This is a genomic window from Streptomyces sp. NPDC050535, assembly GCF_044457665.1.
Taxonomy (GTDB): domain Bacteria; phylum Actinomycetota; class Actinomycetes; order Streptomycetales; family Streptomycetaceae; genus Streptomyces.
The window spans coordinates 169,945-281,042 of sequence record NZ_JBITHE010000012.1; the positions used below are offsets into that span (position 1 = coordinate 169,945).

Sequence of the window (111,098 nt, forward strand, 5' to 3'; positions counted from 1 at the left end):
CCACTGCCGACCTGCGCGCCCTTCTTGCCGGACATGCGGCGGTTGTTAGCGGCCATGACCTACCTGTCTCTGCTCATCGGAAAGCGTGAAGCGTGCGTACATACGTATATGCAGTGTGCCGCCCGGAGGCCCGGGCGGCACAATCGATCAAGGCCGACGGGGGTCGGCCGGTGACTCTCAGCGTGGCCCGAGCGTCCATCGAGGCCCCTGCGGGCCGTCCTCGATGACGAGCCCCGACTGGTTGAGCTGGTCGCGGATCGCGTCGGCGGTGGCCCAGTCCTTGCGGCCACGCGCGGCCTCACGCTGCTGGAGCACCAGGCGTACGAGGGTGTCGACGACGCCGTGCAGGTCCTCGCCGCGCTCGCCCTCACCGGCCCAGTGCGGGTCGACGGGGTCGAGCCCGAGGACGCCGAGCATGGCCCGGACCTCGGCGAGGCGCGCCACGGCGGCCTCCTTGTCGTCGGCGGCCAGCGCGCTGTTGCCCTGCCGGACCGTCGTGTGCACGACGGCGAGCGCCTGGGGGACGCCCAGGTCGTCGTCCATCGCCTCGGCGAAGGCGGGCGGCACCTCGGCGGCGGGCTCGACCACGCCCCCCGCCTTCTCCACCACGCGCTGCACGAAGCCCTCGATCCGCGCGAACGCCGACTCGGCCTCGCGCAGGGCCTCTTCGCTGTACTCGATCATCGAGCGGTAGTGCGGGGTGCCGAGGTAGTAGCGCAGGACGATGGGCCGCCAGTTCTTGACCATCTCGCTGACGAGGACCGAGTTCCCGAGGGACTTCGACATCTTCTCGCCGCTCATGGTGACCCAGGCGTTGTGCACCCAGTACTTGGCGAACTCGTCGCCGAAGGCCTTGGCCTGCGCGATCTCGTTCTCGTGGTGCGGGAAGATCAGGTCGAGTCCGCCGCCGTGGATGTCGAAGGCGGTGCCCAGGTACTTGTGGGCCATGGCGCTGCACTCGAGGTGCCAGCCGGGACGGCCGCGCCCCCAGGGCGTCTCCCAGGTCGGCTCACCGGGTTTGGCGGTCTTCCACATGGCGAAGTCGCGCGGGTCCCGCTTGCCGGTCTCGCCGTCGCCGGCGGGCTGGAGCAGGTTGTCGAGCTCCTGGTTGGAAAGCTCCAGGTAGCCGTCGTACGAGCGCACGTCGAAGTAGACGTTCCCGTCGGCCTCGTAGGCGTGCCCGCGCTCGATGAGGCCGCGCATCATCTCGACCATCTCGGTGATGTGCCCGGTGGCACGCGGCTCGTAGGTGGGCGGCAGGCAGCCGAGCACGTCGTAGCCGTCGTTGAAGGCGCGCTCGTTCTCGTAGCCGATCGACCACCAGGGGCGGCCCTGCTCGGCCGACTTGATGATGATCTTGTCGTCGATGTCCGTGACGTTCCGGATGAACGTCACGTCATAGCCGCGGTACTCGAACCAGCGGCGCATGATGTCGAAGTTGAGGCCCGAGCGGATGTGCCCGATGTGCGGTGCGGCCTGCACGGTGGCACCACAGAGGTAGATCGAGACGCAGCCCGCGACGAGCGGGGTGAAGTCACGGATCTGCCGGGCGCTGGTGTCGTACAGGCGAATCGTCACCACTCCAGGGTAGTGGGCGGTGGGTAGTGCCCCGCGACCCTTCCAGGCCATGAGGCACGTATTCGTGACAAACGCGAGCCGAGTCTCTCCAGCCCGTCCGGCGTTTGAGGACGAGCGCGTCCGCGCGAAAGGGGGGTCTGGGGGCGCAGCCCCCGGATACGGGACGGGAAGGGGCGGAGGGGGCGAACGGACTCCACCCTCAGCGGCCCCGCACCACCAGCGCCGTGGCCACCGCCATCAGCCCTTCCCCCCGCCCCGGGAACCCGAGACCGTCGGTCGTCGCACCGGAGACCGACACCGGCGCCCCCACCGCGTCCGACAGGATCTTCTGCGCCTCGTCCCGTCGCCTGCCGATCTTCGGCCGGTCCCCGACCACCTGCACGGCGACGTTGCCGATGACGAACCCGGCCGTACGCACGATCCGGGCGGCCTCCGTCAGCAGCGTGATGCCCGAGGCCCCGGACCACTCCGGCCGCCCGGTGCCGAAGTGGGCGCCGAGGTCACCGAGCCCGGCGGCGGAGAACAGCGCGTTGCAGGCGGCGTGCGCGACGACGTCCGCGTCGGAGTGGCCGGCGAGCCCGGGCCCCTCCCCCTCCCACAGCAGTCCGGCGCACCACAGCTCGCGCCCGTCCTCGAAGGCGTGGATGTCGGTACCGATCCCGACCTGGGGCAGTAGCGGACCGCCACCGGATGTCTCAGAACCCATCGTTGGCCCTCCTGCGCGCGAGAACCGCCTCCGCCAGTACGAGGTCCAGGGGCCGCGTCACCTTGAACGCCTCCTCGTGCCCGGGCACCACCACCACCCGCAGCCCGAGCTGCTCGACCATGCTGGCGTCGTCGGTCACGTCGTCGGTGACGGTCTCGTGGGCCCGTACGAGAGTGGCGCGGTCGAATCCCTGCGGGGTCTGCACAGCCCGCAGCCGCGCCCGCTCGGGCGTCGCCACGACGGGCTCGGGCGTCCCCACGACGGTCGCGGGCTCGACCTCCTTGACGGTGTCGGCGAGCGGCAGGGCCGGTACGACGGCGGGGGCGCCGTCCCGTACGGCCTCGATGACCGCGTCCACCGTGTCGACGGGGACGAGGGGGCGGGCCGCGTCGTGCACCAGGACGATGTCGATGCCGGGGGGCAGGGCGTCGAGGCCGTGCTTCACGGACTCCTGGCGGCTCTCCCCGCCGGGGACGACGAGGAAGTCGGTCCGCTCGGGCAGGGCGTGCGCGTCGAGCATGGTCTTCACCTCGGCGGCGCCTTCCGGCGGGGCCACCACGACGACCAGGGAGACGGCACGGGACGCGGCCATCGCGAGGACCGCGTGGACGAGCATCGGTGTGCCGTTCAGCGCGCGGAGGGCTTTGGGGGCGCCCGGACCGAGGCGCACGCCCCGGCCGGCGGCGGGAATCACGGCGGCGGTACGTGCTCCCGGAGGCGAGAGGCGCGAATCGTCAGACATCGGTTCCTGTCAGGTTTGTGTGCTCGGCCGAGTTGGGTATGGCCCCAGCGTGCCGGGCGCGAGCCTTGACCGGACCCTTCCGTGACATCTGGTCGAGGCGGCTGCCCGGGCCCGGCACACCTGGTGGGCGGGCTCCAGGCAGGTGAGCGGGGCATCCGCGATTCTGGCACCACGCAGTTCCGGTTCCCGAACTGGGTGCGTGTATATACCTGACGATGACGGGTAGAGGCACGTCCATGAGCGGGTGCGGGTACGAACATGCCGCAGCGCCCGGCGACAGCTAATGCGTCATCGGGCACCGCGGCATTGCATTGCGCGCATCTCCATTGCACTGCGCAGGATTACGCATACGTCAAGACGACTGCCGTCTCGGCGATTGGTTACGTCGGGGCGATTACCGTCGTCACAACGATTACCGTCTCGGCGACTACCGGCGTCAGGACGCGAGAACCTCGTCGAGCAGGGCCTCGGCCTTGTCCTCGTTCGTGTTCTCCGCGAGGGCGAGTTCGCTCACCAGGATCTGCCTGGCCTTGGCGAGCATGCGCTTCTCACCGGCGGAGAGTCCACGCTCGCGCTCACGACGCCACAGGTCACGTACGACTTCCGCGACCTTGATGACATCGCCGGAGGCGAGCTTCTCCAGATTTGCCTTGTAACGACGCGACCAGTTCGTGGGCTCCTCGGCGTAAGGAGCGCGCAGGACCTCGAAGACCCGGTCCAGCCCTTCCTGACCGACCACATCACGTACGCCGACGAACTCCGCATTGTCCGCTGGCACACGCACCGTCAGATCGCCCTGGGCGACCTTCAGCACCAAGTAGGTCTTGTCCACGCCTTTGATCTGGCGAGTTTCGATAGCCTCGATCAGCGCGGCCCCGTGATGGGGATAGACCACGGTGTCGCCAACCTTGAACGTCATGTGACAGGTACCCCTTCCGTGGCTATCCAGGGTAACACGGAAACGGCGTCTTCTGAATGGTGTTTTCGCAGGTCAGGGCACATCTCGGGGCTTGACAACCGCAACAGGAACGTGCTGCGAGGGGCGAGCGGGAGAGGGTATTCGCAGGTGGGAGCGGCTGTCCAGGGGAAGAGAAACGCGTACGTTACACACACCGGAAGCACCTGACCAGGGGTAGAACGTCCCGGTTTGTCCGCCCTCAAGGGCTCGACTTCCGCTACTCCGTTCGGTGACCGGAGTGGAGTACGGGGCGAATCCGGAATTGATCACAACCGGCGGATGAACTGCCGATGATCCACCGGCGGCCTTACCGACGGCCTTAGCGGCGATCCACTGACGGCCTACCGATCATCGGCTGCCGGTCCACCGGTGATCTATCGATGATCTACCGGTGATCGGTTTTTCCGGACCCCGGACATTCCCCGTGTGAAATCCGCAAGCGACCGTCGGTGCGAGTTATGTGAATGACGGACAAGTGCGCGCTCGAAGTAGCGGAAGTGACGGAAGGGCCGGGTGCGACGGGCGGGGCGCGCGCAGGGCGCACAGGAGCCCGTCGGCGCGTAGGGGCGGGTCGGGTGCGGCGGCATGGGAACGGCTCGGTAACCTAAGCCCGCTGACTGACCCTTAGGGCGGCTTTACAACTGAGCCGTTCTGTCTCGCCCACAGTTCAAGGAGTTGCCGCAGCCGTGAGCAGCAGCCTTCGACGCGGCGCTCTCGCAGCCGCCTCCCTCGCGTTCTCGATCGCCTCACTCGCCGCGTGCGCCGCCGGCAACAACGCACAGACCCTGGAAGTGAAGCCGGACAACGCCGCGACCTCGGTCGGCGACATCAAGATCCAGAACGCCGTCGTCATCACCCAGCCCGATCTGGAGGCGGCGGGTCCTGCCGCGATCTCCGCGACCGTCTTCAACAACGGTGACACCGCGCAGACGCTCGACTCGATCACCGTCGCCGACACCGGCAAGACCGCCGAGATCAAGCCCGCCAAGGGCTCCGGGAAGCTGACGATCCCGGCGGGCGGCTACGTCATCCTCGGCGGCAAGGACAACGCCGCCGCGGTACTGACCAGCGGCAGCGACGCCATCAAGGACGGCAACGCCCAGAAGGTGACCTTCAGCTTCAGCCAGACGGGTGACGTGAGCCTGCGCGCGTTCGTCTTCCCGGCCGACAGCTTCTTCACCGGGTGGGGCCCGAGCGACGTACCCGCGACGCCGAGCGCCACGGCCGGTGCGGGCGCCGAGCCGTCGGAGTCCTCCTCGTCGTCGGTGTCGGGGTCGCCGTCCGGGTCGCCCTCGGAGTCCGGGTCGGGCACGCCCACCGACAGTGCCTCGGCGAGTGTGTCGGCCTCGGAGTCGGCCGCCGGTAACTGACCTGGTCAGGATTCGGTCATGCACGAAGGGCGGTACCCCGAGGGGTGCCGCCCTTCGTCGTGCGTAAGAAGCAGAGGTACGCGATCGGTGTCAGCGCGGTGTCGGTGTCGGTTTACGGCTCGAACTTGTAGCCGAGACCGCGCACGGTGACCAGGTATCTGGGTGCCCCCGGGTCCGGCTCGATCTTGGCGCGCAGGCGCTTGACGTGGACGTCGAGCGTCTTGGTGTCACCGACGTAGTCGGCGCCCCACACGCGGTCGATGAGCTGCATCCGGGTCAGGACTCGGCCCGCGTTGCGCAGCAGCATCTCCAGGAGGTCGAACTCCTTGAGCGGGAGGTCGACCTTGGAGCCGGAGACCGTGACCACGTGGCGGTCGACGTCCATCCGGACGGGCCCGGCCTCCAGAGCGGCCGGAGTGACCTCCTCCGGCTCCCCGCGGCGGCGGAGCACGGCACGGATACGGGCGACCAGCTCGCGGGAGGAGAAGGGCTTGGTGACGTAGTCGTCAGCCCCTATCTCCAGCCCGACGACCTTGTCGATCTCGCTGTCCTTGGCGGTGACCATGATCACCGGAACGTTGGAGCGGTTGCGCAGCTGACGGCAGACCTCCGTGCCGGGCAGGCCCGGCAGCATCAGGTCGAGGAGGACGAGGTCGGCGCCGTTGCGCTCGAACTCGTCGAGTCCGTCGGGCCCGGTGGTCGCGATGGCGACCTCGAAGCCCTCCTTGCGGAGCATGTACGACAGGGCGTCGGAGAAGGACTCCTCGTCCTCGACGACGAGCACACGGGTCACGGAAGGACCTCCGGGGCAGGAAGCGGGTCATACGGGGATGTGACGGTGGTCGTCCCGTCGGTGGGCTGCTCGTCCTCTTCGTCGAGGCCGGGCATGTGGTGATCGGTCACGCGGTCGCGGGCCGCACCCGCCTCCGGCAGCCGCAGAGTGAATGTGGAGCCCTGTCCCTCGGAACTCCACACCGTGACCTCCCCGCCGTGCGAGGCGGCCACGTGTTTGACGATCGCGAGCCCCAGCCCCGTACCACCAGTGGCACGGGAACGGGCCGGGTCGACGCGGTAGAAGCGCTCGAAGACGCGCTCCTTGTCCTTCTCGGAGATGCCGATGCCCTGGTCGGTCACGGCGATCTCGATGAGGTCTCCGCCGGGCGCGGTCACCCGGCGCGCGGCTATGCCCACCCGGGTGCGGGAGGGCGAGTAGTTGACGGCGTTCTCCACGAGGTTGCCGAGGGCGGCGGCCAGCTGGCCCCTGTTCCCCCAGACCCTCAGGTCGGCGGTGCCGCCCGCGGCCATGGTGATCTGCTTGGTGCCGGCCTGGTGGCGGCAGCGGTCGATCGCCTCGGCGACGAGATCGTCGGCCCGGACCGGCTCGGCGTCCTCGAGCGGGTCGTCGTTCTGGACCCGGGAGAGGTCGATGAGCTCCTGGACGAGGTTGGTGAGCCGGGTGGCCTCTATCTGCATCCGGCCGGCGAAGCGTTCGACCGCCTCCGGGTCGTCGGAAGCGTCCATGACAGCTTCGGAGAGCAGGCTGAGGGCGCCGACGGGGGTCTTGAGCTCATGGCTGACGTTCGCCACGAAGTCGCGCCGTACGGCCTCGATGCGCCGGGCCTCGGTGAGGTCCTCCACGAGGAGGAGGACCAGCCGGGAGCCGAGCGGCGCCACCCGGGCGGAGACGGCCAGGGCATCCCCGCGTCCCGTCCCCCGCCTCGGCAGATCCAGCTCCACCTGTCGTATCTCCCCGTCACGGCGGGTGTCACGCGCCATCTGGAGCATCGGTTCGACGGCGAGTTTGCCGCCCCGCACCAGCCCGAGGGCGTACGCGGCGGAGCTGGCCTTGACCACGGCGTCCGCCTCGTCGAGTACGACGGCGGAGGAGCGGAGCACGGACAGCACCGTGTCCACGCCGGGCGGAAGCACTGGATCCGTATGGAGCGAGGTGCGGGTTGGCCGTTTCTGGTCGCGCTCGCTCCAGCGGAACGCCAGCATGGCGATGACACCGGTGAGCACTCCGGCGATCGCTGCCGCTGCGGCGACCGCCGCGTTCACGTCCATGCCTCCAGGTTAGGCATGTCGTCGGCCCAGGCCACAGCCATCCGAGTGCGACCTCGAACACTCGTCGCCCAGAGTTCACCCAGGAGCCAGTGATGGTTCATTTGGGGGGACGGAAACGGACGCGTACAGGCCAGAACGTGGGAGCGTGGGGTGCACGGGGCCTGCTCGGCGGGTATTTCCGATGGTCAGGATCCAGCCCCCGGACCCCCGAAGCTGACGTGAGAGAGGGACATCCTGATGCGGGACGCGTACCACGAGGAACTTGACTCGATCGGCGAGGGCCTGGTCGAGATGGCCCGGCTTGTCGGGTCGGCGATCGGACGCGCCACGACGGCGATCCTCGACTCCGACCTGAAACTGGCCGAGAGCGTGATCGCCGCCGACGAGAAGGTCGACGATCTTCAGCACGAGCTGGAGGCCCGGGCGATCGCCCTGCTGGCCCGCCAGCAGCCGGTGGCCACGGATCTGCGGATCGTGGTCACCTCGCTTCGTATGTCGGCGGACCTGGAGCGCTCCGGCGACCTGGCCCAGCACGTCGCGAAACTGGCCCGCCTGCGCTTCCCCGAGCGGGCGATCCCGCACGACCTGCACGCCACGATCCTGGAGATGGGCCAGCTCGCCCAGCGCCTGATGGCCAAGGCGGCCGAGGTCATCATCACCAAGGACGTCGACCTCGCGCTCCAGCTGGAGTCCGACGACGACGAGATGGACCTGCTGCACCGCACGCTCTTCCAGCACCTGCTGGACGACAAGTGGAAGCACGGCATAGAGACCGCCGTGGACGTCACCCTGCTGGGCCGTTACTACGAGCGCTTCGCCGACCACGCGGTGTCCGTCGCCAAGCGTGTCGTGTTCCTCGTGACGGGCGAGCACGCGGACGAGCTCCAGCCGGAGATTCAGCCGGTGACGGGGGTCGAGGGCGCCTGATCGGCCGGAGGACCCTGGTGATCGGGCGGGGGGGTTCCCGAGGAATCAGGCGGGATGCCCGGGTCCTCCCGTGCTCCGGGGGCGCGTGCGTAATCCTCGGTGCGCCGAGCTTGCGCCGTTGATGCGCCCCCGGGAGTGGGCATGAAATGGGCGACAGGAGCTGTGCGGTGCAGCGTGCCTCGCACACTTCGTGCCTGAAGGAGGGACCCATGGCCGAATCCCCCAGCACGCCCGACCCCACACAGGACCTCGACACCCAGCAGCCCGTCGAGATCAGGAACCTCCCACTGTTCGGCGCCTGCGGCTGCGGCTCGGGGTGCGGATGCGGATGTCAGTCCGGCAATCCCTGCCAGTGCGGCTGATCGCTTAGGTACGTACGTACGCCGAGGGGCCCCGTCCTTGTGACGGGGCCCCTTCGCGTGTCCTGTGCGGGCGCCCTCGGAGCGAGGGGCGGGACCTCGGCCCTCGGTCCTCGGAGGGAGTGACGGGGACGCCGCCCCTCGGAGGGGGTGGCGGGGAACCCCGGACGCGGGCGGGCCGTTGCGAACTCATAGAACCCCAGAGCGAGTTGGAGCTTCTGAGACACATCGCCACAGTTCCTGAGTCGCATCCCCAAAGCTTCTGAGTCACATCCCCACTCTTCACGGAGGCCTGGAACCATGACCCAGAACCACCGCCCCCAGCCGTCCCGGCGCGCCGTTCTCGGCGGTGCCGCCGTCGCCGCGCTCGCGGTCACCGCCGGTGCCGGCACGGCGAACGCCGCTGCCCCGAAAGCCTCGTGGCCGACCGAGTTCCCGCTCCCCGACGGCTTCCTCCCCGAGGGCATCACCATCGGCAGAAGGCCGTACGCGTACATGGGCTCGCGCGCGAACGGCGCCATCCTCCGCACCGATCTGCGCACCGGCGAGGGCGAGGTCCTCTTCCCTGGCGGTACCGGCCTGGTGTCCGTCGGCCTGAAGCTGGACGACGACGGCCTGCTCTACGTCGCCGGAAGCACGGGCGTCGCACGGATCCACGACTCCCGTACCGGCGAGCTCGTGGCAACCCACCAACTCACCGAGGCCACCGGCCACTTCATCAACGACGTCATCCTGCTCGGCGACCGCGCCTGGTTCACCGACTCGCGCGACGCGGTGCTCCACGGCGTACCGCGCGGCTGCCGCGGAACGGTCCGCGCGCTGCCGCTCACCGGCGACTGGGTGCAGACCCCGAACGTGAACAACGCCAACGGCATCGTCGGCACCCCCGACGGCCGCGGCCTGATCGTCGTCAAGAGCACCCCCGGCGAGCTCTACAACGTGAGCCTCAGGACCGGTCACGCGAGCAGGATCACGCTGGTCGGCGCGGAGAACGTCGTCAACGGCGACGGTCTCGTCCGTATCGGCCGCACCCTGTACGTCGTACAGAACCGCCTCAACATCGTGACCGTGTTCGACCTCGACGCCAGGGCCACCACCGCCACGCTGCGCCGCACGATCACCGACCCGCGCTTCGACGTACCCACCACCGCCGCCCGCTACGGTGACCGCCTCTATCTCGTCAACGCCCGTTTCACCAGCCCGCAGTTGCCCGACACGACGTTCAACGGTGTGGCTGTTCCCCTCTGACCGGGAGGACGGGCGGGGCCCGGGGTAGTGCCTGCACCACCGTCACCGGGCAGTGCGCGGGATCGATGCGCGATCTTGCCGGAGACATGCTGGAGAACGTCAACAGCAGTCGTCCGGCAAGGAGTTGTCCCATGTACCCAGTTGTCTCGCCCTCCCCCGCCCCGCGGTCCCGCGGCCGTCGGCGCCCCGTTCTGGTGGCGTCCGTTGTCGCGGTGCTGACCGGTCTTGTCGCGGCGACCGCGGTGAACGTGCCCGGCGCGAGCGCGCTGGAGAGCAACTCTGCCCGGCGGGGCGGCGATCCCGTACAGAAGAGCCTGGACGCGCTGGTCAGGGACGACGGGTTCCCCGGCGCGCTCGCCTCGGTGCGCGAGCCCGACGGGCGGACCCGTCAGTACACCGCCGGGGTGGGCGACCTGAGGACCGGGGCCAAAGTCCCGGTCGACGGGCAGGTGCGGATCGCCAGCAACACCAAGATGTTCACCGCCACGGTGGTGCTGCAACTGGTCGGCGAGGGCCGCATCGACCTCGACGCACCCGTCGAGGACTACCTGCCGGGCCTGGTCCGCGGGGACGGCATGGACGGCCGGGCCATCAGCGTCCGCCAGTTGCTCCAGCACACCAGCGGGCTGCCCGACTACGACGAGCAGGTTCTCGAGGACTACTTCGCCAAGCAGCAGCACCGCTACTTCGAGCCGCGGGAGGTGCTCGACCTGGCGCTGGCGAAGAAGTCGCTGTTCGCCCCGGGCACCGGCTGGAGTTACAGCAACACCAACTACATTCTGGCCGGCCTGCTCGTCCAGAAGGTCACCGGCCGCCCGGTCGGCGAGGAGATCACCGACCGGATCATCAAGCCGATCGGGCTGCGGCACACGTACTGGCCGGGCGTCGGTGACCAGACGATCAAGGGGCCGCACCCGAAGGGCTACCTCGCGACCACGCCGGACGCCCCGTGGACGGACGTCACGGAGAACGACCCCTCCGCGGGCTGGGCCGCGGGCCAGCTGATCGGCACTCCGAGCGACCTGAACCGCTTCCTCGTCTCCCTCCTCGACGGGAAACTGCTCAAGCCGGCGCAGCTGAAGGAGATGCGGACGACTGTCGACGCCCCCGACCTCGACACGGTCGGCGACGGGCACTACGGCCTCGGCCTGGCCACCTTCAAACTGAGCTGCGGCGGCTACGCCTGGACCCACGGCGGCAACGCACCCGGCTACACCACCCGCAACGCCGTGGCCCCCGACGGACGAGCGGCCACCATCGCCGTCACCGCCCTCCCGACGTCGCTGCCGGCCGCCGAACACATCGAGGCGGCCCTCGACACGGCGCTCTGCGACTAGCTCACTTCGGGTAGCGCTTCCGAGGGTGGGGGTTCCACCACGGGTGGGGGTTCCCCACTTGATCACTACGGCGGCTTGAACGCGCCGATACGTACGTACGGCTGGTCAGGGGGTCGGGGTCATGGCGAGCCGCAACCTGGCCTCGTCCGCGCTGCCGGGCACGGCCGACAGGATCACGATCTTGAGGTCGGAATCGCCGTCGGTCAGGACGTCGCAGTCCACTTCGACGAGCCCGGCCCTGGGGTGCTCGACCGTCTTACGGTCCTCGCGGTGCGCGCCCACCTCGCCACTCGCCCACAGCCGGGCAAAGGCCGGACTGCCCTCGGTCAGCTCCCGGATCAGCTCCGCCAGGCGTACGTCATGGGGAAAGCGACCGGTGGCGCGGCGCAGGTCGGAGACGATGGCGAGATCCGAGTCTGCGCTGTTCCGCACGAGCACCGGCCAGGCGGCGACGCGTACGTCCTCGGAGCCGACCGGGAAGCGCTCGCGGGCGAAGTTGCGCAGCTCCGGTGCCTTGGCCGACGGGTCGCCGAGCAACGCCGCCCACCCCGGGTTCCACCAGATCAGCTGCCAGTCCGCGGCGAACACGGCGACCGCGACGTCTCCGAGCCGGTTCAGCACGCGGTGAACGCCCGGCGGAAGGTGATCGGGGACGGGGTCGCCGTTCGGGGAGACCAGGCCGGCCATGCGGTAGAGGTGGTCGCGCTCGGCGGTGCTCAGTCGCAGGGCGCGGGCGAGTGAGGCGACGACCTGGGCGGACGGCGCCGTGGCCCGCCCCTGTTCCAGGCGCACCACGTAGTCGACCGACAGACCGGCACGTTCGGCGAGTTCCTCGCGGCGCAGCCCGGTCGCGCGGCGGGCCCGGCCCGACGGCAGCCCGACGGTCGACGGAGACAGCCGCTCCCGCCAGGCGCGGATCGTCGCACCCAGTCCAGCCACTTCTTTCACCGCCATGCCGTCCATCGTGCCGCATCGGTCCTGGTACTGCGGTTCCTACGGTCGAAGCGTCCCTGGCGGGGATCGGGCGGGGTGGGGACGATCGAGGCATGACCACCACGTTCATCACCGGAGCCAACAAAGGGCTCGGCCACGAGACCGCCCGCCGTCTGATCGCCCTCGGCCACACCGTGATCCTGGGAGCCCGTGATCCGGAACGGGGCGCCACGGCCGCGTCCGCGCTGGGCGCGCGATTCGTCCGTATCGATGTCACCGACGACGCCTCCGTCGCCGCCGCGGCGTCCGACGTCGCCGCACACGAGGGCGTGATCGACGTACTGATCAACAACGCCGGCGTTCACGGCCCGCACGGCGATCCCGGCGAGCTGACCGGCCCGGACGCCCTCGGTGTCTTCGACGTCAACGTCTTCGGCGTGGTCCGGACGACCACCGCCTTCCTCCCGCTGCTGCGCCGGTCGCCGGACCCGGTCATCATCAACGTCAGCAGCGGGATGGGGTCGCTCGCCATCACCCACGACCCGACGCGGATCGAGTCCTCCGTGATCGCACCGCTCTACACCGCCTCGAAGGCGGCCCTCACCATGCTGACCACTCAGTACGCCAAGGCCCTGAAGGACATCCGCGTCAACGCCGCCGACCCCGGCTACACCGCGACCGACCTCAACGCCCACACCGGCCCCCAGACCGTCACCGAGGGCACCGACGCGATCGTCCACCTGGCAACCGAACCCCCCGACACCCCCTCGGGCCGCTTCCTCGACCGCACCGGCCCGATCCCCTGGTCCTGAACCCAACACAAGCCCCCTCCCCACGAAAATCCAGGGCAGGGGGCTTGCTGACGTGCGGTTACTTCTTCTTGCCCTGGTTCTTGACTGCCTCGATCGCCGCCGCAGCGGCGTCCGGGTCGAGGTAGGTGCCGCCGGGGTTGAGGGGCTGGAAGGCGGCGTCAAGGTCGTAGGCGAGGGGGATGCCTGTGGGGATGTTGAGGGACGCGATGTCGGCGTCGGAGATGCCGTCGAGGTGCTTGACCAGGGCGCGGAGGCTGTTGCCGTGGGCCGCGACCAGGACCGTACGGCCGGTCAGGAGGTCGGGGACGATGGCGTCGAACCAGTAAGGAAGCATGCGGACGACGACGTCCTTGAGGCACTCCGTACGCGGGCGCAGCTCCGGCGGCAGCGTCGCGTAGCGCGGGTCGTCGAACTGGGAGTACTCGGCGTCGCGGTCGAGCGGCGGCGGCGGGGTGTCGTACGAGCGGCGCCAGAGCATGAACTGCTCCTCGCCGAACTCGGCGAGCGTCTGGGCCTTGTCCTTGCCCTGGAGGGCGCCGTAGTGACGCTCGTTCAGGCGCCAGGAGCGGTGGACCGGGATCCAGAGGCGGTCCGCGGACTCCAGCGCGAGCTGGGCGGTGCGGATCGCGCGCTTCTGGAGCGAGGTGTGGACCACGTCGGGCAGCAGGCCGGCGTCCTTGAGCAGCTCACCGCCGCGCACTGCCTCCTTCTCGCCCTTCTCGTTGAGATTGACGTCCACCCAGCCGGTGAACAGGTTCTTCGCGTTCCATTCGCTCTCGCCGTGGCGGAGGAGGATCAGCTTGTACGGTGCGTCGGCCATGGGACCGAGCGTAATCGAACCCGTGGGGTCGTGAGGCACCCGGCCGGAGAGCGGACAGTTGACGGCATCTGTTAATTGAGTGGCCACGCGGGGCCGGTCATTTGTAAGTTGCACTCAACAGCCGTGCCGCTTACATCCGCGCTTACCTCCGTGGGGTCCCGATGCCATTCGCCGTCATGAGGCGTGCCGTCCGCGAGAGCGTCTCCGGGCTCCCCCGCGAGTTCTGGTGGCTCTGGACCAGCACCCTCGTCAACCGGCTCGGGGCCTTCGTCGCCACGTTCATGGCGCTGTACCTGACCCTCGACCGGGGCTACTCCGCGTCGTACGCCGGTCTCGTCGCCTCCCTGCACGGCCTCGGCGGCGTCGTCTCCTCGCTCGGCGCGGGGGTGATGACCGACCGGTTCGGGCGGCGGCCCACCCTGCTGATCGCCCAGGTTTCCACGGCGTTCTCCGTCGCGCTGCTGGGGTTCATGCACGACCCGGTCGCCATCGCGGGCGTCGCCTTCCTGGTGGGCGCCACGTCGAACGCCTCGCGGCCCGCCGTGCAGGCGATGATCGCCGACATCGTGCGTCCCGAGGACCGGGTCCGGGCCTTCTCGCTCAACTACTGGGCCATCAACCTCGGCTTCGCCGTCTCCTCCATGGCCGCCGGTTTCATCGCCGAGTTCAGCTACCTCGCGGGCTTCCTCATCGAGGCCGGTATGACCCTCGCCTGCGCGCTCGTCGTCTTCGCGAAGCTCCCGGAGTCCCGGCCGGTCCAGGCCGCCAAGGGGGCACAGGAGGGAGACGGGGTCGGGCTCGGGACCGTGCTGCGTGACCGGCGCTTCATGAGCGTCGTCGGCCTGTCCTTCCTCGTCGCCCTCATCTTCCAGCAGGGGTTCGTCGGCCTCCCGGTCGCGATGGGCGAGGCGGGCTTCACCCCGGCCGACTACGGCTTCGCGATCGGCGTCAACGGCGTGCTCATCGTCGTCCTCCAGATCCCCGTCACCCGTTTCATCGAGCACCGCGATCCGATGCGGCTGCTCGTCATCTCCTCGCTCCTGGCGGGGTACGGCTTCGGGCTCACCGCCTTCGCGGGGTCGGTCGGCGTCTTCGCGCTCACCGTGTGCGTGTGGACCCTGGCGGAGGTCGTCAACGCGCCGACCCAGACGGGGCTCGTCGTCCGGCTCTCCCCGGTGCACGGCCGCGGCACATACCAGGGGATGTACACCCTGTCCTGGGCACTCGCCGCGCTCGTCGCGCCGCTGATGTCCGGCCTCGTCATCGACCGGTTCGGCGCGGAGTGGCTGTGGGGGCTGTGCGCGGTGGTCGGCACGGTGGCGGGCGTCGGGTACGGCGTGCTGATGCGACGCCTTCCGGCGGAGGACCCGTGGGCCACCCCGGCGCCTGCCAAGCCGGACGCCGGTGCCAAGGCAGACCCCGGTACCAGGGCGGACCCCGGTGCCAAGGCAGACCCCGGTGCCAAGGCAGACCCCGGTGCCAGGACAGGCCTCGATGCCAGGGCCGAGGGCGCCACCACTGGCGAGGGCGACGCCAAAGCCGATGCCGATGCCGATGCCGACTCCAATGCCAACGCCAACGCCCAGGTCAGCGCGACCTGAACACGGCCCAGACGCCCGCCTCCGACCTCGTACACCCCCGACGACGTACGAAATACGACCCCAGCGCCGCTCGACCACCCGAACGACCACCCCGACCGCCCCTACGCCCCCGACCGCCCCTGCAACCACCCCACTTGAGCCCTCCACCCCCACCCGCATAAGTACGCGTGCTCATGTCCGCCGCCTCCCGCGCCGCCACGCTGGACCCATGACAAATCGAGGAACGCTTCTGACCGCCGCCACCGTCCTGGTCGCGGCCGTACCGGTCGCCACGTGGGGCCTGATGGGCCGGCAGGACGCCACTGAGGTGCCGGCGTCGCAGCTCGACTTCGCGTACCAGCCGTTGGACATCGCGAGCGGCGTGGAGACCGCGCTCGGCGCGGGCGCCCTGCTGCTGGCGGGAGTCTGCGCGGCGCTCCTGATACGCGCCTCGCGGGACGGGGGCGGTCTGGACAAGCGCTGGTGGGGGGTGCTGGCGCCGCTGGTGATGGCCGGGCTGCTGGTCGGGGCGGGCTGGCGGGTGCTGACGGCCGGGGTGGTCGGCGCCAACATCGGGGCCGGGCTGGTCGTCATCGTCATGGGTCCGGCGGTGGCCGGGCTGGTGCTGTGGGCGCTGGGCCGCGGTGTGTGGCTGGCGACTCATCGCCCCACGGGGGGTCAGTGGGCCGGTTTCGCCCCACGCGGCGCATAGGTTCCGCGATGCTGAGCGAGACGCGACAGCGTCCGGCTCCCGGGCGCAGGCGCCTCAACTCCCTCCCCGGGCCGACCACTTACCGGCTCGGGGCCAAGCCCGCACCCGTATGACCGCCCGCTGACCACGCTGATCGAAAGGACCACAGCCATGGCCACACCTCTGACCGCCGCCAAGACCCTCGCCGCGCTCAAGACCGAGGGTCTCACCGTCCACGAGCACACCGGCTGGAAGACCCACAACCGGGACTCGGCGACGGGCAAGAAGTTCGGCCCCGTGATCGGCGTGCTGATCCACCACACGGCGGGACACGACGACAAGGAGTTCTGCTTCAAGGGCAGGTCCGACCTTCCCGGTCCGCTCTGCCACGCCTGGCTGGGCAAGACCGACGGCCTGTGGCTGATCGGCCACGGCCGCGCCAACCACGCCGGTTCCGTCGACCTCGACGTACTCAACGCCCTCCGCGCGGAGACCCCGCTTCCGCACGACAACCAGGCCAACGCCGACGGCAACGACGTCCTGTACGGCCTGGAGATCGAGAACCTCGGCAACGGCAAGGATCCCTATCCGGACGCGCAGTACCGCAGGGCCGTGCTGTGGGCGGCTGCCCTGTGCCGGGCGCACGGCTGGTCGGAGAAGTCGGTCGCCGGGCACAAAGAGGTCCAGCCCGGGAAGATCGACCCCAGCTTCGACATGGACGACTTCCGGGCCGACGTGAAGAAGCAGCTCGCGAAGACGCCCGTCAAACCGACCAAGCCCGGCACCGGTACCGCGTCCAAGCCCCGCGTCGATCTGTCCCGGCTCGTCAACGCCGCGAAGAAGGACCCCGCCGCCAAGCAGGGCCACGTCAGCTACATGGCGGGCACGAACCTCACCGAGGCCGCCCTGGTCAAGCTCGGCTACCTCGCCAAGACCTACGCGGGCGACGGCTCGTTCGGCTCCAAGACCATCGCCGCGTACGCCAAGTGGCAGCGCCACCTCGGCTACACCGGCGACGACGCCAACGGCATCCCCGGCAAGATCTCCCTCGCCAAACTGGGCTCCCAGAGCGGGCTGTTCGAGATCGTCGCCTGAGGCGGAGCGGAGTGGTGCGTAGTGGGGCGTAGTGGGGCGTAGTGGGGCGGGACTGGCCGGGACACAGCGTGGTGCGCCGCGCCGAACCCGGGCCCCGGCCACCTCACCGTCGACGGCCAGGTCACCGGCCAGGTCAAGGCCCAGGCCGACGGCTGGTCGAGGCCCAGGCCGACGGCCACGTCACGGCCAGGTCGAGGCCCGAGCCGACAGCCAAGTCGCCGGCTAGACCGTCACACGAGCACTCGTCAGGGCGCCCCCGAAGAGGCCGTCGGTGTAGCGGACGGACACCCCCGCGGCCTTGCCGCACAGGTTCACCGAGCCGCCGGTCACCGGGCCGGAGGCCGAGCCGCGGGCGATCCACAGACAGCCGTCGGTGTCCTCGCCGGGGGTGCCGACGACGGTCTCGGCCCTGCCGTCCCTGTTGAGGTCGGCGAGATGGACCGCGGCGCCGAACTCGTCGCTCGCCTCGGCGGTGCCCGGCACACCCGCCGTGTTCTGGGTGTACCCGGCCACCTTCTTCGTGGTCAGACCGGTGGCGGAGCCGCGCAGCACCACAGCCGTACCGGCCATGTCGCGGGTACCGATCCCCTCTCCGGGAGAGCCGACGGCGACGTCGGCGTATCCGTCGGCGTCGACGTCGCCGACGCTCAGGGCCTTGCCGAACTGGTCGGCGTTCTCACCACCGCCCGGGACGCCCGCGGTGCCCTGGTGGAAGACCTTGGGCCGCTGCTCGGCGCCGATGCCCCGCGCGCTGCCGTAGAGGACCTGGATCTCGCCGCCGCGGTGCGCACCGTCGGTCGAACCGCTGAGGTAGTCGTCGTCCGGGATCCCGGTGACCAGGTCGCCGTAGCCGTCGCCGTTGAGGTCGCCGATCTGCCCGGTGTGGCCGTCGGCGTAGGGGAGATCGGCGGGCCAGGTGGCCAGGGGGTCTTCGGCTGCGGGAGCCCCACGATCCACGTACACCGAGCCGCGGATGTCGTCGTCCGAGGGGCCGGGCAGCCAGAACCGTTCCGCCCTGCCGTCACCGTTGACGTCACCCATCACGACGCCCCGGGCGTTGACGCGCCATTCCTGGTAGTGGGACGCGGCCTTACCGGTCCGCGCGAACGGGCCCTTGTACGACGAGACCGCGCAGCGGGAAGCGATGCCGACCTCCGCCGCGCCGTCACCTGTCATGTCGCCCACGGCCAGAGCCATGCCGAAGCTGCAGAACGTACGGTCCTCCCCGAAGCCGGCGGGCGGGGCGATGTCCGCGCCGCCCTTCAGCCCGCCCTTCCCGCCCCACACGACCGTCACGGCACCCCGGTGGTCCTGGCCGCCGACGTCCTCGCCCTCGGCGCCGACCAGCAGGTCCGCGTATCCGTCCCGGTCCAGGTCGGCACTGGCGACGGCTCCGCCGAAGCCGTCCCACTCCTCGGGGGTGCCCGGGATGCCGCTGCTCGCCTGGGTGATCACCGTGCGTCTGGTGGTGCTCACCGACGACGCGGAGCCGTACAGGACGACGACCGCCCCGGCTTCCTGCACGGTGCCGTGGGCGGCTCCGGGCGCGCCGACGGCCAGGTCACGGTAGCCGTCGCCGTTGAAGTCGTCCTGGACGGCCGCCGTGTTGGCGCCGCGGTAGGGCGCGGCGGCGGCCGACGACGTGGGGGCGAGCGGAACGGCGACGACCGCGGTGAGCACGGCGGCCACCGTGACTGCTCTGCGCAACGGAACTCCTTGGCGGGGACGGGGTGACAGCCACGACGGCTGAGACGTATGGGCGCCCATACGCCCCCCTCGCCACACTGGACACACAACCCGCTCACAAGGTTGTACGCGGAATCCTTCCTGGATGGGAGCCCCGGAACCCGGGAGGCCGGAACCCGGGAGGCCGGAACCCGGGAGGCCGGAACCCGGGAGGCCGGAGCCCGGCAGGCCGCCTCGGGAAAGCCGCCCGGCTCACGGATGCATCCGCGCCCCCTTCAGCACCTTGTCCACCGCGTTCCGCGGCCCGTACACCGCGAGCCCCACGAGGTCGAGCTGCCCGGTCGGCGCGGCCCGTACGGCCGCGCGGTTGTCCCGGTCGTTGCCGGTGGCGAACAGGTCGGAGGTGAAGACGGCTCGCGGCAGCACCCGCGCGAGCGCCCGGCCGTGCGCGGCGGTCAGGTTCTCCTTGGAGCCCTCGAAGATCAGTACGGGCTGGCGGAACATCGGCAGATAGGGGACGTCGTCCGCGTCCGCGTACGGCTCGCCGACCACCTCGGGGACCTCCGTCCCCAGGCCGCTGACCAGGAACGCGGTCACGTTCAGTCGTTGCCAGGGCTCCAGGTCGTCCCGCAGCAGGACGGCGATCTTGGTGTCGAAACGGACGGGTTCAGGGGTCGAGGCGTTCATGCGTCAAGACTGCCGACCCCCGTACGACATCGTCTTGTACGTTCTTTGCATGGCCTCTGTGCGTTCCCAGCGGGAGATCTCCGCGTGGCGCCCGGGCATCCCGGGCGTCGTGGAGGTGTTCCACGCCCACTACAGGGAGTACGCGTACCCGATGCACGTGCACGAGGCGTGGACGCTGCTGATCGTCGACGACGGGGCCGTACGGTACGACCTCGACCGGCACGAGCACGGCACCCCGCACGACACGGTCTCGCTGCTCCCGCCGTACGTCCCGCACAACGGCTCCCCGGTCACCGAGCTCGGTTTCCGCAAGCGCGTCCTGTATCTCGACCTGAGCCGGCTCGACGAGAGCTTCATCGGGCCCGCGGTGGACGCGCCGGACCTGGTGGATCCGGTGCTGCGGCAGCGGGTCGGGCAGTTGCACGCGGCCCTCGCGCACCCCGGGGACGAGCTGGAGGCCGAGAGCAGGCTGACGCTGGTCGGCGAGCGGCTGCGCGGGCATCTGCGGCCCCGGGTGTTCGAGGAGCCCGCGCGCGCCGACCGCACCCTCGCCCAGCGGCTGCGTGAACTCCTCGACGCGCGGGTCGTCGAGGGCGTCGCCCTGGAGGAGGCCGCCCGGCTCCTCCAGGCCCATCCGGCCCATCTGGTACGGGCGTTCAGCGCGGCCTACGGGATCGCCCCGCACCAGTACCTGATGTCCCGCCGCGTAGAACGCGCCCGGCACCTGCTGCTCGACGGACGGCCGCCGGCCGAGGTGGCCCCGGCGACCGGCTTCTTCGACCAGTCCCACCTCACGCGCCACTTCAGGAGGCTGGTGGGTGTGCCCCCGGGGCGGTACGCGCGGGCCGGCGCCCGCCGGTGACCTACAGGTCCCGCTGGGCCTCGTACAGGTTCCGTGGGCGTACGGCGTCCGTCGTGCCGTAGAGCTCCACGCGCGCGTGGAGGTCGCCGGTGAAGTCGGGTACGTCGATCTGGCCGAACTCCGTCACCTCGTTGATGCCGACGGTGGCGCTGTAGGGCGCGAGGCCGTCGATCTTCATCAGGCCGGCGCGGGAGTTGGTGACGCGGATGTTCCAGTGGGTGAAGCGCGCGCCGAAGAGGGGGCCGGCGGAGTAGTCCCCGCCGTGCTGGCCGGTGTTGTCGACCGTGATGTCGGTGCGCACGTTGGCGAAGGGCAGGCCGCGGTGGGAGTCGAAGGTGCCCATCCTCATGTCGCCGCGCGACCAGACGTTGTACGAGGAGAGGCCCTCGACGTTGATGCCGTGGAGCTGGGTTCCGGCGGGCGCCGGGACGGTGCGCCGCTCGACGGTGAAGTCCTCGACGAGGTTGTCGTGCGAGCCCTCGCGGCAGAAGTACGGGTGGTGCGCGCCGCGGCCCGCCACGCGGGTGCGGCGCAGGGTGCAGGCGGAGGCGGCGACCAGGCCGAAGCCGTTGTCCACGTGGCGTACGACCACGTCGTCGGCCCAGCAGTCGTACGCGCACTGGAAGGTGACGCCGTTGTGGCCCTTGTCGAGAAGGTGAGGGCTCTGCGGGGTTTCCACCGCCTCCAGGGTGAGGCCTTCGACGCCGGAGCCGGTCAGGGGCTCCACGAGGGTGGTGAGCCGCGGGTCCCATTCGGGGCGCAGGTCCAGCGGAAGCGGCCTCTCCAGGGTGACCTTTTCGCCCCGCACGCGCGCGATGCGCACGGGCCACTCGTAGGGGACGTAACTCGTCAGCTTCGTCTTGTCGTCCCAGACGTACGCCTCGGTGCCCGGGCCGCCGCCCGACATGTGCTCCAGGAGGGTGTGGTCGGCGTCGTCGGCGAGGCGCAGGAGGACGAGACGGCCGGGCTTCAGCTTCCCGGCGTCCGCCACCCGTACGGTCCGGGAGCCCCGGCGCGCCGGGGCGAGCGTCGTCAGCGTCTGCCACTCGTCGCGCTTGTTGCCGGTCCAGCCCTCGAAGGGCCACGCCTTCGCCCTGATGGCGGTCGTCAGCGTCGTGAAGCGGTCCGCCGGGCAGAGCCAGACCAGGCCGCCCGCCCAGGACCAGGACGACTTGTCGCCGCCGTAGCGGGAGCCGTAGACACCGATGAGTTCGGTGAGGTTCTTGGTCGCGTACAGCTTCGTACGGCCGCTGCCGGCGCCGCGCAGGACCACGTTCGAGTGGCCGATACGGATCAGGTCGTCGATGCGGAAGGTGCCTGGCGGGATGAGAACCGTGCCACCGCCGGCCCTGCCGGCAGCAGCGATGGCACGGTTGATCGCGGGGGCGCAGTCCGTGGTGCCGTCGTCCGCCACGGCGCCGTGGTCGCGTACGTGGGCCACCACGGGGCGGCGGGGGAAGCGTGCCGCCCCGGCGCGGTAGCCCGCCCTGCCGACGTAGGGGATCTGCGGGTGGGTCAAAGGTGTGCGGGTGAACTCCCGCCAGAGGGCGGGGACCTGGCCCCGGGTGCCGGCCGGTGGGACGGCTGCCGCCGCTTCGCCGGTCACGGCGACGGCCGCCACGGCGATCGCGGCGCCGAGCAGGCCGCGTCTGCTGATGTCCACGTGTCCGTTGCTCATGCCCCGCCCCGCCTTCCGTCGACTTCCGCTGAATCCGCTCACTTCGTCGGCACCGCCGACCGTCAGTGGCTCCGCCGACTTTCCATGATCTTCATGAATGTGAACGGAGTTCATGTCTGCGTCGGCCGTGAGCATGCCACGGGGACCCCGGGCGCGGAAGAGGTTGTGCGGCGCCTAATTGGTGAGCGGAGAAGGTCAGTTGGCGGGACGCTCGGTCAGGTGGGTGAACGCGTCCAGGTTGCGGGTCGATTCACCGCGGGACACCCGCCAGGCGTACTCCTTGCGGATCGCGGAGGCGAAACCGAGCTCCAGGAGGGTGTTGAAGGAGCCGTCGGCGGCCTCCAGGACCGAGCCGAGCAGCCGGTCGATCTCGTCCGGCGTGACCGCGGCCAGCGGCAGCTTCCCGGCCACGTAGATGTCGCCGAGGGAGTCGACCGCGTAGCCCACCCCGTACAGCTTGAGGTTGCGCTCCAGGAGCCAGCGGTACACGGCGGGTTCGTTCTCGTCGGGATGGCGGATCACGAAGGCGTTGAGCGACAGCGAGTGCCTGCCGACGATCAGCGAGAGGGTCGTCGACAGCTTCCGGGTGCCGGGGAGCCTCACCACGTAGTTGCCGGGCCCGGGGCTCTCCCAGTCGAGTTCGGCGTCCTTGAGGACCCCCTCGACGACCTGCGCCGCCTGCCGTACGTCAGCCATGGTGCGAGCGTACGCGACGCCTGTGTTCCTGGATCGCGGCCGTGTAGACGTCCGCGGTGGCCGCTGCCGCGGTGTCCCAGCCGAAGCCCCGCGCGTGCCGGGCGGCGGCCGCGCCGAGCCGGGCGGACAGTTCCCCGTCGTCCGCGAACTCGCGCAGCACGCGCGCGTAGGCGGCGGGATCGTGCCCCTTCACCAGGAAGCCGGTCTCCTGGTCGCGCACGGCTACGGGCAGCCCGCCGACCGCGGCCGCGATCACCGGCGTACCGGTCGCCTGCGCCTCCACGGCCACCAGGCCGAACGACTCGCTGTACGAGGGCATGACCAGCACCGACGCGGCCCGGAACCAGTCCGCGAGCTCGTCCTGCCCGACGGGGGGCCGGAAACGGACGACATCGGCGACGCCGAGCCGTGCGGCGAGCTTCTGGAGCCCCTCGGGCTTGGCGAGGCCGCTGCCGCTGGGACCGCCCACCACGGGGACGACGATTTTGGAGCGCAGGTCGGGGCGCTCGTCGAGCAGGACGGCGACCGCGCGCAACAGCACGTCGGGCGCCTTCAGCGGCTGTATGCGGCCGGCGAAGAGAGGGATCAGGGCGTCCTGCGGGAGCCCGAGGCGGGCGCGGGCGGCGGCACGGCCGTCGGCGGGGCGGAAGCGGTCGAGGTTGACGCCCGGGTGGACGACGGCCACCCTGCGGCGGTCGGCCTCGTAGTGGCGTACGAGCTCGTCGGCCTCTTCCGCGGTGTTGGCGATGAGCCGGTCGGCGGCGCGCACGATCTGGGTCTCGCCGATGACGCGGGCCGCGGGCTCGGGGGTGTCGTCCTCGGCGAGCGCGGCGTTCTTGACCTTGGCCATGGTGTGCATCGCGTGCACCAGGGGGGCGCCCCAGCGTTCGGCGGCGAGCCAGCCGACCTGGCCGGAGAGCCAGTAGTGGGAGTGCACGAGGTCGTAGTAGCCGGGGCGGTGGCCCGCCCAGGCCCGCATGACGCCGTGCGTGAAGGCGCAGAGCTGGGCCGGGAGTTCTTCCTTGGCGAGGCCCTCGTACGGGCCCGCGTCGATGTGGCGCACGAGGACACCGGGGGCGAGCTGCACCGTCGGCGGAAGGGCCGCGGTGGTCGCGCGGGTGAAGATCTCGACCTCGATGTTGATCGCGGCGAGGCGCTGCGCGAGCTCCACCATGTAGACGTTCATGCCGCCCGCGTCGCCCGTGCCGGGCTGGTGCAGGGGTGAGGTGTGCACGGAGAGCATCGCGACGCGGCGGGCCCTGCGGTGCAGCCTGAGCCGCCCCGCCCCCGCCGGGGAACGCAGCCCGAGCCTGGTGATGTATTGGCTCACGTGGCGTTCCTCCTCGCTGCGGGCATGCCTGTCGGAGGATGTGGGACACCCTCCGAACACCCAGAACGCCGGAGCAGTCCGCCCCATTTCCGTTTTGCCGAATCATTACCGCGGATCGATCAACCGTTCGACGATCGTTTACGTTGTGCAAGCCCGCCCGGGGGGTCGTCCGAGGTTGTCCACAGGCTCGCGCCGCCTCCGCCGGGCCCGCATACCCTCGTACGCATGACAGCCCGCGCAGCGTCCCGCCCCGTGGGAACGGTGACGCGCGGGACCACGAACCCCAACCGCCTGCGCCGTATGGACCGCTGGATCGCGGCGACGCACGGAGCCGAGCTGCGGCGCGCCACCGACCCCGTCGCGGTCGATCTCGGCTACGGCGCCGCACCCTGGACCGCGGTCGAGCTGCTCCAGCGCCTGCGCACCGTCGCTCCCCGCACCCATGTGGTCGGCGTCGAGATCGAACCGGCCAGAGTCGCGGCCGCGCGGCCGTACGAACGCGAAGGGCTCGTCTTCCGGCACGGCGGTTTCGAGGTCCCGGTGCCCGGCCGCCCGGAGCTCATCCGCGCGGCGAACGTGCTGCGGCAGTACGACGAGGAGCAGGTCGCCGCGGTCTGGGAGCGGCTGTGCGCCCGCCTCGCGCCGGCGGACCCGTCGGCCGGGTCGCGGGGCGGCCTGCTGGTCGAGGGCACCTGCGACGAGATCGGGCGCCGGCACGTCTGGGTCGCCCTCGGCCCGGAGGGACCGCGCACGGTCACCTTCGCCACCCGGCTGGGCTCGCTGGACCGCCCCTCCGACCTGGCCGAACGCCTCCCGAAGGCCCTCATCCACCGCAACGTCCCGGGCGAGCCCGTGCACGCCTTCCTGCGCGACTTCGACCGCGCCTGGTCCGCCGCCGCGCCCTACGCCTCGTACGGAGCCCGCCAGCGCTGGATCCGGGCGGTCCGCGACCTGACGGCCGACTGGCCGGTCACCGACGGCATACCCCGTTGGCGGCAGGGCGAAGTGACGCTGCGCTGGGAGGCGTTGGCCCCGCGGACGACATGAACCCGGGGGGAACGTTGGGCGTGAGATGACCTTCGGAGGAACGGGGGGCCCGAGCCGTTCGTCACACATGCCGGGAGATCGTCCCGTCGAGACCGGGGATCGTCCCGTCGGGGAGGGGAAGGGAGTCCTTGCCCGCCTCTGTCGTGTTGCACGCCGACATGGCACGATCCCCCAGGCATCCGTAAGTTACTGACGGTCCATCAGTTTGGGGGCGGGGACATGGGATCCGGCAAGCGGAGCCTGACCACGACAGCCATGGCCCTGGCCTGCGCGTGCGCCTGTGCCTGCGCGGTGCTGGCGGCACCCGGCGTGGCGTACGCGAGCCCGGATCCGACACCGACGTCGGCTCCGACCACGACTCCGGACCTGTCGCTGCCCCCCGCCTCGACCCCAACGACGGCGAGCGGCAGGGAACTCGAGGCCGTACGCACGAAGCTGGACACCCTCTACCACGAGGCGTCGGTCGCCACGGACGCGTACAACGCCGCGGAGGAGCAGGCCAGGCAGCAGTCCGCCCAGATCGTCGGGCTGGCCCAGGAGATCGTCAAGGGCCAGGAGAAGCTGGACGACTTGAGGGACCTCGCGGGCGCCGCCGCGCGCGAGCAGTACCGCGGCGGCGGGCTGCCGCCCGAGGCCCGGCTGTGGCTGAGCGACGACCCGCAGGAGTTCCTGGACGGCGCGGGGCGCGTGCGCCAGGGCGAGCACGCGGCCACCGGTCTGCTCGCCGAGATGACGCGCACCCAGCAGGACTTGGAGCAGTACGCGAAGGACGCCTCCGCACAGTGGACCGAGCTGGAGTCACACCGCAAGGCCGAGGCCGACGCGAAGAAGAAGATCAAGCAGCGGATCTCCGCCGCGAAGAAGCTCGAGTCCAAGCTGGAGAAGAAGGAGAAGGAGCGGCTGGCCCAGTTGGAGGAGGAAGCCGCGTACCAGGCACAGGCGGCCTGGCTGAACTCGGGCTTCGCCCCGACGAGCGACGGCAAGGCCTCCGCACAGGGCAAGGAGGCCGTGGCGTACGCGACCGCGCAGATGGGCAAGCCGTACGAATGGGGCGCCGAGGGCCCCAAGTCCTACGACTGCTCAGGGCTGACCTCCCAGGCCTGGGCGTCCGCCGGGGGCGGGATTCCGCGCACCTCGCAGGAGCAGTGGAAGCAGCTCACCCGCGTCGACGTGCGGGACATGCGCCCCGGCGACCTGATCATCTACTTCGCCGACGCCAGCCATGTCGCGATGTACATAGGCGACGGCGCCGTGGTGCACGCTCCCCGGCCCGGGCGGACGGTGACGATCGCGGGGGCGGGTTCGATGCCGATCCTGGGAGTCGTACGGCCCGACGCGTGAGGCACACCGCGCCACACGGGAAACGACTTGTCCGGATTGCCCCGCACGGCGTGACCTGCCCCACGTGACACAGCGCACGGTTGGCCTCTCCTCGCAACCTCGGAGACGTGACCTTCGTCATCCCTGGCGGAGCCCTGTCGTGTCCAAGTGCGTTACGGGATGCGGCATATGACGGTGGCTGTTTGCCAGACCCCGAGCGGCACACCATTCCGTTGCGGCACCCGCTGACGCTATGGTCCCGGTCGGTGGTGCGAGCACTTCGCTCCGCCACGCCCTCGGGGGGAGGGAAGGAACCCAGACGATGCCCGTACCCGTACCGCGGCAGAGAGCGATCCCGGCCGTGGAGAGTGGTCCGGCTCCGGACGCGTTCTCACCCGGCGGCCCACCCGGAATCGAACCCGGCGGCCCCGCCGGATCGGGATTCGCGACCGCCGCCGCGGCCCCGGCCGACAGCGCCGCCACGCCCCACCTGACCCTGCTGGTCATCGAGAACGACCCGGCCGGTTCGCTCAGCGTGCCCGACATGCTCGACGCCACCGGCAAGCCGATCCGGATCCGCAGCGCCCGCAACCTCACCGAGGCCGAGCGCCTGCTCACCGACGACGTCCACTGCGTCCTCCTCGACCTCGCGCTGCCGTCCGCGGGCCGGACCGCCGGGCCCGAGGACGAACTGGCGACGCTGAAACACGTACTGAAGCTCGCGTCCCGGCACGCCGTCCTCGCGCTCACCGCGTCCGGCGACACCGAGCGCGGCACGGAGGCGGTGCGCGTCGGCGCCCAGGACTACCTGTTCCGCGACGAGCTGGACGCCCGGCTGCTGAGCCGCGCGATCCGGTACGCGGTGGAGCGCAAGCGCTCCGACAAGGCCGAGCGGCGCCTCACCGAGTCCCGGCTGCGCGCGCAGGAGAACGCCCGCCTGGAGCGGGGGCTCCTGCCCACACCGCTCCTCGAGGGCTCCTCGCTCCGCTTCGCCGCGCGCTACCGCCCCGGCCGCTCCCGGGCCCTGCTCGGCGGCGACTTCTACGACACCGTCCGCACGCCCGACGGCACCGTGCACGCGATGATCGGCGACGTCTGCGGGCACGGGCCCGACGAGGCGGCGCTCGGCGTGGAGCTGCGCATCGCCTGGCGCGCGCTGACGTTCGCGGGGCTGTGCGGCGACGAACTGCTCTCCACCCTCCAGCAGGTCCTGGAGCACGAACGCGACAGCGAGGAGATCTTCGCGACGCTCTGCACGGTCGACATCTCGCCGGACGGCCGCCGCGCCGGGCTCTGCCTGGCCGGCCACCCGTCACCGCTGATCGCACGCCCGGGCAAGCCCGCGCGGCTGCTGTCGTACGAGAACGGCGGCCCGGCGCTCGGTATGCTGCCCGGCGCCCGCTGGCCGCGCCAGCAGGTGGAGCTGGGCGGCGCCTGGAGTCTGATGCTCTACACCGACGGCCTGATCGAGGGCCGCATCGGTGCGGGCAAGGAGCGGCTCGGCCAGGACGGCATGGTGGACATGGTCCGCCGCCAGCTCGCCCAGGGACTCCAGGGCGAGGAACTCCTGCGCGCGGCGGTGAACGAGGTGCGCGAACTCAACGGCGGCGAGCTGACGGACGACGTGGCGGTGCTGATGCTGGAACGCATGGCGCAGCGGTAGCGGTAGCCATGGCCGTACCAGCGGCCGTGGTGTGCGAGAGCCCGCGGTCCACAGGGCGCGGTCGGCCTACGGTGCTGCGGTCGGCCTACGGGGCTGCGGCTGGACCGGGATGATGCCGACGGTTGTCTACCGACCGCCGTTGTAGGGCCCGTACGGGCCGTCGCTGCTGCTTCCGCCGCGGCGGCCGCCGCCACCGCCGGAGACCTGGCGGATCGCGGGGCGTACGTCCACGAAGAAGACGATCGTGGCGACCAGGCCGGCGATCTGCAGGAAGATCATCGGCACCAGGAGGTTCACGGCGACCGTGACGCCCAGGATGATCAGCCAGAACATCTTGTTCTGCCTGTCGGCGGCGCGGTACGCGTCGTCGCGGGCCAGTGCGGCCATCACCAGTGCCACCACGGCGAGCACCAGCATGGCAAGGAAGATCACCGACATGAAGCCGCTGAATGCCGTCAACAGCACAATGCCCACCGCCCGATTCGAGTCGTCTCTACGCCACCGTACCCGGAGAACGGGCCGGGAACTCTGAGAGTGCCCGGCCCGTTGTCATCGCCTTGACGTGGCCGCTAGCTGCCGCGGCCGTTTCCGCCTACTTCGCGGGCGGAGTGGTCTTCTTGGCGGCCGTCGTCTTCCTGGCGGCCGGGGCCTTCTTCGCCGCGGGCTTCTTGGCCGGGGCGGGCTCGGCCACGACCGCGACCGGCTTCGGCTCGACCGGCTTCGGCGCTGCCTTGACCTCGACCGGCTCGGCCGAGGGCTCGACGACGATCGCCAGCTCCTCGATCTCCTCGGCGGCCTCGCCACGCCAGGTCTTCACGGCCTGCTCGCCCTGCTCGGCGACCTTCTCGTACGTCTCGCGGGCCTTCACGGCGTACTCGGCGGCGACGCCGACGCCGCGCAGCGCGAGGTCCTGAGCGGACTCACCGATCTTCTTCAGGTCGGTGTCGAGGGTGCTGATGAACTCCGTCACCTTGGACTGGAGCGTCTCCTGCGCCTCCTTGGCGCGGGAGGCGGCCTTCTCCTGGGCGGCGTTCGGGTCGAAGCCGCGGACCGTCTCGATCCGCGACGGCGCCTCGACACGGATCTGCTCCACGAGCCCGGGCACCTTCCTGGCCTGCTGAACGGCCAGTTCGGCCGTGCCGGCGAGGAAGTAGAGCGGAGTCGGGTCCGTGGCGGCCTTGCGGATGTCGTCGGTGATGGCCATGCGATGGTCCTCCCGGGTTCGCGTTCAGCTGAGGGTTTGGGTGGTCCGCGGCGGAACCGGCCTGTCGGCGGTACCGCGTGCGGTGTTCGTGCTGCTGGTGGTCCTTGTAGCGGGTCCGTGCTGCTGGTCGTTCTCGTCAACTGGCGGTCTGCTGCGGATCGGCGTCACTGCCGTCGGTCGTACGGGAGCGACGGACGGCGGTGTCCGCCGCACTCCGCGAACGCTCCGCATCCGCGGTGTCCTGACCGATGCCCTGATCGGCGTCCTCATCGGTGTCGCGATCGGTGTCGTGATCCGGGCGTACGTCGGTGTGCCGCACGTCAGCGTGCCGCACTTCGGCGCCGACACCCTGATCGTCCGCGTCCAGCCGGGTGATCTCGAACCCGTTCTCCTTGCGGAAGGACTCGTAGATCTGGAGCAGCACCTGCTTCTGCCGCTCGTTCAGGGTGGGATCGGCGAGGATGACGGCGCGTGTCGCGTCCTCCCGGCGGCGCTCCTCCCCGTCCCGCTCGGCGTCGAGGATGCCGGCCCGCACGTACAGCGTCTCGGCGGAGATCCGCAGCGCCTTGGCGACCTGCTGCAACACCTCCGCGCTCGGCTTGCGCAGCCCGCGCTCGATCTGGCTCAGATACGGATTGGACACCCCGGCGGCCTCGGCGAGCTGCCGCAACGAGAGCTGCGCGTTGCGCCGCTGCTCACGCAGATACTCACCGAGATTGCCGACGTTGAGCGAAGCCATGCCTCTACCTTGCCCACCCTTGCTAACAATTGCAAGCAGGCGCTTGCAAAAGTGCGCTAGGCCACTTGTGACCGTGATCCGCGGAGCCGTACTGCCCTGTCTCTGTCTCTGCGATGTCCGGGCAGCCTCGGAGAACTCCGGCCCGGCGAGCTGACGTCTCACTCATCTCCGGGCATTCGGTGGGCTGTCTCGGTCTTCTCCGGGTACGCCGCTCTGGCTGTCCTACGGCCGTTGTGGCTTGTCGGCGTCGCATCGGAGGCCCGGATGGATGCGCGTGAGGTGTCGGCGCAGGACATCGAGCTGGAGTACGTCAGCTCGCCCGCATCCCCCATCGCCTCTGGATCGGCCGCGCCGTCGACAGCGCGGCACGACAATACGACCTGGCCGACCTGCCCGAAGTCGTCCAGGCTCAGCGGCGGCACTACCGGCTGTTACGCCGCTACGGCCCAGCAGTGATCGCTGCCCGCTACGAGCGCTGCTCCACCTTCTGGCACAGCCTGTTCCAGCGGGGCTACCGCCTGAGCGATCGGGCAGAACGGCTCCGGCGGATGTCGCCGAACGACCGCCAGTTCCGCCCTCGGGAACCACAGCGCGACGCCTGGAAAAAGGACGGTCAGCGTCCCTCCCACTCGCTTCTCCTCGTCCCCGGTCGGCATTGACAACCGCCCTCACACCCCTCCATCATCATTCCACTAATCAAGTAGTGGAATGATGGTGGTGATCGTGGAGTACCGCATCGACAGGCGGAGCGGGGTCCCCGCCTTCCAGCAGATCGTGCAGCAGACCAAGCAGGCCCTCCGGCTGGGCGTACTCGTGCCGGGTGACCGGCTGCCCACCGCCAAGGAGGTCGCCGCGACCAGCACGGTCAACCCGAACACCACCCTCAAGGCGTACCGCGAGCTGGAGCGCGAGGGCCTGGTCGAACCTCGACCGGGCCAGGGCACCTTCGTACGCCGCACGCTGGGCCACCCCGAGACGGGCACCGACTCGCCGCTGTACGTGGAGCTGGTGGCGTGGATGTCGAAGGCGGCCGGGGCCGGTCTGGAGCAGGAGGACGTGGCCGCGCTGGTCGCGTCGGCGATGGAGAAGCAGTACGCCGCCGGGAACGTGGCGGCAACGGGGTCCACGACAACCAGGAGCACAGGTGAGTGAAGGTATGTACGCGGGGGAACCGGCGATCGAGGCGTACGGGCTGGGGATGCGCTACCGGCGGGGCTGGGCGTTGCGGGACTGCTCCTTCCGGCTCCCGGCGGGACGGATCTGCGGCCTGGTGGGACCCAACGGGGCGGGCAAGACCACGCTGCTGAGCATCGCGGCCCATGTCCTGCAGCCGACGAACGGCTCGATCAGCCTGTTCGGTGAGGCTCCGGGCTCGATGGAGTCCGGTCGGCGCACGGCGTTCCTCGCCCAGGAGAAGCCCCTGTTCCGCCGCTTCACCGTGGCGGAGACCCTGCGTCTGGGCCGGGAGCTGAACCCCGGCTGGGACCAGCGCGCCGCCGAGGACATCATCCGCGCGGGCAACGTGCCCTTCGACGCGAGGATCAGCACCCTCTCCGGAGGCCAGCGCACCCGCGTCGCCATCGCCCTCGCCTTCGGAAAGCGCCCCGACCTGCTGATGCTCGACGAGCCGATGTCGGACCTCGACCCGGTCGTGCGCCACGAGATCATGGGCACCCTCCTCGCCGAGGCAGCCGAGCGCGGAACCACCGTGCTGATGTCCACCCACGTCCTGGCCGAACTGGAGAACGTGTGCGACTACCTCGTCGTCGTCTCCGGCGGCGGAGTGCGTCTCGCCGGTGACGTGGACGAGCTGATGTCCGTGCACACCCTGGTCACGGGCGCGAAGGAGGGTGACGGCATGCCTCCCGCCCTCGCCCTCGGGCACCACACCCTCGTCGAGTCCCGGACCAGCGGACGGCAGTTCACCGCGCTCATCCGCCCCGAGGGCCCGGTCACCGGCCCCTGGGACATGAACGCCCCGAACATGGAGGAGCTCCTGCTCGCCTATCTCCGCTCACCCGACGCACCATCGCTGATCACCCCCACCGCCCAGGTCCACGGCCAGAGGTTCGGCACCGGGTCGGTGGCGGCATGAGCACCTTCACCCGCACCTCGACCGGCTCCACGAGCGACGGCAAGAACGGGACCACCGAAGGGACCTTGAACGCGACCACCACGGAGGCCGACCGGCGCCCCCGACTCAGCGGTATGACCTGGCTGGTCTGGCGCCAGCACCGGGCCGCGTTCTGGGCGATCCTCGCCGCCACCGCGCTCTCCGTGGCCTGGATCGTCTACCAGCGCGGCCAGCTGGTCGACTTCCTCGACGGCTACGGCTATCCCGGCAAGAGCCTCGACGAGGCGGGCGGCAAGTTCCAGCAGTACAACGACGCGTTCTCCTTCGTCTCCATGGGTCTCCAGGCGATACCCGTCATGCTCGGTGTCTTCCTCGGCGCCCCGCTCATCGCGGGCGACCTGGAGAACGGCACCGCCAAGCTGGTCGTCGCCCAGTCCATGAGCCGGACCCGCTGGCTCGCCACGAAGCTGGCGCTGGCCGGACTGGTGGTCGTGGTGAGCACGGGCGTGCTGTCGGCGGTGTTCGGCTGGTGGTGGAACCCCGTCAAGTCCGAGGTGACGGTCATGGACTGGACCTCGGGCACCGCGTTCAACACGACGGGCCCGGTGCCTGTCGCCCTCACCCTCTTCTCCGTCTTCGGCGGGGTGGCGATCGGTGTGGTGCTGCGGCGCACGCTGATGGCCATGGTGGTCACCTTCGGTTTCACCGTCGTCCTCCAGCTCGTCTGGGGCTACTTCCTGATGTCGCTCGGCAACGTGATCACGGTCACGACGAACAAGGGTGTTCTGGGCGAGAACGCGTTTCCGCCGATACCCAAGAGCGCGTACCAGATCGACGAGTCGTATCTCACCAGCGGCGGGGATCTCCTGGGGTGGAGCACCTGTGCGAACGCGAACACCGACCAGGCGCGTGAGCTGTGCCTGAAGAAGGCGGACGTCGTGGGCTGGTCGGTGGACTACCTCCCGATGTCGCAGATGAACGGTATGCAGTGGTTCGGAGCGTCGATTCTGTTCGCCCTGACCGCCGGTGTCGTGGCGTTCCTTTTCTTCTGGGGCCGTAAGCGGCTCGTCTGAGTCCCGTCCCCCGCGCCCCTTTCGGAGGGGCGCCTCTTCCCACCCTTTGATTCCTTGTCCCGTCCGCCGGGCTGCTTCGCCGTGCCCGGAAGTCCGGAGAGAAAGGCATGCCTTGAATCACCGTAAGAGGCGAACGCGTGAGGCTTCGGCTCTCGCCCTGTTCACCGCCGCCGCCCTTGCCGCCACCCTGCTCAGCGCGCCGGGAACCCAGGCCGCGCAGCCGGGAAACGGTACGGCAGGAGCCCTCGCCAAGGCCAGGACCGTCACCCTCGTCACCGGCGACCGGGTCACCCTCGACGCCACCGGACAGGTCACCGGTGTGCGGCCCGGCAAGGGGCGGGAAGGCACCGCCTTCCGAATAGCGCGCGACGCCGACCGCACCTACGTCGTCCCGCGTGACGCCGAGCGGCTCCTCGCGAACGGCACCGCCGACCGGCGGCTGTTCGACGTGACGCAGCTGGTGAAGTGGGGCTACGACGACGCGGCCCGCCCCGACCTCCCGCTGATCGTGACGTACGCCAAGGGCCGCACCCTCGCGCCGAGCGCGCTGTCCGCCGCCGGTGCCCGGGTGAGCCGGGACCTGCCCAGCGTCAACGGGGACGCGCTGAAGGCCCGTAAGTCCGAGGGCGCCGAACTGTGGGAGACGCTCACCGGCAGCGGGGGGACGGCGCGGGCGCGGGCGGCCGCCGCCGACCGGGTCGAGAAGATCTGGCTCGACGGCAAGGTCGAGGCGGCCCTCGACAAGAGCACCGCCCAGATCGGCGCCCCCGAAGCCTGGGCGGCCGGGTATGACGGCAAGGGCGTCAAGGTCGCCGTGCTGGACACCGGGGTCGACGACACGCACCCGGACCTGAAGGGCCGTATCGACGCGGCGAAGAACTTCTCCGAGTCGGCGGACACCGTCGACCGGGTGGGTCACGGCACGCATGTGGCGTCCACGGTCGCGGGGTCCGGCGCGCACTCCGGGGGGAAGTACAAGGGGGTCGCGCCCGGCGCCCGGCTGATCAGCGGCAAGGTGCTCGACGACGAGGGGTCCGGCCAGGAGTCCGGCCTCGTCGCCGGCGCGCAGTGGGCCGTCGCGCAGGGCGCCAAGGTGATCAACCTCAGCCTGGGCGGCCCCGACAGCCCCGGTGACGACCCCCTCGAACAGGCGGTGGACGAACTGTCCGCCTCCTCCGGCGCCCTCTTCGTGATCGCCGCCGGCAACGAGGGGCCCGACGCCGGCACCGTCGGATCGCCGGGCAGCGCCGCCGCCGCGCTCACCGTGGGCGCGGTGGACCGCACCGACGCGATGGCCGAGTTCTCCAGCCGCGGCCCGACGGCGGACGGTTCGCTCAAGCCCGACCTCACCGCCCCAGGCGTCGACATCGTCGCCGCGAAGGCCGCCGAGGGTATGGATGGCGACCCGGCCGCCGACGGCTACGTCTCGATGAGCGGTACGTCGATGGCGACCCCGCATGTCGCGGGCGCCGCAGCGATCCTCGCCCAGCGCCACCCCGACTGGACCGGCGAGCGCATCAAGGCCGCGCTCACCGCCTCGGCGAAACCCAGCGCCGGTGTCTCGGCGTTCGCGCAGGGCACGGGCCGTACCGACCTCCCCCGCGCCCTCGACCAGCAGCTCACCACCAGCCCCGCCACCCTCGGCTTCCCCGCCCAGCAGTGGCCGCACACCGACGACCAGCCGTCCACGAAGACGGTCACCTACCGCAACGACGGCGACCGCCCCCGCACCCTCGACCTGACCACCGAGGCGTACGGCGAGGACGGAAAGCCCGCCGCCGAGGGCATGTTCGAGGTTTCGCCGAAGCAGCTCACCGTCCCGGCAGGCGGTATGGCGACCGCCCAGGTCACCGCCGACGGCGGCGCGGGCACGGCCGACGGCTCCTTCGGCGGCGCGCTCACCGCGACGGACGGCGCGGGTACGACCGTACGGACCGGCATCGGCGTACACCGCGAGGTCGAGTCGTACGACCTGACGGTCAAGCACCTCGACCTGAAGGGCAAGCCCGCCGTCCGTTCCGAGACCGGGGTGCAGGGCCTGGACAACCAGATCTGGCAGGACTACTCGGACGACACGGACGGCGAGTTCACCGTACGGCTGCCCAAGGGGCGTTACAGCCTCGAAGGCCGTATCGACACGGGCGCGAACCCCGAAGACCGCTCCGGGGAGCTGGCCCTTCTCCTCAACCCGAAGTTCTCGCTCACCCGTGACACCACCCTCGTCATGGACGCCCGCAAGGCCAAGCCGATCCGGATCACCGTGCCGGACAGCAGGGCGAAGCACACCGACGGCACCTTCAACTACGGGTTCGACATCGACGGGAACCAGAGCCACTCGACGTACATGGGCAGCTTCGACAACCTGCGCGTCGGGCAGTTCGGCGCCAGGCTTCCGGCGGGCGAGGCGGTCGCGCAGTACAACGGCACCTGGAGGCACGGCAGTACGAGCTACCGGCCGGTCTGGAACCGTACCGGCGATCTGTCGGGCTTCACCGCGAACCTGAAGCGCGCGCGGTTCGCCAAGGTCACGATCCCTGTCGGTACGCCCGCCAAGGGCAAGTCGGCGTCGCTCGTCGCCGCGCCGTTGCTGCCGGGCGGCTCGTGGGTCGACTTCTACCAGGAGACGCGCTCCCTGCCGGGCAGCTTCACCGACTACGTCCTGCCGGGCGTGAAGTGGCGGTACGCCGTCTCGCAGGAGGGCGGCAAGGACGCGGAGGGCGAACCGGTGTGGGACGCCGGCCAGTGGACGGCGCAGCCCCGTTCGTACAGCGCGGGCAAGCAGTACACCGAGCGCTTCAACACCGGCGTCTTCGGCCCGCACCTCACCGGCTCGCTGACGGACGGCGACGACCGTCCCGGCGCGGTCCGTATCGGCGACACCTTCCTGGTCTACCTCCCCCTGTTCTCCGACGGCGCCGGCCATGTGGGCGACTCCCGCTACAGCAGGGCCAGGAGCACTCTGTACGCGGACGGCACGCGACTCGTCTCCGTGAACACGCCCTTGGACGGCGGCTCGTACGAACTCCCCGCCGCCAAGCGCACGTTCCGCCTCACCACGGACGTCTCCCGCCCCACCACGCTGTCCCCGGTCAGCACCCGGATCACCGCCGAGTGGACCTTCACCTCCGCGCACGTCACCGGTGTCGGGCAGCGGCTGCCGCTGTCGGTGGTCCGCTTCACGCCCCGGCTGTCCACGGAGAGCACGGCCAAGGCGGGTACGCGTTTCTCCGTCCCGTTCACGGTCGAGGGCGCGGCCACCGCGCGCACCGCCCGCAAGTTGGCCTTCTCCGTCTCGTACGACGACGGCCGGACCTGGCACCCGGCGAAAACGGTCGACGGCAAGCGCCTCGACCTGCGCCACCCGGCGACAGCGGGCGCGGTCTCTCTGCGCGTGACGCTCACGGACGCGGCCGGCAACACCCTGAAGCAGACGATCCACCGGGCCTACCGGACCGTCAAGTAGACGTCTGTACATGTGTGTTGGCTGGACGCCCGGGTCGGCTTCGGCCGGCTCGGGCGCTCTCGCCGTGAACGGGACCCGCTGACCGTCGGAAAGTGAGAGGGGCCGGAGGGGAGGAGGGGAGCAGCTCGATCAACAGGGAGACGATCGGCACGAACGGCAACATCGAGGCGAGCTCGTCGCGCAGCGCCTTGGCCTCGGCACATGCCCCAAGCCGGCATGCCCGGACTTACCTGAGACAGGACACGTACCGCTGGAAGCACCGGACCAGCGGGGATTGCGGGACAGCCCTTAGCCGGTGACGCCGAAGGTGACCCGGTAGTAGCAGGAGCCCTTGCAGGGCATCGTCGCCCCGTCGTCGAAGGCGTACGAATAGGCGTACGGCGCGGCCTTCTTGAAGACCTGGGTGTAGTCGACGGGCCACTTGGCGGGGACGCAGTTCTCCCGGCCCGCCCACTCCTCGAGGCAGCAGTACGTGGGGCCGCCGAACGCCGCGCACGGCGGTTCGCAGCCCACGATCCGGCCGCCCGAGACCGCCCGCATCTGGCGGGGACAGTCGACCTCCGTGGTGCAGACGCCCCGGTAGCAGCCGTCGGGACTGACCGGGTCGGTGGTCGTGGTGTGGGAGATGTTGATGTACATGGGCAGGTTCGAGCCGTCGACCATGCTCACGTCGTAGAAGTCCATGCCGGCGTACGCGTCGAAGGAGAACTCACCCAGGGTGGTGGGCGGGTTGGGGCCGTCGCAGACACTGGTGCAGTCCCCGGTGGCGCAGAATCCCGCCGCCGTGGAGGCGCAGCCCGTCCTTCCCCAGATGCGTCCGCCCCAGTTGTCGGCCACGGTCACCGACGTACTCCGGCCCGGCTCCAGTCGGCGGCCCTCGGGATAGGCCGGAGTGTCGGTGGCGATCGCCCAGACCGTCTTGTCGGTGCGGTTGACCATCGTGATCAGGCGTTTCCCGGCCGGTGCGGTGGACGGCGTGCTCGCGGCTCTGTCCGGTGCCGCCGTCTCCCTGTCTCCGGTCCTTGGGGACGCGCTCGCCCTGGCGGAGGGAGAGGCGCTGCGGCGGGGCGACACCGACGGGGAGGCCGAGGCACTCGGGGTACGCGATGGGGACACTGCGGCCGTGGGCGGCGCGGCGGCGACGTCCCGGTCCGACGCGGGGGCGCCGTTCGTCCCAGACGGTGACCACACGCCGTACGCGATCAGGACTGTCACGGCCGTCGCGAGGGCCGCCGCCCCGGCGTACCACCACCGGACTCGCCGGGATCCCGCGGCGTGTCGACTGCGTCCTCGTGCCATTCTTGTGCCTTCCTCGTGCTCCTCGGGTGTGTTCGCACGTATCGGTGACCGCGTCGAGGGCAGCCCGGCAACACAAATCTCGGATTCTCTGCCGTAATTTGTGTTGCCGGCGCCCTCGTCGGCAGGTCTCCGTTCATAGGGAGCGTCCTCACGGTCCGGAGCGCGGGCCGGGGACCCTGCCACAGCTGCACTCACACGCAGAGGAATGGACCCACATGCCGAAGATCCGCCGGAGTGAACCGGACACCGGGACGGTGACGGCGGCACGCGCCGGCGACCGACAGGCCCTGGATCATCTGGTGGCTCAGTGCCTGCCGCTGGTCTACAACATCGTCGGCAGGGCCCTGAACGGTCACGCCGATGTCGACGACGTCGTACAGGAGACGCTGTTGCGCATGGTGCGAGGACTGCCGGAGCTGCGGGATCCGTCCGCGTTCCGGTCCTGGCTGGTCGCCATCACGATCAGGCAGGTTCGGACTCGTGAACACGGCAGGGCGACGGCCCGCGACCGCAGTACGCGGCTGGAGGACGCCGAGACCATAGCCGACCCGGCCCTGGACTTCGCCGGGCTGACCATCCTGCGCCTCGGACTGACCGAGCAGCGCCGTGAGATCGCCGAGGCCACCCGCTGGCTCGACCCGGACGACCAGGAACTCCTGTCCCTGTGGTGGCTGAAGGAGACCGGCGAGCTGGAGCACACCGAACTCGCGTCCGCGCTCGGGCTGTCGACCAGTCACGCCGCCGTGCGGCTCGGGCGTATGAAGAACCAGATAGAGACCTCGCGTCTGGTGGTCCGCGGCCTGGGAGCAGTCCCGCGCTGCACCGGTCTGGAGGCGACCGCCTCGACGTGGGACAACGTTCCGGGCCCGCTGTGGCGCAAGCGGTTCGCGCGTCACATCCGCGACTGCCCGGTCTGCACCGGCGTGGAGCAGGGACTGCTCCCCATGGAACGGCTGCTGCACGGCCTGCCCCTGCTGGTCGTTCCACCCAGCCTCGATCCGGCCCGGATGCTCGCCGCCGTCACCGGAGACGGGACGGCGTCCCCCGACCTCGGCAACAACCCCTCGGATCAAGGGCGTTCGGAAAGCGCCGCTCGCGACCGGCGGGGCGGTCACCGGCGTCCGGGGCGCCGGGGCGGCAGTACGGGATCGACTCGTACCGTCCCCAAGGCGGTCCTCGGCGGTGCGGCGGTGGCTCTGCTGGCGGTGTCCGCGCTGGTGGGGGTCCGTCTGACACCGGATTCCACGGTCCCGGCCGCGAACAAGGCGCTGCCCGCCGTCAGTTCCGCTCCGGCGCTCGCCCCGTCCCCGAGCCCTTCCCCCTCGGTCGTCCAGTCCCCTTCCCCCACCAAGTCCCCCACGCACAAGGCGAAACCGGCTCCCACGCCGACGCGGACCGCCGTGGCCGCGGCCCCGGTGGAGATCGCCTCCTCCGCCAAGAAGGGCGTGGGCGTGTGGTCCTTCGACGGAGTGAGCCAGGCGCTCGCCTCGTCCGGGGCTAGCTGGTACTACACCTGGGCCACCCAGCATTCAGGGGTGACGACACCTGGGTCGGCGACCTTCGTACCGATGATCTGGGGAGCGTCCTCCGTCACCGACGCCGCTCTCGCCGAGGCCCGGGCGCAGGGCCCCTACCTGCTCGGGTTCAACGAACCCGACTTCGCCGAGCAGTCGAACATGTCGGTCGAGCAGGCACTGGGGCTGTGGCCGCGGCTCATGGAGGCCGGGAAGATCCTGGGCAGCCCGGCGGTGGCGACGGGAGCGGACGTCAGCGGAGGCTGGCTGGACCGTTTCATGTCCGGCGCCGCGGACAAGGGCTACCGCGTGGACTTCATCACCCTCCACTGGTACGGAGGAGACTTCCGCACGCCGCAGGCCGTCGAGCAGTTGACGTCCTACATCGAGGCCGTCCACCAGCGGTACAACAAGCCGATCTGGCTCACCGAGTACGCCCTGATCGACTTCTCCAACGGAACCCGCTTCCCCTCCCCCGCCGAACAGGCCGCGTTCGTCACCGCGTCGACGAAGGCGCTCGACTCCCTTCCCTACGTCCAGCGCTACGCCTGGTTCGGGCTCGGCTCCGACCCGTCCAAGCCGAACAGCGGTCTCTTCACGAACGGCACGACGACCACCGAGGCCGGCCGGGCCTTCCAGGCCGCGCGCTGACCGGACGACGGACCTTTCACGGCCGCGCGTCCGGTCCGACGTCCACACCGCTGCGGCAGGCGATGTCGACGGGTTCAGCCCGCTCCAACTCCTGTCGCAGGGGCACGCCGAGGGGCGGCGAGGCCGATCATCGCCCTCCCTTCCCTGCGAGGCCGATCGCCGCGTTCGCCGCGCGGAAGCCCGACCCGACGGCCGGAAAGCGCGGCGATCCCGCCCTGGCGGAAACCCGCTGGTCGCGGGTACGGCGTGGGGGATCATCGAGCATGCGCCCGGATGGCTGGTACCTCACCGAAGACGTCGACGACTTTCTCGCCCGAGCCGGAGACTTCCTGCGCTCGCGGCCCGGCCTGCACGTCATGCCGCTGACGTGGACCGCGAGACTGCGAGCACGTGGGGCGGACTCGTTCGGCACCGGAGCCCCCGTCTTCGGCATGCTGTACCGAGAGGGCGAGGTCCACGCCACCTTCTACCGCCTCCCGCCCAGCGGTCTGGGCCTCACCCCGCTCACGCCCGAGCAGGCCGACGCCCTCGCCGCCCACCTGGCTGCCCTCCGGCACTCCCTTCCCTCCGTCAGCGCGGACCACGGCACCGCCACCGTTTTCGCCGAAGCCTGGCAGCGGCACACCGGCGCGACGCCGAGACTCCGCGACACGCGGCTACGCCTGTACCGCCTCGGCACACTCACCCCACCGGAGCCGATGCCGGCAGGCCGGAGTCGTGTCCTGGGCGAGCAGGACCATGAGCAAGTCATTTTCTGGTGCGGCGAGTTCGCCAAGGCCGTCGGGGAAGTCGTCACCGTAGACGCCGACTCATGGGCTGGCACGCGCTACGCCGACAAGCGCTACACGCTCTGGGAGACCCCGCACGGCACTCCCGTCTCCATCGCGGGCATGAACCCGATGATCGGCGGCCAGGTCCAGGTCGACATCGTCTACACCCCGGCCCACCTCCGCGGTCACGGCTACGCGGGCGCTGTGACCGCGGAGGTGAGTCGGGCCGCGCTGACCGCGGGCGCGAGGGAGGTCGTCCTGTTCGCAGACTTGGCCAACCCCACCAGCAACGCCCTCTACCAACGCCTCGGCTATCGCACGCTCACCGACTGGGCGGCGTACGACTTCGCCCGCGCCGAACCGGAGGTCAGTCGCGAGAAGTCAGTCGTGAAACACCAGAAGTGATCAGCCCTGAATCGTCAGGCGGTGGCGCGCAACGAGCGCACCTGTGGTGAGAGCAGGGCAGCCATGGTGGCCAGGGTGAGCAGGGACGCGCAGCCGGCCAGGGTTCTGCGGGTGCCCAGGGTGGCGGCTATGGGGCCGGCGAGGAGTAGGCCGAGCGGGGCCAGGGCCAGGGAGCCGAACCAGTCGTAGGAGCTGACGCGGGACAGGAGCCGTTCCGGGATCTCCTGTTGGATCGTGGTGGCCCAGAGCACGCCGAAGACGTCTCCCGCGACACCGGCACCGAACATGGCCGCGGCGATCAGCCACACCGGGGCTTCGGCGCCGAGCAGGGCGATCGGCACGGCGGCCGGAAAGGTGCAGAGGACTGCCACCCGGACGGGGTGCTTCACCCGCACGCGGGAGGCAAGTCCCGCACCGGCGATGGTGCCCACGGCCTGTGCCGCCATGATGACCGACCACGCCCGCGCACCGCCGAGGTGCTGCTCGGCCGTCAGCGGGCCAAGGACCCCGACGTTGGCGTTGACCGCGGCGATCACGACCGAGTACTGGGCGACCACCACCCACAGCCACTGCCGGGAGGCGAACTCCTGCCAGCCCTCACGCAGTTCGGCCCAACCCGACGCTTTCCTACGGGGCCGCGCGGCCACCCGCAGCCGGGCCGTCAGCACCGCGCTGACGACGAAGGAAGCCGCGTTGAGTACGAGCGCCCAGCCCGCGCCCACCAGCGCCACGGTCACCCCGGACAGCGCCAGACCCAGCAGCATCGAGCTGTTGGTGCCCACCCGCAGCAGCCCGTTGGCCCGCTGCAAGCGGTCCACCGGCACGATCAGCGGTACGAGACCGTCCGACGCGGGGGCGAACAGGGCCGTCGCCGATCCGGCCGCCACCGCCAGCAGGCACATCGCCACCAGCGGTGCGTGGCCGGTCAGCACCATGACGGCCAGCCCTGTGTACGCCCCGGCCCCCATGACGTCCGCCAGGACCATCAGTCCCGACCGGGACATCCGGTCCGCGATCACGCCGCCCGCCAGGATGAACACCAGCTGCGGCAACGCCTGGCAGGCCAGCACGAGCGACAACCGACCGGCACCGGCCCCCGGCAGCGCGAGCACCGCGAACGCGAGCGCCACCCGCGCGAAGCCGTTGCCCAGCACGGAGATGACCCGCGCACAGGCGAGCAGGACGAACTGCCGGTCGCGCCACAGCGGCGCCTCAACTGGAGAGACTGTCACGGCCAGGCACCCTACGAGGGCACGGATTCCGCTCGCCGAGCGCCCCGGGACATCCGGCACAGCGTGACCGACATGCCAGGCGTGGAGACACCCCAGCCGAATCATCCAGGATCAGTCGGGATCGAATCGGAGAAACAATTGGGCATTGCTTCTCCGCCCGCACAGGCATTACGGTTGCGCCTATGACTGCCGGGTCGGCCTTGTGCCGTGAACGAGTTGGGCACCCGGCCTCCGAGTGAGGCCGGGGCGGGGTAGAGCCCCGCCCGCCAACACCGCGTACGACATCGTCGTATGACGCCTTTGCACGACACCTGCGTACGGCGTCCTCGTACGGCGTCTTCTACCCGCGCGCCCTCAGCGGCTCTCTCCCGTGTGCTTCACGCCCGGGAATTCGCGCACCCTCCGTTCGAGATTCCACGCGTCCGCGTGTCTTCGTGCGCCCATTTACACCTCGCGGGATTTCTCCTGCCCAAAAACAAAAGAAAGCAGCGAATGCCCAACCCTTTCAACCAACAGGTCATCGAAGAATTCCGGGCCAACCACGGAAAGGTCGGTGGTTATTTCGAGGGAGCCCGGCTGCTCCTGCTCACCACCACCGGCGCCCGCACCGGAACCCCGCACACGACCCCCGTCGGCTTCTACCCCGACGGGGGCGAGCGGGTCCTCGTCATCGCCTCGGCAGGTGGCGCGCACGAGCACCCGGACTGGTACCGCAACCTGGTCGCGCACCCCCGGGTGCGGGTCGAGGACGGGGTCTTCACGTACGACGCGGAGGCCGTCGTCCTCGAACGCGCCGAACGGGACCGCGTGTTCGCCCGCGCGGTGGAGTCGGACCCGGGATGGGCCGAGTACCAGGCGAAGACGGACCGGTTGATCCCCGTCGTGGCCCTCGACGGCATCGAGCAGGACGGGCCGCCGAACGTGAACGCGACCTCCATGGCCGAGGGCCTGAAGGTGGTCCACGACGCCTTCCGGCGCGAACTCGTGCTCATCCGCGAGGAGTTCAAGAAGTCGGGTGCCGCCCTTGGCGCCCAGCTCCGCGTCAACTGCCTCACCCTCTGCCAGGGCCTGCACAACCACCACACCGGCGAGGAGCTCGGCATCTTCCCGCTCCTCGCCGGCCGCCACCCCGGACTCGCGCCGGCCTTCGACCGCCTGCGCCAGGAGCACGAGCGGATCGCCGAACTGCTCGGACAACTACGCGAGGTACTCGCTGACGAGCAGGTGGAACCCGGCCTCGCACTCGCCCAGGTGGAGCGTCTCACCGCCGGGCTCGAAGCCCATCTGACCTACGAGGAGGAGCAGTTGATCCCGCTCCTGACCCCCGTGGGCGACCCGGGCTGGTAGCTCACCACGGTCACCACGGCAGGGGCCGGGTGTGGACCACGTCCAGCCGCGACACCGCCCGAGTCAGCACCACGTACAGGCGGTTCGCCCCGCGCACCTCCGCCTCCGCGACGGCCGCGGGTTCGACGGCGACGACATGGTCGTACTCGAGTCCCTTGGCGAGGGTGGCGGGCAACACCGTCACCCTCGCGCCCAGTTCGTCGGGTCCGGCGGTCTCGACGCCCGCGGCGCGGAGCGCCTCCCGCACATCCGCGACCTCGGCGTCGGCGGCGATGACGCCGATCGAGCCCTCGTGCGTCAGTGCTCCGCGCACCGCGTCGACCGTCGCGGCGAGTACGTCGGACACGTGCCGCACGTTCAACTGCCCGTCCGCCCTGAGTGACCGGGCGGGAGGCAGTCCCACGTCGAGGCGCGCCAGCAGCCGGTTGGCGAGTTCGACGACGGCCGCCGGAACCCGGAAGCCGATGGTCAGCGGGACGACCTCGGCCGCCGGCTTGCCCAGGTGTGCCAGGAGTTCGGCCCAGCTCCGGGCCGCCCACGGAGTCGTGCCCTGCGCGAGGTCGCCGAGCACCGTCAGGGACCCGAACGACGCCCGTCGCGCGATCGCCCGGCACTCCATCGGCGACAGGTCCTGGGCCTCGTCGATCACCAAGTGGCCGTACCCCTCGGGGTGTTCGATGAGTCCGGCGAGTTCGTCGAGAAGGACGAGGTCGGCGGCCGACCAGCGTGCCGACTTGTGGGAGCGCGGCGGCTTCGCCCACAGGACCGCCTTGCGCTCGTCCGCGTCCAGGATCCCTTCCGCCGCCGCCTCCAACGCGTCGGCGTCGGTGAGGAGTCGGGCGAGAACCTCCTCGGGCAGCACCTTGGGCCACACCGCGTCGACGTACGCGCTGACGGGCCTGGCCCGCGAGATCTTCCGCACCCAGGCGTTCGGCGGCGGCCCGGCGCGCCGTTCCGCCTGCTCCAGCAGGCACCCCACCACCCGCGTCCGCACGCGTTCGCGCCCGACGGCGTACGGGGGTTCCTCGGCGCGTACGCCGTCCACGATGCGGCGGAGCACGCCGGCCGGGACCCGCCAGTGGTACGAACCGTCCGGCACGGCAAGGGAGTCGACGGGCCCGCCGATCCCCCCGTACAGGGCCCGGCGGAGCACCTCGGCCATCCGCGCGTCGTGTTTGACGACGGCGGCGCGCTCGTCGTCCGCCCCCGTGACGGGATGGCGGGCGATCTCCTCCCCGACGGTCGACTGCCGTACGCCGGTCTCGCCGAGCGCGGGCAGGACCTCGGAGATGTACGACAGGAAGGTGCGGTTGGGGCCGAGGATCAGCAGGCCGCCGCGGCGGATGCGCTGCGGGTAGGTGTAGAGGAGGTACGCGGCCCGGTGCAGCCCGACGGCCGTCTTGCCGGTGCCCGGGGCGCCCTGCACACAGACCGAGGCCGCGAGATCACCTCGTACGAGATCGTCCTGTTCCGGCTGGATGGTCGCGGCGATGTCGCGCATGGGGCCGACGCGGGGGCGCTCGATCTCGCCGGCGAGGATACGGCTCGGCCGCTGGGGGTGGGGATGGGCCTGCGTGAGGTGTTCGTCCTCCAGGCCCGTGAGGTCCGCGGACTCCCCCAGGCTTCCCGGCGCCCAGCCGAACCGCCGCCGGACGGCGACGCCCTGCGGTGCGCGGGCGCTGGCCTGGTAGAAGGCGCGCGAGACGGGGGCGCGCCAGTCGACGACCAGGGGCGGGGCGGAGGGGTGTTCGGTGATCCGCAGCCGCCCGATGTGGTAGCTCTGCCCGGCGTGCTCGCCTGCCGCGCCGCCCGACACCCCGTCGGCCGTCTCACCCGCGCTTTCGAAGTCCAGCCTGCCGAAGAACAGCGGGCCTTCGGGCAGCTCGCGCATTTCCTTGGCGTGGCTGCGCAGGCGGTACCCGAGCACCTCGGCGTCGGCACCGGAGGCGGAGACGTCCTCGCCGGTGAAGACCTGTTCCTCGGCCCCGGCGACCATGGCGGCGAGGGCCGCGCGGCAGGTGCCGTGGTACGCGCGTTCACGGACGAGGGACTGGGAGAGGGTCTCGGAGAGGGACTGGGCGGGACCCTCGTCGAGGGCAGGGTGGGGTGATGTCATTCCATCCAGGGTAGCGGAATAACGTAACCGAGTTACATTTTTTACTGGGTAACGCCAAGTGTCCGGGAGTCGGCGAGTCTCGCGGACCCCGCCGCCAGCCCCGCGAACGCCCGCCGGGCCGCGGCCACGGCATCCCGCCGCACCTCCGCCGCGCGCTCCCCCTCGGCGATCCGCCGCCAGTTCTCCAGCGCGAGGACCCGCTGTACGGCGGTGATCTGGCCGGCGGCGAGCCGGGCGTCGAGGTCGCCGCCCAGGGCCTCGGCGAGCGCGGCCTCGGAACGCTCGACGTACGCGTACGCCCGTGCCGCCAGCGACGGGGTCCCGTACAGCAGCCGGTGGAAGGCGAGGACGTCCGGGTGGTCGTTGAGTCCGGTGACGGGGTCGTCACGACGGAGTCCGTCCAGGAAGTGCTCAAGGAGGGCATCGGCGACCGACCGCCCGTCCGGCCGCCCGGCGACCACCCGCGCGGCCTCCGTCTCGTGGTCGGCGAAGCGGTACAGGACCAGATCCTCCTTGGCCGGGAAGTACCGGAAGAGGGTCGGCTTGGAGATGTCGGCGGCGGCCGCGACCTCGGCGACGGACACGCTGTCGAAGCCCTTCTCCAGAAAGAGCCCGATCGCGACGTCGGACACAGCCTCGTACATCCGCTGCTTCTTACGCTCCCGGAGCCCGCTCTCAGCCATGCCACGAGCGTACGCACCGGGGCCGCGGACCGCGCTTGACCTCAACCGCGCTTGAGGCCGAAGAGTGCGCGACACCAATCCTCTTACCGGGAGTGAGCGATGCGAGCAGCACAGGTGAAGGCGTTCGGCGGCCCCGAGGTTCTCGTGGCGGTGGAGATTCCGGACCCGGTCCCGGGGCCCGGCGAGGTGGTGATCGATGTCGCCTACGTGGACACGATCTTCGTGGAGACCCAGGTCAGGGGTGGCTGGGGCCGGGACTTCTTCCCGGTGACACCGCCGTACGTCCCCGGGGGCGGCGTGGCGGGTGTCGTGACCGCCCTCGGTGCGGATGTCCCCGAGGAGTGGCTGGGCCGCCGGGTCACCGCCTTCGTGACCGGCAGCTACGCGGAGCGGGCCGTGGTCGCGGCCTCGGCTTTGACGGTCGTACCGGACACCCTCGACCTCCGCACGGCCGCGGCCCTGGTCCACGACGGCGTGACCGCCACGGGCCTCCTCGAACTGACCGGCATCGGCCCCACCGACCGCGTCCTCGTCCTCGGCGCCTCCGGCGGCATGGGCACGCTGCTGGTCCAGTTGGCCCACGCGCGCGGGGCACGTGTCGTGGGAGTCGCCCGGGGCGCGGAGAAGGCCGCCCTGGTAAGGGAGTTGGGGGCGGACGCGGCCGTCGACGCCACGCACGCCGACTGGACCTCGGCCGCCCGGCACGCCCTCGGCGGACCGGTCCCGGCCGCCGATGTGGTCCTCGACGGAGTGGGCGGCCAACTCGGCGCCACAGCATTCTCGTTGGCGGCCGACGGTGGCCGCTTCTCGGCCCACGGTGCGTCGTCGGGCGGCTTCTCCCCCATCGACGCCACGGAGGCCACCCGCCGGGGCATCACCCTCTTCGGCATCGGAGACGTCCAGTTCGGCCCCGCCGACCTGCGCCGCTACACGTCCGCCGCCCTCGCGGACGCCGCTGCCGGGCGGCTGCGGCCGGTGATCGGCGAGGTGTTCCCGCTGGAGAGGGCGGGGGACGCGCATGCGGCCGTGGAGGGGCGGGGGTTGGTGGGGAAGGTGGTGTTGGAGGTGTGAGGAGAGCCCGCAGCTCGCCATGTTGTAGAGGCCGTGCAGCACCTGCTCCCGATGGCCAGGTCCTTGACCGTGTCGTACAGCACATAGCCGACCAGGCTGAGCAGGGCGCCGCCGAGGAACGCCTTGTCCTCCAGCGCGTCTCCCACGGGCTTCACGAACTGGGCGGTCATGCCGGTGACGAAGATCGCCAGCAGCAGGAATCTGGTGAACAGGGGCTCGTACCGTTCCTGGAACCGCTTCAGGTGTGCGGCCACACCGCCGTCGACCGCCCTGCCGCCCCCACTTGGCATCTGCCGTCCCTTCTCCCCCGTACGGGCCCGGCGGCAGGTTCAGACGTCCGCGGAGACCTCGGCTGTCGGCCGGCCCCCATCGTCCCGGGGCAGCAGCGCACGGGCAAGATAGGGGTTCGCCGGTGCCTTCCACTTCTCGCGGATCCCCAGCGCGGCGGTGGCCGCGGCCAGGGTCATCGCATAGGTGTCGACCGCCCTGCGGACGTTGGGAGCCTCCAGGCTGTCACCCGTCACGAGACGGTCCAGGTCCACGTAGGCGGAGCGGACGACCTCCATCCACCGGTACACACGCCAGTCCTCGCGCCAGCCCTTCGTGCAGTCCTCCGGCAGCAGGCGGTGCCAGCGGACGAACAGCCGGTCGCTGATCTCGCGGAGGGTCGGGGTGAGATGCATGTGGCGGACCAGGTCGTACAGCGGGTCGCCGACCATCGCCATCTCCCAGTCGATGAGGACCAGGCCGCCCTCCTCCCGGCGCACCAGGTTCCATGGGTTGAGATCACCGTGCAGGAGCACCGGACGACGCGGGACCAGCGTGTGGCGGCCGAGGATCTCGAGCAGCCGGGAACTGCTGGGCAGCCCGAGTTCGCGTGCCACCTCCATGGTGGCCTTGGGCAGTTCGTTCACCATGCGGACCAGCTCGTACTGCAACTCCCAGTAGAACTCCAGACCGTTCATCCCGGGATCCAGCTCTTCGCAGTCGACGTGCGTCAGAGCGGCGAGCTGGTTCACGAGATCGTCCGCCTCGTGCGGCCGCAGTCCGTTCTCGGGGTGCTCCGGAGGGCTGAAGCCGTCCAGCGGCCCCTCGTAGGAGTGGATGGTGAAAGGATCCCTCAGGCCGCTGACACCCAGGGCCAGCACCCGCGGGGCACGCACACCGACGTCCGACCGCTCGATCGCCCTCAGGACGGCGTGCTCGTTGAGGAACCTGCGTTCCCGGGGATTCGCCGAGCCCACCTTCCGGCGGACCATGACCGGAAACGGGACGCCGGGCACGCGGACGGCTGTGTTGAGATGCGCTGTCCCCTTGAAGACACGGTCGGCGGCGGCCGCTCCCTCCTGGAACAGCGCCTCGCTCACGGCCTCCGCGGGAAACTGCGGATGGAACGGTACCCGGAGGTCGCGGGTCCAGACGATCTGGTTGATCGATTTTTCACTGCCGGCCTTCACCCCGTGCGACTCGTTCCACCGGAAGAGGATGCGCCCGATCTCGCTCTCCTCCGGCACCTTCTTGAGCCGCAGCGGCTCCTCGGCCGCGATCAGGGCCCGCCGCACGGCCTGCGCCGCCGCGTCCAGGTCCCGCTGCCCGAAGGAGTCACCGAGCGAGGTGGCGGCACGCATCACGTCCGGGTAGACGGACTGGGCGCGCTCGAAGGCGAGGTAGTGCTTCAGATCCCGGTCGAGGCCGTCCACGGCGTTGCTGCGCCGCTCGCCCATGGCCTTGCTCCATGCCTCGATCACCTCCGGCCACTGGTAGTCGGGGTACTGCATCCGCACCAGGTGCGTGGCGAGGTCGTGCAGCGGGTCACCGAAGGAGGCCAGCTCCCAGTCGACGCAGATCAGGGGCGGGGCACCGTGATAGGAGACGATCACGTTGTCCCGGTGAAGGTCCGTGTGCAGCAGGCTGAAGGGGCGCCTGATGAGCGCCGGCACCCGTTCCGCGAACTTCACCATCGCGTCCTTCGGAATGCCCAGCATCGCGAACAGACCACCGAACTCGGCCCAGTTGCGCTGCCGGATCTGCTCCTCCGCGGCGGACGCCAGCGCCAGCAGAAAGGCCCTGCTGTTCCTGCTGGAGCGGGGCCAGGACTGCGGCAGCGGGGGCAGATGCTGTCTGCGCACCTGCGTCATGTCCGCGAGGAGGCCCGCGAGAGCCGCGATCAGGTCGGGGTCGACCGGCTTGCCGTTCGGGCAGATGCTGGAAAGCGGCACGCCCTCCACATAGCTGAGGACGGTCAGGTCCGATCGCTTGACCAGGCACCGGGGAACGTGCGGGAGCACGCCCCGGATCGTGTCGAGGATCGCCGCCTCGTCCTGCCAGGTCCTGATGACCACGGGCAGTGCCGAGGGAATCGACTCCCGTACGGTGACCGGCTGCCCGTCCTCCCCGGCCACGAGCCGCCGGTCGTCCTTGGTGAGCGGGCGCACCATGTAGTTCAGGTTGTGGTGGCCACGGCCGAAGGAACCCAACGCCTTGGCGTACCGCACGAACCGGAGATACGCCGCGTCCGCCGCTTCTTCTGGATCAAGCGGATCAGGCATGGGCTTGCCCAACGTGCACTCCTGGATAAACGTGCGTCGCCACTGATGTTCATGCGTAGCGAGAGAAGTGAGCACACCTTATGCCCGCGCCCGTACGCGGACGAGCGGACTCCCGCATTCGATACCTGAGAGAGATACCACTTGCGGGCCGCCCGCCGGTCGAAGCCCGCTGGACTCCGACCGGACTTCAGTCCCGCTCCGCGAGCAGTTCCCAGCAGGAGTCGAACCAGGCCTGCATGCTCTCCATGAACACAGATCCCGGGGAGCCCGAGTCACCCTCGTCGTTGACGTGCCGGGTCAGCGTCGACCCCAGGCCGAGTACGTCCTGCGCCTCGACCTCGGTGCCGTCGTCCAGCAGGATGGTGCGCTCCACTATTTCGTACGGCCCGAACAACGCCTCCGCGCCCGGGCGCAGGTACAGCTTGAAGGCCGGGGTCAGCGGCACATGCCGGATCTCCACCTGTACGGACGGGACCAGGCCCTCCGTGTGCAGGTCGCGCAGGGCGGTGCGCAGGGAGACCGTGTGCCGGCGGGTGATGGCGCGGAGCCGGTCCTGCAACTGGCCCAGCTGTCCGGGCTCCTCCGGCGACTTCGCCCGCGGATAGGGCAGTTCGAGCGACTCCGAGGGCAGCAGCATGCGCAGCTCGATCCGCTCGGGTCTGATGTCCCCGAGGCGGATGTGCTCGGACTGCAACCGGATGTGGGCGTCCAGGGACTCCGACGTGAGGGTGAACACGTCCAATTGCACGACCGGTTGGGCGAAAGCACGGGCGATGAAGGTGCCCAGGGACGCGCGCACCCGGGGTGCGTCCTGCTTCGGCGTCCCCGCGTGGGTCGGCCTCTTCACCACCCGGGAGCCGCTGCCCTGGCGGGACTTGACCCAGCCTTCACTGCTCAGCTCGCGCATGACGCGCTGCACGGTGTCGCGAGAGACCCCGAACTCATCGGCGAGTTCACGCTGCGGCGGAAGCTGGGACGACAGCGGGTAGGCACCATCCGCTATGCGGGTGCGCAGCTCCATCAGGACGCGCTCCCACTCGGTACCGACTCCGTCGCCGCGCTCTTCGCTCACATCGCGACCGTACCGCTCCCGCCCGCCGACCAAACTGCTTCCGGTCAATTGGTGGCCGGATTTGCCGGTCACCGGACCTGCAAGTCGCCTGCGGGTTAAGGGATCAGGCCGACAGGGCACATCCAACTCAAGACAACCAGTCCAATTGGAAGGGCAGTTGGACGGCTAGTTGATCGATTCAGTGAAGTGGACGGGGTGGGGACATGGTCATCTTCCAACTAGTGGGTGCCGCAGTTGAGTTCGGCACAGCCCAGTTGGTGCACTCGAAGCTCGGGTTCGCGGGACTGGTCCTGCTGACCGCGGCGCTGGTGGGCATACGGACGGGGCAGCCGCGGCTGGCCGGATGGGCGGCCTTTCTCTTCCTCCTGCTCACCCTCCAGCTTCAGAGCTGACCCCGGAGCACCCGCAGCAACAGCTCCATCGACGGGACCACGTGCTCGGCGCCGACATCCCGCAGCAGCTGCTCCTTGCCGGCGTTACGCGCGTAGCCGAGGAACGGAACCCCGGCCTCCTGGGCGGCGAGGAAGTCCGAGGGGGTGTCGCCGATCATGAGGGCGGCCGACGGGGCGGCTCCCATGGCGTTCAGGGCCCGGTTGAGGCAGTGCGGGTTCGGCTTGAGGTGGTCCAGGTTGCGGGTGCGACCGTAGACATGGGAGGCGAAGCACTCGGAAAGGCCTCGGCTGTTCAGGTAACTCGCGACCACACGAGGCGAGTTGTTGGTCGCCACCGCGAGGCGCACGCCGATGGCGGTCCACGTCCGGATCAGCGGGTCGGCGTACGCGGTCGGCCAGGCGGAGGGCACTGCCTTGAGCTCGTGCTGGGTGAGCAGTCCCTCGAGCTCGGCCACCAGGTCGCTGTGCGGATGCCGCTTGTTGACCACGCGGAGCACGACATGCGGGTCGGGATGGACCCGTTCCTCCTCGGTCAGCAACCCCCGCAGCCCCTGGCCCTCCAGCCAGTCCACCAGGTTCCTCGCCACGTCCTCCGCCGAGTGCCCCGCGAAGAGCCGGCAGATCGGCCCGTCGAAGTCGAAGAGCACGAAGCGGGCACGTCCGATCACTTCCCGGAGGTTCTCTGTCTCTGTCGCCACCGGTTCAGTCTGCGCTGCGTCAGGAGTCACTAGGAGAGTGTCAGGTCCGTGGTGATGGTTTCCCAGAGGGCGTCGAACCACTTCTGGGATTCCTCCACGAACGAGGCGTCGCGATGACCGGCCTGTTTCTCGAAGGAGAAGAGGAGGGACGCGGAGCCGAGGGCGTCGTACATGTCGAGGACTCCGCCGGCGTCCACCTGCTCCTCGCGCCTGGTGATCATGTAATACGCGATCAGCGCCTCCGACCCGTTGAGCAGATACAGCTTCACCGGGGGCGTGAACGGCAGGGCGCGGAAGGTCACCCGGACGTCGATGCCGTGCGAGCGGCGCAGGGTCTGGAGGTTGTGGCGCAGGACGTGGCCCTGGGCGTTGCGCTGGTCGAGCCAGCGCTTGTGCACCGGGTCCCCGTCGCTGCGGCCCTCCACCGGGACCGGGAACGCCAGGGTGATGTCCCGGGAGGGCAGCAGGATACGGACGTCGATCGACTCCGGCCGGATGCTGCCCTCGTGGATCAGGCGCACCGGTTCGCCGAGGGCCAGCATCAGGGTCTCCGCGGTGAGGCAGGCCGCGTCCACGCGGACGTGCGGAGTCGCGAACGCCTCGGCGAGGCGCGGCGCGAGCCCCACCATCGTCGGCTGGGGTTCGTCGCGCGCGGGCGACACGTCCGCGATCCGCGGCGGGCTCCCCCGCCCGGTGTTGCTGAGGAGGCCGTCGCTCTGGAGTGAGCTCAGGGCCTGGCGGACGGTGCCGCGCTCGACGCCGAACTCCTCCGCCAGCTCCGCCTGGGTGGGCAGGCGGTCGCCCGCCCTGAGGTCCCCGGCACGGATCCGGTCCCGCAGGGCGTCGGCGATCTCCTGGGACGAGAGTCTTCTGCCGCCGTTCACTGCCACGTTCTCCTGGGTCACGACCAAACGCTACAACTCCTCTCCATCTATGGGGAGTTGTTTGAAAGTTGTTTATGAGTACCAGCCAAGTGGGGACAACTTAATCATAGTTGGTTGCCAACTAACCCAAGTTGGCGGAAGTTTTGCTTCCCCTATCGATCGCCACCCAGGAGTCACCAGGAGGAACCACCATGCCTCTCATCGCCCTCGTCTCCGCCGTCTTCGTCGTCGGCTTCGAGCAGCTCGTCCAATGGCACTACGGCCCGGCGGGCATCGTCGGACTGCTGCTGCTCACCATCGGAATCAAGGCGAAGAACCCCATGTGCAGCTCGATCGGGGCGGTCGTCCTCGCCCTGATGGTCGCGGGCCCCGCCCTCTGACCCGCGGTCGTCCGATGCGCACGGCCGACCGAGTACACCCCCGCCCAGGAGGCCTCAGCTCGTGAGCACCAGCTCCGAGCTGATGGTCTCCCACAGCGCGTTGAACCACAGGTGGGACTGCTCGACGAACGTGGTCTCCCGCATCCCGGCCCCCAGTACGAAGGGGAACAGCATGGACTGGGTGCCCTGTACGTCGTACATCTCCAGGTTCACGTGGTCGATCTCCTCCTCGCGCCTGGCGAGGGTGTAGTACGCGAAGAGCGCCTCGGTCCCGTTGAGCAGGTACAGCTTCACGGGCGGCGTGAAGGGGAGCGCGCGGAAGGTGACGTTGACCTCTATGCCGTGCGTGGCGCGCAGCGCGAGCAGGTTGTGCCGCAGCACCTGGCCCTGCGCGTTGCGGTTGGCCAGCCAGTTCCGCTGGAGCCGCTCGTCGCCGAACCGGCCGTCGGCCGACGTGTCCACCGCGGCCGGAAAGGCGAGCGGGATGTCACTGCTGGGGAGCAGGACGCGGACATCGATCCTGGCCGGTTTTATGCGCTCGGCGTGGATCTGACGGAGCGGCTCGCCCACGGCGAGGGTGAGTGAGATCGACGTCAGGCACAGCGCGTCGATCTCCACATGAGAGGCCGCGAAGGCTTCCGTTATCCGCGCGCCGAGTGCCACCGTGGTGGGCCGCGGAGCGGCTCCGGGCCCGGTCAGAGCCATTCCCAGGTCGTCCGCGACGGTCGCCGGGCTCCCCTTGGACACGTTGACGAGAAGCCGCTCCGACTGGAGGATGCGCAGCGCCTGTCGTACCGCCCCGCGCTCGACGCCGAACTCGTCCGCCAGCTTGGCCTGCGTGGGCATGCGCTGGCCGGCCCGCAGCTCACCGGACCTGATCCGGCTGCGCAGCTCGTCGGCCACCTCGCGATGCGATGTCAGCCGGCGTGGCGACCTGCTCCGCCCGTTGGCGGCGGCATATTCCGGGTCCACGACCAAACCCTACAACTTCCCGCCATCTTTGGGCAGTTACCGGATAGGTGGTTATGAGTCGACCCAACGCGGAGATAACTAGCATTGAGTTGGTCACCAACTTGAGCAACATGGTCAAGCTTTCGGGGGGTTGGCCGCCAGGGTCGCAGGTGTCGACCAGGTGGACGGTTCCCAGCGGTTACCAGCGGAGGTCCGCCTCCCTGTCCCCAAGGAGGGGCCGTCATGCCGTTCGTCGCCCTCGTCGTCGCCGCCCTCGCCATTGGATTCGAACAGCTCATCCAGTGGAAGTACGGGCCGATGGGCATCATCGCGTTCGTCGCGCTGACCATCGGCATCAAGGCCAAGAACACCATGCTCAGCGGCATCGGAGCTGTGATCATCGTGATGCTGCTCGCCCAGTCCGGCTGATCGGGCACGACCGCCTGGACAGTCCGGCCGACGGGGCTCCCCTCCGGAGGGGAGCCGGGAGCCCGGTCGGTCAGCACCACCCACAACCACAACTCAATAGCTACAGCTACAGCTACGGATCAACAGCCACCACCCGCACGGAAGGAGCACGGCCGCACCCGATCAGAAGATGTCCGGGCACCAAGGTCGCCTGGACGTGCGCAGCAGGGCGTCGGCCACGGAGCCGGCGCCCGCTCGTTCTTCCCGGACAAGACCCAGCGCCACCAGCCGCACCACCGACTCGTCACCCAGCCAGAGCCGCCCCAACTCACCGACATCCAGCGTGAGTTCGGCGTCCAGCGTGGTCGGCGCACAGGACGCCCCGTCCGGTCCCGCCTCCAGCAGGTAGCGTCCGGCGGACAGCCCGTCCCGGTCCGTCACCTCCAGCACGAGCGTCCCCGAACCCGCGTACGTACGCGCCTCCAGAGCCCGTACGACATCCAGGATCCGCACCCACAGCAAGTCCGCCTGGGTGGTCAGCCGGGCGGCGCGCGGGTCGGGCAGCAGGAGTGGCAGCAGGTCGTCGGGGGCCCGCCAGCCCGTCTTGACCTTGGTGATCCAGTCGATGGAGCAGAGGTAGTGCCACAGGGCGCGCTCGGCCGTCGGCGTCACCGCGATCAGCCAGTTCACGTCCGCCGTGTTGTGCGGCCGCTTGTCGTCCCACTTGTCGTCCGACTCGTAGGAGACCAGACCCTCGACCTCACCGGCCGCCGAGCGGTACACGGCGTAGTACGGCTCGGTCCAGGAACCCGAAGTCACCTCCGGCGCACCGGTGTTCAGCAGCCACCAGCGCTCGTCGCGGCTCACCGCGCCGGGCTGGCCGCGCCGGAGCCTCTCGTGCAGTTCGGGGCCGGTCTTGCGGACGTCCTCGCCGTCGACGAGGTCGATCCGGCCGCCGTCGGCCGGGCCCGACCAGCGGGGGTCCAGGCCCGTCCTGGGGACGTCGACGATCCACTCGGCGGTGGAGGCGGCGGGGCCGAAGCCGTACCGGCCGTAGATCGGGTACTCGGCGGCGATCAGCGTCGCCACCACGTCGCCCCGCTCCTTCGCCGCCGCGAGGTCCGTCGCCATCATGCGGGAGAGGATGCCCCGGCGGCGGTGCGTGGGCGTGACGGTGACGTTCGAGATCGCGTTCGCCGGGACAAGGGCGCCGCCCACCGCGGTGAGCTCCTGCGGGAACGACCGGAAGGTCGCGACACAGCGCCCGTCGTCGAACGCGCCGAGGGTCCGCTCCAGGACGACGTACGAACTCCGGTCCGCGATCTCCTGCTCCGACACGGTGGGAGGACGCAGAAAACCGGTGTTCAGGGCGCGGATCCACTCCGGGATCTCGTCCTTGGTGATCGCTCGTACGTCGATGGAGTCGCGGAGGGTCATGAGGGCCACGCTAGGTGTACGACGGCGGGGGTGTCGCGGGCATTTTCTCGCCCCCTCCACCCCTGCCCGTCCCGTCCCAGGGGGCTGCGCCCCCGGACCCCCGCTTCGGCCTGAACGGCCTCGTCCTCGAACGCCGGACGGGCTGGAAGATCGCCCTCAGAACACCACCCGCACCTCCCCCACCTCTCTCCCTCCTCCCGTCACCGGCACCCGCCCGATCCGCGACACCACCGGCGCGTCCACTCCCAGCAGCTCCAACGCCCGTGCCAGCACCGGCCGCAGCGCCCGTCCCCCGCCGTCCTCGATCTTGAAGGCGACCGCCCGCCCGTCCGGCAGGGCGACCGCCTGGACGGCCTCCGCGCCCATCTTGGAGAGGGCACCCGGCACCTCGCGCATCAGCCAGGTGTCGGGGCGGCGGGTGCCGGCGACGTACTCGGGGTGGGCGCGCATCGCGTCGGCGACGCGGCGCTCCGCCGAGCCGGGGGCCGCGAGGACGAAGGAGCGGAAGGCGCGGGCCAGGCCGGTCAGGGTGATCGCGAGCAGCGGTGCCCCGCAGCCGTCCGTACCCACCGCGGCGACGGGCTCCCCGGCCGCCTCCTCGACCACGGAGCGGATGATCCGCTGGAGGGGGTGCCCGGGGTCCAGGTAGGAGTCGAGGGGCCAGCCCGCCCGTACGCAGGCGGCCAGCATCGCGGTGTGCTTGCCGGAGCAGTTCATGGCGACCCGGTCCCGTACGGCGCCCGCCGCGAGGTAGGTCTCCGCCTCCACGGGGTCCAGCGGCAGGTCCGGCGGGCACTGGAGCCGGGCGGCCGTCAGTCCGTGTTCGTCCAGCATCTTCCGTACGAGGTCACGGTGGAAGATCTCTCCGGAGTGGCTCGCGGCGGCGAGGGCGAGGCGCTCGCCGGTGAGGTCGAGCCCCGCCCCCAGTACGCCCGCCGCCTGCATGGGCTTGTTCGACGAGCGGGGGAACACCGGTACGGCGGGATCACCGAGCGCCGACTCGACCGACCCGTCCGCGGCCAGCAGGACCAGGCTGCCCCGGTGGCGGCTCTCGACGAGGCCGGAGCGTACGACCTCGGCGAGGACGGGGGGTGTCGCGGGCGGTACGGCGGAGTCGGTACGGGCGGCGCCGGACATGGGCGGTGGCCTTCCGTGACGGGACCCGCCCAGGAGGCCGCACCAGAAGGCCGCGCCGGGAGACCTCGCCGGGCCACTGCCGTCGCGACCGCGGCGCGGCACCGGGTCCGTCACACAGGCAGGTCACACGGGCAGGTCACTCCGGCGGCTCACTCCGGCGGGTCACATGAGCAGATCGTCTACTTGCGCTTCGCCCTCACGGTACCTGCGGGCGATCTCCGCGCTGCAGTCGTCGGCCGTGCGCTGGAGCTGCTGGCGCCGCAGGGAGACCTGCCGCTCGTACCGTACGAGCCGTCCCATTCCCGCGCCCAGCTCCTCGTCCGTCCGGGCGCCGAGGTCCGACAGTTCCACCTCGGAGAGCATGTCGGAGGCCAGCCGCCGGTACTCCTCGCCGTACGGGGTGCCCACCGTCACATGGCGGGCCGAGGAACGGTGCCGGGCGGGTGCGTCCGTGAGGATCTCCGAGAGCCGCTCGACGACCGACGGCTCCCCGGCCCCGACGACCCGCGGCTGGCCCGCCCCGGGTGTCCGCAGTCCGCCGCGGCGCGCCAGCTCGGCCCGCAGGATGTCGATGCGCCCCTGGAGGAGCCGCCGCACATAGCTGAGGTCGGCCTCGTCCCGCTGGGCGTCCCGGCGCAGCACACGCAGTTCGGGCAGCCGCAGCACGGCCAGGTCGGCCGCGGCCGGCGGGCGGCTCTCGGTGCGCTGCACCGGAGGCCGGCCCGCCACTGTGGTCACTCCCACCCCTTCCGTCGTCCGTCCCACCCGTGGGCTCGTACGGGTCAGTGAGACGACCCCGGGCGGCTGCCCCGTACTCGGTGTGCTCATGTGCCTCTACCGTCCCCTCGACCGGCGCGGTCCGTCCCACGCGTGCGCCATGAATGCGCCCCTGAACGCACCGCAACACCCGCATGGTGCCACCCCGAGTGGTCGCTATGTGACCGAGTGCCCCCGATCGGCCCCGGATGGGGGTTTGGCGAACCCTGGAAATCACACGAAGGGCCCGCACCGGGCCGCCGTACGCGCGCACGGCATGATGGGCCGTATGCGTGCGGTGGTGCAGAGGGTGGACGGCGCGAGCGTCGTCGTCGAGGGCGAGACGGTCGGCGAGATCAGCGGCGAGGGGCTGTGCGTCCTGGTCGGGGTCACGCACGAGGACACCAAGGAGAAGGCGGCCCAACTCGCCCGAAAACTCTGGTCGGTTCGCATGCTGAGCGAGGAGCGGTCCTGCTCGGACATCGACGCGCCGCTGCTGGTCATCAGCCAGTTCACGCTGTACGGCGACGCCCGCAAGGGCCGCCGCCCCACCTGGAACGCGGCCGCCCCAGGCGATGTCGCCGAGCCTCTCGTCGACGAGGTCGTCGCCCAACTCCGCGCCCTGGGCGCGACGGTGGCGACGGGCCGGTTCGGCGCGCAGATGCGCGTCTCACTGACGAACGACGGCCCGTTCACCGTCCTGCTGGAGATGTAGCCGCTACGGCTCGACCACGACTTCCTGCGCCGCCGCCGTCGTGTCCGCGAGCAGCGGCGCGTCCAGCGGCACGTTCCGCTTGATGACCGCCAGGGCGATCGGGCCCAGCTCGTGGTGGCGTACGGCGGTGGTGATGACGCCGATCTTCCGGCCGTCGGGGCCCTCGTCCGCGCGGCGCAACTCCGTGCCGTGCGGCGGGAGATGGACCTCGCTGCCGTCGAGGTGGAGGAAGACGAGCCGGCGCGGGGGCTTGCCCAGGTTCTGCACGCGGGCGACGGTCTCCTGGCCGCGGTAGCAGCCCTTCGTGAGATGCACCGCGCTGCCGATCCAGCCCAGCTCGTGCGGGATGGTGCGGTGGTCGGTCTCGAACCCGAGCCGCGGCCGGTGGCTCTCGACGCGCAGGGCCTCGTACGCGAGGAGCCCGGCCGCGGGACCGCTCTTGTCCGCGTAAGACTCCAGCTCCGTACGCGGCAGAAAGAGGTCACGTCCGTACGGCGTCTCGCGAACGACGGCGTCCTGCGGGACCTCGGCGATGGAACCGGCCGGCAGGTGCACGACCGCGAACTCCTCGGTCCGGTCGGCGACTTCGACGCGGTAGAAGAACTTCATGGACTCCAGGTACGCGATCAGCGCGTCCTGGCTGCCGGGCTCCACATGGGCCCAGGTGGTGGTGCCGTCGTCGACGAGGTACAGCGCGTGCTCGATGTGGCCGTGCGCGGACAGGATCAGCGCCTCGGTCGCGGTGCCCGCCGGGAGGTCCGTCACATGCTGGGTGAGCAGCAGGTGCAGCCAGGTGAGCCGGTCGTCCCCGGTGACGGTGACGACACCGCGGTGTGAGAGGTCCACGAAGCCGGCGCCGTCGGCGAGGGCACGCTGCTCGCGGAACAGGTCTCCGTAGTGGGCTGCGACACCTTCGTCCACACCCTCGGCCGAGACGGCGCCGGGCAGGGACAGCAGAGGGCTCTTCATACGCCCAGCCTACGACTTGGTGCTTGAGTTCTTGAGCGAGCAGTCCTCACAGAGGCCGAAGATCGCGAAGTGCTTCATGTCCGTCTCGAAACCGAAGGCCGTGCGGAGCTTCGCGGTGAACTCGGCGGCGACCGAGGTGTCGGCCTCGATGACGTTCTTGCACTCCCGGCACACCAGGTGGATGTGGTGGTGCCGGTCGGCCAGGTGGTACGTGGGGGCGCCGTGCCCCAGGTGCGCGTGACTGACCAGGGCGAGCTCCTCGAGGAGCTCCAGGGTCCGGTAGACCGTCGAGATGTTCACCCCCGACGCCGTTTTGCGCACTTCGACCAGGATGTCGTCAGGGGTGGCGTGCTCCAGCGTGTCCACCGCTTCGAGCACGAGTTGCCGCTGCGGAGTCAGCCGGTAACCGCGCTGCCGCAGATCGCTCTTCCAGTCGGTGCTCACCACGCGGCCCAGTGTAGGCCGCCGCCCGCGGGTCGGGATCTGTCGTCCGCGCGGGAGGTGTTCGTGCCGGCCGGGACCGTCCGAAGCCGGTCCCGGGCGGGTGCCTACTTGAAGAACGTGATCCCGTCGTCCGGCATGTCGTCCGGGAGGGCCTTGGCCCAGCGCTCGACGTCCTCCGGGGTGACGACCTTCTTCAGGTGCGCGGACATGTAGGGGCGCAGCTCGACCTCGGGGGTCTGCTTCTCGCCGACCCACATGAGGTCGCTCTTCACGTATCCGTACAGCCGCTTGCCACCGGTGTACGGGCCCGACGCGGCGGTGCGCGCCACGGCGTCCGTGACCAGGTCGACCTGCGGCTGCTTGGCGGCAAGGTCGCCGTACCAGATCTCCACGACACCGTCGTCGCGGGTCATGACGACCTCGACCTTGCGGTTGGCGTCGATCCGCCAGAAGCCGGACTCGGTCTCCAGGGGCCGGACCTTGTTCCCGTCGGCGTCGAGCACCCAGGTGTGCGAGTGGTACTCCAGGAAGTCCCGCCCGTCATGGGTGAAGGTGACCTCCTGCCCGAAGTTGCACTTCTCGGAGCCGGGGAAGTCGTGGACACCCGCGCCTGCCCAGTTGCCGAGCAGGAAGGCAAGCGGGAGCAGGTCCTTGTGCAGGTCGGACGGGATCTCGATCATGAGCAGCTTTTCCTTGTGGCGGTCAGCGCTGGCCCTGGTACAGCTTCTTCACGGTCAGCCCGGCGAAGGCGAGAACGCCGACGCAGACCAGAACCAGCAGGGCTTCGAAGAATGCCTCAAGCACGGGGTGCTCCTCGGGTGACGCGGTGAAGGCGGTACATGGCCGGGCCCCACTCTAGTCGGGTGGGGCCCGGCCTTCTCTGCGAGGTGCGCCCTGGCGGTTCAGCCGAGGAGCTGGCTCTGCAGAGTCACCGTCTGCTGGAAGGGCAGCGCCCTCGCACTGCCCTTGCGGGACTGCAGGACCACGGCGACGGTGTCCCCGGCCGAGAGGTAGGCCTGCCGGACCTGCTCGGGTCCGTAGGGCTTGGTCTCCACGAACGGGTAACGCGTGACGTCGGCGACCTGGACGTCCTCCGCGAACCCCGCGTACGCCTCGACCGCTTCGGCGCCGCGCGCCGCGTGCACCGGGGAGTTGTAGCTGACGAGTTCGCTGGACACCAGTTCGTCGGCCACGGCCGCGGTGCCGAACCGCAGCAGGTAGATCCGCGTGTGCGTACCGTCCGGCGTCGTCCAGCCGCGCGCCGCGATGTGCCGCAGACCGTAGTCCGTCAGCAGCTGCCCGACGGTCTCCCGGTCGTACTTCGTGGCGTACTCCGCCAGGAAGGTCTTCGTCGCCAGCCAGCCGTCCTCGCCGCGCAGCGCCGCGTCCGCCTTCGCGCCCTCCGGGGCGGGGAGCAGGAGCTTTCGCAGGTCGGCGTAGTGGGTGCCGGCCCTGTTCGCCTCGGCGAACGGGCCCGGGCTGCCGGAGGGAAGCGGCGGCCTGCTGATCGTCGGATACTCCCAGCGCCCGTCCGTCTCGGTCGCCAGGCCCGGTACGTCGGTCCGCTCCATCCGGGTGACGCCGTACGCCGCCGACGTACCGACCGCCGCGAACACCACGACGGCCGCGGTCCAGCGCAGGACGGCGCGGAGGACCCGGCGGTCCTTGGTGACGGGCGGGACGGGCGGGACGGGCGGGACCGGCGGTACGGGCTCGGCGGGCACTGCGGCGGGCGCCTCGGGGGGTGCCTCGGGGGGTGCCTCGGGCATGGGCGGCAGGGGAGTCCGCGCCTCAGCCCGCGCCTCAGCCCGCGGCTGATCCCCGACCGGCGTCGGCGGCTCGACCTGTTCGCTCTGCTCGACCCGCCCGCTCTGCTCGGTCGTCATACCGCCTCCCCGGGCTCCGCGATGCGGTCGAGCTGCGCGCTCAGCAGCATCGCGACGCCCTTGGTGTCGAGTGGCTTGGCCCCGTCCGCCGAGGCGGTGACCAGGACGTCTCCCACGTAGGCGGAGCAGTACATCGCGTCGAGGTCCTCGTCGGCGTCCTTGGGCGGCAGGTAGCACTGGGCGTTCTTGTAGCCCTTGATCGCCGGCCCCTTGCGAAAGATGTCCAGGGCGTCGAAGAACTCGTTCTGGAACGTCGATATGTCCCGGACGGCCGTCTTGTTGTCCATCTGGACCAGCGTGACGCTCACCGTGTAGATGCCCTCGTTCTCGCTGAGGGCACTGGCTTCCGCACTGATGTAGCTGCGCATCGCCATGCCCTGTACGCGCTGCTTGTCGATCTCCTTCTCCAACTGCTTGCGCTGCGAGCGGGGCAGGTCGCTCAGCGCCTCCTTGCGCAGGGCCGTGGCCTGGGCACCGCTGAGCTGGGCGTCGTAGCCCTGCTCTCCGATGTCGGGCCCGCGATACCAGCCGTCCTGCCCGTACGGCACGAGCATCGCCGCCAGCCCGGTCGAGCTCGCCGCCTTCTTGTCGTCGGCGGCCTCCTTCGGGAACGTCCAGACGGGAGCGCCGGCGTCCCGGTCGGCCTCGTCCACGGTCACGACGGTGTAGCCGACACCGGCGACGACGGCCCCGGTCAGCAGGACGCATCCGGCCACGGCGGCGATACGGCCGCGGCGGACGGGCTTCTTGACGGGCGGGACCGGCGGCGGCTGTTCGGCGGACTTCACGACGTCCGTCGGCTCGGCCGGCTCCGGCTGCGGCTGCGGCTGCGGCTGCGGCTGCGGCTGCGGCTCGGTGAGCACCACGGTCTCGGCCGGCTCGCTCCGGTTCTCGTTCTCGCTCACAGCCGCCCCATCTGCCGCTCGGCCAGGTCCATGATCTTCGCCTTGGGGATCGGCTTGGTGTCCCACACGTAGATCTCGACGGCGATGTCTCCGCGCCAGGCGGACGCCTCCGCGAAGTACTGCGGCAGATAGCCGGGCTTGGTCTCGGGCTTGTTGTGGACGTACACCATGCCTTCCCCGGTACCCGGGATCGGCCAGCTGTCGGTGTCCTCGTTCTCGGCCCAGTACTGCTCGCTGTTGGTGCGTTCGGCAGCGCCGAGGCCCTCCTCCTGCCGGAATTGGACCAGCCGGATCTGCACGCCGTAGGTGCTGCTGACCTCCCAGCCGGTGGTGGCCAGCCGGCGGAACTCCGCGCCGACGAGGTCGCCGAATATCGCGCCCGGCTCATCGAAGGCGTCGGCGTAACCGGCCAGGTCCACCCAGCCGTCGGCGCCCTCGACCCAGTCGGCCTCTTTCAATCCGGCCGGCTTCTTCAGCAGCAGCTTGCGCAGGTCACCGTCGGTCTTCACCCGGCGGTCCTGCGCGGCCGACAGGGGCTCGGGCTCCTCACCCCTGGCCTGCGCGAGCACCGGCTGCGAGAGCGACGGCAGCTTGGTGGGCTCCCGGTCGGCCTGGACCAGGAACCCGGCGCACGTACCGGCGACGAGCCCGAGCACGGCGGCGGTGCCGATCAACAGAGTCGTACGCCCCCGTCGACGCACGCGCGCTTCAGGCACCTCGGGCTTCTCAAGCACCTCAGGTATTTCAGATACCTCGGGTCTCTCAGATACCTCGGGTCTTTCGGATTCTTCCGAGACTTCCAACACGTCCCCCCACAGAACGGGCAGCGACGGATTCTCTATCCGCGCGCACAGGAGACCCATGGCCAACGCCTTGGGTTGCACGGAAGTTGATCACGATTCGGACCTGCCCCCGACTACCATTCGGGCATGGCGAAGAAGCTCGTGATCAAGGTGACCGCGGGGGCCGACGCCCCCGAGCGATGCTCGCAGGCGTTCACGGTCGCGGCGGTGGCCGTGGCCAGCGGGGTCGAGGTGTCCCTGTGGCTGACCGGCGAATCCGCGTGGTTCGCGCTGCCGGGCCGGGCCGCGGAGTTCGACCTGCCGCACGCGGCGCCGCTGCCCGACCTGATCGACTCGATCCTGGCGGGCGGCCGCGTCACCCTGTGCACGCAGTGCGCGGCCCGGCGCGACATCGCGGAGAAGGACGTCCTGGAGGGCGTACGGATCGCGGGCGCGCAGGTGTTCGTCCAGGAGGCGATGGGGGACGGGACGCAGGCGCTGGTCTACTGAGCGGCGGGCGCCCGGAGCTCTACCGCGCGGCGGGCACCCAGAGACAGAAGGGGTGCCCGGCGGGGTCCAGCAGGACCCGTACGTCGTCCTGCGGCTGGTATTCGGCGAGCGTGGCCCCCTCACGCAGGGCTCGTGCGACCTCGCCCGCCAGGTCGTCGACCTCGATGTCGAGGTGCAGCATCATCTGCTGCTCGCCCGGCCCGCGGCCGGGCCAGACGGGCGGGACGTACTCCGGCTCGGTCTGGAAGGCCAGGCCGGTCCCTCCGCCGGGCGGCCCGGTGAGCACCCAGCCGGGCTCCTCGGCCCGCACCACGTACCCGAGCAGGCGCAGGTAGAAATCGGCCAGCACGTGCGCGTCGTGGGCGTCCAGCACGACGGTCGACAGCCTGGTGGGCGACATGCCCGCCTTCCTACCGTGGCCGCTTCTTCCCGTCCAGCTCGTCCCACCAGTCGTCGGACTTGGGATCGCCCGAGGGGTCGTCCCACCAGCGGTCGTCGGGGCCCCGGCGGTTGGCCATGATCGCGGCCAGCGGCGGGATCACCATCGCCACCACACACATCCCGACGGCCACGGGGACCGACCAGATCCGTACGACTCCCCACGCCAGGATGAACAGCCCGATACACGTCCCCATCATCGCGAAGTAGACGTGCCGCCGTCGTGCGTACATACCTCCAGCGTAGGCCCGCCGCGGCCGCGGTGACCCGGACCGGGGCACGCCGAAGGGCCGCACCCCGATCCGGAAAGCGTCCAACCCCCGGGGGTGCGGCCCTTGGCCACTCAGGTGTGCCGTCAGACGGCGATGGCGACCTCGGCGAGGCCGCCCGTCTGAGCGACGACCGTGCGGTCCGCGGTGCCTCCGGGGACCAGGGCCCGTACGGTCCAGGTGCCCTCGGCCGCGTAGAAGCGGAACTGGCCCGTCGCGGAGGTCGGGACCTCCGCGGTGAACTCACCGGTCGAGTCCAGGAGCCGGACGTAACCGGTGACGGGCTCGCCGTCGCGGGTCACGTGGCCCTGGATCGTGGTCTCACCGGGCTTGATCGTCGAGGCGTCGGGACCGCCGGCCTTCGCTCCACACATATTTCGTTTCCGTCCTTCAGGCCTTGACTTGGCGTTCCAGTCGATTACTTGTTGGCGCCGAGCTCGATCGGCACCCCGACGAGGGAGCCGTACTCGGTCCATGAACCGTCGTAGTTCTTGACGTTCTCGACGCCGAGGAGCTCGTGCAGCACGAACCAGGTGAGCGCGGAACGCTCACCGATGCGGCAGTACGCGATGGTGTCCTTGGCCAGGTCGACCTGCTCGTCGGCGTAGAGCTCCTTGAGCTCGTCGTCCGACTTGAAGGTGCCGTCGTCGTTGGCGTTCTTCGACCACGGGATGTTGCGGGCGGACGGGACGTGGCCCGGACGCTGCGACTGCTCCTGCGGCAGGTGGGCCGGCGCGAGCAGCTTGCCGCTGAACTCGTCGGGCGAGCGCACGTCGACCAGGTTCTGCGAACCGATGGCCGCCACGACGTCGTCACGGAAGGCACGGATCGCGGTGTTCTGGGCCTTGGCCTTGTAGTCGGTCGCGGCGCGCTCGGGCACCTCGACGACCAGGTCGCGGGAGTCGAGCTCCCACTTCTTGCGGCCGCCGTCCAGGAGCTTCACGTTGTCGTGGCCGTACAGCTTGAAGTACCAGTAGGCGTACGACGCGAACCAGTTGTTGTTGCCGCCGTAGAGCACGACGAGGGTGTCGTTGCCGATGCCCTTGGACGACAGGAGCTTCTCGAAGCCCTCCTGGTCGACGAAGTCGCGGCGGACCGGGTCCTGGAGGTCCTTCGTCCAGTCGATCCGGATGGCGTTCCTGATGTGGTTCTTCTCGTACGCGGACGTGTCCTCGTCGACCTCGACGATGGCCACGCTGGGGTCGTCCAGGTGGTCCTGGACCCAGTCGGCGTCTACCAGGACGTCACTGCGGCTCATGCTCGTTCTCCTCCGGGGCAGGTGCGGCGGGGCGTGCGTTGGGAGAGGGGTGCGCGGCCGTGCCGATGACGGCCGGGCGGCGCGGGGGTGGCCCTGACGCGAGAGGTCGAAGGGCCCGGCTCGCGGAAGAAAAGACGCTTCCGCTCAGAAAGTGCGACAGAGCATGGCGGCGACGCGGCACAGGTCCACTGCCCGCCGCTTCGTGAAATCCGCCTGTCCCCGCGACCGGAGGACGCTCAAATTGCACTGCATGTCGTCGATCGTAGGGACGGACAGCCGGGAATGTCACCGACGTGTCGAATGCTGAGACGCGATCGTCCGCAATGTGGGAACAGGAGAGCGGGGAGGCCACTCCCGTACGGCTTCCGGGCACCTGTGCCCGCTCTGTCCCCGTCGGCCCATCTACTGGACGGACGGGGCGTCTCGCCCTTCGGACCGACGCCCGGGCCCCGACGGCGCCGGGCACCTCCACCGGGGAAGCCCGCGGACTCTCCGGCGCCGAAGCCCGCGGGCCCTCTCGCCTCGTAGGCCACCTAGGCCACGTGAACCTCGAAAGCCCCGAACCCCTCCGGCCCGGTGGCGCTCTTACCCGACCAGCCTGATGTCCGAACCCTTCACCGAGATGTCGACGCCGCTCCGGGCCGCCTCGACCTTGTCGAGCTGGATGCCGCCGGGCAGTTCGTCGATCTTCTGCTCGAAGTCGGTGATCGAGCGGACCGCGTTCTCGGCGAGGGCGACGCCCAGGTTCGGCAGCGTGTCGGCGTGCACCTTCACCGTGTCGCCCTCGACGCTGACCGAGCTGAGCACGGAGATCGGCTGGGGCAGCTTGGTGCCCAGGACGGTCGCCTCGACGGTGACCTTGATCTTGCCGTTGCCGCCGTCGGAGAGGCCGGTGACCTGGGCGGTGACGCCGCTCGTGATCTCCGTGGTCTCGGACTTCGCGGCCTTGAGCAGCTCGGCGTACGAGATGTTCGCCGTGCCGGTGGCCGTGGTGGCGGTCGCGGAACTGTAGCCACTGCTGAAGACGACGCCGTGCATCTCGGCGTTGAGGTCCTCGATGCGGATGGTGCTGACAGCGTCGTTCGAGCCGCTCGTCGTCGCCTCGTAGTCCTTGATGCCGATCCTCACGTCGTCCAGCTCGCCGCCAAGGGCCTGTGTGAGGAAGGGGAAGCCCTCGATGGAGACGTCGGGCGTGGTGGCCAGGCCCTCGTTGGTCCTGATCCGGTCCGCCGCCTCGTCCTCCGCGAAACCGACCGCCACCCGGTCCGCGATGACGAACAGACCGCCCAGGATGACGGCGAAGATCAGAAATATTCGCAGTGCGCGCATGCTGGCTGTTTCCCCAACCTCGACCTGGTCACGACGAGCCACGACGACCCCCGTGACGGCCGGAGTGGCCGCCAACCGCCGAGCCTAACCTTGAGCATCGTCCAACCCGGGCGTCATTTCGAACAGTTGTCGATCAGCTGTGACGAACAGCCGGTCACCCGGGCTCCCTCGGATCCATCAGCCGAAGGCGCGCCCCAGCAGGTAGACGGCCGGGGCCGCGGTGGCCAGCGGAAGGGCCACGCCCGCGGTGAAGTGGACGAAGCGGGACGGGTAGTCGTAGCTGGCGACCCGGTGGCCGATCAGCGCGCAGACCGCCGCGCCGAGTCCGATGAAGGCGCCCCGCGTACCGATGTCCGTCATCCCGCCGACCGCGATCCCGGCGCCCGTGGCGGCCAGCAGCGCCACCACCACGGAGGCCGCCGTGGGCAGCGGCAGCGCGCGGGCGAGGACCGCGACGGCGACCGCCGCGGCGCCCACCGTCACCGCGTCCGGCTCGGCGGCCAGGTACCCGGCCGCGACGATCGCGAGGGCCGCCGAGGCGACGGTCGCCATCAGCCCGGACATCCGGGTGTCCGCGTCGGCGTGACTGCGGAGCTGGAGCACCAGGGTGAGCAGCACCCACACCCCGAGGGTGCCGAGGATCGCGGCGGGCGCGTTCTCCCGGCCCGCGACGAGCAGCACCACGTCCGCTGTCAGCGCGCCCGCGAACGCCAGCGCGATGCCCTGCCTGGCCGGCCACATCCCGTTCAGGCGGAACCAGCCGGCCGCGGTGACGGCCTGGAGCAGTACGAGGGGTACGACGAGGGCGTACTCCCCGACCGCCGCCGTGCCGGAGAGCAGCAGCCCGAGCAGCGCGGTGAGCGCGGCGGGCTGGATCCCGGGTTCGATGACGGGCGACCGGCCCTCGGCGCGGGCGCGCTGGGCGTCGGTGACGCGGGCGTTGCCGGTGATGGTCGGGGGCCCGTAGCCGGGACCGCTCTCGGCGGCGGGGGCGTGCCCCTCCGTCTGCGGCGGCTGCGGGGCGCGGGCCCAGCCCTCGGCGCCCGCGGTCTCCTGCGGGAGCGGCTGCGCCGCCGGCGCGGCCGCGTACCCGTACCCCTGCGGCTCCCCATAGCCCTGCCCCTGCGGCTCCCGGTAGACCTGGCCCTGCGATTCCCCGTAGCCCTGGCCCTGCGGCTCGCCGTACGCCTGTTGGTATCCCTGCGGCGGCAGATACGCCGTGTCCGCCGGTGTGACGGGGGCGTGGGTCTGGGTCTCCCAGGTCTGCCCCTCCCACTGCTGGGTGTGCTGCTGCCAGTCGGGCTGCGGCGGGGGCTGCTGATGCTGGGGAGGCTGCTGGTAGGGGTCGTAGCCCTCGTACCGCGGCTCGTACGGCTGGTTGCTCATCGTCTCTCGCTCACCCTCCTGCGAACGGCGGGAGCACCTCGACCGTGCCGCCCTCGGCCAGCCGTACCGTCTCATGCCCGCGGGTACCCACGGGGTCACCGTCGATGAGGAACGAGCATCGCCGCAGGACGCGGACGAGCTCGCCGGGGTGTCGCTCGCGGGCCGTGTCGAGTGCCTCCGCGAGGGTCTCGGCCTCGTACGGCTCCTCCGCGACGCCGGCGGCGGACTTGGCCGCGGCCCAGTAACGCACCGTGCCCTTTGCCATCACGTTCCTCAGTCAGTCGTCGGTCGATGGTCGCTGTGAACACGGCCAGGCTAGCCCGCGTGGGCGGCGGCCCATTCCCCGATGCGGGCCAGCAGCTCGTCGCCGGCCGCGTGCTCGGCGTGGCCCATCCCCCGCTCCAGCCAGAGTTCGGCGTGCCCCTCGGCCGCCTCGGCCAGCATCCGCGGGTGGTCGACGGGGAAGTAGCCGTCGATGTCCCCGTGGACGATCAGCAGCGGGGTGGGCGCGATCATCGGGACCGTTTCGACCGGGGAGGCGGGGACCGGGTTCCAGCCGCGGCCGTGGATCCGGGTGCGCAGATAGCAGCGGGTGACGGCGCGGCCCATCGGCTGGGTTACCAGCCAGTGCACGCGCCGCATAGGGGCCGTGCCCCGGTAGTACCAACGGGCCGGTGCGCTCACCGAGACCACCGCGTCCGTACGCGCTTCCGTACGCCCCCCGTGCTCCTGCCCCCCCGCGCCGTACAGCGCCGCGTGCCGCAGCACCACGGATCCGCCCATCGAGAAGCCGACGGTCACCACCCGGCGGTGGCCCAGCTCCCGCGCCCAGGCCACCGCGGCCGCCAGATCGTGGATCTCGCGGTCGCCGACGGTGGAGCGGCCGCCGGATCTGCCGTGACCTCGGAAGGAGAACGTGACGACCGCCGCTTTCCCGGACAGGGCGGCAGCCGCGCGGCGCACGTGCGGGCGGTCCAGATCGCCCGTGAAACCGTGCGCGACGACGATCGCCAGGTCACCGGACGGCCGCGTTCCAGGGGTGTAATCCGCATCGATCGTGACGTCGTCGACCGTGCGCAGAAACCTCCGCGAAGGGGTGCGCCGGGCCGTCTCAAGGGATGGACGAAGGGAAGATCCCGTGACTTGACCTGCCGGACCTGAGCTCATGTGGGCTATTCTGACGGGCAGAGGACTCGGGCAGAGAAGCCCCCGGGTCCTTTTGTGCATTCTTAACCGTTGTATACGAAGCGGGAAACCGCAGGTGTACGAAGGCTCTGGTTGCATAGCGGCTCCCAGGGGCGCGGGAGACGCGAGTACAAAGCAGTGCCGCAAACGTCCTCGCAGGGACCGAGGAGGAACCGACGTTATGGGCGAGCTAAACGTGCAGGACCGTAGGACGACCCTGGCAGGTGGGGCGCGATGAGCTCTCTGCTGCTCCTGACCAATGCCCTTCAGCCGTCGACGGAGGTGCTTCCCGCTCTCGGCCTGCTGCTGCACAACGTGCGAGTGGCCCCGGCGGAAGGCCCCGCCCTCGTCGACACCCCTGGTGCCGACGTCATCCTGATCGACGGACGCCGTGATCTCCCGCAGGTGCGCAGCCTGTGTCAGTTGCTGCGCTCCACGGGGCCGGGCTGTCCGCTGATCCTGGTCGTGACGGAGGGCGGTCTCGCGGCCGTCACCGCCGACTGGGGCATCGACGACGTACTGCTCGACACCGCCGGTCCGGCGGAGGTCGAGGCCCGGCTGCGACTGGCCATGGGCCGGCAGCAGATCGTCAACGACGACTCCCCCATGGAGATCCGCAACGGCGATCTCTCCGTGGACGAGGCGACGTACAGCGCCAAGCTCAAGGGCCGGGTCCTCGACCTGACCTTCAAGGAGTTCGAGCTCCTCAAGTACCTCGCGCAGCACCCGGGCCGCGTCTTCACCCGCGCCCAGCTGCTCCAGGAGGTCTGGGGCTACGACTACTTCGGCGGTACGCGCACGGTCGACGTCCACGTACGGCGGCTGCGCGCGAAGCTCGGCGTCGAGCACGAGTCGCTGATCGGGACCGTCCGGAACGTCGGTTATCGATTCGTTACGCCGGAGAAGCCGGACCGCGGCGCTGGGGGCACCTCCCGCTCGAGCGAAGCCGAGAGTGGGGGAGAGGCGAAGGCCAGGGCGGCCCAGCCAAAGCCGGAGGATGCGGACGAGACGGCGCACCTGGACGCGACGGCCGACACCGGGACCACAGTGGACCCACAGGAAGTAGCCGTACGGCCTGCCCAGCGGTAGGTCCATCCGCGTAGACTCCGCGCGTGGCCAAGGTAACTCGGGATGATGTGGCGCGGCTGGCGGGTACTTCGACCGCCGTGGTCAGCTATGTCATCAACAACGGACCGAGGCCGGTTGCCCCGGCCACGCGCGAGCGCGTTCTCGCCGCGATCAAGGAGCTGGGGTACCGGCCCGACCGGGTCGCCCAGGCCATGGCGTCGCGGAGGACGGAGCTCATAGGCCTGATCGTGCCGGACGCGCGCCAGCCCTTCTTCGGGGAGATGGCGCACGCGGTCGAACAGGCCGCCGCCGAGCGCGGAAAAATGGTGCTGGTCGGGAACTCCGACTACGTCGCGGAGCGCGAGGTGCACTATCTGCGCGCCTTCCTCGGGATGCGGGTCTCCGGGCTGATCCTTGTCAGCCACGCCCTGAACGACAACGCCGCCGCCGAGATCGAGGCGTGGGACGCCCGCGTCGTGCTGCTGCACGAGCGTCCCGAGGCCATCGACGACGTCGCGGTCGTCACGGACGACATCGGCGGCGCCCAGCTCGCCACCCGCCATCTGCTGGAGCACGGGTACGAGTACGTCGCCTGTCTCGGCGGTATCGCGGAGACCCCGACCGTCGGCGACCCGGTCTCCGACCACGTGGAGGGCTGGCGGCGCGCGATGCACGAGGCCGGTCTCTCCGTGGAGGGCCGGCTCTTCGAGGCGCCGTACAACCGCTATGACGCCTATCAGGTCGGCCTCCAGCTCCTCGCCGGACCCGACCGCCCGCCCGCGATCTTCTGCTCCACCGACGACCAGGCGATCGGCGTGCTGCGGGCAGCGCGCGAGCTGCGCATCGACGTGCCGGGCGAGCTGGCCGTGGTCGGCTTCGACGACGTCAAGGAAGCGGCGCTGACGGACCCGCCGATGACGACGATCGCCACCGACCGGACGGCGATGGCCCGCGCGGCCGTCGACCTGGTGCTCGACGACGGCCTGCGGGTCGCGGGTTCGCGCCGCGAGCGCGTGAAGCTCTTCCCGTCGCATCTGGTCGTACGCCGGTCCTGCGGCTGCGAGTAGCTCCGCCGGGGTGGGTCGTTCTTTGGCTGCGGGTGCGCTGTGGCTGGTCGCGCCCACGCGGCGGAGTCGCATGATGTGAGAGCCCCGCGCCCTTGTACGAGAGCCCCGCGCCCTTGAAGGGGCCACTCGGTCCGAACCCCTGTTTTACGGGCCCCCTGCGGCTTTATATCGGGCATACGAGGTTCTGTCGGGCTTCTCAGCGGGCGCTCAGGGAGCTCTCATGATGGGGCGACAGGCTCTGTTCCATGACCGAGAGCTTCCGCCGCAGCGGCGAGTACGAGCACCCCCAGCAGGGCGACGAGTCCGGGTATGTTCAGGGCAGCGAGCAGTCCGCGTACCCCCGGCAGCAGCACGCCTCCTCCCCCGTGAACCCGGAGTGGCCGCCCCCGCCGGCGCACCAGCCGGCCCAGCCCGTCGCCGTGGAGCCGGGCACCACCGTGTGGCCGGGCTCCGGTCAGGGCGGAAACGGCGGGCACGGCGACGGCGGCCAGGGCGGGGGCGCCTTCGGCGGCTACCCCGAGCCGGCCGCGGCGAGCACCGCCGTCCTCACGGCCGAGCCGGTGCCGGCCCACCACACTCCGAAGAAGCGCGCGAAGGGCCCGCTGGCCCTCCTCGCCGCCGTCGCGATCGTCGCGGCGGCCATCGGCGGCGGCACCGCGTACGGCATCCAGGAACTGACCGGCAACGACACCGTGTCGAGCAGCACCAGCACGACCGTGGTGCCCACCGCCCAGAAGGGCACCGTCGCAGGCGTCGCAGCTGCCGTCAGCCCGAGCATCGTCGAGATCAGCGCCACCTCGAGCGCCGGTGAGGCCACCGGTTCCGGTGTGATCATCACGACCGGCGGCGAGATCATCACCAACAACCACGTCATCTCCGGCGCCACCTCGATCAAGGTGCAGCTCAGCAGCGGCAAGTCGTACACCGCGAGCGTCGTCGGCACCGACAGCGCCAAGGACCTCGCGCTGATCAAGCTGGACAACGCGCCCTCCGGTCTGAAGACCGCGACGCTCGGCGACTCCGCGGGCGTCCAGGTCGGCGACGAGGTCGTCGCGATCGGCTCCCCCGAGGGCCTGACCGGCACCGTCACCAGCGGCATCGTCTCCGCCCTGAACCGTGACGTCACCGTCTCCACCGACGAGAGCCAGGGCCAGCAGCAGGGCGGCGGCAGCGGCGAGTGGCCGTTCGAGTTCGGCGGCCAGCAGTTCAACGGCGACACGGGTTCGTCCACGACCACGTACAAGGCGCTCCAGACGGACGCGTCCCTCAACCCGGGCAACTCAGGCGGCGCCCTCATCGACATGAACGGCAACATCATCGGCATCAACTCCGCGATGTACTCCGCCGCCGACTCCACCAGCTCGTCGAGCGCGGGCAGCGTCGGCCTCGGGTTCGCCATCCCGATCAACACCGTCAAGTCCGACCTGGCCACCCTGCGCGCGGGCGGCTCCGACAGCTGAGAGGCCCCCGCGGGGCCGTGAGTGAGCAAGGAGTTCGACATGACCACCCAGATCAAGCAGGCACCGACCGAGCGGGTCTCGGTCAAGCAGGTCTCGATCAAGCAGGTCTCGCACAGCGCCGTCGGCGGCGACCCGGCCGGTCTCGGCCTGGCCCTGGCAGTGGCCCGTGAGCTGCACGCGCCGGTGAGCCGGGCTCCCGAGGTGTCCACGGTCGCCGCCCGGCGGCCCCGCCGGACCCCGGCCCGCCGCCGTACCGTCGTACGGGGCTGACGTTCCGGTTCGTTCGCGAACCGGTCTGCACGCCCTTTACGACACCCTTTACGACGCAGCCCGGAAACGTGCGAGGCTGAAAGCGACCGGCCCCGTCCCACCGCACCCGAGGAACCCGAGCCCATGAGCCCCGCCGAAGGCGACCGTGAAACCCAGCGCATCCTGATCGTCGACGACGAGCCGGCCGTGCGCGAAGCACTCCAGCGCAGCCTCGCCTTCGAGGGATACGACACCCAGGTCGCGGTCGACGGCGCGGACGCGCTGGAGAAGGCGACCGTGTACCAGCCCGACCTGGTCGTCCTGGACATCCAGATGCCGAGGATGGACGGTCTCACGGCCGCCCGCCGGATGCGCGGAGCGGGCACGACGACCCCGATCCTCATGCTCACCGCGCGCGACACCGTCGGCGACCGCGTCACCGGGCTCGACGCCGGTGCCGACGACTACCTGGTCAAGCCCTTCGAGCTCGACGAACTCTTCGCCCGCGTCCGGGCGTTGCTGCGGCGCAGCTCGTACGCGAGCGCCGCGGCCGGCGTCCTCGACGAGGACGCGCTCACCTTCGGCGACCTGCGGATGGACCTCGCGACCCGTGAGGTCACCCGCGCGGGGCGTGCCGTGGAACTGACCCGCACCGAGTTCACGCTCCTGGAGATGTTCCTGGCCCACCCGCGCCAGGTCCTCACCCGCGAGCAGATCCTCAAGGCGGTCTGGGGCTTCGACTTCGAGCCGTCCTCCAACTCCCTCGACGTGTACGTCATGTACCTCCGCCGCAAGACCGAGGCGGGCGGCGAGCCGCGCCTCGTCCACACGGTGCGGGGTGTGGGGTACGTCCTGCGCTCGGGCGGCGCGGAGTGAGAGGCGTCGTCCGCCGCTTCCGCTCCCTCCCGATCCGCTCCCGCCTGGCCATGCTGGTCGCCGCGGCGGTGGCGTTCGGGGTGGCGGCGGTCTCGGTCACCTGCTGGTTCATCGTGCAGGGGAAGCTGTACGAGCAGGTGGACAGCGACCTCAAGGAAAAGGTGCGCAGGCCCGGCACCATCCAGCTCCTCCAGAACTGCACCACGACGCCGCAGGAGAACCCTGAGGGAATCCGGCCCAACGGCTATGTCCAGTTGATCAAGGAGGAGGGCGAGCCCTGCGTCGACCCGACCTCCCAGGGCACGGTCAGGGTCACCCAGTCCGACCGGGACGTGATCAAGAGCGGCAAGAGCTCCAACGGCGTCGTCCGCAACGGCACGGACGAGAACGGCAACGCGGTACGCGTACTGACCCTGTACCTGGGCGTCGACGCGTCGGACTCGCAGCCCGTCGCCCTGCTCCTCGCGGCCCCCCTCAAGAGCACCCAGGCCACCCTCAACGAGCTGGCCCTGATCCTGCTCCTCGTCTCCGGCATCGGGGTCATCGGCGCCGGGGCCGCGGGCCTGGCGGTGGCCCGCGCCGGCCTCCGCCCGGTCGACAAGCTCACCGAGGCGGTCGAGCGGGTGGCCCGTACCGAGGACCTCACCATCCGCATCCCCGTGGAAGAGGACAGCGAGGACGAGATCGCCCGGCTCTCCCGTTCCTTCAACTCGATGACCGCCTCCCTCGCCAACTCCCGCGAGCTGCAGCAGCAGCTCATCGCGGACGCGGGCCACGAACTGCGCACTCCCCTCACCTCCCTCCGTACCAACGTCGAACTCCTCGCCCGGAGCGAGGAGACGGGCCGGGCGATCCCCCCGGCGGACCGCAAGGCGCTGCTGTCGTCGGTCACCGCGCAGATGACCGAACTGGCCGCCCTGATCGGCGACCTGCAGACGCTGTCGCGTTCGGACGCGGGGACGTCGGCGGACCGCGTGCAGGTGGTGGCGCTCCAGGAGACGGTGGACGCGGCGCTGCGCCGCGCCCGGCTGCGCGGCCCGGAGCTGACGATCAGGGCGGACGTCGAGCCCTGGTACGTACGGGCGGAACCGTCCGCCCTGGAGCGGGCGATCGTGAACATCCTCGACAACGCGGTGAAGTTCAGCCCCGAGGGCGGCACGGTCGACGTCTCCCTCAAGGACGGCGAACTGACCGTCCGCGACCACGGCCCCGGCATCCCCGCCGAGGAACTCCCCCACGTCTTCGACCGCTTCTGGCGCTCCCCGTCCGCCCGCGCCCTCCCGGGCTCGGGCCTGGGCCTGTCGATCGTCGCGCGTACGGTGCAGCAGTCGGGCGGCGAGGTGTCGCTGACGCCCGCCCGGGGCGGCGGCACGGTGGCGACGGTACGACTGCCGGGGGCGCCCACGCCTCCGCCCCACCTGGACTGACCGGTCCGTACCGAGGATCCGCCCTGAACCTGAACCAGGGAGACCTTCGTGAATGTCGAGCAGAAATGACGGCGTTGCCGTGGGGGCGGCGGTAAAAGGGAAGGCGGGAGCCGCTGGGGTGCTGGCAGGATGTCCGCGCTCAGCACCCGAGGAGAAAGGCCCCCACCACCGTGGCTCGTGCCATTACGTTGATCCGCTCCGCCTCTCTGTCCGACGTCGCCGAGTACGCCTACGCGGCCACGGCGCCCGCCGAGTCACGCCTGATCTTCCTCGCCGGGTCATGTCCGCTGAACGATGACGGCTCCACGGCAGCGATCGGGGATTACGCGGGCCAGGCAGCGAAAGCGATCGAGAACATGCAGGTTGCTCTTACCGCCTCAGGTGCGTCGCTCCAGGACGTCATCAGCACACGGGTTCTCGTCGCATCGACCCGACGGGAGGACCTGGTGACCGCCTGGCAGGTGGTCCGGGACTCGTTTGCCGACCATGACGTCCCCAGCACCTTGATGGGCGTCACCGTGCTCGGTTACAACGACCAACTCGTTGAGATCGAGGCCGTCGCCGCCGTGCTCGATTCCTGAGACCTCTTCAGAACTCATCGACATCACCCGACCGTGGTTCTGGGCGCCTCCCAAACTCATCGACAGGTGACGTCACTACCGCTCGACAGAGCCGTCTCCCTCACCCGCAGCCTGCCCACACCCCTCTCCAAGCTCTCCCACAGCACCCCGTCACACGTTTGACGGATGGCGCGGAAGATCCTGCTGGCCGATGACGACGAGGCCGTACGAGAGGGGCTCGGCAGACTGCTCAGGTTCGAGGGGTACGAGACCCTCCTCGCCGGTGACGGCAGGGAGGCCCTCGACCTGGTCGCCGCCCCGGACGGCCTGCCCGACCTGGTGCTGATGGACGTCACCATGCCGGGCCTCGACGGGCTGGCCGCGACCCGGCGGATCAGGGCCTCCGGGTCCACCGTGCCCATCTTGATGATCACCGGCCGGGACGCCGTCGGCGACCGTGTCGTCGCCCTCGACAACGGCGCCGACGACTACCTGATGAAGCCCTTCGCAGCCGAAGAACTCCTCGCCCGCGTAAGGGCGTTGCTGCGCCGCAGCCCCGAGCGGAAGGCGGCTGCCCCGGGCCCCGGCGACCAACTCGCCCTCGCGGACGTCACGATGGACCTGCGTACCCGCACGGTGACCCGCGCCGGCCATCCGCTCGACCTCACCAAGACGGAGTTCGGCCTCCTCGAGTACCTGCTCCGGAACCCGGCCAGGGTTCTCAGCCGCGCCCGGATCCTCAAGGCGGTCTGGGGGTTCGACTTCGAGCCGGCGTCCAACACGCTGGACGTGTACGTGATGTACCTGCGCCGGAAGACGGAGAGCCGGGGCGGACCCCGGCTCATCCACACCGTGCGCGGGCTGGGCTACACGCTCCGGATACCGGAGGCGTCCTCGGACACGTGCGGCGCGCCCGTCACGCCGGACAGGCCGCCGGACAGGCCCGGCGCGTCCGGGATCAGGTAGCCGCCGAACTCCTTTGCCGGGCGGCCGAGTTCGAGGGTCGAGTCGCCCAGTCCCGGTGTCGCCAGGCGTGCGTACGCGCCGCCCCGCTCCATCAGTTCCTCGTGCGTGCCAGTCTCCACCAGCCGCCCGCCGTCCACGACGAGGATGCGGTCCGCGTCGGGGGCCAGGCTCAGATCGTGCGTGATCATGATGGTCGTACGGCCCGCCATCAGCCGGCGCAGCGGGCGTACCACCCGGCGCGCGGCGACCGAGTCGAGTCCGGTGGTGGGTTCGTCCAGGACGAGGACGGGCGCGCCGCGCAGCATGGCGCGGGCGATGGCCAGGCGCTGGAGCTGGCCGCCGGAGAGGGTGGCCGTGCCGGGGGCGAGGGCCGTGTCGTAACCGTCCGGAAGCGCCTGGATGAAGTCGTGCGCGAAGGCGTCGGCCGCGGCCCGCCGGATCTCCGCCTCGCTCGCTCCCGGGCGTCCGCACGCGATGTTCTCGCGGATCGTGCCGTTCAGTACGAGGGTTTCCTGGGGCAGCAGCGCGACGTTCTCGCGCAGGAACTCCAGGGGTACGTCGGTGAGCGGGACCCCGTCCAGGCAGATGACGCCCGAGGTGGGGTCGTAGAAGCGCGTGAGGAGTTTGGAGAGCGTCGATTTCCCGGCGCCGCTGGGGCCGGTGACGATGACGAGTTCGCCGGGCGCCGCGGTGAAGGTCACGTCGTGGAGGGATTCGCGCCCGGCGCCCGGGTAACGGAACGAGGTGCCGTGCAGGCTGACCCAGCCGCGTACGGGCCAGGTCCTTACCGGGTCGGCGGGGTCGGTGACGGCGGGTTCGGTGTCCAGGATCTCCGCCAGCCGCTCGGCGCCCGCCGTCGCGGCGGTGAGTGTCAGGCCGAGCTGTCCGAGGCTGCGGACCGGCGGATACAGGTAGCCGAGGAAGGCGGCGAAGGCGAGCAACTGGCCGAGGGACATGCGCCCTTGGGCGATCTCCCAGACACCCAGGCCGATCACCGCGAGCACGCACAGTGTCTCGACGACCTCGACGAACTGCTCGTACATCTCGCTCGCCCGCGCCCCGCGCACGCTGGCCCGCATCCAGGCCCTGGCCTCCGTGTCGAGCCGCTTCTCCTCGGCGCGGCGGCGGTTGTAGGCCTGGGTCAGCACGATGTTGCCGAGGGACTCCTCGACGACCGAGGTGATCGCGCCGTCGGCGGCGCGTTCCTCCTGCGAGGACGTCTTGACCCGGCCGGCGAAGCGGCGCGCGGCGACCAGGAAGAGGGGGGCGAGGAGGAAGGTGACGAGGGCGAGGTCCCAGCGGAGCCAGAGCGCGGCGGCGGCGTAGAAGAGGGCCGAGAAGGCGGCGGAGACGGTGCCGACGACGCCGGACACCACCATCTGCTCGATGGCCTCGACGTCTCCGGTGAGGCGTTCGACCAGGTCGCCGCGGCGGTGCTGCTGGAAGAAGTCGGGGGGCAGGTCCTGGACGTGGCGGAAGACACTCGCGCGCAGCCGCAGGACGAACCTCTCGGCGGTCCACACGGCGAGCGAGTTGCCCAGATAGCCGACGACCGCGCCGAGTACGGCGACGGTGAGCCAGGTGGCCGCGGGGCCCCAGAACTTGTCCAGCCTGCCGTCCTTGAGGGCGTGGTCGGTGAGCTCCGCGAAGAGCAGGATCGAGGCGGTCTCGGCGAGTGCGGCCACGATCACGCAGCAGATGATCAGCACCAGCCATTTACGGTCACCGCGCGTCAGCGGCCAGAACCGCGTGAACGCCTCCCGTACTTCCCGCATATCAACTCATCTCTCCTTTACGATCCGGAACACGGCCGAGGCGGGGTCACCGGAATTCTCCGGTGACCCCGCCTCGTAGCGGCTGCTAGCGGCCCTGCCGGCCCACCGGGCGCTTGGCGGCGGGCTTCTTCGCGGCCGCCTTCTTCGGCGCGGGCTTCGGGGCGGCCTTGTGGCTGTTCTTCTTGACCGGGGTGATCTTGTGGAAGCTCATGGGGTTCTCCCTTTTCCGCTGCGGGTTCGCAGTGCTGAATTCCTTTTGCCGTAAGCGCTGTTCGCTTTCGACATGGAAAACACTACGGGACGCCAAACCCCGGAATCGCCAATTTGCCTTAGACCTCAGTGAATTGCATCTGAAAAGAGTTCTCAGAACGGAATGGGAACCAACCGACCGCTCACACATAACTTATAAAAAAGTGGGGCCGATACGCATGCGCGTACCGGCCCCACTTTTCTTGATCGGGCAGTGCTACTTCACGATGGTGATCCGGTTCGCGGCCGGCACCGGATACGGCGTGGCGGCCGAGGAGTTGGCCGTCAGGTAGGCCTCCAGGGCGGCGAGGTCGTCGCTGCCGACCAGGACGTTGGTGCCCTGGCCCAGCGCGGCGAAGCCGTCGCCGCCGCCCGCGAGGAAGGAGTTCATCGCGACGCGGTAGGTGGCGGCGGGGTCGATGGCCGCGCCGTTGAGCCTGACCGAGTCCGCGGCCACGCGCGCGGCGCCGGTCTTCGTCAGGTCCAGCGTGTAGGTCAGACCCGCCGAGATCTGGAGGATCTTCGGGGAGGCCTCGTTCAGGCCGCTGACCTGCTGCTGGAGCGCGGTGATCACCTGGGCGCCGGTGAGGTCGACCAGGTTGACGGTGTTGGCGAACGGCTGGACCGTGTACGCCTCGCCGAAGGTCACCACCCCGTCGCCCTCACTGCCGCTCGCCGCATAGGTGAGCCCGGCGCGGATGCCGCCCGGGTTCATCACCGCGAGGTCGGCCCCCGGGTCGAGGGTCCTGGCGTGCGCGAGCTGCGCGTCGGCGATCAGGTCGCCGAGCGGGGACTCGGTGCCGGTGCTGGGGATCTCACCCGCGATGTAGCCGATGGGACGGGAGGCGATCGGGGCGGAGAGCGCCTTCCACCGGTCGATCAGGGCCGTCATGTCGGCGGCCTTCGCCACGTCACGCGTCACCACGTGGTTCGCGGACTTCACCGCCGTACGGGCGATGTCACCGGTCCAGCGGTCGTACGTCAGCGTGGTGTCCGTGTAGAGGCGGCCGAAGGAGGAGGCCGAGGTGACCGTGCGGGGCTTGCCCGCGGGGTCGTCGATCGTGCAGGCGTAGGCCTGGTGGGTGTGGCCGGTGACCAGCGCGTCGACGGCCGGGGTGACGTTCTTCGCGATGTCGACGATCGGCCCGGAGATGCCGTCACCGGCGCCGGGGCTGTCGCAGTCGTAGTTGTACGCCGTCGAGGCGGGCGTGCCGCCCTCGTGGATCAGCGCGACGATCGACTTCACACCCTGCCGCTGGAGTTCCTTGGCGTACTTGTTGATCGTCGCGACCTCGTCGCCGAACTTCAGGCCCTTGACGCCCTCGGCGGAGACGATGTTCGGCGTGCCTTCGAGGGTCACGCCGATGAAGCCGACCTTGACGCCGTTCTTCTTCCACACCCAGTAGGGCTTGAGGACCGGCTTGCCGGTCTTCTCCTTGGTGACGTTCGCCGCGAGGTAGGGGAAGTCGGCCCCCTCGAACTTCTCGCTGTCGTCGTAGCAGCCGTCCGTCGGGTGGCAGCCGCCGTTCTGGAGACGGGCCAGTTCCGTGGCGCCCTCGTCGAACTCGTGGTTGCCGACCGAGCTGACGTCCAGGTCGAGGCCGTTGAGCGCCTCGATGGTGGGCTCGTCGTGGAAAAGTCCCGAGATCAGCGGGGAGGCGCCGACCATGTCGCCGGCGGCGGCCGTGATCGAGTACTTGTTGCCCTTGCGGGCGTCGCGCAGGTGGGTGGCGAGGTACTCCACGCCGCCCGCGTCGATCGTCTTGGTGGTGCCGTCCGCCTGCACCTCGGTGACCCGGCCGGAGGAGCCGGACGGCGCCTCCAGGTTGCCGTGCAGGTCGTTGAAGGACAGCAGCTGTACGTCCTGGTAGCGGCCGCTGCCGGGCTTGTGGCCGTGGCCGCTGTCCCGGTCCTGGCCGGCGCTCGCGGGCAGGGCGGCGGCCAGGGCGCCGACGGTGGCGAGTCCGGCGGCGCCGGCGAGTATGCGGTAGGTACGTCTGTGCCGGGAAGTCGGCGACATGGGTTCCCCCCAGGGAGGTGAGGGCTCCGGGAGCCGGGTGGACTCCGGGAGCTGTGCGACAGCCGATGCTTTGCACGCACTTTAGAATCAACGCGCGTAGCGCAACAGGGGGTTCGTGGTTACGGGCAGGTTGCCGTTGCCTCTCGGTCCATCCGGGCGGCTCGCCGTACCCTCGTATCCATGACCAGCGACGACACCGCGAACCCCGGCCGTTCCCGCGCCATCGAGACCCTTTCCGCGCTCTCCCCGGCCCAGGCCGAGGACGTGCTCCGGCTGCTCGCGGAGGCCGCCGGCACCGACGGCCAGCAGGCGGTGTCCGAGCAGGGGCGCCTGTATCTGAAGGGCGGGGCCCGTCCCGGAGTTCGGCATCTGCTGCTGTCCCTCGGCGACGAGCTGATCGGGTACGCGCAGTTGGAGGACACCGACCCGGTGGAGGCTCCGGCCGCCGAGCTGGTCGTCCATCCGGCGCACCGCGGGCACGGGCACGGGCGGGCGCTGGGTGCTGGGCTGCTCGCCGAGTCCGGGAAGCGGCTGCGGGTCTGGGCGCACGGCGGGCACTCCGCCGCGCGGCATCTCGCGCAGGTCCTCGGGCTCGCCCTCTTCCGCGAACTGCGCCAGCTGCGGCGGCCGTTGACCGATCTCGACCTGCCCGAGCCGAAGCTGCCCGACGGGGTGCACGTGCGCGCGTTCGTGCCGGGGCGGGACGATGCCGCCTGGCTCGCCGTGAACGCCGAGGCCTTCGCACACCATCCCGAGCAGGGCTCCCTCACCCAGCGCGACCTGGACGACCGGATGGCCGAGCCGTGGTTCGACCCGTCCGGTTTCTTCCTCGCCTTCCGCGACGGCGAACTGATCGGCTTCCACTGGACGAAGGTGCACGCGCGGGAACAGCTCGGCGAGGTGTACGTCCTCGGGGTGCGCCCCGGCGCCCAGGGCGGCGGCCTGGGCAAAGCCCTCACCACGATCGGGCTCCGCCACCTGGCCGCCCAGTCCCTCCCGACAGCCATGCTCTACGTCGACGCCGACAACACCCCCGCCGTCACCGTCTACGAACGCCTCGGCTTCCACACCCACGAGACCGACCTGATGTACCGCACGGAGTCATAACGGCTCCGCCGGCGACCGCCGACGCCCCGCGCCGGGCCACCCGACGGGGGGGACGACGGCTCCTCTCCTCCGCCGCCTGACGACCAGGCGGTGGCCCCCCAACCCGTCGGCACCACCGCCCCGCCGTCGCCACCGCCCCGCCGGCCTCACCGCCACCCCGCGACCCGCAGCGCCCGTCGCCGCAAAGGCTCCGCCCAGGCCGCGCTTCCCACCAGCGCGGCCACGAGCAGGATCGCTGACCAGCGTTCATGGGCGGCGGGCCAGCGTGGGTCGTCCGGCGGCACGATCAGGGCCCAGCGGTCGGGGAGCAGGAGGGCGGCGGCCAGGCCACCGCCCAGCAGCCCGGCCGAGACCGCGATGCCGGGCTCGGCCGCGTCCGTGTACCGCACTGCCACGGACGCGCCCGCCAGGGCGAGTACGGCGACGGCGGCGGCCTCCAGGGTGACAGCGCCCAGGGGCGGCCGGGCGTCGCGCGGCACGAGAAGCAGCGCGGCCGTCCACCAGAGCGCGGCGATCGGGACGGCGAGCGCCACCCGCAGCCCGGCCCGCACCGGGCGCCGGGTCGGCACCGCCGAGGTGGTGTGCCGGGCCGGGTCGTCCAGGAGGAAGGCCAGGCCCAGTCCGAAGGCGAGCGCGGCGGCCCGCAGAACGTCGAGGCCGGGCCAGTCGTCCCGGGAGACCGACAGGAACCACGGGGCGCCGGCCGTCACCGGCCCCAGAACCGCACCGGCCGCGAGCGCCCGCCGGGGCAGGCTGCGCCATACAGGGCGGACAAGGGCGCGGACCACGGCGTACGTCCGCCCCCACGAGGGTCCCCCGGTACCGGAAGCCCCGGACGCCGAACCCGTACCGGGCACCCCGGACGCCGAACCCGTACCGGGCACCGAACCAGTACCGGGCACCGAGCCCGTACCGCGCACCCGGGACAGCGCGCCCGCGCCGAGGGCGACTACTCGCACGAGTCGTCCTCCGTCGCGCCGCCCGATCCCCCGGGCGCCGCCGGGACTCCCAGCATGTCGGCCACCTGGGCCGTGGACGTCTCGGGGGAGGTCAGTTCCGTCCAGTGGGACTTGACCCTGGGGATGACGCTGTAGCGGGGCCGCTGGAGCAACTCCCTTACGATTCGGGTCTGTTCGGCGCTCAGCATGACCCCGTTCGTGGGGGCGAGGGAGAGCGAGGCACCCACGACGTCGTCGTCGAGCCGTACGTCGCGGAACGCGGTCATCGGGTCGGACTCGGCGCCGAGCGCCAGCCACATGACGGTGACCGCGCGGGCATCCCCGGTGCACCACTCGCCGGCAGCCGCCTCACTGCCGGCGACCAGCACCGAGGCGACCCCGACGGCGAACTCGGGGACCCGGTTGCCGCCCCAGCGGGTGCCGACGGTCACCGTGCCCGGCGTGGTCGACGGGTCGAGCGCGGCGTCGCCGCTCGGGCCGTAGCGGGCGTCGACCCGCTGCCGTACGGTCAGCCGCTCGCCCCCGGCGGCGCCGCCCGCGAGGGACTGGACACGGTCGACGACCGGGGCCCAGTCAAGGGCGGCGCGGGCGTCCCACTCGGGGTAGGCGCAGTACGTAGACCTGCCGTAGTCGTGGCACGCCTGCACCTTCTCCGGGCTGACGGACGCCTTCGTACGGGCGGCGATCAGGGCGGCCGAGTCACCCGGGGACTGCCCGGCGACACCCGCGACCGTGGCGAGGAGGGTAACGGCGGTGGCCGCCTGGACGATCCGGTGACGACCGCCGCTGACGAGGACCGCGACACACACCAGCACCCCGACGAGCCCCGCCAGATACAGCGCGTGCCAGGCGGCCGGCCGGCCGAGGAGCTCGGAGGGGAACGGGTGGGCGCCCGTCTCGCTGACGACCGGCGACAGCCACTGCAGCCAGTGCGAGCCCTCTGCGCCCGAAGACACGAAGGTGGGGACGGTGACGATGCCGACGACGAAGAGCGGGGCCGCGAACCCGGAGCGGAACAGCCGGGCGAGCAGCACGCCGAGGACACCGGCCAGGAGCACGGCCAGCGGGCCCACGGCCAGTTCGGCGGGCGAGGGGTGACCGATCACGCCCTGCTTCCGCGCGGCCCAGCCGACCTGGAAGGCGACGACCAGCGCGGTGATCACCGCGTACGGCACGACGGACAGCGCGTGCGCCACCGTGCGCCGCCACGGCTCCATCACCAGGACGTCGAAGTGCCGGTCGGTACCGCGCCGTTGGGAGCGCAGCACGGTCCGGTTGACGCAGATGAGCAGGGCGACGCCGAGGAGCAGCGGGGCGGACTGGGTGGCCCGGTCGACGTCCTGGAGGACCGGGAACTCGTCCATGCCCTCACGGCCGTTGAACAGGTTCCAGCCGGTGAAGCCGAGGTAGAGCAGGAGGAAGGCGAACACCGGTATGTGGAGGAGGAGTTGGCGCGCCTCGAAGCGGGCGAGGTCGAGCACGGCCGCGGTCCTGCGCCGCTCGGCCGCCCGCGGAGCCGGCTCCACCCCCGTGGGCGCCGTCTCCCTGACCAGTCCGGTCGTGCCGCTCATGCGGCCGCCTCCGTGTTCTCGCCGCGGTCGCCGCGCTCGCCGTCGAGGGTGAGCAAGTAGCCGTCCTCCAGGGTCGGTTCGAGGAGTTCGGCGCCCTGGGGCGGGTCGCCGACGTTGCGGAAGGAGCCGGTGCCCGTGCGCCAGCCGGCGCGCGCGGCCGGGTCGCGTTCCGTGCTGCTCCACACCCGGCCCGCCGCCCGCGCGGTCAGTTCGGCCGGGGCGCCCTCGAAGCGGACGCGCCCGCGGGCCATGACGATCACGCGGTGGCAGAGCATCGCGACGTCCTCGGTCTGGTGGGTGGACAGCAGCACCGTCCGCCCCTCTCCCGCCTCGGCGATCAGCTCCCGGAAGCGCATGCGCTGTTCGGGGTCGAGCCCGACGGTCGGTTCGTCCAGGACGAGGAAACCGGGGTCGCCGACGAGCGCGGCGGCCAGCGCGACCCGCTGGCGCATACCGCCGGAGAGCTTCTTGATGCGCCGGCTCCGTACGTCGGCCAGGTCGACGGCGTCGAGCACGCGGCGCACTTCGCGGTGCCGGGCGGCGCGGTCGGTGAGTTCCTTCAGGATCGCCACGTAGTCGACGAACTCGAAGGCGGAGAAGTCCTCGTGGAAGCCCGGGGTCTGCGGCAGATAGCCCAGCTCGCGGCGCAGCTCCAGGCGTCCGGCCGCGTCGGCCGGGTCGTGCCCGAGCACCGTGAAGGCCCCCCGGTCGGCGGGCACGGCGGTGGCGAGCACCCTCAACAGGGTGGTCTTTCCGGCCCCGTTGGGCCCGAGCAGCCCGGTGACCCCCTCGCCCAGGCGCAGCGAGACGTCGTCGAGGGCGAAGGTTCCGCCGTAGCGGAGGGTCAGCCCGGAGGCGGAGACGGTGGGCGTCATACGTACGGCGCTCCTGTCGGATCGGAGAGGGAGGAGGAACGGGAAGGGGAGGAGGTCACCGGGCGCCCCCTCCGGGGTGCGGGGCATGCGCGGGCGCCGAGTCGAACCGGTCCCGCAGGAGGTGGAGCAGCCCGATGGCGAGCGCGGCGACCGCACCCGCGGCGGTCTGGCCGGCCGCCGTGAACGGCGCGAGCGCCGCCTGTCCGGCGGTCGTGGCCTGCGCCGCCAGCAGCAGCGCGATCCACGCGCCGCCGACCAGGGAGGGCGCGAGGACGGGACCGAGGCGGGGTGTCAGGGCGAGCCCGGTCCCGGTGAGGGCGAGCGCGGGCAGCAGCCAGGCCAGCGCGCGCAGCCCGTAGGAGGGCAGTGCGAGGGTGGCGAGCCCGTTCAGGCCGAGGCCGACGGTGAGCACGGCGAAGGTACGGATCTGGAGCAGCCGGAAGCCGTGCGTCGGTGAGACGACGGCCATCTCGTACGTCGGGTCGAGCGCGGGCCCGTACGACAGGGCGACCCCGGCGAGCGGGAGCAGCGGAGCGAGGGCCAGGAACAGTTTGGGGGTGGCCCCGGCCTCCACCGAGTGGGTGGCGGCCACGGTCATCAGGAGCACGGCGGTGACCGCGAACAGCCAGGAGCGGCGCAGCACCGGGGTGGCCGCGAGCAGCCGCGCGGTGTGGTCGGCGACGCCGGCCCGTACGAGCAGCGACTCGGCCAACCCCGGGCGCGGCGCGTCCAGTTCGGCGTCGAGGCGCTCCCAGCCGGCGTCCAGCGCGACCGGGTCGCTCACGGCCGCCAGCGCCTGTCGGCACCGCGCGCAGGCGGCGAGGTGGGTGTCGGCGGACCAGAGCCGGGGCGCCGTCAGCTCGCCCTGTGTGTAGGCACGGAGGTCGTCCTCCGGCACGTGCCAGGTCATCTCGCTACGGCTCATGCCAGTGCCTCCCGCAACTGCTTGCGCGCACGCAGTGCCCGCGTCTTGACCGTGCCCGCCGGAATGCCGAGCAGGACGGCCGCTTCCCGGGTGGTGAGCCCGTCGATCACCGTGGCCTGGAGCACCGCGCGCAGTTCGGGCGAGAGCCGGGTCAGGGCTCCCGCCAGGTCGCCGTGCTCGACGCCGGCCAGGACGCGTTCCTCGGCGGAGTCCTCGTCCCGGTGCCGCAGGCGGGACAGCGCCTGCCGCAGCCGCCCGCGCGCGCCGTCGCCGCGCAGGGTGTCGATGAGCCGCCGGGAGCCGATGCGCCACAGCCAGCCGGCCGCGTCTCCGGGGGAGCCCTCCTCGCGGTAGCGGGCGGTGCCGCGCCACACGGCGAGGAACGTCTCCTGGACGACGTCGTCGACGACCCCGGCGTCGGCGCACCGGCCGCGCAGCCGCGCGGTCAGCCACGGCGCGTACCGCCGGTACAGCTCCTCGAAGGCGCGCCGGTCACCGTCCGCCGCGATGGCCCGCAGCAGTTCCCCGTCGCTTCTCGTTTCCCTCACGCTCCCTCATCGGACGAGCCCCCTCGATCGGTTCACGCCCGCCGGAAGATCTCGCACTTGACTTCGCACACCCTCATGGACCACCCTTTCACTAGTTAACTAGTGAAAGGGTGGTCCCCGCGGTGGTGGAGTACCGCATCGACCGGCGCAACGGCGTCGCCACGTACGTCCAGATCGTCCAGCAGACGAAGCAGGCGCTGCGCCTGGGCCTGCTCGAGCCGGGCGACAAACTCCCCACGGCCCGCGAGGTCGTGGAGGCCACCGCGATCAATCCGAACACCGTCCTCAAGGCCTACCGCGAACTGGAGCGCGAGGGCCTGGTCGAGGCCAGACGCGGCGTCGGAACCTTCGTACGCAAGTCACTGGGCAGCGCCCCGGCCGACTCGCCCCTGAGCGCCGAACTGGACGCGTGGGCAGCACGTGCCCGCGAGGCCGGGCTCCAGCGCGACGACGTGGCAGCGCTCTTCACCGCCGTACTCGACGAACAGTTCACCAAGGGAGACCAGGAATGACGGACACCGCCTTGGAGGCGGCCGGACTCGGCAAGAGGTTCGGGCGGCGGGGGAACTGGGCGCTGCGCGAGTGCGCCTTCCGGCTCCCCGTGGGGCGCGTCTGTGCCGTCGTGGGACCGAACGGCGCGGGCAAGTCGACCCTGCTGGCCCACGCCGCCGGACTGCTCGCGCCCACCGAGGGCTCGCTGACCGTGCTCGGCACGCATCCGGCCGCCGCCCGCGAGCGCGTCGCCTACGTCGCGCAGAGCAAGCCGCTCTACCCGCAGCTCACCGTCGCCGAGACGCTCCGCCTGGGCCAGGAGCTCAACCCGGCCCGCTGGGACGCCTCGGTCGCCGAACGGGCCGTGGCCAGGGGCGACCTCGACCCGAGGAGCCGCATCCGCTCCCTCTCCGGCGGCCAGCGCACCCGCGTCGCACTCGCCCTCGCGCTCGGCAAGCGGCCCGAACTGCTGCTCCTGGACGAGCCGATGGCCGACCTGGACCCGCTGGCCCGCCACGAGCTGATGGGCACCCTGATGGCCGAGGCCGCGCAGCACGGCACCACCGTCGTGATGTCCTCGCACGTGGTCGCCGACCTGGAGGGCTCCTGCGACCACCTGCTCCTGATAGGCGGCGGCCGGGTCCGGCTGGCGGGCGACCTGGACGACCTGCTCGACGCGCACACCCTGCTGACCGGCGCGGCGCTCTCCCCGGACACCGGCGCCGCCCGGGACCTCGCCCCGCACACGGTCGTCGAGTCCCGCACCACCGGACGGCAGCTCACCGCGCTCGTACGCCCGAGCGGCCCGCTCGCGGAGGATCTGCGGGGCACCCGGCCGTCCCTGGAGGAGCTGGTCCTCGCGCATCTGCGCAGCCCCGAGGTGCCCGCGCTGTCCCTGAACGCCACCCGCACCCCCGCTCAGGAGCACGCCGTATGAGCACCGTCCCCGCCTTCCCCATGACCCGGGTGATGCTGCGGCTGCACCGCCCCGCCCTGTACGTCTGGGCCGGCCTGCTCGTCGTCGCCGGAGGCCTGCTGCTGTGGCTCTACGGCCCGCTCACGGACGCGGCGGCCTCCGCGTGGCGGCAGTGGAACGGCTGCGGCATGAACGCCTGCGTCTACGACCAGGACGCGATCCTCACCTACAAGTCGCTCGCGCAGTACATGAGCATCGCGGTGAGCCTCGTCCCCTTCCTCGTCGCCGCCTGGGCCGGTGCCTCACTGACGGGCCGGGAGATGGAGACCGGCACGGCGCAGCTCGCCTGGACCCAGTCGATCTCCCCGGCCCGCTGGCTGACCGCCAAGCTCGCCGTCCCGGCCGCGCTCGTCACCGCAGGGACGAGCGTGCTGGTCCTGCTGCACAACCTGGTGTGGTCCAAGGGGCGCGGAAAGATCGACACCGCCAAGCCTTGGACCGACCTCCTCACCTTCCACGCCAACGGCCCGACCACGGTCGCCCTCGCCCTGTTCGGCCTGGTCGCCGGCGCCCTCGCCGGACTGGTGCTGCGCCGCTCCCTGGCCGCGCTCGTCGTCTCGCTCGTGGCGACGGGAGCCGTCTGGGCAGCCATCGGCCTGGCGCGCCCCCGTCTCTGGCCCACGGTGACGACCGTCACCGGCCTCACCCACGACGGCCCCAGGAGCCTGGGCCTCACCGTCGACGAAGGCCTCCTCACCTCCACCGGCGCCCGTATCGCCGACCCGTTCTGCGGCAGCAGCCGTGTCCCCGAGTGCCGCGACCTGTACGACCGCCTCGGCGCCGTCGGCTACTACACCGACTCCCACCCCTTCTCCCACTTCTGGCCCCTCCAGCTCACCTCGACCGCCATCGTGCTGGCCCTCACCGCCCTCGCGGCCCTGTCCGCCTTCCGCCTGCTGAAGCGCCACACCGGCGCCCTCACCACACCCAAGGAGCGCGGATGACCTCGGCCACCGCCACGCGCCCACCCGCCCCGCGGCGCTCCCCGCTCGCCCCGCGCGGCACGGTCTGGACGGCACTGCGGGTGCACGGCACCGCGCTGTGGATCTGGGCGGCACTGGTCACGGTGACCGCGGCGGGCCTGCTGTGGGCGTACGGCCTCGGCGCGGACGGCGTACGGGAGTGGAACCGCGCGGCGGCCGCGTGTCTCCTGGAACCGACGTGCGTGGACTCGGCGCTCGACGGACCGGCGTACGGCCTCTACGACGTGGTCGCCTCGCTCACCGCCTCCGCCATCGTCTACCTGCCCTGCCTCGTCGCCGCCTGGGCGGGCGCCACCCTCGTCGCCCGCGACCTGGAGAACGGCACGGCCGCCCTCGCCTGGACACAGTCCGTCACCCCCGTGCGCTGGCTGGCCGCGCAGCTCGCGGTCCCGGCCGCGCTGGTCACCGCGGGCACGACCCTGCTGGTGCTCCTGCACCGCCTGATGTGGACCGACGGCCGGGAGCTCCTCGGCCAGGAGTGGCACGAGTCGGACGTCTACCGCTCCAACGGCACGGTCACGATCGCCGCCGCCCTGTGCGCCCTCGCGGTGGGCGCGCTGGCGGGCATGCTGCTGCGCCGCGCGCTGCCCGCGCTGGGCCTGGCCGTCGCCGTCACCCTGGCCCTGCTGGTCCTCGAAGACCTCTGCCGGGACAGCATGTGGCCGGCGGTGACCGTCACCGGCACCGCGGCCTCCCGCCTCCCGGACAGCGCGGAACTGCTGGAGCGGGGCGTGGTCCTCACCTCGGGCGAGCGGGTCGCCGACAGCCCGGCCTGCGTCGACGGCACCGGCGCCGGCCTCAGGAGGTGCATGAGCGAGCACGGCATCTCCGACCTCTACGCCGCCTACCACCCCTCCTCACACTTCTGGCCCCTCCAGCTCACGGAAACCGCCGTCCTCCTCGCCATCGCCGCCCTCGCCGTCTTCCTGACCTTCCGGACCCTGAAGCGGCGTACCGCCTGACAAGCGGCGTACGGCCTGACAAGCACCGAATGGACGTGTTCTCCCGGGCCCGCGGACGTCCGGGAGACGCCCCTCCATATCCCGCACGTCATGTCCTCGTAACCATCGATTCAGACGACCTTGCGACGCTCGACCAATGAACCCCGCCGTGCCAGAGCCTTCGCCTCCCGAGGGGAGCGAGCCGCTGCCTCCGACGGCGGACGAGCCCGGCCCGGCCCCGCTGAACGGGAACATCCGCCTCGCTTCGCTGTCGCCCGCGCTCTCCGACGCGCCGGTATCGCCCCCGGCGCGGAAGAATGGGTCCATGAACCACCCCAGCGCCCAGGCCCCGGTCCAGCACGCTCAGCCCTCTGTCGGCTCCATAGCCGCGCACCGCCCGCACACGGTGGCGGCGAACGTCTCCGACCTCGAACCCGACCTCGACGCCGACCTCGACGAGTACGAGGACATGGTCGAGGACGGCATCCAGCTGCCCCAGGGCCGGTTCCTGGACCGGGAGCGGAGCTGGCTGGCGTTCAACGAACGGGTCCTGGAGCTCGCCGAGGATCCGAACACGCCCCTCCTGGAGCGCGCCAACTTCCTGGCGATCTTCGCCAGCAACCTGGACGAGTTCTTCATGGTCCGGGTGGCGGGACTGAAGCGCCGTATCGCGACCGGAGTGGCCACCAAGTCCGCCTCGGGCCTCCAGCCCCGCGAGGTCCTGGAGATGATCTGGGCCCGCTCGCGCGAGCTCATGGCCCGGCACGCGGCCTGCTACCAGGAGGACGTGGCCCCCGCGCTCGCCGAGCAGGGCGTCCACCTGGTCCGCTGGAGCGAGCTGACGGAGAAGGAACAGGCCCGCCTGTTCACCCTGTTCCGGCACCAGATCTTCCCGGTCCTCACCCCCCTCGCGGTCGACCCCGCGCACCCCTTCCCGTACATCTCGGGCCTGTCCCTGAACCTGGCCGTCGTCGTACGGAACCCGGTCAGCGGGCACCGCCACTTCGCGCGCGTCAAGGTCCCGCCGCTGCTCTCCCGCTTCCTGGAGGCCGCCCCGAACCGCTACGTCCCCATCGAGGACGTCATAGCGGCCCACCTGGAAGAGCTGTTCCCGGGCATGGAGGTCCTGGAGCACCACACGTTCCGCCTCACCCGGAACGAGGACCTGGAGGTCGAGGAGGACGACGCCGAGAACCTGCTCCAGGCCCTGGAGAAGGAGCTCATGCGGCGCCGCTTCGGACCGCCGGTGCGCCTGGAGGTCGAGGAGTCCATCGACCGGTACGTCCTGGACCTGCTGGTCCGGGAGCTGAAGATCTCCGAGGCCGAGGTGTACCCGCTGCCGGGTCCGCTGGACCTCACGGGCCTCTTCGGCATCGGCGGCCTCGACCGGCCCGAGCTGAAGTACCCGAAGTTCATCGCGGGCACCCACCGTGACCTCGCCGAGGTCGAGTCGGCGTCCGCGCCCGACATCTTCGCGGCGCTCCGGGAACGGGACGTACTGCTCCACCACCCGTACGACTCCTTCTCCACCTCCGTCCAGGCCTTCCTGGAGCAGGCGGCGAGCGACCCGGACGTGCTGGCCATCAAGCAGACGCTGTACCGGACCTCGGGCGACTCGCCGATCGTCGACGCGCTGATAGACGCGGCCGAGTCCGGCAAGCAGGTCCTCGTCCTGGTCGAGATCAAGGCCCGCTTCGACGAGCAGGCCAACATCAAGTGGGCCAGGAAGCTCGAGGAGGCCGGCTGCCATGTCGTGTACGGGCTCGTCGGCCTGAAGACCCACTGCAAGCTGTCGCTGGTGGTACGCCAGGAGGGCGACACCCTCCGCCGCTACTGCCACGTCGGCACGGGCAACTACCACCCCAAGACCGCCCGCCTGTACGAGGACCTGGGCCTGCTCACCGCCGACCCGCAGGTCGGCGCGGACCTCTCCGACCTCTTCAACCGGCTCTCCGGCTACTCGCGCCGCGAGACCTACCGCCGACTGCTCGTCGCCCCCAAGTCCCTGCGCGACGGCCTGATCGCGCGGATCAACAAGGAAGTCCAGCACCACGAGGCCGGACGCCCCGCGTTCGTCCGCATCAAGGTCAACTCGATGGTGGACGAGGCGGTCATCGACTCGCTGTACCGCGCCTCGCAGGCCGGTGTACCGGTCGACATCTGGGTACGCGGCATCTGTGCGGTCCGGCCCGGCGTCACGGGCCTGTCCGAGAACATACGGGTCCGCTCGATCCTCGGCCGCTTCCTGGAACACTCCCGGGTCTTCGCCTTCGGCAACGGCGGCGAACCCGAGATCTGGCTCGGCAGCGCCGACATGATGCACCGCAACCTCGACCGCCGCATCGAGGCCCTGGTGAGGATCACCGACCCGGCCCACCGGGCAGCCCTCAACCGGCTGTTCGAGACCGGTATGTCCGACACCACCGCTTCCTGGCACCTGGGCCCGGACGGCGAATGGACCCGGCACGCGACCGATGCCGAGGGCCAGCCCCTGCGGAACGTCCAGGAGATGCTCATAGACGCCCGGAGGCGCCGGCGTGGCACAGCAACACCTTGACCCCACCGACCCCTCGGCCCGGACCATGTCCGTAGCCGGGGACGCTCTCGCGGACTACCTGCGGGCCCAGGCGACGGAGTTCCTCCGCTCACTGCGCCAGCACCGCGAGACCGGCGGCGCGTCGAACGGCTCGGACGAGTCGGTCGACGCGGCCCGCGCCCTGCGCCGCTCGGCCCGCCGGATCAGCGGCTCGCTGCACACCTTCCGGCCGCTGCTCGACGCCGACTGGTCGGAGCGCATGCGCCCCGAACTGGCCTGGCTGTCGGGCACCCTGGCGCGCGAGCACGCCTACTCGGCCCGCCTCGAGCGGCTGCTCGGCGCCCTGAACCGGCTGTCGGGACCGAGCTCAACGGCCGGCCTCCCCGCACAGGCGGGACCGCAGGCAAGCGCGGCTCCCAAGGGCACGCTAACCATCGGCGCGGCGAAAGCCGGCGCCCTGCTCGACCGCCAGCTCACCCTGGCCCGCACCCGCGCGCACTCGGCCGCCCTCCAGGCACTGGGCTCCTCCCGTTTCCACGCCGTCGCGGACAGCGTCGCCGTCCTGGCCAGCGAGGTCCCGCTGACCGCGACGGCCACCACCACCGACCTGCGCCCCCCGGCCGCCGCCGCGGAGGGCCGGCTGCACGACGCCGTCGGCACCCTGCCGCTGCTCACCGCGAGCCACCCCTACAACGCGGAGGCCCTCGTGCACGGCCTCTCCGCCGACACCGCGCCGCAGCCGCAGGACGCCCCCTGGCACCAGGTCCGTCTGCTGCTGCGCCTGCACCGCTACGCCCGCGAGGTCCTGCACGGCCCGGAGTGCCCGGTCGACGTACGCCTGCTCGGTGCCGGCCAGGCCCTCAACCAGCACCGGGACGCCGCGGAGGCCGCCTCGGCCGCCGCGTCCGCGGCCCGCACCCCGCGCATCGCCCCGGCGACGGCGTACGCGCTCGGCGTGCTGCACGCCGACCAGCGGCACGAGGTGGAGGCGGCACGGTTCGCCTTCCAGCAGAGCTGGCAGAAGGAGCCCGTGCGCACCCCGTAAATCCGTACGCGCCGCATCCGTAAGGCCCGTACACACGCCACACACCCCGCGAGGGGACCCGCACGGACGAACCGGAGGTCCGCATGACAACGACCGACGACGACACCATCCAGGCGGCCGGCTGCGTCCTGTGGCGCCACTCCCCCGCCCGCGTCTCCGGCGAACTGGAGATCTGCCTGGTCCACCGGCCGAAATACGACGACTGGTCGCACCCCAAGGGCAAGCTCAAGCGCGGCGAGGAACACCTCGCGGCCGCGCTGCGCGAGGTGGAGGAGGAGAGCGGCTTCCGCTGTGTGCCCGGCACCCGCCTGCCCTCCGTCCTCTATTACGCGAACGGCCGCCGCAAGGAGGTCAGCTACTGGGCCGCGAAGGCGGCGGACGGCCGGTTCACCCCCAACCGCGAGGTCGACCGCATCGCCTGGCTGTCCCCGGACGCGGCACGCACCCGCCTCACCCAGCCCCGGGACCGTGATCTGGTGGACGCTCTGCTGAGCGCGCTGCACCTCGCCCGGCACTGACGGATTCTCACGCTGCGTCGACCACCTTCCACGCGGCGCGCGGGTGACCCGAGGCGGCGGCGCAACATGTGCGCCCCCGTTTGGTTACGTAGGGTTTCCCCAGAGGTTCCCAGAACCGGGGTCTCTCCGTGTCCTCGACGTAAGCGTTCCGTGACCTCACCGCACCGACCGCAGGGGTTCACCCTCCGTTCACTTTTGGCCATCGGCGCCTTCACCTGATCTGCCTAATTTCGGCCTTACACGGTGCGAGGCGACCTGACGGATGTCTCCTCCGCACCACACAGACTTCGCACGCCGCCACCAGACGGCGGCTCCTGGAAGGAACTCCCGACTGTGAAGCTTCAGCAGCGCATGAACCGGCGGGCCCTCACCCTCGGTGCTCTCGCCGTCTCCGGCGCACTGGCCCTCACGGCGTGCGGCTCCGACGACACCGGCACCACCGGCAGCGCATCGAGCTCGACGTCCTCCGACAGCGCCATCAAGTGTGACGACGCCAAGGGCCAGCTGCTCGCCGACGGCTCGTCCGCGCAGAAGAACGCGATCGACGCCTGGGTCAAGCAGTTCAGCTCCGCCTGTGGCGTTCAGATCAACTACAAGGGCGGCGGCTCCGGCGCCGGCGTCACCGCGTTCACGCAGGGCACGGTCGCCTTCGCCGGCTCCGACTCCGCGCTGAAGCCCGAGGAGATCACCGCCTCCAAGGCCGTCTGCACCGGCGGCCAGGCCGTCGACCTCCCGATGGTCGGTGGCCCGATCGCGGTCGGTTACAACGTCCCGGGTGTCGACAAGCTGGTCCTGGACGCCGAGACCATCGCGAAGATCTTCGACAGCAAGATCACCAACTGGAACGACGCCGCGATCAAGGCGCTGAACCCCGACGCCACGCTGCCCGACCTCAAGATCCAGGCGTTCCACCGCTCGGACGAGTCCGGCACCACGGACAACTTCACCAAGTACCTGATCGCCGCGACGCCCGACAACTGGAAGTACGAGGGCGGCAAGGCCTGGCAGGCCAAGGGCGGCCAGTCCGCGAGCGGCTCCAGCGGTGTCGCCGCCCAGGTCAAGCAGACCTCGGGCGCCATCAGCTACATGGAGCTGTCGTACGCCAAGGACGGCATCGCCGCCGCCTCCCTGGACACGGGTGCCGCGGCTCCGGTCGAGGCCACCGTCGACAACGCCACCAAGGCCATCGCCGACGCCAAGGTCGTCGGCACGGGCTCGGACCTCGCGCTCCAGCTGAACTACACCACCAAGGCCGACGGCGCCTACCCGATCACCCTCGTCACCTACGAGATCGTCTGCGACAAGGGCAACAAGGCCGAGACGCTGCCCGCCACGAAGGCGTTCCTGACCTACATCGCCAGCGAGGACGGCCAGGCGCTCCTCGCCGACGCCGGCTACGCGCCGATCCCGGCCGACATCATCTCCAAGGTCCGCACCACCATCGCGGCCCTCAGCTAAACCCCGACGGTCCGGTCCGGCCCCGCCACCCGGGGCCGGACCGCGCCGCGTCCGGTGCACCGCCGCCAGGAGCCCCACATCTCGTGCGACTCCGCAGACCGGAGAACCTGATGGATATATCGACTAAGAACACCGAAGCCCCTCCCCCAATCCCCGAGCCCTCCGAGACCGAGCAGAAGCGCGCGAGCCGCGGCGCCACCCGACCGGGTGACCGGATCTTCCTCGGCCTCTCCCGCGGCTCGGGCATCCTGCTGCTGGTGATCATGGCCGCCATCGCGGTCTTCCTCACCTGGCGCGCCGTCCTTGCGATCAGCAAGGACGAGAGCAACTTCCTCACCACGTTCGAGTGGAACCCCACCGCGATCCCGCCGGACTTCGGCATCGCCGTCCTGGCCTTCGGCACGGTGGTCTCCTCGATCATCGCCATGGTCATCGCGGTACCGATCGCGGTCGCCATCGCGCTGTTCCTCACGCACTACGCCCCGCGCAGGCTCGGCGGCCCCATCTCGTACGTCATCGACCTGCTCGCCGCCGTGCCGTCCATCGTGTACGGCCTGTGGGGCGCCCTCGTCCTCGTCCCGCACATGAACGGCCTCTTCGGCTGGCTCGACAGCTACTTCGGCTGGACCGGCATCTTCGAGTGGCAGGGCGGCGCCCCGCGCTCGATGCTCACCGTCGGCATCCTGCTCGCGATCATGATCCTGCCGGTCGTCACGAACGTGAGCCGCGAGGTCTTCCGGCAGTCCCCGCAGATGATCGAGGAGGCGGCTCTCGCCCTCGGCGCCACCCGCTGGGAGGTCATCCGCATGTCGGTGATCCCCTTCGGCCGCTCCGGCGTGATCTCCGCCTCGATGCTGGGCCTCGGCCGCGCGCTGGGCGAGACGATGGCCGTCGCCACGGTCCTCTCGCCGACCTTCGAGATCCAGGCCAGCCTGCTCGACCCGGGCGGCGGCACCTTCGCCCAGAACATCGCCAGCAAGTTCGGCGAGGCCTCCGAGCAGGGCCGTGACGCGCTCATCGCCTCCGGTCTGGTCCTCTTCGTCATCACCCTGCTGGTCAACGGCGCGGCCCGCGCGATCATCGCCCGGCGCAAGGAGTACTCGGGGGCCAACGCATGAGCCACACCCTGAACACGAAGCGTCCCAGCACCCTCCAGGGCGCGACGCTCCCGAAGTGGACCCCGTACGCGATCGCCGCGAGCTCGGTCCTCCTCGGCATCGGCATCAGCTTCGCCGCCGGCCTGGACAGCAGTGTCCAGTGGGGCCTGATGGCCGCGATCTTCTTCATCGTCGGGACGTACGGCATCGCCGCGCGCGTCGAGGGCCGCCGGCAGGCCAAGGACCGGGTGGCCACCAGCCTGGTCTGGGTCGCGTTCATCATCGCCGTCGTGCCGCTGGTCTCCCTGGTCTGGACGACCATCTCGCGGGGCGTCAAGGTCCTCGACGTCTACTTCCTCAGCCACTCGATGGGAGTCGTCGCCGACACCGAGCCGGGCGGCGGTATCTACGCCGCCATCATCGGCAGCCTGGAGCAGGTCGGCCTCGCCACGCTGATGGCCGTGCCGATCGGTGTCCTCACCGCGGTCTACCTCGTGGAGTACGGGCGCGGCAACCTCTCCCGGGCCATCACGTTCTTCGTCGACGTCATGACCGGCATCCCGTCGATCGTCGCCGGTCTGTTCATCCTGAGCATCATGCTGATCTTCGACATGCAGCCCTTCGGCTTCGCCGGCTCGCTCGCCCTGGCGATCCTGATGATGCCGGTCGTCGTCCGCTCCACCGAGGAGATGCTCAAGCTCGTACCGAACGAGCTGCGCGAGGCGTCCCTCGCGCTGGGTATCCCGAAGTGGCGCACCATCCTCAAGGTGGTCCTGCCGACCTCTCTCGGCGGCATCATCACCGGCATCATGCTGTCGGTCGCCCGCATCGCCGGCGAGACCGCACCGGTGCTGCTGCTGGTGTTCGGCAACCCCTTCATCAACAACAACCCGTTCGAGGGCGCGCAGGCGTCGCTGCCGCTGTACATCTACCAGCAGTACGCGAACAGCGCGGGTTCGGGCGCGGCGTACGACCGTGCCTGGGCGGCGTCGCTCACCCTGATCGCCTTCATCATGATCCTCAACCTGGCGGCTCGCGGCATCGCCCGCTGGAAGGCCCCCAAGACAGGTCGCTGACGCGGCCATCTCAGCGACCGGCGTCTCCCCCTCGAAAGAAGCAGTGATTGAAATGGCCAAGCGAATCGACGTAAGCGGACTGACCGCTTACTACAGCGCCCACAAGGCGATCGAAGACATCTCCATGACGGTCGAACCCCGCTCCGTGACGGCCTTCATCGGCCCCTCCGGCTGCGGCAAGTCGACCTTCCTGCGCACCCTCAACCGCATGCACGAGGTCACCCCCGGCGGCCGCGTCGAGGGCAAGGTGCTCCTGGACGAGGAGGACTTGTACGGGCAGGGCATCGACCCCGTCGCCGTGCGCCGCACGATCGGCATGGTCTTCCAGCGCCCCAACCCCTTCCCCACCATGTCGATCTTCGACAACGTGGCGGCGGGTCTGAAGCTCAACGGCTCCTACAAGAAGTCCGAGCTGAACGACGTCGTGGAGAAGTCCCTCAAGGGCGCCAACCTCTGGAACGAGGTCAAGGACCGCCTGAACAAGCCCGGTTCGGGCCTGTCCGGCGGTCAGCAGCAGCGGCTGTGCATCGCGCGGGCGATCGCGGTGGAGCCGCAGGTGCTCCTCATGGACGAGCCGTGCTCGGCCCTCGACCCGATCTCCACCCTCGCGATCGAGGACCTGATCGGCGAGCTGAAGGAGCGCTTCACGATCGTCATCGTGACGCACAACATGCAGCAGGCCGCCCGCGTCTCCGACCGCACCGCGTTCTTCAACCTCTCGGCGGTCGGTCAGCCCGGCAGGCTCATCGAGATCGACGACACGGAGCGCATCTTCTCCAACCCGTCGGTCCAGGCCACCGAGGACTACATCTCGGGCCGTTTCGGCTGAGCCGACGCCTCCGAAACCCCTCGCGGTGCTGCATGGCGGTGCCACCGTGAGGACGAGAAGGGCCCGCCCCCGGCTCCCGGGGGCGGGCCCGCTCGTCTTCTCACCGTGTTCCTGCCGCGGTCCCTACCCCTGGCCGTGTTCCTGCGCGTCCGTGCGGGCCATGCTCCGGGCTCTTCGCGCCGGGCCGCGCCAGCCGCAGGTGCAGCGGGCCATACAGAATCGGCCCTGTTCGACCGTTGTCGTCTGATGTCCCTGGGTCTGGGCCGTCTCGTCCTGCTGTGCCACGTTGACAACGTTACCCAAGGCAAGTGAACGGTGCGCGTACGCGTGACAAGCACCACGACACGTCGTTAAGCGGAGCGACGGGGAGGGCCGAGGGCCCCGGTTCCGGAGCGGCTGGGGGTCGGCGGGCGATGGTGGCACAGGTGGTGTCGCGGGTGGCGGACGACGGACGGGCCGGCCGACTGGCCGCCGCGGCCGCGACGACCGGACTCCTGGTCTGTGTATGCGTCACCGGATGCTCGGGCGGCGCCGGTCTCACCGAGGACGCCCGCGCCGCCGCCGGCGAGGAGAGCGTCGAGGTGCTTCACCAGGCCGCCGCCACCCTGCGCCGGGCGGGCAGCGCGAAAGCCCGTACGTCCATGGAGATGGCCACCGGCGGGACCAGGGTCACCATCCGGGGCGAGGGCGTGTACGACTTCGAGCTGCGCCGGGGCCGCCTGAAGGTGATGCTGCCGCAGGACCCCGCGGGCGCCGACGAGCACCGGCCCATCACCGAACTCCTCGCTCCGGGCGCCCTGTTCATGAAGAACCGCGGCGCCGGTGTCCCCGCCGACAAGTGGGTCCGCGTCGACACGGCCGCCCTCTCCGACGGGAACCTGGTGACGGGCGGCGCCACCGACCCGTCCGCGGCGGCCGAGCTGTTGCGCGGGGCGCGGACGGCGTCGTACGTCGGCAGGACCGAGCTCGCCGGCACTCCGGTGCGGCACTACCGCGGTACGGCCGACCTCCACGTCGCCGCGAGGAGCGCGTCGAAGGACAACAGGGACGCGCTGAGGGCCGCGGCGAAGGGGTTCGCCACCGCGCGGGTGCCGTTCGACGCCTACCTGGACGAGGAGGGACGGCTGCGCAAGGTCCGGCACAGCTTCAGCTTCGTCAACGACCGGCGGAAGGGCACGGTCGCCGTCGCCTCGACGACCTTGCTGTACGACTTCGGGGTCGCCGTCGACGTACGGCTGCCGGAGTCCGCGGACATTTTCGCCGGAAAGATCGCCGAATAGGCACGGGCGGCAGGGGCAGGGGCGGGCGTAGGAGGAGTTGGGGGCCGGAAATGGCCCTTCCGTGCCATGCGCGGTGTGTAGGCCGCTACCTACTCTAGGAAGTCGGTGACGGCAGGAAGAGGTGATGTACGTGGCTCCGGTCGGCGGTACGGCAGTTCAGGACCACGTGGCCCTCGCCGAGATCGAGCTGTGCGGAGACCTGATCATCGCGGCCTCGGCCGCCCACGAGGACCGGCTCAGTCTCGAGAGCATCGACGAGGTGCTGAAGGTGGCGGACGCGCGCACCCATGAGCGCGAGCGTCAGCAGGCGCGGGCCATGAATCTGTAGTCAGTTCCGGCCAGTCGGGTATAGCCCGGCCCCCCGGGCCACACCGACACTTTCCCGCCACCGCGGCCCGGTCCGAGCCGCACGGCCGCGGGATTCACGTACGCAGCAGTCGCCCGATCGCCTTCGTCGCTTCCTCGACCTTCGCGTCGATCTCGTCGCCGCCCTTGACGGCCGCGTCCGCGACGCAGTGGCGCAGGTGCTCCTCCAGGAGCTGGAGGGCGAAGGACTGGAGGGCCTTCGTGGAGGCGGAGACCTGGGTGAGTATGTCGATGCAGTAGACGTCCTCGTCGACCATCCGCTGCAGACCACGGATCTGGCCCTCGATCCGGCGCAGGCGTTTGAGGTGCTCGTCCTTCTGATGGTGGTAGCCGTGGATACCCCGGTCGTGGTCGGTCACGACCTGCTGCGGGGATCCGCCGGAGGGCGCCGTCGCGCCGGCCTCGGTGGTCGTCATCGCGTCCTCCTGATGGTCCTGTCGGCACTCCCGGAGGGCCCCGGGGACACCTCGGGGGATATTCCGGAGGATCTTGTCGAGATCCCGTCCGGTTCGCCGCTTACATATACCCCTGGTAGGTATATGGTATCGAACTTTGCTGGGTATAGCCCTCTTGCCCGATGCCGGGACCGGACCCTGTGCTGATCACTGTGCCCGATGGGCGACACTGGGAGACGGCCCATTAGCCGTGGCCGGATGATGCGCCTAGCATCAGCCTGACCGAAACCGAAGCACCCCGAGGACCCCACGTGCGCTTTCGTCTGACCCCCAGGGAGACGAGCTTCTACGACATGTTCTCCGCATCCGCGGACAACATCGTCACGGGCTCGAAACTCCTCATGGAACTGCTCGGGGCCGACGCCTCCGGCCGGACCGAGATCGCAGAGCGTATGCGGGCCGCGGAACATGCCGGTGACGACGCCACGCACGCGATCTTCCACCAGTTGAACTCCTCGTTCATCACACCGTTCGACCGTGAGGACATCTACAACCTGGCCTCGTCCCTCGACGACATCATGGACTTCATGGAGGAGGCCGTCGACCTGGTCGTGCTGTATCAGGTCGAGGAGCTCCCCAAGGGTGTGGAGCAGCAGATCGAGGTGCTGGCCAGGGCGGCCGAGCTGACGGCCGAGGCCATGCCGAACCTGCGCACCATGGACAACCTCACCGAGTACTGGATCGAGGTCAACCGCCTGGAGAACCAGGCCGACCAGATCCACCGCAAGCTGCTCGCCCAGCTCTTCAACGGCAAGTACGACGCCATGGACGTGCTCAAGCTCAAGCAGATCGTGGACGTGCTGGAGGAAGCGGCCGACGCGTTCGAACATGTGGCGAACACGGTGGAGACCATCGCGGTCAAGGAGTCCTGACCTCTTCATGGACACCTTCGCGCTGATCGTGACCATCGGGGTCGCGCTCGGATTCACCTACACGAACGGCTTCCACGATTCGGCGAACGCGATCGCGACGTCCGTATCGACGCGGGCGCTGACGCCGCGGGCGGCACTCGCGATGGCCGCGGTCATGAACCTGGCGGGCGCGTTCCTCGGCAGCGGGGTCGCCAAGACGGTCAGCGAGGGGGTGATCGAGACGCCCCAGGACTCGAAGGGGATGGGCATCCTCTTCGCGGCGCTGATCGGCGCGATCACCTGGAACCTGGTCACCTGGTACTTCGGTCTGCCGTCCTCCTCCTCCCACGCGCTGTTCGGCGGCATGGTGGGCGCGGCCCTTGCCGGCGGCACGACGGTCTACTGGCACGGCGTGCTGGACAAGATCGTGATCCCGATGTTCGCCTCGCCGCTGGTCGGCCTGGTCGTCGGCTATCTGGTGATGACCGCCATCATGTGGCTGTTCCGCCGCTCCAACCCGCACAAGGCCAAGCGCGGATTCCGCATCGCCCAGACCGTCTCGGCGGCCGGCATGGCTCTCGGCCACGGCCTCCAGGATGCCCAGAAGACCATGGGAATCGTGGTGATGGCCCTGGTCATCGCCGACGTACAGGGTCCGGGCGACCCGATCCCGGTCTGGGTGAAGATCGTCTGCGCGATGATGCTGTCCCTGGGCACGTACGCCGGCGGATGGCGCATCATGCGCACGCTCGGCCGGAAGATCATCGAACTCGACCCGCCCCAGGGCTTCGCCGCGGAGACCACCGGCGCGTCGATCATGTTCGTCACGGCCTACATCTTCAAGGCCCCGATCTCCACGACCCACGTGATCACCTCCGCCATCATGGGCGTCGGCGCCACCAAGCGCGTGAACGCCGTCCGCTGGGGCGTCGCCAAGAACATCATCCTCGGCTGGTTCATCACGATGCCGGCGGCGGCACTGGTAGCAGCCGTGAGCTTCTGGATCGTGAACCTGGCGGTCCTCTGACGTCGCGTTCCAGCCCGTCCGGGGTGTTCCTTCCAGCCCGTCCGGCGTTTGAGGACGAGCGCGCAGCGCGAAGGGGGGCCTGGGGGCGCAGCCCCCAGAAACGGGACGGGAAGGGGCGGAGGGGGCGAAAACACCCTTCCCGCAGCCGAACCCACCACGCCACGCCACCCCCCATGGAACCCGCTGCCCCGGGCACCCGTCTCGTTCAGAGGAACCAACGGGAGGCGCACATGCAACGGCGTACGTTCATAGGCGGAGCCGCCGCCACATTCACGGCGGCGGCAGCCACCGCATGCAACGCCGGCGGCAAGCCCACCGGCACCAGGAAGAGCACGCCCCCCGGCGCGACCGACCCCACCGCCTCCGCCCTCCGCACGGCCAACACCAGCGCAGCGACCGCCGCGAACTGGACGGCCCTGTCCAAGGACCTCGACGGCACACTCGTCCGCCCGGGCGACCAGACCTGGACAGCCGCCCACCAGCTCTACAACACCCGCTTCGACACCCTGAAGCCCGCGGCCGTCGCCTACGTCGCCAACACGTCCGACATCACCACCGCGATGGCATACGCCCGCGCCCACGCCATCAAGATCTCGATCCGCAACGGCGGCCACTCCTACGCCGGCTGGTCATCCGGCAACGACCGTCTGGTCATCGACATATCGAAGCTGAACCAGATCCGCGCGAGCGCCAACGAGGCGGTCGTCGGCGCCGGCTCCAAACTGATCGACGTCTACCGCGCCCTCGCCGCGAAGGGCGTCACGATCCCCGCCGGCTCCTGCCCCACCGTCGGCGTCTCCGGCCTGACCCTGGGCGGCGGCCACGGCGTCGTCTCCCGCGCGTACGGCCTGACCTGCGACAGCCTCACGCAGGCAACGCTGATCACCGCCGACGGCAAGCAGCTCACCGCGAGCGCCACCGAGAACAAGGACCTCTTCTGGGCCCTGCGCGGCGCGGGCAACGGCAACTTCGGCATCGTCACCGAGCTCCGCTACAAGACCCACCCGGCCCCCCAGGCCGTAACGGCGTACATGAGCTGGCCGTGGTCCAGGGCCGCCGCCGTGCTCAAGGCCTGGCAGGAGTGGGGCCCGACGCAGCCGGACGAGATCTGGTCCTCCTGCCACCTCGCGAACGCGTCCGGCGGCACTCCCACGATCTCCGTCGCGGCGTTCTCCCTGGGCACGTACGGCGAACTCCAGAACGCCGTGGACCGGCTGGCCGACACGATCGGCGCCCCCGCGAGCAGCGTCTCGCTGAAGCGCAGGTCGTACGAGGACTCGATGGAGGTGTACGCGGGCTGCTCGTCCTTCTCCACCGACGCCCAGTGTCACCTGCCCGGCTCGACCCCGGGCCGCTCCGCGCAGGGCGCGCTGGGCCGCGAGACGTACGCGGCCCGCTCGGACTTCTTCGACCGCTCCCTCTCCTCGGCGGGCGTCCAGGCCCTGCTGAACCAGCTCTCGACGGTCCGGGGCGGCGCGGGCAGCATCGCCCTGACGGCACTCGGCGGCGCGGTCAACCGCGTCTCCCCCACCGCTACGGCGTTCGTGCACCGCCGCTCGCGGATGCTCGCCCAGTACATCGCCTCCTGGCAGGCCGGCACCTCCGGCACGACCGCCCAGTCCTGGCTGGCCGGCGCCCACAAGGCCATGTCACCCCACGCGTCGGGGGCCGCCTACCAGAACTACACGGACTCTACGCTCACCAACTGGCGCAAGGCGTACTACGGCGACGCGGCTCCCCGCCTGACGACTCTGAAGAGGGTGTACGACCCGAAGCGCGTCTTCACCTTCCCGCAGGCGCTGTAGCGGGGTTACGCCGCCAGGTCCCGGTCCTCGGGCCGCACCACCTGAGCCCCCGTGAGCACCGCGTCCTCGCCCTCACCCGAGCCGGGGAGTGCCGTCCCGCGCGCCCGGATCAGCCCGCCGACCCGGGCGGAACCCTCCACCGCCTTGGTCAACGGCGTCAGCAGCAGCATGGCGAGCGGGGAAAGCAGCAGGGCGACGGCGGTACCGAGGGCGAAGCCGCCGATCACGTCCGTCGGGTAGTGCACGCCCATGTAGATCCGGCAGAAGCCCTCGACCAGCGCGAGGCCTATGCCGATCAGCCCGAACTTCCGGTGGGTGATGAAGAGTCCGACGGCCACCGCCATGGTGAGTGTCGCGTGGTCGCTGACGAAGGAGTAGTCGGTCTTGCCGGACACCAGGACGTCCAGGCCCTGGTGGTCGACGAAGGGGCGGGGGCGCGCCACGAAGTCCCGTATCGGCACGTTCACCAGGACCGCGATGCCGGCGGCGAGCGGCGCCCAGATGACCGCGGCCACGGACGACGCGGCCTCTTCGCCGCCTCGCCGCCGCACGGACCACCAGCAGGCGGCGGCCAGCAGGCCCATCGCGATCAGCAGCCCGTACTCACCGACGAACCCGACGCCCCGGTCGAACCAGTGCGGAGCGTCCTGGGCCAGGCGGTTGATGTCGTAGAGCAGGTCGACGTCGGGATTGGAACCGGATTCGGCGAGTCCAGCCATGGTGCTGTGGCCCCTTCGTCGTCTTTCCCGCGCGCGCAGCCTTTCGTGCGGCGCTCTGTCCCACCCCCGTGGTCGTAGATCCGCTCTACGAGAAAAGGAACGCACACTCCCCTGATATACGTTCCACCCTCCACCGAATGATCACTCAGACGTTACCGAAGAGAGATGCATCTTCCCAGCTCAGAGGGTGGGTTCAGACCGATGTGGGCAATGCTTTCGCGCCATCTTCGGTCACTCGGGTGGCTCCGAAGTAGTCAGGGGTGTCGACCGGGTCGAAGCGGATGACGGCCCCTGTCCGGGGTGCGTCGATCATGTATCCGCCACCCACGTAGATGCCCACGTGCCGGATGGTCCGCGAGTTGGTGAGGTCGTCCGAGAAGAACACCAGATCGCCCGGCATCAGCTCTTCCCGCGCGGGGTGCGGCCCGGCGTTGTACTGGTCGTTGGCGACGCGCGGGAGCGTGATCCCCACACTCTCGTACGCGGCCTTCGTCAGCCCCGAGCAGTCGAAGCGTCCGCCCTGGTCAGCGGTGCCGTTCCCGCCCCACAGGTAGGGCGTGCCGAGCTTCTCCTGCGCGTACGAGATGGCCGCCGCGGCCTGCTTGGAGGGGTCGACCCGGGTCACCGGCGCGGCGAAACTCGCCTGCAGCGTGGTGATCGTCTTCACGTAGTTCTGGGTCTCCTTGTACGGCGGTACGCCCCCGTACTTGATGACCGCGTACGCCCCCGCGTTGTAGGCGGCGAGCATGTTGTGCGTAGGGTCCCCCGGCGCGTCCTTCACGTACGAGGCGAGCTCGCAGTCGTAGGAGGCGGCCGACGGAATCGCGTCATTCGGGTCCCATACGTCGCGATCGCCGTCCCCGTCGCCGTCGATTCCGTGGGTTGCCCACGTTCCGGGGATGAATTGCGCTATTCCCTGCGCCGCCGCCGGGCTCTGGGCGGTCGGATTGAACCCGCTCTCCTGGTACAACTGCGCGGCCAGCAGCGCCGGGTTGATGGCGGTGCAGAGATTGCCCCACTTCTGGACGAGCGTCTGGTACGCGGCCGGCACGGCGCCCTTCGCCAGGGTGACCGCTCCGCCGCCGACCCCGCCCGCGAGGTTCCCCGCGACCAGGTAGACGCCGACGACGAGCACCATCACGAAGCTGAGCCCGCCCCCGACGGCGGCGATCGCCACGACCCATGCCTTACGCACCGTCAACCGCCCCTCGCCGCCCAGGAGTCCGCCGAGGTCAGTGTAGAGGCGCCCACTGTGCGACGGGATGATCACACACAAGCTGATGCGGACCGATATCCGACGACCGGCCACCACACCCGGCATTCCTCTGTCACCCCGCCCCCACGCACTCCGCCCACAGCAGCTTCCCGCCCTTCGAGGCCCCCAGCTCCCGCAGCACCGACACGCCCCACGCGTCCGCGCAGGCCCGTACGAGGTGCAGGCCCCGGCCGTGTTCGGCGCCGTCCGGGGGTACGAGGACGGGCCCGCCGGAGAAGCCCGGCGGGACCGTCGGGTCGGTGTCCCAGACCGCGATACGGAGCCGGTCGGGTTCGGCGGCGTAGAGGCGCAGGGCGTACGGGCCCCGGGTGTGCAGGTGCGCGTTGGTGAGCAGCTCCGAGGCCAACAGTTCGGCGGTGGGGCTGAGTTCGGCGAGGTCGTGCGCGGCGAGGACGGTACGGAGGGTGGCCCGTGCGATGCCGGGGGCACGGGGATCGTGGGGGAGCTGAAGGGTGTAGGCCCAGGACGGGGATACGGTTGCCATCGGAAGTCTCCCGGTTCGGTGGGTAGTTGGGTGGTTTGGTTACGTTGCCCAGTGACCGCGGCCGCTCCGTCGAGCGGGGTGCTTCTGGGCGGGCGCCTTGAGGAGAAGGTAGCGCGGAGCTGTAAGTTATTAGACCTAGATGCACGAAGTGCTTCAGTGTTCATGCGTGTGGGTGACACGGCAGTGCCAAGGGAGTCGAACGTTGGCCATGAGAAGCACCCCCACCGGGCGTCAAATGCGACTGGGGGCCGAACTGCGCAAGCTGCGCGAGCGAGCGGGTCTGACGTCGACCGAAGCCGCACAGCTCCTCGGCATCAAGCAGAACCAGGTCAGCAACATGGAGGCCGGCCGCCACGGTGTGAGCCCCGACCGACTCCGCACCATCGCCTGTCACTACGACTGTTCCGACAAGCCCCTCGTCGAGGCGCTCACCGCCCTGGCCCCCGATCGCAGGCGAGGCTGGTGGGAGGAGTACCGGGAGATCCTGCCGACCGGCTTGCTGGACCTCGCCGAGCTCGAACACCACGCCACCCGGCTGCGAACCGCCGTGACCGTACACATCCCCGGCCTCTTCCAGACCACGGAATACGCTCGCGAGATCTTCCGCCAGGCCGTGCCGGAGCTACCGCCCCCGGACGTCGAGCACCGGGTGTCCTTCCGGGTCAAACGGCAGGCCATTCTCTTCCGGGATCCACCGACTCCGCAGCAGGTCATCGTCCACGAGGCCGCCCTGCGCATGAAGTTCGGCGGTCCCCGCGTGACCCGCGACCAGCTCAAGTACCTGCTGGAGCTGAACGAGCGGGAGCACGTCGCGGTTCACGTCATCCCGTTCGACGCCAGCGTCTTCCCCGGCTCGGGTCAGTCGATCTACTACGCCGAGGGTCCCGTACCGCAACTCGACACCGTGAACCTCGACCAGTCCCACGGCCCGGTGTTCCTCGACGCCGAGGCGCAGCTGGACAAGTACCGCGTACTGCTCGATCGCATGGAGGCGGCGGCCCTCACCCCCGAGGAGTCGCGGGACTTCATCCACAACATCGCCAAGGACCTGTGAAGGAGCCGAGGATGCCCACCCTCACCTGGCAGAAGTCGTCCTACTGCCCGGAAGGCAACTCCTGCGTACACGTCGCCGCAGGCACCGCCGAAACGATCCATCTCACCGAAAGCAGCGACCCCACCGCGGCGATACTCACCGCCGCCCCCGCCACTTTCCGCACCCTCCTCCGCACCCTCAAGCAGGGCTCACCCCGTGGCTGACATCCCCCCCGATCTGGAGTGGACCCGCGCCGCGCCCGACGACGCGACCGGCCCCGGGCCCTGGATCGAGCTCGCCTTCGGGGACAACGACCTGGTCCACATCCGTGAAACCAGTGACCCCACGAACATCGTCACTACAACTCAGAAGAAGTGGGACGCGTTCGTACTGGGCGTACAGGCGGGCGAGTTCGACCACTTCGTACAGGGACTGGAGGACGAAAAATCCTGAACACGACGACAACGCGCCGCACCCTGCTCACCACGGCCACCGCGACCGCCGCACTCGCGCTCACCGCGGGGCAGGCGCACGCGAACCCCCGTACACGGAACGAAACGCACGCCCGGCTGCGGGCACTCGAGGAAGAACACGGCGCCAGGGTCGGCGCGTTCGCCCACAACCTGGGGACGAGGGCGACCGCGCGGTACCGGGCGTCGGAGCTCTTCCCGATGTGCTCGGTGTTCAAGACGCTGGCGGTCGCGGCCGTACTGAGGGACCTGGACCGGCACGGCGAGACGCTCGCCAGGCGCATCCACTACACGGCGGAGTACGTGACGGCGTCCGGCGGCGGAGCGGTCACCGTCAAGCCGGAGAACGTGGCGGCGGGCCTGACCATCGAGGAACTCTGCGACGCGGCGATCCGCTTCAGCGACAACGCCGCCGCCAACCTGCTGCTCACCGAACTGGGCGGCCCCACGGCGGTCACCCGCTTCAGCCGCTCGATCGGGGACCCGAAGACCCGCCTGGACCGCTGGGAGCCGGACCTGAACTCGGCCGAGCCGGGACGGCTTGAGGACACCACCACCCCCGGCGCGATCGCCCGGACGTACGCCCGACTCGCCCTGGGCAGCGCCCTCAACGACGAGGACCGCACCCGCCTGACCACCTGGCTGCTCGGCAACACGACCGGCGGTGAACGCCTGCGCAAGGGCCTGCCCCAGGACTGGAGGGTCGCCGACAAGACGGGCACGGGTCTGTACGGGACGGCCAACGACGTCGGCATCGCCTGGACCCCGGACGGCACTCCGGTCGTCGTCGCCGTACTGACGACCAAGCCCGACCCGGCCGCCGCCGCGGACAGCCCGCTGGTCGCGAAGACGGCCACGGTCCTGGCGGACGCGGTGGGCTGACCCCCGGCAGGGGCAGAGCGAGGGCGGCGGCTCAACAGGACGCGGTGATCAGCGGGACGTTTAATGGACGTGATCGGACGTCTCCGCTTGGTGGACGTGCTCGAACGTCTCCGCTGGGAGCGACCCATGCGACTGCGCCGGCTAGGTGAATGGTGCGCACGGCACTTCGTGACCGTCATCGTCCTGTGGCTGGCCGCCCTCGTCGCCCTGAGCCTGCTCAACCGCGC

At 70.6% G+C, this 111,098-nt stretch carries 112 protein-coding genes (2 of these 112 only partly in view); 57 read left to right on the forward strand and 55 right to left on the reverse strand.

From position 1 onward, the window contains the following. The 5 genes from rlmB to ACIBLC_RS25960 form a co-directional block, all read right to left on the reverse strand. Positions 1-56, reverse strand: the start of a protein-coding gene (rlmB, locus tag ACIBLC_RS25940; RefSeq protein ID WP_399213572.1) for a 23S rRNA (guanosine(2251)-2'-O)-methyltransferase RlmB. The gene continues 886 nt to the left of window position 1, outside the view; 56 of the gene's 942 nt are visible here — the first part of the coding sequence; its start codon is at positions 54-56; its stop codon lies off the left edge, out of view. A 121-nt stretch (positions 57-177) separates the two neighbouring features. After that, the gene (cysS, locus tag ACIBLC_RS25945; RefSeq protein ID WP_399213573.1) at positions 178-1,578 is read right to left on the reverse strand and encodes a cysteine--tRNA ligase; all 1,401 of its coding nucleotides are present in this window, start codon (positions 1,576-1,578) and stop codon (positions 178-180) included. A 199-nt stretch (positions 1,579-1,777) separates the two neighbouring features. Beyond that, entirely contained in the window at positions 1,778-2,284 is a 507-nt protein-coding gene (ispF, locus tag ACIBLC_RS25950; protein ID WP_399213574.1) for a 2-C-methyl-D-erythritol 2,4-cyclodiphosphate synthase, read from the reverse strand. After that, positions 2,274-3,026, reverse strand: a complete 753-nt coding sequence (gene ispD / locus ACIBLC_RS25955; RefSeq protein WP_399213575.1) for a 2-C-methyl-D-erythritol 4-phosphate cytidylyltransferase — start codon at positions 3,024-3,026, stop codon at positions 2,274-2,276. The genes ispF and ispD overlap by 11 nt, the downstream gene beginning before the upstream one ends. Before the next feature lie 436 nt (positions 3,027-3,462). Next, positions 3,463-3,945 carry a CarD family transcriptional regulator gene (locus ACIBLC_RS25960; RefSeq protein WP_006380568.1) on the reverse strand — a complete coding sequence of 161 codons (483 nt, stop codon included), beginning with the start codon at positions 3,943-3,945 and terminating at the stop codon, positions 3,463-3,465. Positions 3,946-4,670: 725 nt separating this feature from the next. On the opposite strand from ACIBLC_RS25960, the gene ACIBLC_RS25965 reads away from it, so the two are divergent. Further along, entirely contained in the window at positions 4,671-5,354 is a 684-nt protein-coding gene (locus ACIBLC_RS25965; RefSeq protein WP_399213576.1) for a DUF461 domain-containing protein, read from the forward strand. 112 nt (positions 5,355-5,466) lie between these two features. On the opposite strand, the gene ACIBLC_RS25970 is transcribed toward ACIBLC_RS25965, so the two are convergent. Then, positions 5,467-6,147, reverse strand: coding sequence for a response regulator transcription factor (locus ACIBLC_RS25970; protein ID WP_020140130.1), 681 nt, complete (start codon positions 6,145-6,147; stop codon positions 5,467-5,469). After that, the gene (locus tag ACIBLC_RS25975; protein WP_399213577.1) at positions 6,144-7,418 is read right to left on the reverse strand and encodes a sensor histidine kinase; all 1,275 of its coding nucleotides are present in this window, start codon (positions 7,416-7,418) and stop codon (positions 6,144-6,146) included. Before ACIBLC_RS25975 ends, ACIBLC_RS25970 begins: the two co-directional genes overlap by 4 nt. A 237-nt stretch (positions 7,419-7,655) precedes the next feature. Here ACIBLC_RS25975 and phoU point away from each other — a divergent pair, with 237 nt between their 5' ends. The 4 genes from phoU (at position 7,656) to ACIBLC_RS25995 (ending at position 11,289) form a co-directional block, all read left to right on the forward strand. After that, positions 7,656-8,345 (forward strand): phosphate signaling complex protein PhoU, encoded by a 690-nt coding sequence (phoU, locus tag ACIBLC_RS25980; RefSeq protein ID WP_399213578.1) that lies wholly within the window; start codon positions 7,656-7,658, stop codon positions 8,343-8,345. A 209-nt stretch (positions 8,346-8,554) separates the two neighbouring features. Then, positions 8,555-8,707 (forward strand): hypothetical protein, encoded by a 153-nt coding sequence (locus ACIBLC_RS25985; protein ID WP_399213579.1) that lies wholly within the window; start codon positions 8,555-8,557, stop codon positions 8,705-8,707. Between the two features lie 297 nt (positions 8,708-9,004). Further along, the gene (locus ACIBLC_RS25990) at positions 9,005-9,952 is read left to right on the forward strand and encodes an SMP-30/gluconolactonase/LRE family protein (RefSeq protein WP_399213580.1); all 948 of its coding nucleotides are present in this window, start codon (positions 9,005-9,007) and stop codon (positions 9,950-9,952) included. Positions 9,953-10,083: 131 nt separating this feature from the next. Continuing rightward, on the forward strand, positions 10,084-11,289 hold the full coding sequence (locus ACIBLC_RS25995; protein WP_399213581.1) for a serine hydrolase domain-containing protein: 1,206 nt from the start codon (positions 10,084-10,086) through the stop codon (positions 11,287-11,289). A 105-nt stretch (positions 11,290-11,394) separates the two neighbouring features. Here ACIBLC_RS25995 and ACIBLC_RS26000 read toward each other — a convergent pair whose 3' ends face one another. Beyond that, complete coding sequence (locus tag ACIBLC_RS26000) at positions 11,395-12,252, reverse strand: helix-turn-helix transcriptional regulator (RefSeq protein WP_399213582.1); 858 nt, start codon at positions 12,250-12,252, stop codon at positions 11,395-11,397. A gap of 83 nt (positions 12,253-12,335) precedes the next feature. On the opposite strand from ACIBLC_RS26000, the gene ACIBLC_RS26005 reads away from it, so the two are divergent. After that, positions 12,336-13,034 (forward strand): SDR family NAD(P)-dependent oxidoreductase, encoded by a 699-nt coding sequence (locus tag ACIBLC_RS26005; RefSeq protein WP_399213583.1) that lies wholly within the window; start codon positions 12,336-12,338, stop codon positions 13,032-13,034. A gap of 58 nt (positions 13,035-13,092) precedes the next feature. Here the strand turns inward: ACIBLC_RS26005 and ACIBLC_RS26010 are convergent, their stop codons facing one another. Then, positions 13,093-13,854, reverse strand: a complete 762-nt coding sequence (locus ACIBLC_RS26010) for a phosphoglyceromutase (protein WP_399213584.1) — start codon at positions 13,852-13,854, stop codon at positions 13,093-13,095. A gap of 161 nt (positions 13,855-14,015) precedes the next feature. On the opposite strand from ACIBLC_RS26010, the gene ACIBLC_RS26015 reads away from it, so the two are divergent. The 3 genes from ACIBLC_RS26015 to ACIBLC_RS26025 all read left to right on the forward strand — a co-directional run bounded on the left by ACIBLC_RS26015 (position 14,016) and on the right by ACIBLC_RS26025 (position 17,220). Continuing rightward, positions 14,016-15,455 carry an MDR family MFS transporter gene (locus ACIBLC_RS26015; RefSeq protein ID WP_399213585.1) on the forward strand — a complete coding sequence of 480 codons (1,440 nt, stop codon included), beginning with the start codon at positions 14,016-14,018 and terminating at the stop codon, positions 15,453-15,455. 208 nt (positions 15,456-15,663) lie between these two features. After that, a complete protein-coding gene (locus ACIBLC_RS26020; protein WP_399213586.1) occupies positions 15,664-16,146 on the forward strand; it encodes a hypothetical protein in 483 nt (160 codons plus the stop codon). 150 nt (positions 16,147-16,296) lie between these two features. Next, positions 16,297-17,220 carry an N-acetylmuramoyl-L-alanine amidase gene (locus ACIBLC_RS26025; RefSeq protein WP_399213587.1) on the forward strand — a complete coding sequence of 308 codons (924 nt, stop codon included), beginning with the start codon at positions 16,297-16,299 and terminating at the stop codon, positions 17,218-17,220. A 222-nt stretch (positions 17,221-17,442) separates the two neighbouring features. Here ACIBLC_RS26025 and ACIBLC_RS26030 read toward each other — a convergent pair whose 3' ends face one another. Next, positions 17,443-18,927, reverse strand: coding sequence for a hypothetical protein (locus tag ACIBLC_RS26030; protein WP_399213588.1), 1,485 nt, complete (start codon positions 18,925-18,927; stop codon positions 17,443-17,445). 231 nt (positions 18,928-19,158) lie between these two features. After that, on the reverse strand, positions 19,159-19,593 hold the full coding sequence (locus ACIBLC_RS26035) for a DUF2000 family protein (RefSeq protein ID WP_399213589.1): 435 nt from the start codon (positions 19,591-19,593) through the stop codon (positions 19,159-19,161). 49 nt (positions 19,594-19,642) lie between these two features. On the opposite strand from ACIBLC_RS26035, the gene ACIBLC_RS26040 reads away from it, so the two are divergent. After that, on the forward strand, positions 19,643-20,455 hold the full coding sequence (locus ACIBLC_RS26040) for an AraC family transcriptional regulator (protein WP_399213590.1): 813 nt from the start codon (positions 19,643-19,645) through the stop codon (positions 20,453-20,455). A gap of 1 nt (position 20,456) precedes the next feature. On the opposite strand, the gene ACIBLC_RS26045 is transcribed toward ACIBLC_RS26040, so the two are convergent. From ACIBLC_RS26045 to mshA, 3 genes are all read right to left on the reverse strand, one after another. Next, the gene (locus tag ACIBLC_RS26045) at positions 20,457-22,133 is read right to left on the reverse strand and encodes a glycosyl hydrolase family 28-related protein (protein WP_399213591.1); all 1,677 of its coding nucleotides are present in this window, start codon (positions 22,131-22,133) and stop codon (positions 20,457-20,459) included. A gap of 195 nt (positions 22,134-22,328) precedes the next feature. Further along, positions 22,329-22,829: a YbjN domain-containing protein gene (locus tag ACIBLC_RS26050; protein ID WP_399213592.1), complete on the reverse strand. Its 501-nt coding sequence runs from the start codon at positions 22,827-22,829 to the stop codon at positions 22,329-22,331. Next, on the reverse strand, positions 22,822-24,159 hold the full coding sequence (mshA, locus tag ACIBLC_RS26055; RefSeq protein ID WP_399213593.1) for a D-inositol-3-phosphate glycosyltransferase: 1,338 nt from the start codon (positions 24,157-24,159) through the stop codon (positions 22,822-22,824). Before mshA ends, ACIBLC_RS26050 begins: the two co-directional genes overlap by 8 nt. 225 nt (positions 24,160-24,384) lie before the next feature. Here mshA and ACIBLC_RS26060 point away from each other — a divergent pair, with 225 nt between their 5' ends. The 3 genes from ACIBLC_RS26060 to ACIBLC_RS26070 all read left to right on the forward strand — a co-directional run bounded on the left by ACIBLC_RS26060 (position 24,385) and on the right by ACIBLC_RS26070 (position 28,189). Further along, complete coding sequence (locus ACIBLC_RS26060; RefSeq protein ID WP_399213594.1) at positions 24,385-25,206, forward strand: class I SAM-dependent methyltransferase; 822 nt, start codon at positions 24,385-24,387, stop codon at positions 25,204-25,206. A 219-nt stretch (positions 25,207-25,425) separates the two neighbouring features. After that, the gene (locus ACIBLC_RS26065) at positions 25,426-26,547 is read left to right on the forward strand and encodes an NlpC/P60 family protein (RefSeq protein ID WP_399213595.1); all 1,122 of its coding nucleotides are present in this window, start codon (positions 25,426-25,428) and stop codon (positions 26,545-26,547) included. 301 nt (positions 26,548-26,848) lie between these two features. Further along, entirely contained in the window at positions 26,849-28,189 is a 1,341-nt protein-coding gene (locus ACIBLC_RS26070) for a PP2C family protein-serine/threonine phosphatase (RefSeq protein WP_399213596.1), read from the forward strand. A gap of 126 nt (positions 28,190-28,315) precedes the next feature. On the opposite strand, the gene ACIBLC_RS26075 is transcribed toward ACIBLC_RS26070, so the two are convergent. The 3 genes from ACIBLC_RS26075 to ACIBLC_RS26085 all read right to left on the reverse strand — a co-directional run bounded on the left by ACIBLC_RS26075 (position 28,316) and on the right by ACIBLC_RS26085 (position 30,132). Further along, positions 28,316-28,654, reverse strand: coding sequence for a DUF2516 family protein (locus ACIBLC_RS26075; RefSeq protein WP_399213693.1), 339 nt, complete (start codon positions 28,652-28,654; stop codon positions 28,316-28,318). A gap of 127 nt (positions 28,655-28,781) precedes the next feature. Further along, positions 28,782-29,393 (reverse strand): hypothetical protein, encoded by a 612-nt coding sequence (locus ACIBLC_RS26080; RefSeq protein ID WP_399213597.1) that lies wholly within the window; start codon positions 29,391-29,393, stop codon positions 28,782-28,784. A 136-nt stretch (positions 29,394-29,529) separates the two neighbouring features. Beyond that, a complete protein-coding gene (locus tag ACIBLC_RS26085) occupies positions 29,530-30,132 on the reverse strand; it encodes a helix-turn-helix domain-containing protein (RefSeq protein WP_399213598.1) in 603 nt (200 codons plus the stop codon). Positions 30,133-30,396: 264 nt separating this feature from the next. On the opposite strand from ACIBLC_RS26085, the gene ACIBLC_RS26090 reads away from it, so the two are divergent. The 5 genes from ACIBLC_RS26090 (at position 30,397) to ACIBLC_RS26110 (ending at position 36,742) form a co-directional block, all read left to right on the forward strand. Next, on the forward strand, positions 30,397-30,588 hold the full coding sequence (locus ACIBLC_RS26090; protein ID WP_399213599.1) for a hypothetical protein: 192 nt from the start codon (positions 30,397-30,399) through the stop codon (positions 30,586-30,588). 252 nt (positions 30,589-30,840) lie between these two features. Further along, a complete protein-coding gene (locus ACIBLC_RS26095; protein ID WP_399213600.1) occupies positions 30,841-31,284 on the forward strand; it encodes a GntR family transcriptional regulator in 444 nt (147 codons plus the stop codon). Positions 31,285-31,288: 4 nt separating this feature from the next. Beyond that, positions 31,289-32,227: an ABC transporter ATP-binding protein gene (locus tag ACIBLC_RS26100; protein ID WP_399213695.1), complete on the forward strand. Its 939-nt coding sequence runs from the start codon at positions 31,289-31,291 to the stop codon at positions 32,225-32,227. After that, positions 32,224-33,279 (forward strand): ABC transporter permease subunit, encoded by a 1,056-nt coding sequence (locus tag ACIBLC_RS26105; protein WP_399213601.1) that lies wholly within the window; start codon positions 32,224-32,226, stop codon positions 33,277-33,279. The genes ACIBLC_RS26100 and ACIBLC_RS26105 overlap by 4 nt, the downstream gene beginning before the upstream one ends. A 112-nt stretch (positions 33,280-33,391) precedes the next feature. Then, positions 33,392-36,742, forward strand: coding sequence for a S8 family peptidase (locus ACIBLC_RS26110; protein ID WP_399213603.1), 3,351 nt, complete (start codon positions 33,392-33,394; stop codon positions 36,740-36,742). Positions 36,743-37,030: 288 nt separating this feature from the next. Here the strand turns inward: ACIBLC_RS26110 and ACIBLC_RS26115 are convergent, their stop codons facing one another. Further along, a complete protein-coding gene (locus tag ACIBLC_RS26115) occupies positions 37,031-37,681 on the reverse strand; it encodes a thaumatin family protein (RefSeq protein WP_399213604.1) in 651 nt (216 codons plus the stop codon). A gap of 575 nt (positions 37,682-38,256) precedes the next feature. Here ACIBLC_RS26115 and ACIBLC_RS26120 point away from each other — a divergent pair. Then, positions 38,257-40,206, forward strand: a complete 1,950-nt coding sequence (locus ACIBLC_RS26120; protein ID WP_399213605.1) for a sigma-70 family RNA polymerase sigma factor — start codon at positions 38,257-38,259, stop codon at positions 40,204-40,206. Positions 40,207-40,469: 263 nt separating this feature from the next. Then, positions 40,470-41,381, forward strand: coding sequence for a GNAT family N-acetyltransferase (locus ACIBLC_RS26125; protein ID WP_399213606.1), 912 nt, complete (start codon positions 40,470-40,472; stop codon positions 41,379-41,381). 14 nt (positions 41,382-41,395) lie between these two features. On the opposite strand, the gene ACIBLC_RS26130 is transcribed toward ACIBLC_RS26125, so the two are convergent. Continuing rightward, on the reverse strand, positions 41,396-42,613 hold the full coding sequence (locus tag ACIBLC_RS26130; protein ID WP_399213608.1) for an MFS transporter: 1,218 nt from the start codon (positions 42,611-42,613) through the stop codon (positions 41,396-41,398). A gap of 492 nt (positions 42,614-43,105) precedes the next feature. Here ACIBLC_RS26130 and ACIBLC_RS26135 point away from each other — a divergent pair, with 492 nt between their 5' ends. Beyond that, positions 43,106-43,960: a nitroreductase/quinone reductase family protein gene (locus ACIBLC_RS26135; protein ID WP_399213609.1), complete on the forward strand. Its 855-nt coding sequence runs from the start codon at positions 43,106-43,108 to the stop codon at positions 43,958-43,960. A gap of 10 nt (positions 43,961-43,970) precedes the next feature. Here the strand turns inward: ACIBLC_RS26135 and ACIBLC_RS26140 are convergent, their stop codons facing one another. Next, the gene (locus ACIBLC_RS26140) at positions 43,971-46,076 is read right to left on the reverse strand and encodes a HelD family protein (protein WP_399213610.1); all 2,106 of its coding nucleotides are present in this window, start codon (positions 46,074-46,076) and stop codon (positions 43,971-43,973) included. A gap of 41 nt (positions 46,077-46,117) precedes the next feature. Continuing rightward, on the reverse strand, positions 46,118-46,759 hold the full coding sequence (locus tag ACIBLC_RS26145) for a TetR family transcriptional regulator (RefSeq protein ID WP_399213611.1): 642 nt from the start codon (positions 46,757-46,759) through the stop codon (positions 46,118-46,120). A gap of 99 nt (positions 46,760-46,858) precedes the next feature. Here ACIBLC_RS26145 and ACIBLC_RS26150 point away from each other — a divergent pair, with 99 nt between their 5' ends. Beyond that, positions 46,859-47,830, forward strand: a complete 972-nt coding sequence (locus tag ACIBLC_RS26150) for a zinc-binding dehydrogenase (RefSeq protein WP_399213612.1) — start codon at positions 46,859-46,861, stop codon at positions 47,828-47,830. 329 nt (positions 47,831-48,159) lie between these two features. On the opposite strand, the gene ACIBLC_RS26155 is transcribed toward ACIBLC_RS26150, so the two are convergent. Together ACIBLC_RS26155 and ACIBLC_RS26160 are read right to left on the reverse strand one after the other, a co-directional pair. Then, entirely contained in the window at positions 48,160-50,379 is a 2,220-nt protein-coding gene (locus ACIBLC_RS26155; protein WP_399213613.1) for a phosphotransferase, read from the reverse strand. 187 nt (positions 50,380-50,566) lie between these two features. Further along, a complete protein-coding gene (locus tag ACIBLC_RS26160) occupies positions 50,567-51,451 on the reverse strand; it encodes a GntR family transcriptional regulator (RefSeq protein WP_399213614.1) in 885 nt (294 codons plus the stop codon). Between the two features lie 203 nt (positions 51,452-51,654). On the opposite strand from ACIBLC_RS26160, the gene ACIBLC_RS26165 reads away from it, so the two are divergent. Further along, a complete protein-coding gene (locus ACIBLC_RS26165; protein ID WP_399213615.1) occupies positions 51,655-51,843 on the forward strand; it encodes a hypothetical protein in 189 nt (62 codons plus the stop codon). Here the strand turns inward: ACIBLC_RS26165 and ACIBLC_RS26170 are convergent. Both ACIBLC_RS26170 and ACIBLC_RS26175 read right to left on the reverse strand, forming a co-directional pair. After that, positions 51,834-52,622 (reverse strand): HAD family hydrolase, encoded by a 789-nt coding sequence (locus tag ACIBLC_RS26170; RefSeq protein ID WP_399213616.1) that lies wholly within the window; start codon positions 52,620-52,622, stop codon positions 51,834-51,836. The two genes, ACIBLC_RS26165 and ACIBLC_RS26170, sit on opposite strands and share 10 nt — an antisense overlap. Then, positions 52,571-53,452 carry a GntR family transcriptional regulator gene (locus ACIBLC_RS26175; RefSeq protein ID WP_399213617.1) on the reverse strand — a complete coding sequence of 294 codons (882 nt, stop codon included), beginning with the start codon at positions 53,450-53,452 and terminating at the stop codon, positions 52,571-52,573. The genes ACIBLC_RS26170 and ACIBLC_RS26175 overlap by 52 nt, the downstream gene beginning before the upstream one ends. 164 nt (positions 53,453-53,616) lie before the next feature. Here ACIBLC_RS26175 and ACIBLC_RS26180 point away from each other — a divergent pair, with 164 nt between their 5' ends. Continuing rightward, positions 53,617-53,805 (forward strand): hypothetical protein, encoded by a 189-nt coding sequence (locus tag ACIBLC_RS26180; RefSeq protein ID WP_399213618.1) that lies wholly within the window; start codon positions 53,617-53,619, stop codon positions 53,803-53,805. A 54-nt stretch (positions 53,806-53,859) separates the two neighbouring features. Here the strand turns inward: ACIBLC_RS26180 and ACIBLC_RS26185 are convergent, their stop codons facing one another. Beyond that, positions 53,860-54,783 (reverse strand): winged helix-turn-helix domain-containing protein, encoded by a 924-nt coding sequence (locus ACIBLC_RS26185; RefSeq protein ID WP_399213619.1) that lies wholly within the window; start codon positions 54,781-54,783, stop codon positions 53,860-53,862. A gap of 216 nt (positions 54,784-54,999) precedes the next feature. On the opposite strand from ACIBLC_RS26185, the gene ACIBLC_RS26190 reads away from it, so the two are divergent. Next, positions 55,000-55,185, forward strand: a complete 186-nt coding sequence (locus ACIBLC_RS26190) for a hypothetical protein (protein WP_399213620.1) — start codon at positions 55,000-55,002, stop codon at positions 55,183-55,185. 162 nt (positions 55,186-55,347) lie between these two features. Here ACIBLC_RS26190 and ACIBLC_RS26195 read toward each other — a convergent pair whose 3' ends face one another. The 3 genes from ACIBLC_RS26195 to ACIBLC_RS26205 form a co-directional block, all read right to left on the reverse strand. Continuing rightward, positions 55,348-56,601, reverse strand: a complete 1,254-nt coding sequence (locus tag ACIBLC_RS26195) for a GNAT family N-acetyltransferase (protein ID WP_399213621.1) — start codon at positions 56,599-56,601, stop codon at positions 55,348-55,350. Positions 56,602-56,757: 156 nt separating this feature from the next. After that, entirely contained in the window at positions 56,758-57,738 is a 981-nt protein-coding gene (locus ACIBLC_RS26200) for an asparaginase (RefSeq protein ID WP_399213622.1), read from the reverse strand. Positions 57,739-57,900: 162 nt separating this feature from the next. Beyond that, positions 57,901-58,566, reverse strand: coding sequence for an AmfC protein (locus ACIBLC_RS26205; RefSeq protein ID WP_399213624.1), 666 nt, complete (start codon positions 58,564-58,566; stop codon positions 57,901-57,903). Positions 58,567-58,783: 217 nt separating this feature from the next. Here ACIBLC_RS26205 and dtd point away from each other — a divergent pair, with 217 nt between their 5' ends. Further along, complete coding sequence (gene dtd / locus ACIBLC_RS26210; RefSeq protein WP_399213697.1) at positions 58,784-59,209, forward strand: D-aminoacyl-tRNA deacylase; 426 nt, start codon at positions 58,784-58,786, stop codon at positions 59,207-59,209. Positions 59,210-59,212: 3 nt separating this feature from the next. Here dtd and ACIBLC_RS26215 read toward each other — a convergent pair whose 3' ends face one another. The 6 genes from ACIBLC_RS26215 to ACIBLC_RS26240 form a co-directional block, all read right to left on the reverse strand. Continuing rightward, positions 59,213-60,178, reverse strand: a complete 966-nt coding sequence (locus tag ACIBLC_RS26215) for a YgfZ/GcvT domain-containing protein (protein WP_399213625.1) — start codon at positions 60,176-60,178, stop codon at positions 59,213-59,215. Positions 60,179-60,187: 9 nt separating this feature from the next. Next, positions 60,188-60,625, reverse strand: a complete 438-nt coding sequence (locus tag ACIBLC_RS26220; RefSeq protein WP_399213626.1) for a Fur family transcriptional regulator — start codon at positions 60,623-60,625, stop codon at positions 60,188-60,190. Between the two features lie 101 nt (positions 60,626-60,726). Beyond that, complete coding sequence (locus ACIBLC_RS26225; RefSeq protein ID WP_399213627.1) at positions 60,727-61,302, reverse strand: FABP family protein; 576 nt, start codon at positions 61,300-61,302, stop codon at positions 60,727-60,729. Positions 61,303-61,524: 222 nt separating this feature from the next. Then, positions 61,525-62,508, reverse strand: a complete 984-nt coding sequence (locus ACIBLC_RS26230) for a hypothetical protein (protein ID WP_399213628.1) — start codon at positions 62,506-62,508, stop codon at positions 61,525-61,527. Continuing rightward, positions 62,505-63,296 (reverse strand): hypothetical protein, encoded by a 792-nt coding sequence (locus tag ACIBLC_RS26235; protein WP_399213698.1) that lies wholly within the window; start codon positions 63,294-63,296, stop codon positions 62,505-62,507. The genes ACIBLC_RS26230 and ACIBLC_RS26235 overlap by 4 nt, the downstream gene beginning before the upstream one ends. Before the next feature lie 113 nt (positions 63,297-63,409). Beyond that, on the reverse strand, positions 63,410-64,129 hold the full coding sequence (locus ACIBLC_RS26240; protein ID WP_399213629.1) for a hypothetical protein: 720 nt from the start codon (positions 64,127-64,129) through the stop codon (positions 63,410-63,412). 213 nt (positions 64,130-64,342) lie between these two features. Between ACIBLC_RS26240 and ACIBLC_RS26245 the strand changes: the two genes are divergently transcribed. Next, positions 64,343-64,705 (forward strand): DsrE family protein, encoded by a 363-nt coding sequence (locus ACIBLC_RS26245; RefSeq protein WP_399213630.1) that lies wholly within the window; start codon positions 64,343-64,345, stop codon positions 64,703-64,705. Positions 64,706-64,724: 19 nt separating this feature from the next. Here the strand turns inward: ACIBLC_RS26245 and ACIBLC_RS26250 are convergent, their stop codons facing one another. The 8 genes from ACIBLC_RS26250 to ACIBLC_RS26285 form a co-directional block, all read right to left on the reverse strand. Continuing rightward, positions 64,725-65,105, reverse strand: a complete 381-nt coding sequence (locus ACIBLC_RS26250) for a VOC family protein (RefSeq protein WP_399213631.1) — start codon at positions 65,103-65,105, stop codon at positions 64,725-64,727. A 10-nt stretch (positions 65,106-65,115) separates the two neighbouring features. Then, complete coding sequence (locus ACIBLC_RS26255; protein WP_399213632.1) at positions 65,116-65,376, reverse strand: DUF3099 domain-containing protein; 261 nt, start codon at positions 65,374-65,376, stop codon at positions 65,116-65,118. Positions 65,377-65,498: 122 nt separating this feature from the next. Next, positions 65,499-65,786: a DUF1416 domain-containing protein gene (locus ACIBLC_RS26260; RefSeq protein WP_329300438.1), complete on the reverse strand. Its 288-nt coding sequence runs from the start codon at positions 65,784-65,786 to the stop codon at positions 65,499-65,501. Positions 65,787-65,830: 44 nt separating this feature from the next. Further along, positions 65,831-66,670 (reverse strand): sulfurtransferase, encoded by an 840-nt coding sequence (locus ACIBLC_RS26265; protein WP_399213633.1) that lies wholly within the window; start codon positions 66,668-66,670, stop codon positions 65,831-65,833. Positions 66,671-67,255: 585 nt separating this feature from the next. Next, positions 67,256-67,999 carry a DUF2993 domain-containing protein gene (locus tag ACIBLC_RS26270; protein WP_399213634.1) on the reverse strand — a complete coding sequence of 248 codons (744 nt, stop codon included), beginning with the start codon at positions 67,997-67,999 and terminating at the stop codon, positions 67,256-67,258. Between the two features lie 177 nt (positions 68,000-68,176). Next, positions 68,177-69,385: a hypothetical protein gene (locus ACIBLC_RS26275; protein ID WP_399213635.1), complete on the reverse strand. Its 1,209-nt coding sequence runs from the start codon at positions 69,383-69,385 to the stop codon at positions 68,177-68,179. A 10-nt stretch (positions 69,386-69,395) separates the two neighbouring features. Next, entirely contained in the window at positions 69,396-69,650 is a 255-nt protein-coding gene (locus tag ACIBLC_RS26280) for a MoaD/ThiS family protein (protein ID WP_365442982.1), read from the reverse strand. A 50-nt stretch (positions 69,651-69,700) separates the two neighbouring features. Further along, the gene (locus ACIBLC_RS26285) at positions 69,701-70,552 is read right to left on the reverse strand and encodes an alpha/beta hydrolase (protein ID WP_399213637.1); all 852 of its coding nucleotides are present in this window, start codon (positions 70,550-70,552) and stop codon (positions 69,701-69,703) included. 252 nt (positions 70,553-70,804) lie between these two features. Between ACIBLC_RS26285 and ACIBLC_RS26290 the strand changes: the two genes are divergently transcribed. From ACIBLC_RS26290 to ACIBLC_RS26325, 8 genes are all read left to right on the forward strand, one after another. Continuing rightward, entirely contained in the window at positions 70,805-71,659 is an 855-nt protein-coding gene (locus ACIBLC_RS26290) for a winged helix-turn-helix domain-containing protein (protein WP_399213638.1), read from the forward strand. 23 nt (positions 71,660-71,682) lie between these two features. Then, the gene (locus ACIBLC_RS26295; RefSeq protein ID WP_399213639.1) at positions 71,683-72,705 is read left to right on the forward strand and encodes a LacI family DNA-binding transcriptional regulator; all 1,023 of its coding nucleotides are present in this window, start codon (positions 71,683-71,685) and stop codon (positions 72,703-72,705) included. 245 nt (positions 72,706-72,950) lie between these two features. After that, the gene (locus tag ACIBLC_RS26300; RefSeq protein WP_399213640.1) at positions 72,951-74,165 is read left to right on the forward strand and encodes a S1C family serine protease; all 1,215 of its coding nucleotides are present in this window, start codon (positions 72,951-72,953) and stop codon (positions 74,163-74,165) included. Positions 74,166-74,204: 39 nt separating this feature from the next. Continuing rightward, on the forward strand, positions 74,205-74,435 hold the full coding sequence (locus tag ACIBLC_RS26305; protein WP_399213641.1) for a hypothetical protein: 231 nt from the start codon (positions 74,205-74,207) through the stop codon (positions 74,433-74,435). Between the two features lie 123 nt (positions 74,436-74,558). Next, the gene (locus tag ACIBLC_RS26310) at positions 74,559-75,290 is read left to right on the forward strand and encodes a response regulator transcription factor (protein ID WP_399213642.1); all 732 of its coding nucleotides are present in this window, start codon (positions 74,559-74,561) and stop codon (positions 75,288-75,290) included. Beyond that, positions 75,287-76,717 (forward strand): sensor histidine kinase, encoded by a 1,431-nt coding sequence (locus ACIBLC_RS26315; protein ID WP_399213644.1) that lies wholly within the window; start codon positions 75,287-75,289, stop codon positions 76,715-76,717. Before ACIBLC_RS26310 ends, ACIBLC_RS26315 begins: the two co-directional genes overlap by 4 nt. 170 nt (positions 76,718-76,887) lie before the next feature. Next, entirely contained in the window at positions 76,888-77,298 is a 411-nt protein-coding gene (locus ACIBLC_RS26320) for a RidA family protein (protein WP_399213645.1), read from the forward strand. 165 nt (positions 77,299-77,463) lie between these two features. Then, positions 77,464-78,243 carry a response regulator transcription factor gene (locus tag ACIBLC_RS26325; protein WP_399213646.1) on the forward strand — a complete coding sequence of 260 codons (780 nt, stop codon included), beginning with the start codon at positions 77,464-77,466 and terminating at the stop codon, positions 78,241-78,243. On the opposite strand, the gene ACIBLC_RS26330 is transcribed toward ACIBLC_RS26325, so the two are convergent. The 3 genes from ACIBLC_RS26330 to ACIBLC_RS26340 form a co-directional block, all read right to left on the reverse strand. Next, positions 78,144-80,018 (reverse strand): ABC transporter ATP-binding protein, encoded by a 1,875-nt coding sequence (locus tag ACIBLC_RS26330; protein WP_399213647.1) that lies wholly within the window; start codon positions 80,016-80,018, stop codon positions 78,144-78,146. The genes ACIBLC_RS26325 and ACIBLC_RS26330 overlap by 100 nt on opposite strands. Positions 80,019-80,103: 85 nt before the next feature. Then, on the reverse strand, positions 80,104-80,229 hold the full coding sequence (locus ACIBLC_RS26335) for a hypothetical protein (protein WP_399213648.1): 126 nt from the start codon (positions 80,227-80,229) through the stop codon (positions 80,104-80,106). Positions 80,230-80,484: 255 nt separating this feature from the next. Continuing rightward, complete coding sequence (locus ACIBLC_RS26340; RefSeq protein ID WP_399213649.1) at positions 80,485-82,287, reverse strand: bifunctional metallophosphatase/5'-nucleotidase; 1,803 nt, start codon at positions 82,285-82,287, stop codon at positions 80,485-80,487. A 180-nt stretch (positions 82,288-82,467) separates the two neighbouring features. Here ACIBLC_RS26340 and mshD point away from each other — a divergent pair, with 180 nt between their 5' ends. Continuing rightward, a complete protein-coding gene (gene mshD, locus ACIBLC_RS26345; RefSeq protein ID WP_399213650.1) occupies positions 82,468-83,394 on the forward strand; it encodes a mycothiol synthase in 927 nt (308 codons plus the stop codon). A 146-nt stretch (positions 83,395-83,540) separates the two neighbouring features. On the opposite strand, the gene ACIBLC_RS26350 is transcribed toward mshD, so the two are convergent. From ACIBLC_RS26350 to ACIBLC_RS26370, 5 genes are read right to left on the reverse strand one after another with little or no spacing between them, the layout of a single operon-like run. Beyond that, positions 83,541-84,353: an ABC transporter gene (locus tag ACIBLC_RS26350; RefSeq protein ID WP_399213651.1), complete on the reverse strand. Its 813-nt coding sequence runs from the start codon at positions 84,351-84,353 to the stop codon at positions 83,541-83,543. After that, positions 84,344-85,924, reverse strand: coding sequence for an ABC transporter permease (locus ACIBLC_RS26355; protein WP_399213652.1), 1,581 nt, complete (start codon positions 85,922-85,924; stop codon positions 84,344-84,346). Before ACIBLC_RS26355 ends, ACIBLC_RS26350 begins: the two co-directional genes overlap by 10 nt. Further along, positions 85,921-86,799: an ABC transporter ATP-binding protein gene (locus ACIBLC_RS26360; RefSeq protein WP_399213653.1), complete on the reverse strand. Its 879-nt coding sequence runs from the start codon at positions 86,797-86,799 to the stop codon at positions 85,921-85,923. The genes ACIBLC_RS26355 and ACIBLC_RS26360 overlap by 4 nt, the downstream gene beginning before the upstream one ends. Positions 86,800-86,854: 55 nt before the next feature. Continuing rightward, positions 86,855-87,709, reverse strand: a complete 855-nt coding sequence (locus tag ACIBLC_RS26365; RefSeq protein ID WP_399213699.1) for a zf-HC2 domain-containing protein — start codon at positions 87,707-87,709, stop codon at positions 86,855-86,857. 11 nt (positions 87,710-87,720) lie between these two features. Further along, a complete protein-coding gene (locus ACIBLC_RS26370) occupies positions 87,721-88,272 on the reverse strand; it encodes an RNA polymerase sigma factor (RefSeq protein WP_399213654.1) in 552 nt (183 codons plus the stop codon). A 122-nt stretch (positions 88,273-88,394) separates the two neighbouring features. Here ACIBLC_RS26370 and ACIBLC_RS26375 point away from each other — a divergent pair, with 122 nt between their 5' ends. From ACIBLC_RS26375 to ACIBLC_RS26435, 13 genes are all read left to right on the forward strand, one after another. After that, a complete protein-coding gene (locus ACIBLC_RS26375) occupies positions 88,395-88,784 on the forward strand; it encodes a GntR family transcriptional regulator (protein ID WP_399213655.1) in 390 nt (129 codons plus the stop codon). Continuing rightward, the gene (locus ACIBLC_RS26380; RefSeq protein ID WP_399213656.1) at positions 88,781-89,701 is read left to right on the forward strand and encodes an ABC transporter ATP-binding protein; all 921 of its coding nucleotides are present in this window, start codon (positions 88,781-88,783) and stop codon (positions 89,699-89,701) included. Before ACIBLC_RS26375 ends, ACIBLC_RS26380 begins: the two co-directional genes overlap by 4 nt. Then, on the forward strand, positions 89,698-90,684 hold the full coding sequence (locus tag ACIBLC_RS26385; protein ID WP_399213657.1) for an ABC transporter permease: 987 nt from the start codon (positions 89,698-89,700) through the stop codon (positions 90,682-90,684). Before ACIBLC_RS26380 ends, ACIBLC_RS26385 begins: the two co-directional genes overlap by 4 nt. Continuing rightward, positions 90,681-91,685 (forward strand): ABC transporter permease, encoded by a 1,005-nt coding sequence (locus ACIBLC_RS26390; RefSeq protein ID WP_399213658.1) that lies wholly within the window; start codon positions 90,681-90,683, stop codon positions 91,683-91,685. The genes ACIBLC_RS26385 and ACIBLC_RS26390 overlap by 4 nt, the downstream gene beginning before the upstream one ends. A 304-nt stretch (positions 91,686-91,989) precedes the next feature. After that, positions 91,990-94,221, forward strand: coding sequence for an RNA degradosome polyphosphate kinase (locus ACIBLC_RS26395; protein ID WP_399213659.1), 2,232 nt, complete (start codon positions 91,990-91,992; stop codon positions 94,219-94,221). After that, positions 94,202-95,245 carry a CHAD domain-containing protein gene (locus ACIBLC_RS26400; RefSeq protein WP_399213660.1) on the forward strand — a complete coding sequence of 348 codons (1,044 nt, stop codon included), beginning with the start codon at positions 94,202-94,204 and terminating at the stop codon, positions 95,243-95,245. Before ACIBLC_RS26395 ends, ACIBLC_RS26400 begins: the two co-directional genes overlap by 20 nt. An 83-nt stretch (positions 95,246-95,328) precedes the next feature. Further along, entirely contained in the window at positions 95,329-95,763 is a 435-nt protein-coding gene (locus tag ACIBLC_RS26405) for an NUDIX hydrolase (protein ID WP_399213661.1), read from the forward strand. A gap of 333 nt (positions 95,764-96,096) precedes the next feature. Then, the gene (gene pstS / locus ACIBLC_RS26410) at positions 96,097-97,221 is read left to right on the forward strand and encodes a phosphate ABC transporter substrate-binding protein PstS (RefSeq protein WP_399213662.1); all 1,125 of its coding nucleotides are present in this window, start codon (positions 96,097-96,099) and stop codon (positions 97,219-97,221) included. Between the two features lie 110 nt (positions 97,222-97,331). Next, positions 97,332-98,339, forward strand: coding sequence for a phosphate ABC transporter permease subunit PstC (gene pstC / locus ACIBLC_RS26415; RefSeq protein WP_399213663.1), 1,008 nt, complete (start codon positions 97,332-97,334; stop codon positions 98,337-98,339). Next, positions 98,336-99,394, forward strand: a complete 1,059-nt coding sequence (pstA, locus tag ACIBLC_RS26420) for a phosphate ABC transporter permease PstA (protein WP_399213664.1) — start codon at positions 98,336-98,338, stop codon at positions 99,392-99,394. Before pstC ends, pstA begins: the two co-directional genes overlap by 4 nt. A 52-nt stretch (positions 99,395-99,446) precedes the next feature. Further along, entirely contained in the window at positions 99,447-100,223 is a 777-nt protein-coding gene (gene pstB, locus ACIBLC_RS26425) for a phosphate ABC transporter ATP-binding protein PstB (RefSeq protein ID WP_399213665.1), read from the forward strand. 413 nt (positions 100,224-100,636) lie between these two features. Further along, positions 100,637-101,503: a hypothetical protein gene (locus ACIBLC_RS26430; RefSeq protein ID WP_399213666.1), complete on the forward strand. Its 867-nt coding sequence runs from the start codon at positions 100,637-100,639 to the stop codon at positions 101,501-101,503. Positions 101,504-101,627: 124 nt separating this feature from the next. After that, positions 101,628-101,831 carry a hypothetical protein gene (locus ACIBLC_RS26435; RefSeq protein WP_399213667.1) on the forward strand — a complete coding sequence of 68 codons (204 nt, stop codon included), beginning with the start codon at positions 101,628-101,630 and terminating at the stop codon, positions 101,829-101,831. A 94-nt stretch (positions 101,832-101,925) separates the two neighbouring features. Here the strand turns inward: ACIBLC_RS26435 and ACIBLC_RS26440 are convergent, their stop codons facing one another. Then, entirely contained in the window at positions 101,926-102,285 is a 360-nt protein-coding gene (locus ACIBLC_RS26440; RefSeq protein ID WP_399213668.1) for a metal-sensitive transcriptional regulator, read from the reverse strand. 290 nt (positions 102,286-102,575) lie between these two features. Between ACIBLC_RS26440 and ACIBLC_RS26445 the strand changes: the two genes are divergently transcribed. The 3 genes from ACIBLC_RS26445 (at position 102,576) to ACIBLC_RS26455 (ending at position 106,007) form a co-directional block, all read left to right on the forward strand. After that, positions 102,576-103,196: a DUF47 domain-containing protein gene (locus ACIBLC_RS26445; RefSeq protein WP_266459195.1), complete on the forward strand. Its 621-nt coding sequence runs from the start codon at positions 102,576-102,578 to the stop codon at positions 103,194-103,196. A gap of 7 nt (positions 103,197-103,203) precedes the next feature. Continuing rightward, positions 103,204-104,202 carry an anion permease gene (locus ACIBLC_RS26450; protein WP_399213669.1) on the forward strand — a complete coding sequence of 333 codons (999 nt, stop codon included), beginning with the start codon at positions 103,204-103,206 and terminating at the stop codon, positions 104,200-104,202. A gap of 230 nt (positions 104,203-104,432) precedes the next feature. Beyond that, entirely contained in the window at positions 104,433-106,007 is a 1,575-nt protein-coding gene (locus tag ACIBLC_RS26455) for an FAD-binding oxidoreductase (RefSeq protein ID WP_399213670.1), read from the forward strand. Between the two features lie 5 nt (positions 106,008-106,012). Here the strand turns inward: ACIBLC_RS26455 and ACIBLC_RS26460 are convergent, their stop codons facing one another. The 3 genes from ACIBLC_RS26460 to ACIBLC_RS26470 all read right to left on the reverse strand — a co-directional run bounded on the left by ACIBLC_RS26460 (position 106,013) and on the right by ACIBLC_RS26470 (position 108,486). Beyond that, a complete protein-coding gene (locus tag ACIBLC_RS26460; protein ID WP_399213671.1) occupies positions 106,013-106,726 on the reverse strand; it encodes a phosphatase PAP2 family protein in 714 nt (237 codons plus the stop codon). Between the two features lie 193 nt (positions 106,727-106,919). Beyond that, the gene (locus ACIBLC_RS26465; protein WP_399213700.1) at positions 106,920-107,927 is read right to left on the reverse strand and encodes an NlpC/P60 family protein; all 1,008 of its coding nucleotides are present in this window, start codon (positions 107,925-107,927) and stop codon (positions 106,920-106,922) included. A 127-nt stretch (positions 107,928-108,054) separates the two neighbouring features. Then, positions 108,055-108,486 carry an ATP-binding protein gene (locus tag ACIBLC_RS26470; RefSeq protein ID WP_399213672.1) on the reverse strand — a complete coding sequence of 144 codons (432 nt, stop codon included), beginning with the start codon at positions 108,484-108,486 and terminating at the stop codon, positions 108,055-108,057. Positions 108,487-108,694: 208 nt separating this feature from the next. Between ACIBLC_RS26470 and ACIBLC_RS26475 the strand changes: the two genes are divergently transcribed. The 5 genes from ACIBLC_RS26475 to ACIBLC_RS26495 all read left to right on the forward strand — a co-directional run. Continuing rightward, on the forward strand, positions 108,695-109,540 hold the full coding sequence (locus ACIBLC_RS26475) for a helix-turn-helix domain-containing protein (RefSeq protein WP_399213673.1): 846 nt from the start codon (positions 108,695-108,697) through the stop codon (positions 109,538-109,540). An 11-nt stretch (positions 109,541-109,551) separates the two neighbouring features. Then, positions 109,552-109,743, forward strand: a complete 192-nt coding sequence (locus tag ACIBLC_RS26480; RefSeq protein WP_399213674.1) for a DUF397 domain-containing protein — start codon at positions 109,552-109,554, stop codon at positions 109,741-109,743. Beyond that, positions 109,736-109,972 (forward strand): DUF397 domain-containing protein, encoded by a 237-nt coding sequence (locus ACIBLC_RS26485; protein ID WP_399213675.1) that lies wholly within the window; start codon positions 109,736-109,738, stop codon positions 109,970-109,972. Before ACIBLC_RS26480 ends, ACIBLC_RS26485 begins: the two co-directional genes overlap by 8 nt. Beyond that, positions 109,969-110,871 (forward strand): class A beta-lactamase, encoded by a 903-nt coding sequence (gene bla, locus ACIBLC_RS26490; RefSeq protein ID WP_399213701.1) that lies wholly within the window; start codon positions 109,969-109,971, stop codon positions 110,869-110,871. The genes ACIBLC_RS26485 and bla overlap by 4 nt, the downstream gene beginning before the upstream one ends. A 126-nt stretch (positions 110,872-110,997) precedes the next feature. Next, positions 110,998-111,098, forward strand: the 5' end (the start) of a protein-coding gene (locus tag ACIBLC_RS26495) for an MMPL family transporter (protein WP_399213676.1). The gene runs 2,116 nt beyond the window's last position; only the first 101 of its 2,217 coding nucleotides appear in the window; the start codon lies at positions 110,998-111,000; its stop codon lies off the right edge, out of view.

What these genes read in the sequence shown, in the direction of transcription:
- ACIBLC_RS26015 (WP_399213585.1), top strand. Translation starts at nt 14,016, where the DNA reads ATGCCATTCGCCGTCATGAGGCGTGCCGTCCGCGAGAGCGTCTCCGGG.
- ACIBLC_RS26245 (WP_399213630.1), top strand. Translation starts at nt 64,343, where the DNA reads ATGGCGAAGAAGCTCGTGATCAAGGTGACCGCGGGGGCCGACGCCCCC.
- ACIBLC_RS26230 (WP_399213628.1), bottom strand. Translation starts at nt 62,508, where the DNA reads ATGACGACCGAGCAGAGCGGGCGGGTCGAGCAGAGCGAACAGGTCGAG.
- ACIBLC_RS26480 (WP_399213674.1), top strand. Translation starts at nt 109,552, where the DNA reads ATGCCCACCCTCACCTGGCAGAAGTCGTCCTACTGCCCGGAAGGCAAC.
- ACIBLC_RS26440 (WP_399213668.1), bottom strand. Translation starts at nt 102,285, where the DNA reads ATGACGACCACCGAGGCCGGCGCGACGGCGCCCTCCGGCGGATCCCCG.
- ACIBLC_RS26360 (WP_399213653.1), bottom strand. Translation starts at nt 86,799, where the DNA reads ATGACGCCCACCGTCTCCGCCTCCGGGCTGACCCTCCGCTACGGCGGA.
- ACIBLC_RS26100 (WP_399213695.1), top strand. Translation starts at nt 31,289, where the DNA reads ATGTACGCGGGGGAACCGGCGATCGAGGCGTACGGGCTGGGGATGCGC.
- phoU (WP_399213578.1), top strand. Translation starts at nt 7,656, where the DNA reads ATGCGGGACGCGTACCACGAGGAACTTGACTCGATCGGCGAGGGCCTG.
- ACIBLC_RS26390 (WP_399213658.1), top strand. Translation starts at nt 90,681, where the DNA reads ATGACCTCGGCCACCGCCACGCGCCCACCCGCCCCGCGGCGCTCCCCG.
- ACIBLC_RS26035 (WP_399213589.1), bottom strand. Translation starts at nt 19,593, where the DNA reads ATGAACGCCTCGACCCCTGAACCCGTCCGTTTCGACACCAAGATCGCC.
- ACIBLC_RS25975 (WP_399213577.1), bottom strand. Translation starts at nt 7,418, where the DNA reads ATGGACGTGAACGCGGCGGTCGCCGCAGCGGCAGCGATCGCCGGAGTG.
- ACIBLC_RS26045 (WP_399213591.1), bottom strand. Translation starts at nt 22,133, where the DNA reads ATGAGCAACGGACACGTGGACATCAGCAGACGCGGCCTGCTCGGCGCC.
- ACIBLC_RS26040 (WP_399213590.1), top strand. Translation starts at nt 19,643, where the DNA reads ATGGCCTCTGTGCGTTCCCAGCGGGAGATCTCCGCGTGGCGCCCGGGC.
- ACIBLC_RS26155 (WP_399213613.1), bottom strand. Translation starts at nt 50,379, where the DNA reads ATGCCTGATCCGCTTGATCCAGAAGAAGCGGCGGACGCGGCGTATCTC.
- ACIBLC_RS26005 (WP_399213583.1), top strand. Translation starts at nt 12,336, where the DNA reads ATGACCACCACGTTCATCACCGGAGCCAACAAAGGGCTCGGCCACGAG.
- ACIBLC_RS26105 (WP_399213601.1), top strand. Translation starts at nt 32,224, where the DNA reads ATGAGCACCTTCACCCGCACCTCGACCGGCTCCACGAGCGACGGCAAG.
- pstC (WP_399213663.1), top strand. Translation starts at nt 97,332, where the DNA reads ATGGATATATCGACTAAGAACACCGAAGCCCCTCCCCCAATCCCCGAG.
- ACIBLC_RS26080 (WP_399213597.1), bottom strand. Translation starts at nt 29,393, where the DNA reads ATGGCCATCACCGACGACATCCGCAAGGCCGCCACGGACCCGACTCCG.
- ACIBLC_RS26305 (WP_399213641.1), top strand. Translation starts at nt 74,205, where the DNA reads ATGACCACCCAGATCAAGCAGGCACCGACCGAGCGGGTCTCGGTCAAG.
- ACIBLC_RS26300 (WP_399213640.1), top strand. Translation starts at nt 72,951, where the DNA reads ATGACCGAGAGCTTCCGCCGCAGCGGCGAGTACGAGCACCCCCAGCAG.
- ACIBLC_RS26310 (WP_399213642.1), top strand. Translation starts at nt 74,559, where the DNA reads ATGAGCCCCGCCGAAGGCGACCGTGAAACCCAGCGCATCCTGATCGTC.
- ACIBLC_RS26470 (WP_399213672.1), bottom strand. Translation starts at nt 108,486, where the DNA reads ATGGCAACCGTATCCCCGTCCTGGGCCTACACCCTTCAGCTCCCCCAC.
- ACIBLC_RS26265 (WP_399213633.1), bottom strand. Translation starts at nt 66,670, where the DNA reads ATGAGCCGCAGTGACGTCCTGGTAGACGCCGACTGGGTCCAGGACCAC.
- pstA (WP_399213664.1), top strand. Translation starts at nt 98,336, where the DNA reads ATGAGCCACACCCTGAACACGAAGCGTCCCAGCACCCTCCAGGGCGCG.
- ACIBLC_RS25995 (WP_399213581.1), top strand. Translation starts at nt 10,084, where the DNA reads ATGTACCCAGTTGTCTCGCCCTCCCCCGCCCCGCGGTCCCGCGGCCGT.
- ACIBLC_RS26025 (WP_399213587.1), top strand. Translation starts at nt 16,297, where the DNA reads ATGGCCACACCTCTGACCGCCGCCAAGACCCTCGCCGCGCTCAAGACC.
- ACIBLC_RS26020 (WP_399213586.1), top strand. Translation starts at nt 15,664, where the DNA reads ATGACAAATCGAGGAACGCTTCTGACCGCCGCCACCGTCCTGGTCGCG.
- ACIBLC_RS26090 (WP_399213599.1), top strand. Translation starts at nt 30,397, where the DNA reads ATGGATGCGCGTGAGGTGTCGGCGCAGGACATCGAGCTGGAGTACGTC.
- ACIBLC_RS26215 (WP_399213625.1), bottom strand. Translation starts at nt 60,178, where the DNA reads ATGAAGAGCCCTCTGCTGTCCCTGCCCGGCGCCGTCTCGGCCGAGGGT.
- ispD (WP_399213575.1), bottom strand. Translation starts at nt 3,026, where the DNA reads ATGTCTGACGATTCGCGCCTCTCGCCTCCGGGAGCACGTACCGCCGCC.
- ACIBLC_RS26395 (WP_399213659.1), top strand. Translation starts at nt 91,990, where the DNA reads ATGAACCACCCCAGCGCCCAGGCCCCGGTCCAGCACGCTCAGCCCTCT.
- ACIBLC_RS26325 (WP_399213646.1), top strand. Translation starts at nt 77,464, where the DNA reads ATGGCGCGGAAGATCCTGCTGGCCGATGACGACGAGGCCGTACGAGAG.
- ACIBLC_RS26200 (WP_399213622.1), bottom strand. Translation starts at nt 57,738, where the DNA reads ATGTCCGGCGCCGCCCGTACCGACTCCGCCGTACCGCCCGCGACACCC.
- ACIBLC_RS26145 (WP_399213611.1), bottom strand. Translation starts at nt 46,759, where the DNA reads ATGGCTGAGAGCGGGCTCCGGGAGCGTAAGAAGCAGCGGATGTACGAG.
- ACIBLC_RS26065 (WP_399213595.1), top strand. Translation starts at nt 25,426, where the DNA reads ATGGGATCCGGCAAGCGGAGCCTGACCACGACAGCCATGGCCCTGGCC.
- ACIBLC_RS26095 (WP_399213600.1), top strand. Translation starts at nt 30,841, where the DNA reads ATGATGGTGGTGATCGTGGAGTACCGCATCGACAGGCGGAGCGGGGTC.
- ACIBLC_RS26070 (WP_399213596.1), top strand. Translation starts at nt 26,849, where the DNA reads ATGCCCGTACCCGTACCGCGGCAGAGAGCGATCCCGGCCGTGGAGAGT.
- ACIBLC_RS26150 (WP_399213612.1), top strand. Translation starts at nt 46,859, where the DNA reads ATGCGAGCAGCACAGGTGAAGGCGTTCGGCGGCCCCGAGGTTCTCGTG.
- ACIBLC_RS26430 (WP_399213666.1), top strand. Translation starts at nt 100,637, where the DNA reads ATGGTGGCACAGGTGGTGTCGCGGGTGGCGGACGACGGACGGGCCGGC.
- ACIBLC_RS26250 (WP_399213631.1), bottom strand. Translation starts at nt 65,105, where the DNA reads ATGTCGCCCACCAGGCTGTCGACCGTCGTGCTGGACGCCCACGACGCG.
- ACIBLC_RS26050 (WP_399213592.1), bottom strand. Translation starts at nt 22,829, where the DNA reads ATGGCTGACGTACGGCAGGCGGCGCAGGTCGTCGAGGGGGTCCTCAAG.
- ACIBLC_RS26255 (WP_399213632.1), bottom strand. Translation starts at nt 65,376, where the DNA reads ATGTACGCACGACGGCGGCACGTCTACTTCGCGATGATGGGGACGTGT.
- ACIBLC_RS26270 (WP_399213634.1), bottom strand. Translation starts at nt 67,999, where the DNA reads ATGCGCGCACTGCGAATATTTCTGATCTTCGCCGTCATCCTGGGCGGT.
- ACIBLC_RS26260 (WP_329300438.1), bottom strand. Translation starts at nt 65,786, where the DNA reads ATGTGTGGAGCGAAGGCCGGCGGTCCCGACGCCTCGACGATCAAGCCC.
- ACIBLC_RS26460 (WP_399213671.1), bottom strand. Translation starts at nt 106,726, where the DNA reads ATGGCTGGACTCGCCGAATCCGGTTCCAATCCCGACGTCGACCTGCTC.
- ACIBLC_RS26355 (WP_399213652.1), bottom strand. Translation starts at nt 85,924, where the DNA reads ATGAGCGGCACGACCGGACTGGTCAGGGAGACGGCGCCCACGGGGGTG.
- ACIBLC_RS26060 (WP_399213594.1), top strand. Translation starts at nt 24,385, where the DNA reads ATGACAGCCCGCGCAGCGTCCCGCCCCGTGGGAACGGTGACGCGCGGG.
- ACIBLC_RS26120 (WP_399213605.1), top strand. Translation starts at nt 38,257, where the DNA reads ATGCCGAAGATCCGCCGGAGTGAACCGGACACCGGGACGGTGACGGCG.
- ACIBLC_RS26225 (WP_399213627.1), bottom strand. Translation starts at nt 61,302, where the DNA reads ATGATCGAGATCCCGTCCGACCTGCACAAGGACCTGCTCCCGCTTGCC.
- ACIBLC_RS26280 (WP_365442982.1), bottom strand. Translation starts at nt 69,650, where the DNA reads ATGGCAAAGGGCACGGTGCGTTACTGGGCCGCGGCCAAGTCCGCCGCC.
- ACIBLC_RS26085 (WP_399213598.1), bottom strand. Translation starts at nt 30,132, where the DNA reads ATGGCTTCGCTCAACGTCGGCAATCTCGGTGAGTATCTGCGTGAGCAG.
- ACIBLC_RS25985 (WP_399213579.1), top strand. Translation starts at nt 8,555, where the DNA reads ATGGCCGAATCCCCCAGCACGCCCGACCCCACACAGGACCTCGACACC.
- ACIBLC_RS26380 (WP_399213656.1), top strand. Translation starts at nt 88,781, where the DNA reads ATGACGGACACCGCCTTGGAGGCGGCCGGACTCGGCAAGAGGTTCGGG.
- ACIBLC_RS26340 (WP_399213649.1), bottom strand. Translation starts at nt 82,287, where the DNA reads ATGTCGCCGACTTCCCGGCACAGACGTACCTACCGCATACTCGCCGGC.
- ACIBLC_RS26450 (WP_399213669.1), top strand. Translation starts at nt 103,204, where the DNA reads ATGGACACCTTCGCGCTGATCGTGACCATCGGGGTCGCGCTCGGATTC.
- ispF (WP_399213574.1), bottom strand. Translation starts at nt 2,284, where the DNA reads ATGGGTTCTGAGACATCCGGTGGCGGTCCGCTACTGCCCCAGGTCGGG.
- ACIBLC_RS26330 (WP_399213647.1), bottom strand. Translation starts at nt 80,018, where the DNA reads ATGCGGGAAGTACGGGAGGCGTTCACGCGGTTCTGGCCGCTGACGCGC.
- ACIBLC_RS26365 (WP_399213699.1), bottom strand. Translation starts at nt 87,709, where the DNA reads ATGACCTGGCACGTGCCGGAGGACGACCTCCGTGCCTACACACAGGGC.
- ACIBLC_RS26010 (WP_399213584.1), bottom strand. Translation starts at nt 13,854, where the DNA reads ATGGCCGACGCACCGTACAAGCTGATCCTCCTCCGCCACGGCGAGAGC.
- ACIBLC_RS26125 (WP_399213606.1), top strand. Translation starts at nt 40,470, where the DNA reads ATGCGCCCGGATGGCTGGTACCTCACCGAAGACGTCGACGACTTTCTC.
- ACIBLC_RS26285 (WP_399213637.1), bottom strand. Translation starts at nt 70,552, where the DNA reads ATGAGCTCAGGTCCGGCAGGTCAAGTCACGGGATCTTCCCTTCGTCCA.
- ACIBLC_RS25990 (WP_399213580.1), top strand. Translation starts at nt 9,005, where the DNA reads ATGACCCAGAACCACCGCCCCCAGCCGTCCCGGCGCGCCGTTCTCGGC.
- ACIBLC_RS26275 (WP_399213635.1), bottom strand. Translation starts at nt 69,385, where the DNA reads ATGAGCAACCAGCCGTACGAGCCGCGGTACGAGGGCTACGACCCCTAC.
- ACIBLC_RS26455 (WP_399213670.1), top strand. Translation starts at nt 104,433, where the DNA reads ATGCAACGGCGTACGTTCATAGGCGGAGCCGCCGCCACATTCACGGCG.
- ACIBLC_RS26140 (WP_399213610.1), bottom strand. Translation starts at nt 46,076, where the DNA reads ATGACATCACCCCACCCTGCCCTCGACGAGGGTCCCGCCCAGTCCCTC.
- ACIBLC_RS26335 (WP_399213648.1), bottom strand. Translation starts at nt 80,229, where the DNA reads ATGAGCTTCCACAAGATCACCCCGGTCAAGAAGAACAGCCACAAGGCC.
- ACIBLC_RS25960 (WP_006380568.1), bottom strand. Translation starts at nt 3,945, where the DNA reads ATGACGTTCAAGGTTGGCGACACCGTGGTCTATCCCCATCACGGGGCC.
- ACIBLC_RS26000 (WP_399213582.1), bottom strand. Translation starts at nt 12,252, where the DNA reads ATGGACGGCATGGCGGTGAAAGAAGTGGCTGGACTGGGTGCGACGATC.
- ACIBLC_RS26180 (WP_399213618.1), top strand. Translation starts at nt 53,617, where the DNA reads ATGCCTCTCATCGCCCTCGTCTCCGCCGTCTTCGTCGTCGGCTTCGAG.
- dtd (WP_399213697.1), top strand. Translation starts at nt 58,784, where the DNA reads ATGCGTGCGGTGGTGCAGAGGGTGGACGGCGCGAGCGTCGTCGTCGAG.
- pstB (WP_399213665.1), top strand. Translation starts at nt 99,447, where the DNA reads ATGGCCAAGCGAATCGACGTAAGCGGACTGACCGCTTACTACAGCGCC.
- ACIBLC_RS26475 (WP_399213673.1), top strand. Translation starts at nt 108,695, where the DNA reads ATGAGAAGCACCCCCACCGGGCGTCAAATGCGACTGGGGGCCGAACTG.
- ACIBLC_RS26135 (WP_399213609.1), top strand. Translation starts at nt 43,106, where the DNA reads ATGCCCAACCCTTTCAACCAACAGGTCATCGAAGAATTCCGGGCCAAC.
- ACIBLC_RS26290 (WP_399213638.1), top strand. Translation starts at nt 70,805, where the DNA reads ATGAGCTCTCTGCTGCTCCTGACCAATGCCCTTCAGCCGTCGACGGAG.
- mshD (WP_399213650.1), top strand. Translation starts at nt 82,468, where the DNA reads ATGACCAGCGACGACACCGCGAACCCCGGCCGTTCCCGCGCCATCGAG.
- ACIBLC_RS26115 (WP_399213604.1), bottom strand. Translation starts at nt 37,681, where the DNA reads ATGGTCAACCGCACCGACAAGACGGTCTGGGCGATCGCCACCGACACT.
- ACIBLC_RS26190 (WP_399213620.1), top strand. Translation starts at nt 55,000, where the DNA reads ATGCCGTTCGTCGCCCTCGTCGTCGCCGCCCTCGCCATTGGATTCGAA.
- ACIBLC_RS26165 (WP_399213615.1), top strand. Translation starts at nt 51,655, where the DNA reads ATGGTCATCTTCCAACTAGTGGGTGCCGCAGTTGAGTTCGGCACAGCC.
- ACIBLC_RS26435 (WP_399213667.1), top strand. Translation starts at nt 101,628, where the DNA reads ATGTACGTGGCTCCGGTCGGCGGTACGGCAGTTCAGGACCACGTGGCC.
- ACIBLC_RS26205 (WP_399213624.1), bottom strand. Translation starts at nt 58,566, where the DNA reads ATGAGCACACCGAGTACGGGGCAGCCGCCCGGGGTCGTCTCACTGACC.
- ACIBLC_RS26405 (WP_399213661.1), top strand. Translation starts at nt 95,329, where the DNA reads ATGACAACGACCGACGACGACACCATCCAGGCGGCCGGCTGCGTCCTG.
- ACIBLC_RS26195 (WP_399213621.1), bottom strand. Translation starts at nt 56,601, where the DNA reads ATGACCCTCCGCGACTCCATCGACGTACGAGCGATCACCAAGGACGAG.
- ACIBLC_RS26385 (WP_399213657.1), top strand. Translation starts at nt 89,698, where the DNA reads ATGAGCACCGTCCCCGCCTTCCCCATGACCCGGGTGATGCTGCGGCTG.